This is a genomic window from Nocardia sp. NPDC004568 (assembly GCF_040609955.1).
Taxonomy (GTDB): Bacteria; Actinomycetota; Actinomycetes; order Mycobacteriales; family Mycobacteriaceae; genus Nocardia.
Genome location: NZ_JBEXLL010000004.1, coordinates 1 through 111991, shown reverse-complemented (window position 1 = coordinate 111991; position 111991 = coordinate 1). Strand labels below are relative to the sequence as shown.

At 68.9% G+C, this 111991-nt stretch carries 112 protein-coding genes and 3 pseudogenes (1 of these 115 cut by a window edge); 62 read left to right on the top strand and 53 right to left on the bottom strand.

What is annotated here, in order from left to right:
• Window positions 1-10, top strand: the 3' portion of a protein-coding gene (locus tag ABZV91_RS03505; protein WP_355234763.1) for an MbtH family protein. Its footprint begins 221 nt before the window's first position; the window shows 10 of its 231 coding nt (coding positions 222-231); the start codon falls outside the window, past its left edge; it ends in the stop codon at window positions 8-10.
• 209 nt (window positions 11-219) lie between these two features.
• Here the strand turns inward: ABZV91_RS03505 and ABZV91_RS03500 are convergent, their stop codons facing one another.
• Both ABZV91_RS03500 and ABZV91_RS03495 read right to left on the bottom strand, forming a co-directional pair.
• Window positions 220-1383 carry a lipase family protein gene (locus tag ABZV91_RS03500; protein ID WP_355234921.1) on the bottom strand — a complete coding sequence of 388 codons (1164 nt, stop codon included), beginning with the start codon at window positions 1381-1383 and terminating at the stop codon, window positions 220-222.
• 218 nt (window positions 1384-1601) lie between these two features.
• Window positions 1602-4874 (bottom strand): arabinosyltransferase domain-containing protein, encoded by a 3273-nt coding sequence (locus tag ABZV91_RS03495; protein ID WP_355234760.1) that lies wholly within the window; start codon window positions 4872-4874, stop codon window positions 1602-1604.
• A gap of 222 nt (window positions 4875-5096) precedes the next feature.
• Here ABZV91_RS03495 and ABZV91_RS03490 point away from each other — a divergent pair, with 222 nt between their 5' ends.
• Window positions 5097-5747 (top strand): class I SAM-dependent methyltransferase, encoded by a 651-nt coding sequence (locus ABZV91_RS03490; protein ID WP_355234757.1) that lies wholly within the window; start codon window positions 5097-5099, stop codon window positions 5745-5747.
• 25 nt (window positions 5748-5772) lie between these two features.
• Here ABZV91_RS03490 and helR read toward each other — a convergent pair whose 3' ends face one another.
• Window positions 5773-7977 (bottom strand): RNA polymerase recycling motor ATPase HelR, encoded by a 2205-nt coding sequence (helR, locus tag ABZV91_RS03485; protein ID WP_355234754.1) that lies wholly within the window; start codon window positions 7975-7977, stop codon window positions 5773-5775.
• A 412-nt stretch (window positions 7978-8389) separates the two neighbouring features.
• Window positions 8390-9226, bottom strand: coding sequence for a helix-turn-helix transcriptional regulator (locus ABZV91_RS03480; RefSeq protein ID WP_355234751.1), 837 nt, complete (start codon window positions 9224-9226; stop codon window positions 8390-8392).
• A gap of 101 nt (window positions 9227-9327) precedes the next feature.
• Between ABZV91_RS03480 and ABZV91_RS03475 the strand changes: the two genes are divergently transcribed.
• Window positions 9328-9876, top strand: a complete 549-nt coding sequence (locus ABZV91_RS03475) for a YceI family protein (protein ID WP_355234748.1) — start codon at window positions 9328-9330, stop codon at window positions 9874-9876.
• A 159-nt stretch (window positions 9877-10035) separates the two neighbouring features.
• Window positions 10036-10815, top strand: a complete 780-nt coding sequence (locus tag ABZV91_RS03470) for an alpha/beta fold hydrolase (RefSeq protein WP_355234745.1) — start codon at window positions 10036-10038, stop codon at window positions 10813-10815.
• 9 nt (window positions 10816-10824) lie between these two features.
• On the opposite strand, the gene ABZV91_RS03465 is transcribed toward ABZV91_RS03470, so the two are convergent.
• Together ABZV91_RS03465 and ABZV91_RS03460 are read right to left on the bottom strand one after the other, a co-directional pair.
• A complete protein-coding gene (locus ABZV91_RS03465; RefSeq protein ID WP_355234742.1) occupies window positions 10825-11427 on the bottom strand; it encodes a chloramphenicol phosphotransferase in 603 nt (200 codons plus the stop codon).
• 75 nt (window positions 11428-11502) lie between these two features.
• Window positions 11503-12255 (bottom strand): SDR family NAD(P)-dependent oxidoreductase, encoded by a 753-nt coding sequence (locus ABZV91_RS03460; protein ID WP_355234739.1) that lies wholly within the window; start codon window positions 12253-12255, stop codon window positions 11503-11505.
• A 64-nt stretch (window positions 12256-12319) separates the two neighbouring features.
• Here ABZV91_RS03460 and ABZV91_RS03455 point away from each other — a divergent pair, with 64 nt between their 5' ends.
• On the top strand, window positions 12320-12832 hold the full coding sequence (locus ABZV91_RS03455) for a MarR family transcriptional regulator (protein ID WP_355234736.1): 513 nt from the start codon (window positions 12320-12322) through the stop codon (window positions 12830-12832).
• Here the strand turns inward: ABZV91_RS03455 and ABZV91_RS03450 are convergent.
• Window positions 12778-13104, bottom strand: a complete 327-nt coding sequence (locus tag ABZV91_RS03450) for a nuclear transport factor 2 family protein (RefSeq protein ID WP_355234733.1) — start codon at window positions 13102-13104, stop codon at window positions 12778-12780. The two genes, ABZV91_RS03455 and ABZV91_RS03450, sit on opposite strands and share 55 nt — an antisense overlap.
• A gap of 165 nt (window positions 13105-13269) precedes the next feature.
• On the opposite strand from ABZV91_RS03450, the gene ilvD reads away from it, so the two are divergent.
• Together ilvD and ABZV91_RS03440 are read left to right on the top strand one after the other, a co-directional pair.
• Window positions 13270-14949, top strand: coding sequence for a dihydroxy-acid dehydratase (ilvD, locus tag ABZV91_RS03445; protein WP_355234919.1), 1680 nt, complete (start codon window positions 13270-13272; stop codon window positions 14947-14949).
• Between the two features lie 60 nt (window positions 14950-15009).
• Window positions 15010-16278 carry a cytochrome P450 gene (locus tag ABZV91_RS03440; protein WP_355234730.1) on the top strand — a complete coding sequence of 423 codons (1269 nt, stop codon included), beginning with the start codon at window positions 15010-15012 and terminating at the stop codon, window positions 16276-16278.
• A gap of 45 nt (window positions 16279-16323) precedes the next feature.
• Here the strand turns inward: ABZV91_RS03440 and ABZV91_RS03435 are convergent, their stop codons facing one another.
• Window positions 16324-17406: an acyl-CoA desaturase gene (locus ABZV91_RS03435; RefSeq protein ID WP_355234727.1), complete on the bottom strand. Its 1083-nt coding sequence runs from the start codon at window positions 17404-17406 to the stop codon at window positions 16324-16326.
• Window positions 17407-17711: 305 nt separating this feature from the next.
• On the opposite strand from ABZV91_RS03435, the gene ABZV91_RS03430 reads away from it, so the two are divergent.
• Both ABZV91_RS03430 and ABZV91_RS03425 read left to right on the top strand, forming a co-directional pair.
• Window positions 17712-18020 (top strand): hypothetical protein, encoded by a 309-nt coding sequence (locus tag ABZV91_RS03430; RefSeq protein WP_355234724.1) that lies wholly within the window; start codon window positions 17712-17714, stop codon window positions 18018-18020.
• Between the two features lie 79 nt (window positions 18021-18099).
• Window positions 18100-18981, top strand: a complete 882-nt coding sequence (locus tag ABZV91_RS03425; RefSeq protein ID WP_355234721.1) for an LLM class flavin-dependent oxidoreductase — start codon at window positions 18100-18102, stop codon at window positions 18979-18981.
• Window positions 18982-18989: 8 nt separating this feature from the next.
• Here the strand turns inward: ABZV91_RS03425 and ABZV91_RS03420 are convergent, their stop codons facing one another.
• Window positions 18990-19340, bottom strand: coding sequence for a cupin domain-containing protein (locus tag ABZV91_RS03420; protein ID WP_355234916.1), 351 nt, complete (start codon window positions 19338-19340; stop codon window positions 18990-18992).
• Window positions 19341-19410: 70 nt separating this feature from the next.
• Between ABZV91_RS03420 and ABZV91_RS03415 the strand changes: the two genes are divergently transcribed.
• Both ABZV91_RS03415 and ABZV91_RS03410 read left to right on the top strand, forming a co-directional pair.
• Window positions 19411-20385, top strand: coding sequence for a helix-turn-helix domain-containing protein (locus ABZV91_RS03415; RefSeq protein WP_355234718.1), 975 nt, complete (start codon window positions 19411-19413; stop codon window positions 20383-20385).
• Between the two features lie 186 nt (window positions 20386-20571).
• On the top strand, window positions 20572-21492 hold the full coding sequence (locus ABZV91_RS03410) for a DUF5995 family protein (protein ID WP_355234715.1): 921 nt from the start codon (window positions 20572-20574) through the stop codon (window positions 21490-21492).
• A gap of 63 nt (window positions 21493-21555) precedes the next feature.
• Here ABZV91_RS03410 and ABZV91_RS03405 read toward each other — a convergent pair whose 3' ends face one another.
• The 5 genes from ABZV91_RS03405 to ABZV91_RS03385 form a co-directional block, all read right to left on the bottom strand.
• Window positions 21556-22047, bottom strand: a complete 492-nt coding sequence (locus tag ABZV91_RS03405; protein ID WP_355234712.1) for a carbonic anhydrase — start codon at window positions 22045-22047, stop codon at window positions 21556-21558.
• A 333-nt stretch (window positions 22048-22380) separates the two neighbouring features.
• Window positions 22381-22848, bottom strand: a complete 468-nt coding sequence (locus ABZV91_RS03400; RefSeq protein WP_355234709.1) for a deazaflavin-dependent nitroreductase — start codon at window positions 22846-22848, stop codon at window positions 22381-22383.
• Window positions 22845-23453, bottom strand: coding sequence for a PadR family transcriptional regulator (locus ABZV91_RS03395; RefSeq protein WP_355234706.1), 609 nt, complete (start codon window positions 23451-23453; stop codon window positions 22845-22847). The genes ABZV91_RS03400 and ABZV91_RS03395 overlap by 4 nt, the downstream gene beginning before the upstream one ends.
• 173 nt (window positions 23454-23626) lie before the next feature.
• Window positions 23627-23758, bottom strand: coding sequence for a hypothetical protein (locus tag ABZV91_RS03390; protein WP_355234703.1), 132 nt, complete (start codon window positions 23756-23758; stop codon window positions 23627-23629).
• A gap of 125 nt (window positions 23759-23883) precedes the next feature.
• The gene (locus ABZV91_RS03385; protein WP_355234700.1) at window positions 23884-25443 is read right to left on the bottom strand and encodes an MFS transporter; all 1560 of its coding nucleotides are present in this window, start codon (window positions 25441-25443) and stop codon (window positions 23884-23886) included.
• On the opposite strand from ABZV91_RS03385, the pseudogene ABZV91_RS03380 reads away from it, so the two are divergent.
• Both ABZV91_RS03380 and ABZV91_RS03375 read left to right on the top strand, forming a co-directional pair.
• Window positions 25394-25687 (top strand): annotated as a pseudogene (locus tag ABZV91_RS03380) (hypothetical protein); the annotation flags it as partial. The gene ABZV91_RS03385 and the pseudogene ABZV91_RS03380 sit on opposite strands and share 50 nt — an antisense overlap.
• A gap of 386 nt (window positions 25688-26073) precedes the next feature.
• A pseudogene (locus ABZV91_RS03375) lies at window positions 26074-26463 on the top strand (AsnC family transcriptional regulator); the annotation flags it as partial.
• Between the two features lie 191 nt (window positions 26464-26654).
• Here ABZV91_RS03375 and ABZV91_RS03370 read toward each other — a convergent pair.
• Window positions 26655-27539 (bottom strand): LLM class flavin-dependent oxidoreductase, encoded by an 885-nt coding sequence (locus ABZV91_RS03370; protein ID WP_355234697.1) that lies wholly within the window; start codon window positions 27537-27539, stop codon window positions 26655-26657.
• Window positions 27540-27895: 356 nt separating this feature from the next.
• Here ABZV91_RS03370 and ABZV91_RS03365 point away from each other — a divergent pair, with 356 nt between their 5' ends.
• The 3 genes from ABZV91_RS03365 to ABZV91_RS03355 are packed head-to-tail and all read left to right on the top strand — an operon-like array spanning window position 27896 to window position 31196.
• Entirely contained in the window at window positions 27896-29119 is a 1224-nt protein-coding gene (locus ABZV91_RS03365; protein WP_355234914.1) for a fused response regulator/phosphatase, read from the top strand.
• Window positions 29116-30756, top strand: coding sequence for a CHASE3 domain-containing protein (locus ABZV91_RS03360; RefSeq protein ID WP_355234694.1), 1641 nt, complete (start codon window positions 29116-29118; stop codon window positions 30754-30756). The genes ABZV91_RS03365 and ABZV91_RS03360 overlap by 4 nt, the downstream gene beginning before the upstream one ends.
• Complete coding sequence (locus tag ABZV91_RS03355) at window positions 30753-31196, top strand: response regulator (RefSeq protein WP_062996897.1); 444 nt, start codon at window positions 30753-30755, stop codon at window positions 31194-31196. The genes ABZV91_RS03360 and ABZV91_RS03355 overlap by 4 nt, the downstream gene beginning before the upstream one ends.
• 21 nt (window positions 31197-31217) lie before the next feature.
• On the opposite strand, the gene ABZV91_RS03350 is transcribed toward ABZV91_RS03355, so the two are convergent.
• On the bottom strand, window positions 31218-31586 hold the full coding sequence (locus tag ABZV91_RS03350; RefSeq protein WP_355234691.1) for an STAS domain-containing protein: 369 nt from the start codon (window positions 31584-31586) through the stop codon (window positions 31218-31220).
• 386 nt (window positions 31587-31972) lie between these two features.
• On the opposite strand from ABZV91_RS03350, the gene ABZV91_RS03345 reads away from it, so the two are divergent.
• Window positions 31973-32392 (top strand): ATP-binding protein, encoded by a 420-nt coding sequence (locus ABZV91_RS03345; protein WP_355234688.1) that lies wholly within the window; start codon window positions 31973-31975, stop codon window positions 32390-32392.
• A gap of 30 nt (window positions 32393-32422) precedes the next feature.
• On the opposite strand, the pseudogene ABZV91_RS03340 reads toward ABZV91_RS03345, so the two are convergent.
• A pseudogene (locus ABZV91_RS03340) lies at window positions 32423-33272 on the bottom strand (class I SAM-dependent methyltransferase).
• A 162-nt stretch (window positions 33273-33434) separates the two neighbouring features.
• Between ABZV91_RS03340 and ABZV91_RS03335 the strand changes: the two are divergent.
• Complete coding sequence (locus tag ABZV91_RS03335) at window positions 33435-33962, top strand: phosphotransferase (protein WP_355234685.1); 528 nt, start codon at window positions 33435-33437, stop codon at window positions 33960-33962.
• Window positions 33963-33995: 33 nt separating this feature from the next.
• Here ABZV91_RS03335 and ABZV91_RS03330 read toward each other — a convergent pair whose 3' ends face one another.
• The 3 genes from ABZV91_RS03330 to ABZV91_RS03320 are packed head-to-tail and all read right to left on the bottom strand — an operon-like array spanning window position 33996 to window position 36528.
• Entirely contained in the window at window positions 33996-34658 is a 663-nt protein-coding gene (locus ABZV91_RS03330; RefSeq protein WP_355234682.1) for a methionine ABC transporter permease, read from the bottom strand.
• 11 nt (window positions 34659-34669) lie between these two features.
• A complete protein-coding gene (locus tag ABZV91_RS03325; RefSeq protein ID WP_355234679.1) occupies window positions 34670-35695 on the bottom strand; it encodes a methionine ABC transporter ATP-binding protein in 1026 nt (341 codons plus the stop codon).
• Window positions 35692-36528 (bottom strand): MetQ/NlpA family ABC transporter substrate-binding protein, encoded by an 837-nt coding sequence (locus ABZV91_RS03320; RefSeq protein WP_355234676.1) that lies wholly within the window; start codon window positions 36526-36528, stop codon window positions 35692-35694. The genes ABZV91_RS03325 and ABZV91_RS03320 overlap by 4 nt, the downstream gene beginning before the upstream one ends.
• On the opposite strand from ABZV91_RS03320, the gene ABZV91_RS03315 reads away from it, so the two are divergent.
• A complete protein-coding gene (locus ABZV91_RS03315; protein WP_355234673.1) occupies window positions 36449-37075 on the top strand; it encodes a MetQ/NlpA family ABC transporter substrate-binding protein in 627 nt (208 codons plus the stop codon). The two genes, ABZV91_RS03320 and ABZV91_RS03315, sit on opposite strands and share 80 nt — an antisense overlap.
• A 78-nt stretch (window positions 37076-37153) precedes the next feature.
• Here the strand turns inward: ABZV91_RS03315 and ABZV91_RS03310 are convergent, their stop codons facing one another.
• Window positions 37154-37738 (bottom strand): hypothetical protein, encoded by a 585-nt coding sequence (locus tag ABZV91_RS03310; RefSeq protein ID WP_355234670.1) that lies wholly within the window; start codon window positions 37736-37738, stop codon window positions 37154-37156.
• Between the two features lie 26 nt (window positions 37739-37764).
• Here ABZV91_RS03310 and ABZV91_RS03305 point away from each other — a divergent pair, with 26 nt between their 5' ends.
• A complete protein-coding gene (locus tag ABZV91_RS03305; protein WP_355234667.1) occupies window positions 37765-38175 on the top strand; it encodes a TetR-like C-terminal domain-containing protein in 411 nt (136 codons plus the stop codon).
• Window positions 38176-38246: 71 nt separating this feature from the next.
• On the opposite strand, the gene ABZV91_RS03300 is transcribed toward ABZV91_RS03305, so the two are convergent.
• Window positions 38247-39020, bottom strand: coding sequence for an SDR family oxidoreductase (locus tag ABZV91_RS03300; RefSeq protein ID WP_355234664.1), 774 nt, complete (start codon window positions 39018-39020; stop codon window positions 38247-38249).
• Window positions 39021-39556: 536 nt separating this feature from the next.
• On the opposite strand from ABZV91_RS03300, the gene ABZV91_RS03295 reads away from it, so the two are divergent.
• Window positions 39557-40057, top strand: coding sequence for an SRPBCC family protein (locus ABZV91_RS03295; RefSeq protein WP_355234911.1), 501 nt, complete (start codon window positions 39557-39559; stop codon window positions 40055-40057).
• 48 nt (window positions 40058-40105) lie between these two features.
• Here ABZV91_RS03295 and ABZV91_RS03290 read toward each other — a convergent pair whose 3' ends face one another.
• Window positions 40106-40498, bottom strand: coding sequence for a hypothetical protein (locus tag ABZV91_RS03290; protein WP_355234661.1), 393 nt, complete (start codon window positions 40496-40498; stop codon window positions 40106-40108).
• 169 nt (window positions 40499-40667) lie between these two features.
• Between ABZV91_RS03290 and ABZV91_RS03285 the strand changes: the two genes are divergently transcribed.
• Entirely contained in the window at window positions 40668-41090 is a 423-nt protein-coding gene (locus tag ABZV91_RS03285) for an organic hydroperoxide resistance protein (RefSeq protein WP_355234658.1), read from the top strand.
• Between the two features lie 18 nt (window positions 41091-41108).
• On the opposite strand, the gene ABZV91_RS03280 is transcribed toward ABZV91_RS03285, so the two are convergent.
• A complete protein-coding gene (locus ABZV91_RS03280; protein ID WP_355234654.1) occupies window positions 41109-42089 on the bottom strand; it encodes a hypothetical protein in 981 nt (326 codons plus the stop codon).
• A 73-nt stretch (window positions 42090-42162) separates the two neighbouring features.
• Entirely contained in the window at window positions 42163-42387 is a 225-nt protein-coding gene (locus ABZV91_RS03275) for a hypothetical protein (protein WP_355234651.1), read from the bottom strand.
• Window positions 42388-42584: 197 nt separating this feature from the next.
• On the opposite strand from ABZV91_RS03275, the gene ABZV91_RS03270 reads away from it, so the two are divergent.
• Window positions 42585-43778, top strand: coding sequence for a hypothetical protein (locus ABZV91_RS03270; RefSeq protein WP_355234648.1), 1194 nt, complete (start codon window positions 42585-42587; stop codon window positions 43776-43778).
• A gap of 46 nt (window positions 43779-43824) precedes the next feature.
• Here ABZV91_RS03270 and ABZV91_RS03265 read toward each other — a convergent pair whose 3' ends face one another.
• From ABZV91_RS03265 to ABZV91_RS03255, 3 genes are all read right to left on the bottom strand, one after another.
• Window positions 43825-45399, bottom strand: coding sequence for a DHA2 family efflux MFS transporter permease subunit (locus tag ABZV91_RS03265; protein WP_355234645.1), 1575 nt, complete (start codon window positions 45397-45399; stop codon window positions 43825-43827).
• On the bottom strand, window positions 45396-45878 hold the full coding sequence (locus ABZV91_RS03260; protein WP_355234642.1) for a MarR family winged helix-turn-helix transcriptional regulator: 483 nt from the start codon (window positions 45876-45878) through the stop codon (window positions 45396-45398). The genes ABZV91_RS03265 and ABZV91_RS03260 overlap by 4 nt, the downstream gene beginning before the upstream one ends.
• A gap of 129 nt (window positions 45879-46007) precedes the next feature.
• The gene (locus ABZV91_RS03255) at window positions 46008-46895 is read right to left on the bottom strand and encodes an alpha/beta fold hydrolase (RefSeq protein WP_355234639.1); all 888 of its coding nucleotides are present in this window, start codon (window positions 46893-46895) and stop codon (window positions 46008-46010) included.
• Window positions 46896-47161: 266 nt separating this feature from the next.
• Here ABZV91_RS03255 and ABZV91_RS03250 point away from each other — a divergent pair, with 266 nt between their 5' ends.
• Entirely contained in the window at window positions 47162-47488 is a 327-nt protein-coding gene (locus tag ABZV91_RS03250; protein ID WP_355234636.1) for an Lsr2 family protein, read from the top strand.
• 3 nt (window positions 47489-47491) lie between these two features.
• On the opposite strand, the gene ABZV91_RS03245 is transcribed toward ABZV91_RS03250, so the two are convergent.
• From ABZV91_RS03245 to ABZV91_RS03235, 3 genes are all read right to left on the bottom strand, one after another.
• A complete protein-coding gene (locus ABZV91_RS03245; RefSeq protein WP_355234633.1) occupies window positions 47492-48370 on the bottom strand; it encodes an SAM-dependent methyltransferase in 879 nt (292 codons plus the stop codon).
• A gap of 292 nt (window positions 48371-48662) precedes the next feature.
• On the bottom strand, window positions 48663-49502 hold the full coding sequence (locus ABZV91_RS03240) for an SAM-dependent methyltransferase (protein ID WP_355234630.1): 840 nt from the start codon (window positions 49500-49502) through the stop codon (window positions 48663-48665).
• 111 nt (window positions 49503-49613) lie between these two features.
• Window positions 49614-50069: a hypothetical protein gene (locus tag ABZV91_RS03235; RefSeq protein ID WP_355234627.1), complete on the bottom strand. Its 456-nt coding sequence runs from the start codon at window positions 50067-50069 to the stop codon at window positions 49614-49616.
• Between the two features lie 405 nt (window positions 50070-50474).
• On the opposite strand from ABZV91_RS03235, the gene ABZV91_RS03230 reads away from it, so the two are divergent.
• From ABZV91_RS03230 to ABZV91_RS03215, 4 genes are all read left to right on the top strand, one after another.
• Window positions 50475-50603, top strand: coding sequence for a hypothetical protein (locus ABZV91_RS03230; RefSeq protein ID WP_281218515.1), 129 nt, complete (start codon window positions 50475-50477; stop codon window positions 50601-50603).
• Window positions 50604-50824: 221 nt separating this feature from the next.
• Window positions 50825-51718 carry a helix-turn-helix transcriptional regulator gene (locus ABZV91_RS03225; RefSeq protein ID WP_355234624.1) on the top strand — a complete coding sequence of 298 codons (894 nt, stop codon included), beginning with the start codon at window positions 50825-50827 and terminating at the stop codon, window positions 51716-51718.
• A 241-nt stretch (window positions 51719-51959) separates the two neighbouring features.
• A complete protein-coding gene (locus ABZV91_RS03220) occupies window positions 51960-53318 on the top strand; it encodes a M20/M25/M40 family metallo-hydrolase (RefSeq protein WP_355234621.1) in 1359 nt (452 codons plus the stop codon).
• A 21-nt stretch (window positions 53319-53339) separates the two neighbouring features.
• Window positions 53340-53867 (top strand): YbhB/YbcL family Raf kinase inhibitor-like protein, encoded by a 528-nt coding sequence (locus ABZV91_RS03215; protein ID WP_355234618.1) that lies wholly within the window; start codon window positions 53340-53342, stop codon window positions 53865-53867.
• A gap of 50 nt (window positions 53868-53917) precedes the next feature.
• Here the strand turns inward: ABZV91_RS03215 and ABZV91_RS03210 are convergent, their stop codons facing one another.
• Window positions 53918-55750 carry a long-chain fatty acid--CoA ligase gene (locus tag ABZV91_RS03210; protein ID WP_355234615.1) on the bottom strand — a complete coding sequence of 611 codons (1833 nt, stop codon included), beginning with the start codon at window positions 55748-55750 and terminating at the stop codon, window positions 53918-53920.
• 240 nt (window positions 55751-55990) lie between these two features.
• Window positions 55991-57490 (bottom strand): carbohydrate kinase family protein, encoded by a 1500-nt coding sequence (locus tag ABZV91_RS03205; RefSeq protein WP_355234612.1) that lies wholly within the window; start codon window positions 57488-57490, stop codon window positions 55991-55993.
• A 367-nt stretch (window positions 57491-57857) separates the two neighbouring features.
• Here ABZV91_RS03205 and ABZV91_RS03200 point away from each other — a divergent pair, with 367 nt between their 5' ends.
• Complete coding sequence (locus tag ABZV91_RS03200) at window positions 57858-58238, top strand: hypothetical protein (protein WP_355234609.1); 381 nt, start codon at window positions 57858-57860, stop codon at window positions 58236-58238.
• Window positions 58239-58251: 13 nt separating this feature from the next.
• On the opposite strand, the gene ABZV91_RS03195 is transcribed toward ABZV91_RS03200, so the two are convergent.
• The 3 genes from ABZV91_RS03195 to ABZV91_RS03185 are packed head-to-tail and all read right to left on the bottom strand — an operon-like array spanning window position 58252 to window position 60667.
• A complete protein-coding gene (locus ABZV91_RS03195; RefSeq protein ID WP_355234606.1) occupies window positions 58252-59337 on the bottom strand; it encodes a quinone-dependent dihydroorotate dehydrogenase in 1086 nt (361 codons plus the stop codon).
• Window positions 59334-59600: a DUF5703 family protein gene (locus ABZV91_RS03190; RefSeq protein ID WP_030520000.1), complete on the bottom strand. Its 267-nt coding sequence runs from the start codon at window positions 59598-59600 to the stop codon at window positions 59334-59336. The genes ABZV91_RS03195 and ABZV91_RS03190 overlap by 4 nt, the downstream gene beginning before the upstream one ends.
• Window positions 59600-60667 (bottom strand): hypothetical protein, encoded by a 1068-nt coding sequence (locus ABZV91_RS03185; RefSeq protein ID WP_355234602.1) that lies wholly within the window; start codon window positions 60665-60667, stop codon window positions 59600-59602. Before ABZV91_RS03185 ends, ABZV91_RS03190 begins: the two co-directional genes overlap by 1 nt.
• 126 nt (window positions 60668-60793) lie before the next feature.
• On the opposite strand from ABZV91_RS03185, the gene ABZV91_RS03180 reads away from it, so the two are divergent.
• From ABZV91_RS03180 to ABZV91_RS03170, 3 genes are all read left to right on the top strand, one after another.
• Complete coding sequence (locus ABZV91_RS03180; RefSeq protein ID WP_063127126.1) at window positions 60794-61144, top strand: hypothetical protein; 351 nt, start codon at window positions 60794-60796, stop codon at window positions 61142-61144.
• Window positions 61145-61215: 71 nt separating this feature from the next.
• On the top strand, window positions 61216-61725 hold the full coding sequence (locus ABZV91_RS03175; RefSeq protein ID WP_355234598.1) for a hypothetical protein: 510 nt from the start codon (window positions 61216-61218) through the stop codon (window positions 61723-61725).
• Between the two features lie 17 nt (window positions 61726-61742).
• Entirely contained in the window at window positions 61743-63863 is a 2121-nt protein-coding gene (locus ABZV91_RS03170) for an MMPL family transporter (protein WP_355234595.1), read from the top strand.
• A gap of 3 nt (window positions 63864-63866) precedes the next feature.
• Here the strand turns inward: ABZV91_RS03170 and ABZV91_RS03165 are convergent, their stop codons facing one another.
• The 4 genes from ABZV91_RS03165 to ABZV91_RS03150 form a co-directional block, all read right to left on the bottom strand.
• Window positions 63867-64748 carry a heme ABC transporter ATP-binding protein gene (locus tag ABZV91_RS03165; protein ID WP_355234592.1) on the bottom strand — a complete coding sequence of 294 codons (882 nt, stop codon included), beginning with the start codon at window positions 64746-64748 and terminating at the stop codon, window positions 63867-63869.
• Window positions 64745-65827 (bottom strand): iron ABC transporter permease, encoded by a 1083-nt coding sequence (locus ABZV91_RS03160; RefSeq protein ID WP_355234589.1) that lies wholly within the window; start codon window positions 65825-65827, stop codon window positions 64745-64747. Before ABZV91_RS03160 ends, ABZV91_RS03165 begins: the two co-directional genes overlap by 4 nt.
• A gap of 70 nt (window positions 65828-65897) precedes the next feature.
• The gene (locus ABZV91_RS03155) at window positions 65898-66935 is read right to left on the bottom strand and encodes an ABC transporter substrate-binding protein (RefSeq protein WP_355234586.1); all 1038 of its coding nucleotides are present in this window, start codon (window positions 66933-66935) and stop codon (window positions 65898-65900) included.
• Between the two features lie 50 nt (window positions 66936-66985).
• The gene (locus tag ABZV91_RS03150) at window positions 66986-67960 is read right to left on the bottom strand and encodes an aldo/keto reductase (RefSeq protein ID WP_355234583.1); all 975 of its coding nucleotides are present in this window, start codon (window positions 67958-67960) and stop codon (window positions 66986-66988) included.
• 253 nt (window positions 67961-68213) lie between these two features.
• On the opposite strand from ABZV91_RS03150, the gene ABZV91_RS03145 reads away from it, so the two are divergent.
• The 6 genes from ABZV91_RS03145 (at window position 68214) to ABZV91_RS03120 (ending at window position 73699) form a co-directional block, all read left to right on the top strand.
• Window positions 68214-69227 carry an undecaprenyl-diphosphate phosphatase gene (locus ABZV91_RS03145; RefSeq protein WP_355234580.1) on the top strand — a complete coding sequence of 338 codons (1014 nt, stop codon included), beginning with the start codon at window positions 68214-68216 and terminating at the stop codon, window positions 69225-69227.
• Window positions 69228-69363: 136 nt separating this feature from the next.
• Window positions 69364-70065 (top strand): histidine phosphatase family protein, encoded by a 702-nt coding sequence (locus ABZV91_RS03140; RefSeq protein WP_355234577.1) that lies wholly within the window; start codon window positions 69364-69366, stop codon window positions 70063-70065.
• A gap of 123 nt (window positions 70066-70188) precedes the next feature.
• Window positions 70189-70773, top strand: a complete 585-nt coding sequence (locus ABZV91_RS03135; protein ID WP_030519989.1) for a DUF3090 domain-containing protein — start codon at window positions 70189-70191, stop codon at window positions 70771-70773.
• The gene (locus ABZV91_RS03130) at window positions 70770-71576 is read left to right on the top strand and encodes an SCO1664 family protein (RefSeq protein ID WP_355234574.1); all 807 of its coding nucleotides are present in this window, start codon (window positions 70770-70772) and stop codon (window positions 71574-71576) included. The genes ABZV91_RS03135 and ABZV91_RS03130 overlap by 4 nt, the downstream gene beginning before the upstream one ends.
• A 152-nt stretch (window positions 71577-71728) precedes the next feature.
• Window positions 71729-72970 (top strand): cysteine--1-D-myo-inosityl 2-amino-2-deoxy-alpha-D-glucopyranoside ligase, encoded by a 1242-nt coding sequence (gene mshC / locus ABZV91_RS03125; RefSeq protein ID WP_355234571.1) that lies wholly within the window; start codon window positions 71729-71731, stop codon window positions 72968-72970.
• A 165-nt stretch (window positions 72971-73135) separates the two neighbouring features.
• Window positions 73136-73699, top strand: coding sequence for a TetR/AcrR family transcriptional regulator (locus ABZV91_RS03120; RefSeq protein WP_355234568.1), 564 nt, complete (start codon window positions 73136-73138; stop codon window positions 73697-73699).
• Window positions 73700-73723: 24 nt separating this feature from the next.
• On the opposite strand, the gene ABZV91_RS03115 is transcribed toward ABZV91_RS03120, so the two are convergent.
• Complete coding sequence (locus tag ABZV91_RS03115) at window positions 73724-74302, bottom strand: helix-turn-helix domain-containing protein (protein ID WP_355234565.1); 579 nt, start codon at window positions 74300-74302, stop codon at window positions 73724-73726.
• 184 nt (window positions 74303-74486) lie between these two features.
• On the opposite strand from ABZV91_RS03115, the gene ABZV91_RS03110 reads away from it, so the two are divergent.
• Window positions 74487-75152, top strand: coding sequence for a class I SAM-dependent methyltransferase (locus ABZV91_RS03110; RefSeq protein WP_355234562.1), 666 nt, complete (start codon window positions 74487-74489; stop codon window positions 75150-75152).
• Between the two features lie 13 nt (window positions 75153-75165).
• On the opposite strand, the gene ABZV91_RS03105 is transcribed toward ABZV91_RS03110, so the two are convergent.
• Together ABZV91_RS03105 and ABZV91_RS03100 are read right to left on the bottom strand one after the other, a co-directional pair.
• A complete protein-coding gene (locus tag ABZV91_RS03105; protein WP_355234559.1) occupies window positions 75166-75801 on the bottom strand; it encodes a response regulator transcription factor in 636 nt (211 codons plus the stop codon).
• On the bottom strand, window positions 75798-77003 hold the full coding sequence (locus ABZV91_RS03100; RefSeq protein ID WP_355234556.1) for a sensor histidine kinase: 1206 nt from the start codon (window positions 77001-77003) through the stop codon (window positions 75798-75800). The genes ABZV91_RS03105 and ABZV91_RS03100 overlap by 4 nt, the downstream gene beginning before the upstream one ends.
• A 144-nt stretch (window positions 77004-77147) precedes the next feature.
• Here ABZV91_RS03100 and ABZV91_RS03095 point away from each other — a divergent pair, with 144 nt between their 5' ends.
• Together ABZV91_RS03095 and ABZV91_RS03090 are read left to right on the top strand one after the other, a co-directional pair.
• On the top strand, window positions 77148-78254 hold the full coding sequence (locus tag ABZV91_RS03095; RefSeq protein ID WP_355234553.1) for an ABC transporter permease: 1107 nt from the start codon (window positions 77148-77150) through the stop codon (window positions 78252-78254).
• A complete protein-coding gene (locus ABZV91_RS03090; RefSeq protein ID WP_355234550.1) occupies window positions 78251-78937 on the top strand; it encodes an ABC transporter ATP-binding protein in 687 nt (228 codons plus the stop codon). The genes ABZV91_RS03095 and ABZV91_RS03090 overlap by 4 nt, the downstream gene beginning before the upstream one ends.
• A 66-nt stretch (window positions 78938-79003) precedes the next feature.
• Here ABZV91_RS03090 and ABZV91_RS03085 read toward each other — a convergent pair whose 3' ends face one another.
• From ABZV91_RS03085 to ABZV91_RS03070, 4 genes are all read right to left on the bottom strand, one after another.
• Entirely contained in the window at window positions 79004-80605 is a 1602-nt protein-coding gene (locus tag ABZV91_RS03085; protein ID WP_355234547.1) for an acyl-CoA synthetase, read from the bottom strand.
• A gap of 41 nt (window positions 80606-80646) precedes the next feature.
• Entirely contained in the window at window positions 80647-81897 is a 1251-nt protein-coding gene (locus ABZV91_RS03080) for a hypothetical protein (protein WP_355234544.1), read from the bottom strand.
• Between the two features lie 5 nt (window positions 81898-81902).
• A complete protein-coding gene (locus tag ABZV91_RS03075; protein WP_355234541.1) occupies window positions 81903-82454 on the bottom strand; it encodes a nuclear transport factor 2 family protein in 552 nt (183 codons plus the stop codon).
• Window positions 82455-82602: 148 nt separating this feature from the next.
• On the bottom strand, window positions 82603-82803 hold the full coding sequence (locus ABZV91_RS03070; protein ID WP_030519976.1) for a ferredoxin: 201 nt from the start codon (window positions 82801-82803) through the stop codon (window positions 82603-82605).
• A 377-nt stretch (window positions 82804-83180) separates the two neighbouring features.
• Here ABZV91_RS03070 and ABZV91_RS03065 point away from each other — a divergent pair, with 377 nt between their 5' ends.
• The 8 genes from ABZV91_RS03065 (at window position 83181) to ABZV91_RS03030 (ending at window position 90128) form a co-directional block, all read left to right on the top strand.
• Complete coding sequence (locus ABZV91_RS03065) at window positions 83181-83582, top strand: carboxymuconolactone decarboxylase family protein (RefSeq protein ID WP_355234537.1); 402 nt, start codon at window positions 83181-83183, stop codon at window positions 83580-83582.
• Between the two features lie 70 nt (window positions 83583-83652).
• Window positions 83653-84528, top strand: coding sequence for an LLM class F420-dependent oxidoreductase (locus tag ABZV91_RS03060; RefSeq protein WP_355234534.1), 876 nt, complete (start codon window positions 83653-83655; stop codon window positions 84526-84528).
• A complete protein-coding gene (locus tag ABZV91_RS03055; RefSeq protein ID WP_355234532.1) occupies window positions 84528-85790 on the top strand; it encodes a glycosyltransferase family 4 protein in 1263 nt (420 codons plus the stop codon). The genes ABZV91_RS03060 and ABZV91_RS03055 overlap by 1 nt, the downstream gene beginning before the upstream one ends.
• Window positions 85784-86515, top strand: a complete 732-nt coding sequence (locus tag ABZV91_RS03050; protein ID WP_355234529.1) for a class I SAM-dependent methyltransferase — start codon at window positions 85784-85786, stop codon at window positions 86513-86515. The genes ABZV91_RS03055 and ABZV91_RS03050 overlap by 7 nt, the downstream gene beginning before the upstream one ends.
• Window positions 86502-87563 (top strand): prenyltransferase, encoded by a 1062-nt coding sequence (locus ABZV91_RS03045; protein WP_355234526.1) that lies wholly within the window; start codon window positions 86502-86504, stop codon window positions 87561-87563. Before ABZV91_RS03050 ends, ABZV91_RS03045 begins: the two co-directional genes overlap by 14 nt.
• A 127-nt stretch (window positions 87564-87690) precedes the next feature.
• Entirely contained in the window at window positions 87691-87993 is a 303-nt protein-coding gene (locus tag ABZV91_RS03040; protein ID WP_355234523.1) for a WXG100 family type VII secretion target, read from the top strand.
• Window positions 87994-89262, top strand: coding sequence for a polymorphic toxin type 34 domain-containing protein (locus tag ABZV91_RS03035; protein WP_355234520.1), 1269 nt, complete (start codon window positions 87994-87996; stop codon window positions 89260-89262).
• A 35-nt stretch (window positions 89263-89297) separates the two neighbouring features.
• A complete protein-coding gene (locus ABZV91_RS03030; RefSeq protein ID WP_355234517.1) occupies window positions 89298-90128 on the top strand; it encodes a HEAT repeat domain-containing protein in 831 nt (276 codons plus the stop codon).
• 114 nt (window positions 90129-90242) lie between these two features.
• Here ABZV91_RS03030 and ABZV91_RS03025 read toward each other — a convergent pair whose 3' ends face one another.
• Entirely contained in the window at window positions 90243-91109 is an 867-nt protein-coding gene (locus tag ABZV91_RS03025) for an LLM class F420-dependent oxidoreductase (RefSeq protein WP_355234514.1), read from the bottom strand.
• A 363-nt stretch (window positions 91110-91472) separates the two neighbouring features.
• Between ABZV91_RS03025 and ABZV91_RS03020 the strand changes: the two genes are divergently transcribed.
• Entirely contained in the window at window positions 91473-92573 is a 1101-nt protein-coding gene (locus ABZV91_RS03020; RefSeq protein WP_355234511.1) for a hypothetical protein, read from the top strand.
• 480 nt (window positions 92574-93053) lie between these two features.
• On the opposite strand, the gene ABZV91_RS03015 is transcribed toward ABZV91_RS03020, so the two are convergent.
• A complete protein-coding gene (locus tag ABZV91_RS03015) occupies window positions 93054-94409 on the bottom strand; it encodes a cytochrome P450 (protein ID WP_355234508.1) in 1356 nt (451 codons plus the stop codon).
• A 190-nt stretch (window positions 94410-94599) separates the two neighbouring features.
• On the opposite strand from ABZV91_RS03015, the gene ABZV91_RS03010 reads away from it, so the two are divergent.
• The 11 genes from ABZV91_RS03010 (at window position 94600) to ABZV91_RS02960 (ending at window position 105981) form a co-directional block, all read left to right on the top strand.
• The gene (locus ABZV91_RS03010) at window positions 94600-95496 is read left to right on the top strand and encodes an SDR family oxidoreductase (RefSeq protein ID WP_355234505.1); all 897 of its coding nucleotides are present in this window, start codon (window positions 94600-94602) and stop codon (window positions 95494-95496) included.
• A complete protein-coding gene (locus ABZV91_RS03005) occupies window positions 95493-96578 on the top strand; it encodes a TIGR03857 family LLM class F420-dependent oxidoreductase (RefSeq protein WP_355234502.1) in 1086 nt (361 codons plus the stop codon). Before ABZV91_RS03010 ends, ABZV91_RS03005 begins: the two co-directional genes overlap by 4 nt.
• Window positions 96575-97618, top strand: coding sequence for a phosphotransferase (locus ABZV91_RS03000; RefSeq protein WP_355234499.1), 1044 nt, complete (start codon window positions 96575-96577; stop codon window positions 97616-97618). The genes ABZV91_RS03005 and ABZV91_RS03000 overlap by 4 nt, the downstream gene beginning before the upstream one ends.
• Window positions 97619-98125: 507 nt before the next feature.
• A complete protein-coding gene (locus ABZV91_RS02995; protein ID WP_355234496.1) occupies window positions 98126-99301 on the top strand; it encodes an LLM class flavin-dependent oxidoreductase in 1176 nt (391 codons plus the stop codon).
• Window positions 99298-99750 carry a MarR family transcriptional regulator gene (locus ABZV91_RS02990; protein WP_355234493.1) on the top strand — a complete coding sequence of 151 codons (453 nt, stop codon included), beginning with the start codon at window positions 99298-99300 and terminating at the stop codon, window positions 99748-99750. The genes ABZV91_RS02995 and ABZV91_RS02990 overlap by 4 nt, the downstream gene beginning before the upstream one ends.
• Complete coding sequence (locus ABZV91_RS02985) at window positions 99747-100451, top strand: CE1759 family FMN reductase (RefSeq protein ID WP_355234490.1); 705 nt, start codon at window positions 99747-99749, stop codon at window positions 100449-100451. Before ABZV91_RS02990 ends, ABZV91_RS02985 begins: the two co-directional genes overlap by 4 nt.
• 102 nt (window positions 100452-100553) lie before the next feature.
• On the top strand, window positions 100554-101276 hold the full coding sequence (locus ABZV91_RS02980; protein ID WP_355234487.1) for a trimeric intracellular cation channel family protein: 723 nt from the start codon (window positions 100554-100556) through the stop codon (window positions 101274-101276).
• A 30-nt stretch (window positions 101277-101306) separates the two neighbouring features.
• The gene (locus ABZV91_RS02975) at window positions 101307-102617 is read left to right on the top strand and encodes an amidohydrolase (protein ID WP_355234484.1); all 1311 of its coding nucleotides are present in this window, start codon (window positions 101307-101309) and stop codon (window positions 102615-102617) included.
• Entirely contained in the window at window positions 102614-103063 is a 450-nt protein-coding gene (locus ABZV91_RS02970; protein WP_355234481.1) for a helix-turn-helix transcriptional regulator, read from the top strand. The genes ABZV91_RS02975 and ABZV91_RS02970 overlap by 4 nt, the downstream gene beginning before the upstream one ends.
• Window positions 103064-103068: 5 nt before the next feature.
• Entirely contained in the window at window positions 103069-103479 is a 411-nt protein-coding gene (locus ABZV91_RS02965; RefSeq protein WP_355234478.1) for a VOC family protein, read from the top strand.
• Between the two features lie 111 nt (window positions 103480-103590).
• On the top strand, window positions 103591-105981 hold the full coding sequence (locus tag ABZV91_RS02960) for an excinuclease ABC subunit UvrA (protein ID WP_355234475.1): 2391 nt from the start codon (window positions 103591-103593) through the stop codon (window positions 105979-105981).
• Between the two features lie 9 nt (window positions 105982-105990).
• Here ABZV91_RS02960 and ABZV91_RS02955 read toward each other — a convergent pair whose 3' ends face one another.
• The 4 genes from ABZV91_RS02955 to ABZV91_RS02940 all read right to left on the bottom strand — a co-directional run bounded on the left by ABZV91_RS02955 (window position 105991) and on the right by ABZV91_RS02940 (window position 109945).
• Entirely contained in the window at window positions 105991-107589 is a 1599-nt protein-coding gene (locus ABZV91_RS02955; RefSeq protein ID WP_355234472.1) for a serine hydrolase, read from the bottom strand.
• A gap of 523 nt (window positions 107590-108112) precedes the next feature.
• Window positions 108113-108574: a VOC family protein gene (locus ABZV91_RS02950; RefSeq protein WP_355234470.1), complete on the bottom strand. Its 462-nt coding sequence runs from the start codon at window positions 108572-108574 to the stop codon at window positions 108113-108115.
• A complete protein-coding gene (locus tag ABZV91_RS02945) occupies window positions 108571-109089 on the bottom strand; it encodes a DinB family protein (protein WP_355234908.1) in 519 nt (172 codons plus the stop codon). Before ABZV91_RS02945 ends, ABZV91_RS02950 begins: the two co-directional genes overlap by 4 nt.
• 499 nt (window positions 109090-109588) lie before the next feature.
• On the bottom strand, window positions 109589-109945 hold the full coding sequence (locus ABZV91_RS02940; RefSeq protein WP_355234467.1) for a hypothetical protein: 357 nt from the start codon (window positions 109943-109945) through the stop codon (window positions 109589-109591).
• 809 nt (window positions 109946-110754) lie between these two features.
• Here ABZV91_RS02940 and ABZV91_RS02935 point away from each other — a divergent pair.
• Window positions 110755-111933 carry a cytochrome P450 gene (locus ABZV91_RS02935; RefSeq protein WP_355234464.1) on the top strand — a complete coding sequence of 393 codons (1179 nt, stop codon included), beginning with the start codon at window positions 110755-110757 and terminating at the stop codon, window positions 111931-111933.
• Window positions 111934-111991: the final 58 nt, after the last annotated feature.

The following is a 111991-nucleotide window of genomic DNA, read 5'->3' as shown; positions in this document are numbered from 1 at the left end:
CGCCCGCTGACGTATCCGGCGCGGCCGCTCGGGTACCGGACGCTGTTCCCGCCGGACCTACTCGTGTCCGAAGGGGTGGCGGCCTTCGCCCGCGCCCTCGCCCGGGTGCTGGTCGGCACGGATGCGGTTTCCGGTCGAGTCCGGGATCGGACCGCCCGGAAACCGCACCCGAGGGGCACCGTCGCCTGCCGGCCTACCGGGCCGCGGCGGAGCCGCAGCTCAGCAGTTCGACGGCGCCGGGTCGCCGCGGAAACGGCCCTCGAGCCATGTCAACACGGCGGGCACGCCGAGGACCGCCGCGGACAGATGTTCCGGCGAGACGGTGAGTTCGGCCTGTAGTGGTACACCGGCCGCGCAGTATCGCTTGTTCGTGCGGACGATGGAATCCACCGGAATCAGTGGATCGCTGGCCGAATGCCATTCGAAAACAGGTATATCGGGGACACCGTCGAACAATTCGAGGCTGTTCTCCTCGAGCACCCCGCGCGCGTCCGGACTGTCCGCCAACGACATACTGCTGGCGAATTCGGCCACACTGCGGCCGGCCCCGGTGGCCAGTATCTCGTTGACGCATCCGTTCGCGAGCGTGTTACGGGTCAGCAGCCCTCGTGAGTTCATCGATTCGCTGATCGGGAAACGGTCCGGATATTCGCGTTCGAGGCCGATCCCGGCCGCCATCACGAGGCCGAAAGCCGGATGCGGGCCGGTGTTCACGGCCTCGATCATCCGCACCAGATTCATCGGTACACCCCCGATCGCCGCCCCCGCGATATCCAGTTCGGGCGCATAGTCCGGGGCGAGCGCGGCCGCCCAGGCGGTGGCCATACCGCCGCCGGAGTAACCGGCCATGGCCACGCGGCTGTCACGCAGGCCCAGGCCGGCCGCGCGTACCGCGCGGATACCGTCCAAGGTGATCTGGCCGCCCAGCCGGGCCGCACCGTAGGCGGACGTCGGACCGAGATGGTCGGGCAGCGTCACGCTCCAGCCGCGGACCAGCACCGCGTTCAACGCCGCGGCCTCGCGGACCTGCAAGGTGGGGTCGGAAGTGTAGAGCACCCGGGAGACCGCGCAGCGGGTGCCGAGCCCGTTGATGATGTGCTGATACGACAGCAGCGGTCCGCCGGGAGCGCGCCCCTGCGGGGTCAGCACGGTGGTGGTCGCCGCGATCGGCCGGCCGTTCGAATCGGCCGAACGGAATTTCACCAGGGTCACCGTGGTCCCGGGGAATATGGACAGCGGCGGCATCGCCCGGGTTTCCAGCACCTCCCCGGGCGGTTTTCCGGAAATATCGGGCGGCGCGGCATAAAACGGATCGGGATCGGGTAAGGGATAGATGGGCACGGCCGCCGCCGGGCTCGTGCCGATCACGGTAACCACGGCCATACCGCCGAGGAGTACGGCGCCGAGGGCGCGCACCAATAGATTTCGATCGGATCTCGGAATCTGCACGCGACAAGTATCACGATTTTTCACGCGAAATCGTGAACTTGCGCATTCCAGTCCTGTTGTGTCGCGTCTTCTTCCGGGGCACCTCGGTCGTTCGTCGCCCGGATCGGGTGCCGCCGCGGCGGGGCCGGGCCCGCGCGCGGGCCCGGCCCCGGTCACCAGGCGACGTTGATCGGGCCGGGACTCCACAGCCCGGAATGTGTTTCCCGAGTGACGCGCGGCGCGGCCGGACCGGCCGAGGCGTCCACGGGTGTCAGCCGCTGCAACTGCCCCCAGTCGTGATTCCAGTCGTCCTTCAGATAGGTGGCCAGGGTCTGTGATTGCAGTATTTGGCGAGTCCAACCCAGCGGCCCGCCGCCGTCGTGGCGTTGCCAGAGGTTGGTGGTGTTCGCGGCGGGACGGTCGGGCAGGATGCGCCAGCCGGGAGCCTGGGCGATACCGTCCTTGTGGTCGAACGGGCGCTGGCACGGGAATTGCAGGCCGACCGCCCAGTCGAGCAGGACCGGCTGCTCGGAGCCGATCAGCTCGTCGAGCGTGCGTGTCTGCGGAATCCGCGGCGGGGTCAATGCGATCCACTGCTCGGGATCGAGGGTTTTGTCCTTCGCGACGATGCGGACCAGATCGGCTCGGTCCGGGATCTCGTCCAATGGCACGCGCAGATTGCGCCACGACGGCGTCGGGCCGATATCGATGGGGATCACCTGCCCGAGCGAACGGGCCCCGGACTCCGGATCCGCGACGCCGTACTCGACATCGACGGGCTGGCCCGGCAGTACATCGCCGTCCTGGGTGATTGCCCGGAACCGGCCCGCCGCGGTGATGGCCATGATCCCGGTGCGGTCGGCCGGATCCGGCAGCCGATACCAGCCGGTGGTCAGTTCTGCCGATTCCTGCTGACCGGCGGTACCGAGTACGGGGGTGGTGGTCGACAAGCCGAACGGCAGCGGCGCACCGCCGGTCTGGGTGACCGAAGTACCGTCGGAGGTATCGCTCAGGGCATCGGCGAGGCTGTTGTCGTCCGCGGGCTGATCGTCGTCGGAGGTGACATCGGCGACCCCGCCGGGGACGAAGCCGTCGGCGCCGGCCGCGAAGGTGGCGGCGGCGTCCCCGCTCAGTGGCGGCAGCATCGAGGCGTTCGGGTCGGATTCGACCAGCACGTCGTCGGCCAGTCCACACGGCTGCCCCAGCACCGCATCGACATTCGAGCGCGCCAGGGAGAACGCCGGATACTGGGTGGCCGCCGCCGTGGCGAACGAACCCACCTGGAAGAGGACGATCACGGCGGCCGCGACGGTCAGCGGCGGAATCTTCGCCAGCCGCCAGGCCCGCGGTGAAACCCGGTGCGGGATACCGGGTTCCGGTGCCCGCAGATGCCACCATCCGGCGAGTGCCAGGCACGCCACGGCGACGGTCAGGCATATCTCGCTCAGCCCGACACCGCCGATCGCCGGAGCCGTATCCCACCACGGGATACCGTGGCCGGACGCGTAGAACCACTTGTTGACGCCGGTGAAGATCTGCGCCAGCGCGATCGCCACGATGGCGGCGAACAGCGCGCGGTACCGCGGTGCCCGCATCACCTTCGGGCCCACCGCCACCGCAGTGACCACGGCGACAGCGCCGGCCAGGCCGGCGAAGACACCGTTGTGGTGAGTGAATTTCGTGGGGACGGTCGCCATCAGCAGCATCGCCCCGAAGGTGATGCCGAGCAGGCGTTTCGCCGGCCCCGACGTGACGGACGGGATACGCCCGCCCTTGCGCAGCAGGACGAAGGCACACACCAGCAGCCCGAGCCACATCGCGACGACACCGAAACGGCGTCCGATCGAGCCGTCGGCGGTGGCGGTGAACAGCCGCTGATAGGCCTGGTAGTCGTCGAACCAGGGCACCGAGGGGCCGACCGCGTTGTGCACCCGGGTCATCTCGAACATCGCCGACAGTGGTTGGACCCCGAAGGCGAACACCAGCACCAGGGTTCCGGCCGCGGCCAGCGGGGCCAGCAGTGCGCTGTAGGCGAAAACGCGGGCGGGCCAATGGCGCTCGGAACCCCGGCACGCGGTCTCCGCCGACAGCGCGCGGGCCCGCCGGATACCGAACCGCACCACCGAGCGGGCGCCGGCCGCCAGCGGGGCGAAACAGATCACCCCGGAGGGCGCCGCGGTGAGACTGAACGCCGCGATCATGATCGCGATCGCATACGGGAACAGGCGTCTGCTCGCGATGGCGTGTTCGACGGAGACCCAGGTGAGCAGGACGGCGACAGCGATCACCGGTTCCGGTCGCAGCCCGTTGTTGTAGGGCAGCCAGATGGCCAGGAACCCCAGGGCACCGGTGCCGACCACAATGCGGTCGCGGCGCAGCCCGGCGCCCAGCCGTGGGATCACCTCACGGCTCAGGGTGAGCCACGCGAGGACACCGGCCAGCAGAGTGGGCAGACGCACCCACGGACTGGCGACGCTGATCTCGGTCATCTGCGCGATCACGTCGTAGGGCGGCGTGCCGACCGGATTCTCCGGCACCCCGAAGAACCGGAAGTAGTTGGCCATATAGCCCGAGACCAGCGAGGTGCGGGCCATTCCGAACTGGTAGCCGTCGTCGGAGGTGGTGGAACCGATGAAATGCCACAGCACCAAGGTGGCGAGGACACCCGCGTCGATCCCGGTGAAGGTGCGCCAGCGTCGCGGTACCCGACACCGTAACCGGCGCCCGTCGGACCGGTCGAGCCGCAGCAGTGCCGCCAGCGCGACGGCCGTGAGTATCACCGCCAGCACCGTCGCGGCGCGTTTGGCGAGGGTCGGGGTGACCGAGAATCGGCTGTCGACCTCCACGTCGACACTGGCACCGGCCGCACTCGTCAGATCGCTGAACACCCCCACCACCTGGGGCCGGAAGTCCCCGGCCAGAAAGAGCGGTTCGGTGTCGGTACCGGTCAGTTCGGCCGTGGTCGCGGCACTGTCGGAACGCACTGTCAGCGTGGCCTCGTGGAGTCGATCGAGCGGCACGCTGAACATCGACTGACTGCGCAGTACCACCTCGAGGCGGGCCGGCCTGCCGTCCTGCGCGGGCTGTACCCGGGCGACGAAGCCGTATTTGTCGAGGTCGGGCGCACTCGCGGGCATGGTCGCCGCGACCAGCCCGCCGGTATCGGCCAGCTGGTCCAGTGCCGCGCCGGGGACGGTCACATCGAAGGTGAGCGGTGCGTAGGACACCAGAGGGGCGGTGATACTGCGGGTCGAATCCTGCTGTGGCCAGCTGAGAGTCGTCGTGTCCACCTCGACCGGAAGCAGCGGCACCGAGAGCGCGAGCACCGTCGCGAACAGCCCGGCGACCAGGGCGATCCACTTCGCCCGTCTGCCGCGTGCCGGCCCTGATGGTGGTGGTTGCTCGCCCGTGGGCGCCTCGTCCGCCCGCACCATGGTGTCCGTCACGGGGCGCGATCGTATCGTGACGCATTCGTAACCGGAGGAATCGGGCGTGGGATTCTCAGCCCGCGCTCAGGCGCGCGAATCCCGCCGGCCGTGTGAACAGCGAGGACGTCGTCCGTGTGTCAGGGACCGGGACGCGGGGCACACCGGGCGGCGCATCCGGGTGGTGGTCGGTTCGGCCCGCGGGCTTCGGCGGCGGGGTGGCTCGGGCGGCAGAATGCGGTGATGCTGTTGTCTGGACTCGACCGGTTCAACCGGCGTCATCCGTGGAGTCACAACGACCATTACGGCCGCTGGGTCGCCGCCCGAGTGGTCGCGTCGGGAGCCCGTGACGTCCTGGATATCGGCTGCGGGACCGGTAATCTCGCCGCCCTGCTGCGCGATCGCGGCCTGACGGTCACCGCGCTCGAATCCGACGCCGCGACCGCCGGGATCGCGGCGCGCCGGTTCGCCGGCGACCCGGCGGTGCGGGTGATCCAGGCCGGTTTCGCCGACCGGGCGCCGAGTCGACGCTGGGACGCGGTCACTCTGGTCGCGGTGCTGCACCACCTTCCGCTGGTCTCGACTCTGCGGGATGTGCGGGACTGTCTCGCCCCGGGCGGGCGGTTGGTGGTCGTCGGTTGTTTCCGTGCGGCGGGTTTCGTCGACGCGGTGGCCGCGCTGCCCGCCCTGGTGGCCAATCCCGTGCTGGGGCTGATCCGGCACCCCGCTCCGGCCGATACGCCGCCTGCGCATATGTCGGCGCCGGTGGCCGATCCGCGGGAGACGCTGGCCGAGATCCGTGCCGCGGTCGCCGCCGAACTACCCGGTGCGCGGATCAGGCGCCGGCTGTTCTGGCGATACACCCTGGTCTACGACGCCCCCGCGGGCGAATGAGCGGTGCGGCCGCGTATTCGGGCGGTCACCGCCCGGCCGCCGGGGCCCCGGCCGGGACCGGCGTCCCCGCGTCGGTGAGTCCCTGCAGCGCCGACGGCAGCGGCTGCCGGTGCAGGACGCCGAGCCGCTGGGTGGCCCGGGTGAGGGCCACATACAGTTCGGCCGCGCCCCGCGGTCCGTCGGCGAGGATCCGTTCCGGCTCCACGACCAGCACGGCGTCGAACTCGAGACCCTTCGTCTCCGACGCGGCGACCGTACCCGGCACATCCGGTGGGCCGATCACGACGCTGGTGCCCTCGCGGTCCGCTTCCGCGGCGACGAACTCGGCCACGGCGGCCGGTAGCCCGGCCTCGGTCACCTGCCGGGCCCACGGCCGGACACCGCAGGCGCGCACCGACTCCGGTGGTTCGATCCCGGGCGCGAACTCGGCCAGTACCGCGGCGGCGACGCTCATGATCTCCGCGGGGGTGCGGTAGTTCACCGTGAGCGACCGGTACACCCACCGGCCCGGTACGTACGGCCGCAGTACCGAATCCCAGGACCGGGCACCCGCCGCCGACCGGCGTTGCGCGAGATCGCCGACGATCGTGAAGGACCGGCCCGGGCAGCGCCGCATCAGCACCCGCCAGTCCATTTCGGACAGTTCTTGGGCCTCGTCGACCACCACGTGCCGGTAGGTCCAGTTCCGGTCGGCGGTAGCGCGTTCGACCAGTTCGCGGGTATCGCGTTCGAGAAACCGATCCGCCAGATCCTCCGCGTAGAGCAGATCCTGCGCGAACAGGTGATCCTCGTCGTCCATCATGTCCGTGCGGTCGATCATGATGTCCAGCACGCCCGCGGCGTACTCCGCCTCGGCCCGGCGCTCCTGCTCGGCGGCTCGCGCGTCCGGCTCGCTCCCACCCAGCAGGTCGGCCAGTTCGTCCAGCAGCGGCACGTCCGAGACGGTCCAGGCCGCGCCCGCGGCGCGGAACAGGGCCGGGTCGGCTCCTGCCGCGCGCAGCCGCTCGGGGGAGGAGTACAGCGACGACAGCAGGTCTTGCGGAGTCAGGACCGGCCACAACAGATCGAGAGCCGCGGTGAAGGCCGGGTTGTCCGCGAGTTCGGCGATCAGATCCGTGCGCAGATCCTCCCAGGCCTCCTTGTCGGCGCGCGTCAGCCACCCCCGGCCGATCCGGCCGATCGCCCGCTCGGTGAGCACGTAGGTGACGATCTCGCGGAACACCGCCCGGGCCTCGTTGTGTGGCAGTTCGCTCGCTCGCGCCTCCTCCCGGGCCCATTCGGCGGTGCCGGAATCGATGCGCACCGTCACATCCGCCAGTTCGATCGGCAGCGGTTGTTCCGGTAGCTGCTGCCGGTCCGCGATCGCCGCGGCCAGCACCTCCAGGATCCGCAGCGAGCCCTTGATCCGCGCCACCTCCGGCGCGTCCTCGGCCCTCACCCGCAGGCCGGGTACCAGATCACCGGTGGTCGTGAAGACCACATCGGATTCGCCGAGCGAGGGCAGCACCCGGCCGATGTGGTTCAGGAAGGCCGGGTTGGGCCCGACCACAAGTACTCCGTGGCGCGCTATCCGTTCTCGCTGCGTGTACAGGAGATACGCGACCCGGTGCAACGCGACCACGGTTTTCCCGGTACCCGGGCCGCCCTCGATCACCAGGACGCCGGGGTGGTCCAACCGGATGATCTCATCCTGTTCGGCCTGGATCGTGGCGACGATATCGCGCATCCCCTCCCCCCGCGGCGCGGCGACCGCCGCCAGCAGCGCGGCGTCACCGCGGTCGCCGTCCTCGGGACGTCCCAGCACCTCGTCGGTGAATTCGACCAGCCGCCGCCCGCGGGAGTGGAACTGGCGGCGCCGCCGCATGTTCTCCGGGCTGGCCGCGGTCGCGACATAGAACGGGCGCGCGGCCGGCGCCCGCCAATCCAGCAACACCGGCTCGTACTCGTTCGTTTCGTCGTACAGGCCGATCCGGCCGATATAGGAGACCTCGCCCGCCACCGAATCCAACCGGCCGAAACACAGTGTGTTGTCGGCCACGTCCAGTCGCTTCACCTCTCGGGCCAGCGCCCGGGCCTCGGCATCACGGTCCAGCAGTGTCGTACCGGTCCCGCGCAGCGCCGCGTGGTACCGCCCCTTCGCCCGGGTCCGCTCGGCATCGAGCCGCGCGTAGAGCCCGTCCACATAGGTCCGTTCGGATTGCAGCTCGTCTGCGTACCCCTGCTCCGCCATCTGCCCTCACTTCATTCGACGATCGCTGCTTTTCGCGGCGGCCGGGGCCCGTCCCGGCTACCGACCGGACGATTCTGCGGCATCACCCGGGCCTTGCCGCAAGGCCCGGGGTGCGCTATAGGTTGATGGTGGAAGGGACGGGAATGGTCTCTTCGGTTGGCCGCGCTACCTGTGCCGCGATTCCGATGAGCCCGTACCCCGAAATCGATCCCCGGGTTCCTTCGCCCCGACAGCCACGGTCTACCGGTGCCTCCGCGGTGCCGGTGACAACAGTGGTCTCCACCGCGCCACCTGGACCGCGGCCCGCCCGGCGCATTCCGAACCTGCCCCAGCGGCGGGCGCGCGGTCGCATCCTCGGCACGGCGCGCCGGTGGCCGCCACGGGTGCGGCCCGGATGCGCCCGCCCCGCGAACTACTGCCCGGCAGCTCGCGGTGGGACCAGGCGCAGTGTCTGACCGGCGGCGGGCGCGCGGGCGACCAGCCAGACCACCACGCTCTGCTCCTGACCGCTCTCCAGCGTCTCGAACGGGACGTCGACCGCACCCAGGTGCGGGTGGTCGAACCGCAGGGTCGGCGTCATCGGACGGCCCGGGCCCTGCGGCCGCCAGCGCGCCGCGAACTCGGGAATCCTGTGCAGGGCATCGATGGTTTCCCGCAGACCGGCGTCACCGGGCCAGCGCAGACTCGCGCGGCGCAGGGTCTCGGCGAAGGTATCGGCGGCCTCGGCCCAGTTGCGCAGAGTTTTCCGTGCCATCGGATGCCCGTAGACGTACCGGGCGAGATTCACCGCGTCCCGGTCGTCCAGCAGACCCAGCGGTGTGACGAAATCCTCCCAGGCCGCATTCCAGCTCAACACGTTCAGGCGCCTGCCCAGGACGAACGCCGCGGTGGGCGCCAAGGCGCGCAACACCGCCTCGATCGTCTCGGGAACCTGGTCCTGCTCGTCGGTGGGCTCCGGGCACCGCGATTCGTTGCCGCTGGTCAACGCGAGCCAGCCGAAGGTGCTGCGCTCTCGCTCGTCGAGCAGCAGAGCGGTGGCCAGCGCTTCCACGACCGCGATGGAGGGATTGGTATCCCGGCCCTGTTCGAGCCGGGCCAGATAGTCGGCGCTGACGCCCGCACGGACGGCCACCTCCTCGCGCCGCAGCCCCGGAGTGCGGCGGCGGCCGCCCGCGGGCAGTCCGAAATCGCTGGGTCGCAGTTCGGCGCGGCGTCTGACCAGGAACTCCGCGAATGCGCTTCGGGTCATAGGACCATCGTGCCCCGTTCCGGCCCGCGCAGCCGCGCCTTGTCAGGTCCAGGATAACGGGGGTCTGGTAACCGGACCCGGGTCCGGCGATGGTCGATGGTATGACCACACCACCGGAAACCACCAGTACCACCACGCTGCGTCCAGGGGCCTGGGCGCTCGACACCGCGCACTCCTCGATCGCCTTCACCGTGCGGCATCTCGGCATCGCCAAGGTGCGCGGGGGCTTCACCCGCTTCGAGACGGAGTTCGTCGTGGACGAGTCCGGCGCCGCGACTCTCGGCGCGACGGTTCACCTCGACTCCTTCGATACCGGCAACCCCGACCGGGACGCCCATGTGCTCACCGCCGATTTCCTCGATGTCGCCCACCGCCCCACCCTGACCTTCCGGGCCGTCGAACCGGTTCTCATCGCCGAATCGTTCGCCGTCGCGGGTGAGGCCACGCTGGGTGGGGTCACCCGGCCGGTCACGCTGGACGTGGAATGGGGTGGCGTCGGCGATTTCGGTCCCAACGGTGAACGGCACGCGGGGTTCTCCGCGACCGGCACCATCAAACGCACGGAGTTCGGTGTCGGTGGACCGTTGCCCGGGATGCTGAGCGACGCGGTCAAGATCGAGCTGGAGATCCAGCTCATCGAGCCGGAGTAGGTCCGCCCGCCGCGGTGCCGCCGCGCCGGGGCGGCGAGCGTCCGGCACGCCGCGACTCCCGCGCGGTGTCCCGGTGCCCCCCTTTCCCTTCGCTGTGGGACGCTCGACACGGACCGGTTCTGATGATGTCCGCGGGCATCCGTGGCGAGCGGGAGGGTGATGTCGATACCGAGCGGTGGCGAGCAGGAGCGCTGGCTACGTGAACTGCAAGCGGGCCACGCCGGGCAGCCGGCGTTGGTCTGCTTCCCGCCCGGCGGCGGTTCGGCCACGAGCTACCGGGGCCTCGCGGCGAGTATCGGGGCGGGGCCGGCGGTCTACGCGGTGCAGTATCCGGGGCGCCAGAACCGGATCGCCGAGGAGTTCGTCACCTCGATCACCGCCCTCGCCGACCATATCGCCGCAGCCACCGAAGCTCGAATTCCCGGGAGCCCGGTGCTCTTCGGGCACAGCATGGGCGCCACGGTCGCGTTCGAAACGGCCCGGCGGCTCGAGGCCCGCGGGCGGACCGTCGCGGCGCTGTTCGTCTCCGGCCGCCCGGACCCCACGTTCGCCGACCGGGGCACCCTGCACCGCGGGACCGACGCCGACCTGATCGATGAGCTCGAGCGGCTCGCCAACGATCCGGCCACCGTCACGATCCTGCGCGACGAGCCCGCGCTCGCCGAGATGGTCCTGCCCGCGGTGCGCAACGACTACCGGGCGGTCGAAACGTACCGATACCAGGAGGGCGAGCGGTTGCGCTGCGATATCGTCGCGCTGCTCGGGCGCTCGGATCCCACCACGACCTCGGAGCAGCTGGCGCGGTGGCGCGATCATACGCGCGGCGACTTCGCCGTCCGACTGTTCCCGGGCGGCCATTTCTATCTCGACGAACACGAGCGGCAGATCGCGGATCTCATCGCCCCGGTTCTTGCTTCCGGCGGTTCTCCGAGGACCTGAGGTCCGGGATCACCCGAGTACGCGCCGCTCCCGGCGCAGCATGGCGCGGGCCAGTTCAGCCGGGGTTCCCGTGGTGGTGTCCACCACCGTGTCGTAGGGGTGACCATGCTCGTGGACCGAGGTCAGATGGCCCCGTGCCAGCCCGACCGGGTGGCCGCGAGCCAGCTCGCGCCGGTCGGCGACAGCCGGTGGACAGGTGACGCCGACCAGCTGGACTTCGAGACCGGACAGGGCGTCCAGCCACATCGGTAACAGGTCCGGGGTCAACAACATCTCGTCGACGACGAGATGATCCCCGCCGTGTGCGAAGGCGGCGGCCGCGATACACGCCGAGCGCAACATCCGCCGCCCCACGGGGCCGTAGCGGATGACCACCGACGGCCGGCCGTCCGGGTCCCGGCCCGTGCGGTCGTACCAGAAGCCGTCACGGCTCCGGGGGCCGTCCCGTCCTCCACCCCAGTTCGGAGGGACCAACCCGAACAGCGTGTCGATTCCCCAATAGACGAACGGGATATCGCTCTCGTCCTGGATGGCCCGGGCCAGCGTCGTCTTACCGGAGCTCGAGGTGCCGTTGAGGAAGACGACCCGGCAGGGGAAGTCGGCATTGCGCATCCGGCCACGATAATCGTGGCTTCCCGGACAGTACGGGGAAAGTCACGACGGGCCCGTGATGTCACCGGGCCGAGGTCACATGCCCCGCGCGAACCGGGCGCTGCGCCCCGTCAGCGAACGCTCCGGGGACGCGATGTCGACGAGGGCGGCGATCCGGCCGAGGAGCGGTCCGACGTGCCGCGGCCGGTCGGTCAGGGTGCGGCAGACGATCTGCGCGCCCTGCTCCGGCGTCAGCGCCGCGGTATCGCGGTACCGGGCATTGGGCGCGATCATCGGGGTGCGCACCAACGGCATGTACACCGAGCTGAAATGGACGTCGTCGGGCAGGGTTTCGGCGTGCAGACCGGCGGCGAGCGAATCCAGCGCCGCTTTCGACGCGACATAGGCGCTGTAGCCCGGACCGCCGAAGAGATTCGCCACCGACAGGATGTTGACGATATGTCCCGCCTGCCGTTCGCGCATACCCGGTAGTACCGCGAGCATCAGCCGCAGGGCCGCGAAATAGTTCAGCCGCATGGTGCGCTCGAAATCGTGGAAGCGTTCATAGGATTCGTCGAGCCGCCGCCGGATGGACCGGCCCGCATTGTTGATCAGGATGTCCACGCCCCCGTACTCGGCCAGCACCGCGGCGACCGCGGTGTCCAGCGCGGCGAAATCGTTCAAGTCGCAGGGGTGGACGGTGGCCGTTCCGCCCTCGGCGCGGATCTCCGCGGCCACCTGTTCGAGTTCTGTGGCCCGTCGCGCGACGAGGGCGACCCGGGCGCCCGCCGCGCCGAGCCGGACGGCCGTGGCCCGGCCGATACCCGAGGACGCGCCCGTGATCAGCACGGTCCGCCCGCCCGCGACGGCGGGCAGGGTGGGCCGCCGGCGCAGGCGGGGCAGGCCGACGTGGGTGTCCAGGCCGGCCCTGCACCTGCTCGCCCGGCGCCTGCGGTCGATCGCGTTCGTCGCGACGGGAAATACCGGCCGTCGCCGGATACCACCGAGCGAATACGCCGTCCTCGAGGACGTCGCGCTGCACCCCGGCTCGTCGATTCGCGATATCACCGAGCGGACGGCCATCACCCAGAGCCTGGTATCACGGATCGTCGCCCGGTTCCGTGAGCAACAGCTGCTGACGACGGCGCCGGATCCCGACGACGGCCGGCATGTGCTGGTCACCGTCGAACCGGGGGTGACCGAGGACGTCTTCCGGGCCCGGGGTCGCGCGCCGATCGATCACGCGCTCGGCAGCGAACTGCCCCACCTGTCGCCGGACCGGCGCCGCCGACTGATCGAGCTGCTCGACGAGCTGGCGAATCTGATCGACGTGCCCGGGCCGACCGCGGACCCCGGCGCGATGAGGACAGGTCAGGCGCGGGGGATCCGGAAGGACACGATCTTGCCGTCCACGACGATCACATAGGCCTCCGACTCACCGTTGAAGACACGGCTGCGCCAGTCGAAGCGCAGATGCGTCGTGTTCTGCTCCGTGGCCGCCGCGACCACGGTCATCCGGGCGCCGGCGCCGATGGCATCCGACTCCGCCCAGCCGCGGACGCCGTCGGACCCGCGCAGGACGCGGCCCCAGTCGTCGACCGGACCGTCGTCGGTGAAGGCCTCCACGAAGGCGTCCGTATCACTGTCGTCGATCGCGGCGACCACCCGCACCACCGGTTCCGTTATCTGCACACCCATCCACCAGCTCTTTTCGCCGTGCGGTTCCGGCGTCATCATCGTGGGCCCGTGCCTCGGCGGCCGGCCGCCACGGCGCCCGCACGGCGAAGACGGGCGTGGCCCGGTGATGTTCCGAGGCCGTAGGAGGATGATGGCCCCGTGGCTTCCGAACCGAATGCTCCCGATATGAAACCGCGCAGTCGCGATGTGACCGACGGACTGGAGAAGACCGCGGCCCGCGGCATGCTGCGTGCGGTCGGTATGGGCGACGACGACTGGGGTAAGGCCCAGATCGGCGTGGCCTCCTCGTGGAACGAGATCACGCCGTGCAATCTGTCGCTCGACCGGCTCGCCGGCGGATGCAAGGACGGCGTGTTCGCCGCCGGTGGTTTCCCGATGCAATTCGGCACCATCTCCGTCTCCGACGGTATCTCGATGGGCCACGAGGGAATGCACTTCTCCCTGGTCTCGCGTGAGGTGATCGCGGACAGCGTGGAAACCGTGATGCAGGCCGAACGGCTGGACGGGTCGGTGCTGCTCGCCGGCTGCGACAAATCGCTGCCCGGCATGCTCATGGCCGCGGCCCGGCTGAACCTGGCGAGCGTGTTCCTCTACGCCGGATCCATCCTGCCCGGTATCGCGAAACTGTCCGACGGCAGCGAACGGGAGGTGACCATCATCGACGCCTTCGAGGCGGTGGGCGCCTGTTCGCGCGGCCTCATGAGCCGTGCCGACGTGGACGCGATCGAGCGGGCCATCTGCCCCGGTGAGGGCGCCTGCGGCGGGATGTACACCGCGAACACCATGGCGAGCGCGGCCGAAGCGCTGGGGATGTCGCTGCCCGGCAGCGCGGCGCCGCCGGCCACCGATCGCCGGCGCGACGGCTATGCCCGGCGCAGTGGGCAGGCCGTGGTCGAACTGATCCGGCGCGGGATCACCACCGCCGATATCCTGACGCAGGAGGCGTTCGAGAACGCCATCGCGGTGGTCATGGCCTTCGGCGGATCCACCAATGCCGTACTCCATCTGCTGGCGATCGCGCACGAGGCCGGGGTGGCGCTGAGCCTCGACGATTTCGCCCGGGTCGGGCGGCGCGTTCCGCATCTGGCCGATGTGAAACCGTTCGGCCGGCACGTGATGACCGATATCGACCGGGTGGGCGGTGTGCCGGTGCTGATGAAGGCGCTCCTGGATGCCGGGCTCCTGCACGGCGACTGTCTCACCGTCACCGGCCGGACGGTCGCCGAGAACCTGGCCGATATCGCGCCGCCCGATCCGGACGGCAAAGTGTTGCGCGCGCTGTCGGCGCCCATTCATCCGACCGGCGGTATCACGATTCTGCGCGGTTCGCTCGCGCCCGGCGGCGCCGTGGTCAAATCGGCCGGGTTCGAATCCGATGTATTCGAGGGCACCGCGCGGGTTTTCGACCGGGAACGGGCCGCGATGGACGCCCTGGAGGACGGGACCATCTCGGCCGGTGATGTGGTGGTCATCCGCTACGAGGGCCCCAAGGGGGGTCCGGGAATGCGGGAGATGCTGGCCATCACGGCGGCGATCAAGGGCGCCGGCCTCGGCAAGGATGTCCTGCTGCTGACCGACGGTCGGTTCTCCGGCGGTACCACCGGTCTGTGTGTCGGCCATGTGGCCCCGGAGGCTGTCGACGGTGGCCCGATCGCGTTCGTCCGGGACGGCGACCGTATCCGGCTCGATGTCGGCGCGGGGACCTTGGACCTGCTCGTGGATCCGGCGACTCTCACCGGCCGCGGTGAGGGCTGGGCGCCGCTGCCGCCCCGCTACACCCGCGGGGTGCTCGCCAAGTACGCGCGCCTGGTGGGTTCGGCCTCGAACGGTGCCGTATGCGATTGAGCCCCCGGCAGATTCGGTCGGCACCGCGATGTGGTCGACGCGACCGGGAGTAGGCTCGTCGTGGACGCTCCGAGACACCACGAACCGGGGGTGACCATGACGGCGAAGAGCGCGAACACAGTGGGCGGACTGATGTCCGCGCTCACCACCCCGGCCGGACAGGACGACCCCTATCCGCTGTACCGGGAACTGCGTGAACTCGGTCCCGCCGCATACGCTCCGGACGGCACACTCGTGGTCAGCGGCTACCGGCTCGCCACCACTCTGGTGCGCGACCATCGGCTGGTGAAGCGTCCGGAACAAGGGCTCGCCGCGGCCGGATTCGCCGACTGGCGCGCCCACCCGGGCCTGCGCCTCATGTTCACCAGCATGCTGGTGCGCAACCCACCCGATCACACCCGGCTGCGCCGGCTGGTCTCCGGCGCCTTCACCGCGCGGCGGGTGGCGGGGCTGCGCCGGGCGATCGCCCGCACCGTCGACCGGCTGCTCGGCGATCTGGCCGGCTCGGATCCGGTCGATTTCGTCGACGCCTTCGCATTCCCGTTGCCGGTCACCGTGATCGGCGAACTGCTCGGAGTGCCCGAAGCCGATCGGCTCCGGTTCCAGCCGCTGGTACGGGACTGGGCGGGGGTGCTCGACCTCCTGGACGGTCCCGGCGTCGCGAAAGCCGACGACGCGGCCACCGAGATCAGCGACTATCTGCGCGATCTGGCCGCGCGGCGGCGCCGGGAACCGCGCGACGACCTGCTGTCGGCCCTCGTCGCCCCGGCCGCCGACGGCGCCCGCCTGGACGACGACGAACTGATCACCATGGCGGCCCTGCTGTTCGCCGCGGGCTTCGAGACCACCACCGGGTTGCTCGCCAACGGTCTGGTCGCGCTGCTCGCGCACCCGGACCAGGCGGCGTTGCTGCGGGAGAATCCCGAGCTGGCCGGTACGGCGACGGAGGAGTTGCTGCGGTACGACTCACCGGTGCAGCTACTCACCTCCCGCACCGCACCGGAGGACCTGCACGTCGGTGATGTGACGCTGCCCGCCGGGCAGCGCGTTGTCCTGCTGCTGGGCGCGGCCAATCGGGATCCCGAGGTGTTCGCCGAACCGGACGCACTGCTCCTGGACCGGGCGGGCGAACCGTCGCTGTCGTTCGGCGGCGGCGTGCACTACTGTCTGGGCGCGCCGCTGGCCAGGCTGGAAGCCCAGCTCGCCTTTCCCGCGCTCCTGCGCGCCTATCCGGGGCTGACGCAGGCGGGACCGGCGGTGGCGCGGAAGGGCCTGGCATTGCACGGCCTGACCGCCTTGCCTGTCAGCGCCGGACCACGTTCCCGCTGACGACCGCTTCGCGCCGCAAACAGCCGCTCGTGCGGGTGTCGCCGACTATCCGGACCGCTCGGGGCCGGCGGCCCGGCCGACGGTGTGCAGATGCCCCAGGGCGCGGGCATAGGAATCGAACAGGCCGGTCTCACAGTAGGGCACGCCGATGTCCGCGCAGTATTTCGCGACGATCGGCTGGGCCCGCCGCAGGTTGGGCCGGGGCATGGAGGGGAAGAGATGGTGTTCGATCTGGTAGTTGAGGCCGCCGAAGGCGGTATCGATCACGACTCCGCCGCGCACGTTACGGGAGGTGAGAACCTGGCGGCGCAGGTAGTCCGTCGTATCGCCGGCCGGGAGCACCGCCATACCCTTGTGGTTGGGTGCGAACGTGGTGCCCATGTAGAGCCCGAACAGGCCCTGCTGTACGGCGATGAAGCCGAGTGCGTGCAGGGGCGGCAGCACGAGGAAGACGACGCCGAGGTAGCCCACGGCGTGCGCGGCCAGCAGCGCGGCCTCGACACCGCGTCGGGGGATATCGCGCCGCACGATCGCCCGGATGCTCGAGAAGTGCAGGCTGAGACCTTCCAGGAGCAGCATCGGGAAGAAGAGCCAGCCCTGGTAGCGGAAGATGACCCGGCGCAGGCCGCGCCCGGCGCGCGCCCGGACACTCGAATGCGCCAGCACGCCCATGATGTCGGGATCGGCGTCCTCGGTATTGGGATGCGCGTGGTGCCGGTTGTGGTTGCTCGTCCACCAGCCGATGCTCACGCCGATGGCGAGGTTGCCGAAGAGTGCGCCCAGCAGGTAGTCCGCCCGCCGGCTGCCGGCGATCTGCCGGTGCCCCGCATCGTGGCCGAGGAAGGCGAACTGCGCGAAGAGCGCGGCCAGGAAGGCGGCCGTGGCCAGCTGCCACCAGGAGTCGCCGATCAGGACGAACGCGGTCCATCCGGCGGCCAGGGCGAGCACGGCGGCCCCGCCCTTCCAGAGGTAGTACCGGGGACGCCGGTCCAGCAGGCCCGCGTCGCGCACCTGCCGCAGCAGCACCGCGTAATCGCTGTGGCGCGCGGCCCGGGGCGACGCCTCGGAAGGCGCGGAGACCTCGGTCCGGTCGACAGGAACAACATGTGTGGCGGCGTTTGCCGTCATTTCCTCACCGATCTGTGCACGGGTGTCGCTTCACCGGTCGACGGACCGGCATCCCGCGCGCCCGCCGTCCTTGCCGACTTTCGCGTTCACCCTACCCGCGTCCCGGGCGGCCGGCTGCCCGCCCGGCGTAATCGGCCGGCCGGGCGCGCGGCCGGGAGGCGGCCGGCCGCCGCGGGACGGTCCCGCGGCGGGTGCGGGCCGGAGGGTCGGGATCCGCCTCGGGCGACCCCGCCTTCGGAGATGTTCACCGAGAGCTGTTGCGGGGTAGCCTCTTCTGAGGTGGATCGACCACCCGGGGAGGTACCGTGCTGTTCCTATCGGCTGCTTCGGCTGTTCTCGTCGGCCTCGTCCTGACCGACCTGTTCGGGTTCGGGGTGGGTGGCTGGCTCTTGGCGCTCGGCGTGGCGCTGGCCGTCGCGGCCGCGGTGCGCAGGTTCCGGCAGGACCGTGCTCCGCTGCGCGCCTCCCGCCGGCGCGGTGCGACCGGTGCCGCCGGGGCGGGCGGGTGGTACATCGGCAGCGGGGGCGGCAGTGGCGACAGCGATGGGGGCGGTGGCTGCGGCGGCGGTGGCTGCGGTGGTGGTGGCGGTGGCTGCGGCGGGGGCGGCGGCTGACCGGTGCCGACTTCGAGACCGAGCCGAAAAACTAGAACCTGTTCTTGCTAAGCGGCCTCGGTTGGCCGATGCTGGGGCGATGGATATCGGGATCGCACTACCCACCATGTGCCGCGGGTACGACCGGGCGGCCACCGTCGATTGGTGCCGGCTGGCCGAGCAGGGCCCCGTCGCGAGTATCTCGTGCGGCGAGCGGGTGAACTTCCACAATCAGGAGATGTGGACGACCCTGGCCGCGGCCGCCGCGGTCACCGAACGGGTTCGGATCTTCGCGAACCTGTCGGTGCTCCCGGCCCATCCGGTGGCGCTGGTCGCCAAACAGGCCGCGACGATCGATGTGCTGTCCGCGGGACGTTTCGCCCTCGGCGTGGGTGTCGGGGGTCGCGGCGACGACTACCGCAGTCTCGGTTCGGGCTTCGAGCGCCGCCACGATCGGCTGGACCGCGCGGTGGCGGAGTTGCGGGAGCTGTGGGCCGGGGAACCGGGGGTCGCCGGAGGCGAGCCGGTCGGGCCGCCGTGTGTGCAGCCCGGTGGCCCGCCCGTGCTCGCCGGCGCCCTGGGCCCGAAATCGCTGGCGCGCGCGGCCCGCTGGGCCGACGGAGTCGTGGCGTTCAGCGTCGGCGGGGTACCCGCGGAGATCCGATGGTCCGCCGACGCCGCGCGCCGGGCCTGGGCCGAGGCGGGCCGGGACGCGCCACGCCTGGTGAGCGGATGCTTCTACGCGCTCGGCGTCGCCGAGCCCGAAGACGTGCTCCGGAATTTCACCGCGGAGTATCTGGGCTTCCTGGGGGGCGCAGCGGCCGCCGGAGCCGCTTCCTCGATGAAGACCTACGACGCCGCGGCACTGCACCGCACGCTCGACGCCGCCGAAGAAGCCGGGCTGGACGAGTTCATCCTGGTCCCGAGCGCGGTCCCGCTCACCGTCCTGGAGGAGACGCTGGAATTGATCGGGTCCCGCTGACGCGGGGATCAGCCCTCGGGGTAGAAGACGAACAGCACACAACCTGTGACGGTCTGCGGTATGTGCCAGGAACCGGCCGGCGCGTGGATGAACGACCCGGCCGGATAGTCGCGGACCCCGTCGTTGAAGGTGCCGGACACCACGAACACTTCTTCCGGACCGGGCCGGTGCACATCGACGCCCTCCCACCGGCTACCCGGTGCCATCTCCAGGACATGTGCCGAAGCACCGTCCCGGCCGGACCACAGCGAGCGCAGGCGGATACCGGGAAAAAGCTCCCGGACAGGGGCATCGGCCGAGTTCGACCAGGTGTAACCGGCCATGGTCGGGCCGTATTCGGAATGCGGGGTGACGGTCATACGGCCAGCATGCTGCGCTGCCGGGGAGGCCACCAGTGTCAGGAAAGTCATTCTCGGGTACTTTCCTGACATGACCGATCAGTGGCCCGGCCCGTCCGGCCGGCATCGGGTCGCTGCCCTGGTGACGCCGCCGCAGGCCCCGTTCGAACTCGGCTGCGTGGCGGAAGTCTTCGGTACGCCGCGCGAGGGGCTCGCCGCCCGCTACGACTTCCTGGTCTGTACCGAGCATCCGGGCGAGGTCGCGACCACCGCCGGGTACACGATGCGGGTCTCGGCGGGCCTCGAGGTCCTGGAGAGCGCGGAGACGATCGTGGTCCCCGGCTGGTTGCCGTTCACCGCGGAGATATCACCCGCGCTGCTGGGAGCATTGCGCGCGGCCGCCGGTCGGGGAGCCCGCCTGGTCTCCATCTGCACGGGCGCGTTCGCGCTGGCGCAGACCGGCCTGCTCGACGGACGCACCGCCACGACGCACTGGGCGCGCACCGACGAACTACGGGCCCGATTTCCCCGGGTGCGGGTGGAACCCGGTGTGCTGTACGTGGATCACGGTGACATCGCCACCAGCGCGGGGGCGGGCGCCGGTATCGATCTGTGTCTGCATCTGGTGCGCACCGATCACGGCGCCTCCTACGCGTCCGAACTCGCCCGGCACATGGTCATGCCACCGCACCGGGAGGGCGGACAGGCCCAGTTCGTACCGGCCCCGGTCACCGCGCACGCCACCGGTGAGTCCGTCGCCGCTCTGCTGCACTGGAGCATCGCCCATCTCGATCGGTCCATCACACTGTCCGATCTGGCCGGCCGGGCCGGAGTCTCGCCCCGCACCCTGGCCCGCCGATTCGAGGAACAACTCGGCACCAGCCCGGGGCGCTGGCTGCTGACCCAGCGAGTCACCGCGGCGCGCCGGCTGCTCGAGGAGACCGATCTGCCCGTAGAGGCGATCGCCGCGCGGGTCGGGCTCACCTCGGCCACCAATCTGCGGCGCCGATTCCATACTCTGCTCGGCACCACGCCCGCCGCCTACCGGCGCGCTTTCCGCGGCTGACACGCGCCGGCGTACGCCGACCGGCCGCTCCCACGGGCGGGAAAGCGGCCCGGCCCCGTTGCTGGGCTACGCTCGCGAGCGCGCGCCCGGCAGGGGCGGCTCACACGAAACACCGCTGTTCCGGCTTCACCGAGTAGCCGGGTTCCACGGATCGGTCGTCCGCCGCCGAGTGAAAGCGAAACAGGTATGTCCAGCCAGCGTCCGGTGCGTTCGAGACGCCTCGTCCTCGTCTTCGCGACGGCGTTCCTGCTCGAGGTGGCCGCACTGGCCGGCGGAGGGCGCGCCACGGCCTCCGAGCTGGATACCGCGTGCGGCACAGCGCTGTCGGCCGCGGAACTCACCGAGATCGTCGAACTGTCCGATACATCGACGGATTACGACGAGAGCTCTGGTTCGTCGCTGGACCGGCTGGAACGGGCGGTCGAACGGCATCGGCGGATCACCGAGATCCTGGTGGTGCACCGGGATCGGCGGGGACTGCTGGCCCTGGGACTCGACGCGGTCGAACAGGCCGCCGTGATGCCGCTGCAACGCGATCCGGCCGCGTTCGACGACCCGGAGTGGGCGCATCGCATCAGCCTCGATCTGCTACTGCGGTTCCTGCGCAATGTGCACGCGGAGTTCACCGGCGCGCCCGCCGAGCCCCAGTGGAACCACTATTTCCGGCTCGCCCATCGCTGCGAGTTGTCGCCGGCCCGGGTCGCGATGGCGGGCTACAACGCCCACCTCAGCGTCGATCTGTCCAATGCCGTCGCCGCCACCGGCGCCACTCCCGCCCACGCGCCCGACCACTTCCGGATCGTCGACGCGATCGCGAGTCACGGGTCGCTCATCGTCGATCTCACCCGAGAGATCTACGGCGGCGATCTCGGCCCCCTGTGGCGGTTCTACTTCCTGGGGGAGGGGCTCGATGCCGTACTGGGCGCGGGCGTGGCCAGCGGACCGCTCTTGCGGCTGGCCGATCTGGGCGCCAATGTGGTGATCTTCGGCAATGGTCTGGCGCTGCAGGATCCGGCGGCCGCACCCGCGGCACGCGCGGAGATGGATGTGCTGTGGCGCAGCGCCGACGCCGCGTTCGAGGTGCTCGCCGCGCACGGCGCCTTGTGAACCTCCGTGCCGCGCCCACCATGTGGTGCGCGCGGCACGGAACGCGGCCGGGAGCGAGACCGGTCAGGCGCCGACTTCGCCGAGCCGTCCGGTGGCGACATCGAAGACGAAACCGCGCAGCGACGAGGTCTTGGTGATGAACGGGCTGGTTTCGATTCGCCGGAGCGACTGCCGCACATCCTCGTCCAGATCGGAGAAGGCCTCGGCCGACCAGGTGGGTTTGATACCCGTCTCGTCCTGGATGCCGCGCTTGAAATCGTCATCGGTGAAGGTGAGCATTCCGCAATCGGTGTGGTGGATCAGGATGATCTCGGTGGTGCCCAGCAGCCGCTGGCTGATCGCCAGGGAGCGGATCTCGTCATCGGTCACGACGCCGCCCGCATTGCGGATGACATGCGCTTCGCCCTCCTGGAGACCGAGGATTCGGTAGACGTCGAGGCGGGCGTCCATGCAGGCGACCACCGCGACGTGTTTGCTGGGCGGCAGCGGGAGCGGACCGCTGAACTGTGCGGCGTAGCGTGCGTTGTTGGCCAGGTAGTCATCGGTCACTGTCATGGGTTACCGACCTCCGTTCGTCGACGTCTCGATATGCGAATGTCCGCATTCACATTCCCAAGTTGCCGTTCGCGATCACGACCGATAGAACCGGGCAGAGTCCAACCCTGGCGTGTCGTGAACTGTCCGCGTCGCGCCGAGTGCGGTGAGCTCCACGGTACGTGGCCGCCGGTGCCCGGCCCGGTCACCGCGCCGCGTGCCCGCTGGGACGGGTGCGCGGTGAACGGCGTCGCGGATCGGTATGCCGGGCGGCTGCGCGGCGCCACGCCCGACGTCGTGGTACGGCGCCCGGAATCGGACCCGTTGCTCGTGTACGGTTTCGCTGCGAGCGGGTCAGTGGTGTTCCGTGGACCCACCGCCGCTCATCGGTTCGACCCGGAAGACCGGGCAGCGCGGTGCCGCGGCGGCGAAAGCGTCGGGGTCGGCGGATTCGACGGCGCCGGCGGCGATCATGAAACGCACCCCGTGCGGAACCTCGCGCGGGAAAGCGCGCAGGACGGGCTCGCGCTCGACCACCGGCAGTTCCGCCAGCGAGACCCGCTGTTCGCGCCGTCCCTCCGCCAGCACGCCCCAGCCCGCGGCGCGTGCGTTGCGCACCCAGTCGGCGGTGTCGAACCCACCCACCACATACGTCACCCCGTCGACCGTCAGCGGCGAGACCGGAGTGGTGCGTAGTGTCCCGGTTCGTCGGCCGGGCACCGAGAGGATGCGCATGGTGCCCACCGCCAGACCCAGGCGTTGGAAGGCCACGACCACACGATTGAGGGGTTTCAGGCGTCGGCGCAGGCGATCGTTGTTCACAGTTTCTCCTTGTCGTCGTCGCGGCCGGGTCCGCCGTCCGGCCACGGCATACCGCGGTCGATCTCGATCGCGGTGCGCTCCAGCCAATCGATTTCGGCGGCGCGCAGATGGGCGAGGTAATCGGATTCCAGCAGTACCGCGCGGGGGAGGTCCGCGGACTCTTCCCGGCGCCGGGCGGCGGCGGTCGTCTGCTCGCGCAGTCGTGCGGCCCGGCGGCGCAGGAGCTGCGCCGCGACCGGCGGCGCGAGTGCGGGGAGATGCGCCAGCGCGGCGACGAACCGTGGGTATTCGTTCACCGGCTCGGCGAGGAACCGCTCCAGCAGTGTGTCGAGCAGATCGTGGCCGGATTCGGTGATCCGGTAGACGGTGCGTTCCGGCCGGGCTCCGGCGCGCGCGGTACCGGTACGGCACACCAGTCCGGCCTTCTCGAGGCGGCCGATCGCATCGTAGAGGGATCCCCCGCGCAGCTTCACCACCTCGGCCACCCGCCTTTCTCCGAGGGTGGTCTTCATGTCGTAGGGATGCCGGGGCTGTTCGGCGAGCAGGGTGAGTACCGCCAGCGTCAGCGGTGTTTCGACGGCACGGAGTTCCCGGGTCACTGTCATCTTCCGATCGAGTTCGATTAGTCGAGTTCGACTATAACGACAGTACGTGTCACCGCCGTGGCAAGCAAGTCAGGTAGTTCAGGAAGTGCACGCCTCGGTGCCGGGCATCGCCGTGTCGGCGGCCGCTCGAAGTCGATTCTTCCTGGTGCTGCGCCCTTCCGAGGGCGCGGGCGCTACTCGCCCGCGCGGCGGCGTTCGCCCTCGGTCTTGCGCAGGAAATCTTCGACGACGGAGGGGATCTCGGCGTGGCCGGTCTCGATGCCGAACGGTTCCTCCATCCGCAGGAACCGGGAAACACTGGACATCGGCATCACCAGGGTGATCGGCGTCCAGTCACCGGGCTCGTGCCCGGTCAGGGCGCGGCTGACGATTTCCCGCGGCTCCGCGAGAAGGGCGGGAGCCTCGCGACCCTCGCCCTCCGCGTGCCCGATCAGCCGACGGGTGCGGCGACGCTGTCGCTGGGAGTGCTGCCGGTGGTGCCCGAATGGGTAGGGAGGAAATCCCGGCCCCGGATGAGCAGGACCGCACAGACCGCACCGAGTACCGCGACCGCGCCGCTCACCACGAACAGAGTGTCGAGTGCCTCGGCGAATGCCGCGTGGATCGCCCGCCCGGCCGCCGCGCGATCCGCGCCGGGCAGCGACAGCAGTGCGGCCTGTGCCCGGCCGTCGTGGACCGCGTCGGCCAATTGCCCGGCGCGGTCGGCGAAGCCGGGCCGATCGGCGAGATGGCCGGCGAGGCCGTTCCGCAGGCGGGCGGTGAACAGGCTGCCGTAGACCGCGATTCCCACCGCGATCCCGACCTGACGGCAGGTGTTGTTGAAGCCGGAGGCCATACCGGAGTGCTGGACGGGCACCACGCCCACGGCCGTGGAGGCCAGCGGCGGGTTGACCAGGCCGCTCCCGATACCGCACAGGATCAGTCCGGGGATCAGCCGTGTCCACGCCGAGTCGGCGTCCAGGCCACCCATCGCCATCAGTCCGACGCCGACCAGCAGCAGTCCGGGGCCGATCAGCCCACGCACCGGCACCCGTCCCGACAGACGGCCGGAGACAGTGGCCACGACCATGGTGAACCCCGACACCAGCAGCAACCGCACGCCGGTTTCCAGAGCCGAGAACCCCTGGTCCTCCTGGAGATACAGGACCAGGTAGAGCAACATGGCGAACAACGACCCGTTCATGGTGAAGGCGGCGATCGATCCGCCGAGGAACGTCGGCGTGCGGAGCAGCGAGAGATCGAACATCGGCTCCGCCGTTCGTTTCTCGATCAGGACGAAGGCGATCGCCAGCACCGCTGCCAGTCCGAGCGAACCCAGTACCACCGGGTCGCCCCAGCGGCGTTCCCCAGCCGTGATGACCCCGTAGACCAGTGCCAGCAGGCCGCAGGTGAAGGTGACCAGGCCCGCCCGATCGAGCCGGCGGGCATGCGGGGCCCGGGACTCGTCCACCCGGTACCGGGTGGCCAGCAGGGCGAGCAGTCCGATGGGCAGGTTGACCAGGAAGATTCCGCGCCAGCCGATCGAGGTGGCGATCAGTCCGCCGAGGATCGGGCCGAGCGCGGTGGACACACCGGTGATGGCGCCCCATGCGCCGAATGCCGTCCCCCGGTCCCGCCCGTGGTACGTGGCGGCCAGCAGCGCAAGCGAGGTGGCGAACAGCATGGCACCACCTACACCCTGTAGCGCGCGGGAGACGATCAGCATCAGCGGGCCGGTGGCGAGTCCGCACAGCAGCGAGCCGGCGGTGAACACCACCAGTCCGGCGCCGAAGACGCGTCGGCGCCCGAAGCGGTCGGCGAGCGAACCCGAGGTGAGCAGGAGTGCGGCCAGCGCCAGGGCGTACGCGTCGGTGACCCACTGCAGGTCCGAGAAGCTCGCCGAGAGCGATTGCTGGATATCGGGGAGCGCGACGACCACGATCGTGACGTCGAGCAGCAACATGAACGTGGCCGCGCAGACGACGACCAGCGTCCACCATTTTCTGTTCACGGGAACTCCGGGCCTTTCTATCCGATGTCGCGGGCCACCCTCCCGGTCGCGCCGCATCGTCTTCGAAGTGTGCGACCGGACTTGCGACGAAGTCTCCCGCGGAGCGCCCGTATGTAGAATTCCGCCGGTGTCGCAGAGTCCAGTGGGGAAATCCGCTGTCATGGACCGGCTGGACGAGCAGATCGCTCGATCCGTGCAGTTGTCACCCCGTCTCCCGTTCCGGGCGATGGCCGAGGTCCTGGGGGTGGCCGAACAGACCGTGGCGCGCCGGTATCGCCGGTTGCGGCGGGAAGGGCTGATCCGGGTCACGCTCAGCCTCGATCCGCGAGCGCTCGGGGTCACCGTGTGGTCGATCCGGGTCCGCTGCCGCCCCGAGCACGCCGACGCGCTCGCCGAAGTGCTGGCGCGCCGTGACGATGTGTCCTGGGTGTCCATCCATTCCGGCGGCTGGGAGATCGACTTCAACCTGCGTGCGGTGCGTGAAGCCGATACCGAGGATCTGCTGACCCGGATGCTGCCGAAGGTGGCACCGGTCTCGAGTGTGGCGCCGTACGCGATCCTGCACACATTCGTCGGCGGCGCGTCCACCGACTGGCAGGGCTGGCGGGACGCGCTGACCCGCGAGCAGGGGTGGACGCCCTACGCGCCCACGCCGGCGATTCCGTCGTCGCGGGTGGCGAGACGGCGGCGCTCAGGCCCGCGGACCGGCCGTTGCTCGAGGCCCTGTCCCGGGACGGCCGTACGTCGTACGCGACACTGGCCCGCGCCACGGGCAGTACCGCGGGCCGGGTCACCCGGCGGGTCGAGGCCCTGGTGCGCTCGGGGCTCGCCTACTTCGACGTCGATATCGCACCGGCGGCCACCGGGCACTACCACTGGACCACGCTGTGGATGACCGTCGAGCCCCGGTACCTGCAGGAAGTGGGTCATATCCTGGCCGGGCATCCGGATGTACCGTTCGCCGCCGCGGTCACCGGCCCGGCCAATCTCACGGCCAACCTCACGACAGTGAGTCTGGACGCGGTGTACCGGTTCGTCACCACCACGCTGGCGCAGGCGCCCGGTATCACCGGATACGAACTCGTGCCGCTCACCCGCCGTACCAAGTACGCGGGGGCGCAGATCGTCGGCGACCGGCTGGCGCCCCCTCCGCCACCACACGGCGCCGCCGATGACGGCGGGGCCACGCCCGGTGGGCGGACCGCACGAGATCAGCGCGCTGCGGCCGGCGCCCCGAGCCGGGCGCTGCCGAGCGCGTCGGTGAGAAGAGGGATCTGCGCCGGATCGCCCGAACAGGGGAGCAGGATCAGATCGTCGGCGCCGGCCTCGGCGATCCGGTCCACTTCGTCGCACAGATGCGCCACCTCGGTGAGCAGGTCGGGTCGCACCTGCTCGAACATCTCCGGGCCGTAATAGTTCCGCGCGTAGGACTCCGCCGCGGCGGAGGCGTCCGCTCCGAGGTGGAAATAGCGGACGACCAGCACCCGGGGCCGGCCGGGCCGCGCGAGCCGTGCCCACTCGGTGCCGACGATATCGAGACCGGTCCGCAGCAGATCGACACTGAACGCCGGGGCGACCCAGCCGTCGGCGAGTGTGGCGGCGCGCACGATCCCGGCGGGCACCATCCCGGCGAGCAGGACCTGGGGGCGGCCCGGCGCCAGCGCCGGAACCGGCCCGGCCGCGCCGGCGAGTTCGCCCCGCCAAGCACGGCGCATCTGTGCCAGCGCGCTTTCGAACCGGACGCCCCGGGTCGTCATGGCCATCTCGCTGACCGCGTAGTCGTCCGGCCACGCGCCCATCCCCAGGCCCGCGGTGAACCGGCCGCCGCCGAGCCGATCGAGGGAAGCGATCTGCCCGGCCACCACGAACGGGTTACCGCGGTAGCCGATGTTCAGTACGGTGCTCACCAGCTCGGCGGTGGTGGTGTGCGCGGCGGCGACCGCCAGTGTCACCAGGGGGTCGAGGCTGTCGTAAACGAGCCGATCGGTGGCTCCGAGTGTGGCGAACCCCGCGCGTTCACCTTCCGCGGCCCAGGCCCCGATCGCTTCCGGGGTCGCTCCGGGTACCGCTGAGGGCAGGCCGATTCCGATACGCACCGTTGTCTCCTCCGAAGATCCACACGCTCGTAAAAACCCGTCTTGCAAGCGATCTCGGGCCGCACCGGGTGGCCCACGCTAGCACGCGGCCGGGCCGGCGTCCGGACTGTGAAACCGGGCGGACCGGACCTGTCCGGGTCTGAAGGTGCCGGTCGCGCGAGACTGCCCGGTCAGGGCGCCGGACACCGCCCGTTCACCGGGGTGGACAGCCATCCGTTACGATCATCAATGCCTCTCGGTCCAGCAACCGGCCGCTGAGTCTGCGGGCGTGCGCTGTGTCGCCGTCGTTTCCTGTGTGATCGGAGGCTGGGTGTCGATGCCTGCTGGCGAATTCGGCGGTGACCTTGCGCGGTGAGATTGCCCGGGCGGATCTCGGTCCGGCCGACGATGCGGGCTGGTTCGAGCGCGAACCCTTCGTGCTGTTGGTGGAGGACGATCCCGGGGACGCGCTGCTGGTCGAGGAACTGGTAGCCGACGCCGAACGCGGGATGCGCCTGGTATGGGTGCGCACCCTGGCCGAGGCGGCGGCGCGGCTCAGTGTCGAGGTACCCGACTGCGTCCTGCTCGACCTGCGGCTGCCCGACGCCCAGGGACTCGAAGCGGTGGCCCGGATCCGCGCGCACAACGACCGTGTCGCTGTGGTGGTGATGACCGGGCTCGACGAGGAGAGCACCGGGCTGGCGGCCCTCGCCTCCGGTGCGCAGGACTACCTGGTCAAGGGCCGGGTCGAGCCGGAACTGTTCGCTCGCGCGGTCCGCTATGCCATCCAGCGTAAACAGGCCGAACGCACCAGCGCGGCCCTGCAGGCCAGCCAGATGCGGGCCCAGGAGAACGCGCGCCTCGAACGGGGCCTGCTGCCGACGCCGCTGCTGCGTGCCGACCGGGCGGTGGACGTGGTGGCGCGGTATCGGCCGGGCCGGGCCCATTCGTTGCTCGGCGGCGATTTCTACGATGTCGTCCAGGACCCCGGCGGCATCGTGCACGTCATCATCGGCGACGTCTCCGGACACGGGCCCGACGCCGCCGCGACCGGTGTGGCGCTGCGCCTGGCGTGGCGCACCCTGGTCCTGTCTGGCGTGACCGGTTCCCGGCAATTACGGTTGCTGGAACAGGTACTGCTGGCCGAGCGGACCGACCGTCAGACCTTCGCCACCGCGACCAGCCTGATGCTCGACCCATCCACCCGTCGGGTCCTGGTGCGGCGTGCCGGGCATCCGGGCATGCTGCATCACAGCGACGAGGGATTGTGCTGGCTCGAGGTGCCCGGTGGCGCGGCGCTCGGCTTCATGCCCGGCCGGGCCGAATGGCCGGCCACGGAGATCGAGTTGGCCGCGGGAGCCGGTCTCATGCTCTTCACCGACGGATTGTTCGAGGGCCGGGTGGGACGTGCCGGTGACCGGCTCGGGGAAACCGGCCTGTTGGAGGTCGCCCGGACGGTCCGCCTGGGCCGTCCCGAGGCGTTCGTCGACGAGCTGATCGCGCGGGTGGAGGAACTGGCGGGGGCGGCGGGCGGCCTCGACGACGATCTGGCCATCATCCATGTGTGCTGGAACGACGAGCGGAAGGAGCAGATCCGGTGACGAACGCCGACTCCCGGGTGGTGGGCCGGCTGACCGCACAGGCATGGTTTCAACTGGTTCTCGCGTTGATGATCCTGGTGGTGCTGATCGGTGCGGTGGCGGGCGCCCAGGTGATCTCCAATACGAACAAGGTCACCGACCGGCTGGCGCGGCAGACACTGCCCGCCTCCGCCGAGGCGTATCGGCTGCAGAGTGCGCTGATCAACCAGGAAACCGGTCTGCGCGGGTATGCGATCGCCGCCGATCCCCAATTCCTCGAGCCCTATACCGAGGGTTCGCGGGAGCAGGACCGCGCTGCGGCGCGGCTGCGGGAACTGCTGGCCGACCGGCCCGAACTGCTCGGTGATCTCGACGTGATCGAACGCGGCGCGCAGCAGTGGCGCACCGAGTACGCCGGTCCGCTCGCGGCCACGGCGTCGCCCGAGCAGGCCCGGGCGCTGGCCGCGACGACCGCGGTACGCGCCAAGGGCGTCTTCGATCGGTTGCGTACGGCGTTCACGGTGCAGAACGACGGGCTGGCCGCCGCGGTCGCCGCGGACAATTGGGCGCTGGAGCACGCGCGCACCGTTCGCGATGTGGTGCTGACCGGTATGGTGGTCGTCTTCCTGCTCACCGGAATCGTGCTGACCGTGCTGTTGCGCAGACTGGTGGTGCGCCCGCTCGCCGGACTCGCCGAGGCATCACTGCGGGTGGCCGACGGCGAGTTCGACCATCACATCGACAGTCGCGGCCCGGCCGATATCGTCCAGGTCGCCGCCGCCGTGGAGGATATGCGCACCCGGATCGTGGCCGAACTGGGTTCCACACGGTCCCAGAGCACCCTGCTGCGGCAGCAGAAGGCGGAGCTGGATCTGCAGGCCGACGAACTGCGCCGGTCCAACGCCGAACTCGAGCAGTTCGCCTATGTCGCCTCGCACGATCTGCAGGAGCCGCTACGCAAGGTCGCCTCGTTCTGTCAGCTGCTGGAGAAACGCTACGGCTCCCAGCTCGACGAGCGCGGAAAGCAGTACATCGACTTCGCCGTCGACGGCGCCAAACGGATGCAGGTGCTCATCAACGATCTGCTCACCTTCTCCCGGGTGGGCCGGGTCAGTGAGGGGGCGCAGCCGGTGCCGCTCGGCGAACCGCTGGACAAAGCGCTCACCAACCTGTCGGGCGCGCTCGAGGAAGCAGGCGGCGTGGTCGAGCGGCCGGACGAACTCCCCGAGATCATGGGCGAGCCGACCCTGCTGACCATGCTGTGGCAGAATCTCATCAGCAACGCGGTCAAATTCCGGCGGCCCGACCACGCGCCGGTCGTCCGCATCGACACCGGGCCCTACGCGGGCGATCCCGCCCTGCGGCTGTTCTCGGTCACCGACAACGGGATCGGCGTCCCGCCCGAATTCGCGGAGAAGGTCTTCGTCATCTTCCAGCGATTGCATGCCCGCGACGAATACAGCGGCACCGGGATCGGCCTGGCGGTCTGCAAGAAGATCGTCGAATTCCACGGGGGAACCATCTGGCTCGACACCGAGAACGCGGTGGGGACCCGGATCTGCTTCACCCTCCGCATCGTCGAGGCCGAGACCGGCGCCGCGGATCCGGCAGCACCCGCTGCCGCCACGGAACCCGCACCCGAAGGAGAAACCGTATGACCGTACCCGGCCAGCCCATCGATATCCTCCTCGTGGAGGACGATCCGGGCGATGAGTTGATGACCCGGGAAGCCTTCGAGGACAACAAGATCGGGAACACGTTGCACGTGGCTCACGACGGCCAGGAGGCGCTGGATTTCCTGTACCGCGCCGACCCCTATGCCGACGCCCCCCGACCCGATCTCATCCTCCTCGATCTGAATCTGCCGAAATACGACGGTCGCCAGGTGCTGGAGAAGATCAAGGCCGATCCCGACCTGGCGCATATCCCGGTCGTCGTCCTGACCACCTCCGCTGCCGAGGAGGACATCCTGCGCAGCTACAAGCTGCACGCCAACGCCTATGTCACCAAACCGGTCGATCTCGACCAGTTCGTGGCGGCGATCAAACAGATCGACGACTTCTTCGTCCAGGTGGTCCGGCTGCCCCGCGCCCGGTAGCCGCGGGGCGCCGGCCCCGGCTCAGGGGGCCGCGGGATTCGCGCCCGCGGCGAGCGCGTCCGCCAGCGATTCGTGCACCGACAGCAGCTTGTCGAGCCCGGTGAGCTCGACGGGACGGCGGACGGCGTCGGACACCACCACGCGCAACCCGGCCCCCGGCTCGGCGGCCTCGGAGATCACCAGTAGCACGCTCAACCCGGCCGACCCGAGGAAGCCGACCTCGGACATGTCCACGACCAAGGGGTCCCCGCCGCGCTGCGCGTCTTCGAGAGCGGCCTGCAACTGGGGCGCCGAAGCCATATCGACCTCACCCTGCACCGTGACGACCGCGGTCCCGTTCTCGGCCCGCACCGCTACATCGAGCAGGCGGGGCGCGCTGTCGCCGCTCATCGCTGCTCCTCCGGCTCGCAATTCGTCACTTCTCACCTCTGCAGTATCGAGGCCCCGCCGCGCGGAACGCGGCCGGGGCCGGCACAGATCTTCGCAGAGAAATCTACCCGATCGCGAAATCGTAGTCACCGCCGCCGATCGGGCCGCCGGATACGTAATCCACGCCACGTTTGAGCAGGACCAGGGGCGGGCCACCGGGAGTGATCCACGACGCACCCGGCCGCCGGGACGAGGCCGGCGATCATGCCGGGTTCGGCTCGAATGCACCGGGAAAGAATGGGTATGGCTAGCTATGAGCACATGGTCCGACAGGACAGCAAGCCGAACGCCACGGACCCGGTACCGCCTACGCCGTCCGTCCGGCGAGACCTACAGGAGGCGATCAGGTGACGACGACCCGCCCACCCGGGCTGGACAGTCCGCCGACCCGATGGGAGTTGCGGTTTCCGGCGAGAGCCGACCGGCTGGCGGAGGTCAGGCACCGGACACAGCAGTGGCTGGCGCACTGCCCGCTCGGCGAAGACCAGGCCTATGACGTGCTGCTCGCCGTAGGGGAGGCCTGTGCGAACGCGATCGAGCACGGCCACCGTGGCGACGGCGGCACCATCAGCTTGCGCCTCGCGCACGAGGCCGGCGGCCTGCGCATCACGGTGGCCGATCACGGCCGCTGGAAGCGCCCCGACCCCCGCCCCGACCGGGTCCGCGGGCGCGGGATGGCCATCATCCGCGCGCTGGTGCCCGAGGTGGAGGTCATCGTCTCCGCCGGCGGTACGACCGTCGACATGCGGCTCCCGCTGCCCCGGTGAATCCGCCCGATCGGGCCGGGCCCGCCTGCCTCAGTCGAGGCGGTAGAAGCGCCAGAAACCGAACCCCTCGATCGGCAGTACCCGCACCGCGGTGAAGCCCGCGGCGCGCGCGTATTCACGCAGAATCCGCTCTCGCAGGACGGTCCCGGTGCCGGCGCTGGGTGGATTCGACATCCCGTCCGGTAGACAGACGAAGAGGCTGAACCCGTACATGAGCCGCTCGAGTTCGTCGCCGCCGGGCGCGAACTCCGCGGCCACCGCCTCGTCCATCACCACCAGCGGGGCGCCGGGCCGCAGCGCGCGCCGGACGGCCGTCAGCACCTCCACCGGGCGGCCGTCAGCACCTCCACCGGGCGGCCGTCAGCACCTCCACCGGGCGGGGCATATCGTGCACGCATTCGAAGGCGAACGCGATGTCGAAGCCGCTCTCGGGTAGCTGTGCCGCGTCGGCGATCGTCGACCACCCGGCACCGCAGCCGATATCGAGAATGCGGGCGCCGGGTGCCCGCATCAGCGTATCCACGGCGGGCACCGCCGCCAGCGCCTCGGCGAGGCGATGCTCGTACCAGGGCCGGTTACCGTCGGCCTGGGCCTCGCGCGCGTCGTCGCCGAGTGCGTCCCAGCTCACTCCGCCGCCGGTGCGGTAGGCGTAGTGGACCACCAGCAGTCCGGTCACCGCCTGCTGTTCCAGCCATTCCCGCGCGTAACGGGGGTGGGTGGCGGTGCGCGCGGCCAGTTGCCCGGCCGTCGCCGGTCCCTCGTCCGCCGGACTGCGGTACCAGCCGAGCCGGTCGCCGACGAATATCGAAAGCAGGTCGACGGTGCCGAGTACAGCATGGAGCACCCGGTCGGCCACCGCCGCGGCAGCGTCCTCGTCCATACGGCTACTATCCTCTGCCGGCTCGGGGCGGGGGCGGGAACCGCGCGCCCCGGCTCCCCGCGTGTTCGCGCCGGTTCGCAGCGGGCCGTCCCGGCGTCCACCACGCCGGCCGAGGAGGTGGACGGGCAGGGGCCCTCCGCCGCGCTCTGCGATCATGGCTCCATGGCGAGCGCTGTCTATCTGATCACCGGTATCCAGGCCGCGGGGAAGTCCACGGTCGCCCAGGCACTCGCCGAACGGCTGCCGCGGTCGGCGCACGTCCACGGCGGCGCGTTCCGCCGGTTCGTGGTCAACGGCCGGGCGGAGATGACGGCCGATCCCACCTCGGACGCGCTGGACCAGTTGCGGTTACGTCATCGCTTGGCGGCGGCCGCCGCCGACGGGTACGCCCGCGCCGGGTTCACCGCGATCCTGCAGGACGTGGTGCTCGGTGAATTCCTGCCGTGGACGATCGAACAGATCCGGACCGATCCGCTCCGTGTCGTCGTCCTGGCGCCGCGTCCCGAGGCGGTGGCCGCGCGGGAAGCCGGCCGGGACAAGAACGCCTACGGGGCGTTCACCGTCTCCGCGCTCGACGCCGTGCTGCGCGACACGACACCGCGGGTGGGGACGTGGCTGGATACCTCGGATCTCACCGTCGACGAGACCGTGGACGCGATCCTGGCCGGCGCGCGACCGGTCCGGCGCTGAGCGACCGCTTCGCGCTCCGGTTCCGCCCGGCGGTCAGCGGCGCAGCACCTTGCGGGCGGTCCAGTTGCCGAGGAACTGGATGCCCTGCACTCCCGCGATGATGAGCAGCGTCGCCACCAGGGTGACCTCCCAGTCGAACCGCTGGTACCCGTACACCAGGGCGAAATCGCCGAGTCCGCCACCACCGACGGTGCCGGCCATGGCGGACATGTCCACAATGGCGATGACGACGAAGGTGTAGCCGAGGATCAGCGGGCCCAGGGCTTCGGGAATCAGCAGGGTCAGGATGATCCGTAGCGGCCCCGCGCCCATCGCCCGGGCCGCCTCGATCACCCCGGGATCCACGGTGACCAGGTTCTGTTCGACGATGCGGGCGATCCCGAAGGAGGCGGCCACGATCATCACGAAGGCCGCCGCATCGGTGCCGATGGTGGTACCCACGACCTCGAGAGTGAGGGGGCCCAATGCGGCCAGCAGGATGATGAAAGGAATCGGCCGCACGATATTGACCAGCACATTGAGCACCCAGTTGATCGGGCTGTTGGACAGCAGCCCGCCCTTGCGGGTGGTGTAGAGCGCGGTGCCCAGGAAGAGCCCGATGACGCCGCCCACCACGAAGGTGAGCAGGACGAGATAGATGGTGGTGCCGACAGCCTCGGTGAGGATCGGCCGGAGTTTGTCCCAATCGGCGTCCATATCGATCCTCGCTACCGCTGGTCGAGTCGGGCGATCACCTTGTCGACGGCATCGTCCGGCCCGTCGAGTGCGAGGGTGATACTGCCGAAGGTTTTGTCCTGGAGTGTGCTCACGCCGCCGTACACCACCTCGAAGCCCACGCCGGACTGCACGGCCGTGGTGAGTGCGGGCCCGATCCCGCGTGCGTCGTCGATATCGACAGTGACCAGGCGGCCCTGGTGCAGTTGGCCGAGGCGGCGCAGTTCGTCGGGGGCGGGGCGGTTGTGCAGCACCGTGTCGACGAAGGAGCGGGTGGGTGCCGATTGCGGGGCGGCGAATACGTCGAAGGTGTCGGCCAGTTCCACGATCCGGCCCTCGGCCAGCACCGCGACCCGATCGGCGACCGCGCGGATGACATCCATCTCGTGCGTGATCACCACGATGGTCACCCCGAGCTCGGTGTTTATCTTGCGCAGCAGGCGCAGCACCTCACCGGTGGTTTCCGGGTCCAGCGCCGAGGTGGCCTCGTCCGCCAGCAGCAGCGACGGCGAGGTGGCCAGCGCGCGAGCGATGCCCACGCGCTGCTTCTGCCCGCCGGAGAGCTGGTCGGGGTAACTCCTGGCTTTGTCGGACAGTCCGACGAAGTCGAGCAGTTCGGCCAGGCGCGCTTTGCGTTTCGCGCGCGGCCAGCCCGCGACCTTCAGCGGGTATTCGATGTTCCCGGCCGCGGTCCGGGAGCGAAAGAGATTGAACTGCTGGAAAACCATGCCGATATCGCGGCGGATCTGCCGCACCCGTGCCTCCGGCACCCCGGTGATCGGGGTGCCGGAGATCTCGATCGTGCCGCCGGTGGGTTTCTCCAGGGCGTTGATGAGCCGCACGAGGGTGCTCTTACCGGCCCCGGAGTAGCCGATCACCCCGAAGATCTCGCCCTTCTCGATCCGCAGATCGATATCGGACAGCGCTGTATCCGCGCGCTTCCCGGTGCCGAAAACCTTGGTCACGGATCGGAATTCGACCGCCGGTACCGTCGGCTCCGGACCGGTCGCCTCGCTCACTTGCCGTCGCGGATCGTCTGCTGGACCCGCTGCAGGATGGGCTCGAGCTCGGTCCCGCCGCGCCGGACCTCCACCGAGGTGCCCTTGGACGATTCGGCCAGCGCCTGCTGCACGTCGGGATCGTGCCAGATCTCGACGAGCCGCTGGTAGGTCGGATCCGCTTTGTCCTCCGCACGGGTGACGAAGGTGTTGATGTACGGTTCGGCGCCCGGGCTGGAGGGATCGTCCTTGAACAGGGCCGAGAGTGGATCGACACCGGCCCGCTCCAGGTAGGTGTTGTTGATGACGGAGCCGTCCACCGAGGCCAGCGACAGCGCGGTCTGCGCCGCGTCGACGGGGGTCACCTTCACCTTGGACGCGCCCCGGTCGATATCGGCGGGGGAGGGGGCCAGGGTGTCCGAGGACAGTTTCACCAGGCCCGCGGCCTCCAGGACGAACAGGGCGCGCGCCTGGTTGGAGGGGTCGTTGGGGATGGCGATCTCGCCGCCGGCGGGGATATCGGCGACCGACTCGTGCTTCTTCGAGTACAGCCCCAGCGGGACGATCTGGGTGGCGCCGATCGGCGTCAGGTCCGCGTTGTTGGCGACATTGTATTCACCGAGGAATTGCAGGTGCTGGAAGAGATTGACATCGATCTGCCCCTGCGTGAGGGCGATATTGGGCTGTGAGTAGTCGGAGTAGTTCGTGATCTGCAGGGTGATGCCCGCGTCCTGGGCCTTCTGCTCGAATACGTCCCACGCCTGATCGCTCTCGGTGGTGCCGATCCGTACCACGTCCGAGTCGGCGTCACTGCCGCCGCAGCCGGTGAGGGCGAGTGCCGCGGCGACGGCCAACGCCGGTATCGCCAATACCCGTGGTAATTTCAACGCCTGCTCCCGAATACTCGTGGCCGTGTGGACTCGACCATCCAAGCGATGGGTACACGGGCCCGGCAACGGTTGGGATTGGGCTGAACGAAATCCTGGCCGGAGCGGTAGGGACCGCCTAGTTTGCGCACGATGCGAGGTCTGCGTCGTTTCGCCGTTGTCCCGGTCTTGCTCGCGCTGGCCGCGCTCCTGCCCGCCTGTGGTGCGGACCGCCTTCGTCGACGATACGTTCGCCTCGCCGGCCGGGCTCACCGCCGACGACGTCCTCTACACCGACGATCCGCGGCGTCCGGAGCTGACCCAGTACATCAATGTCTTCGCCGCCCGCGCCGAGGACAAGGACGATCCGACTCTGCTGGCGCTGGCCGAGCTATACCACGATCCCGCCGTCGAGGCTGCCATCCGGGCCGAATCCGGCTACGACGGCATCTTCGAGAACAATGATCCGGCCGAACTACGGGCTACGCTCGCCGAACTGGAGGCCACGTTCCGGGGCCGCTCCGGACCGCCGTGAGTGCGCCCGGCGGAGCGAGTCCGCCCCGTCAGTTCACCGGTGTGCGCACGCCGGTGATCATCTCGCGCAGTGCCGCGTCTATCGGCGCCGGTTCGAGCCCGAAGGCATGGGCGGCGGCGGTGGATCGAGCACGAACGGTTCGCGGAGTTGGTACTGGACCTCGAGCATCTCCCGCGCCGCGGGTTCGACCAGGCCCGCGAGCCGGAGCACGACACCTGGCATGACGCGTACCCGCGCCCGCGGCGCCGCGGCCAGCTCCGCCGCGCGCTCGGCCAGTGCCCGGACCGACAGCGGGGGCGCAGTCGGCACATGCCACGGCCGGCCCCAGGCCTTCTCCTCGGCGGCGACGGCGATCAGGAGTTTCGCGACATCCGATACCTGGGTCCAGCTGTGCGGGGCATCCAGATCGGCCGGTATCCACGCGGTGCGGCCGGCGATCACCTTCGGCAGCACCATGACGCTGAACGGTGAGGTCGTGCCGGCGCCGAGGTAATCGGAGCCGCGCACCTCGGCGGTGCGGATCCGGCCGGCCTCGTGGGCCGCGAGCGCGGCGGTCCACAGCTCGGCCCGCACCCGGCCCTTGATCGAAAGGGGCCGCAGCGGAAGTTGCTCGGTCATCGGGCCGTCGACGCGGCCGTAACCGTAGAGGTTTCCGGTGCTCACCGCGTGGTGCGCCGCGTGAGCGCTGGATGCGGATCTGCCGGGCGGTGCGGGAATGGGCGCTCGCTCATCCGGCCGAATTCGGGTTGCTGTACGGGAATCCGGTGCCCGGCTACGCGGCCCCGCAGGAGACGGTGGAACCCGCCGCGCGCGTGGTGTTGCTCCTGGTCGATACCGTCATCGACGGATCCGAGCACCTCGAGCCCATCACGGAGCCGGTTCCCGCCGCGGTTCGCGGCGACCTGCGGCGCCTGATCGATCAGCATTCGCGAGAGCTACCGGAGGAACGGCTGATTCGGGTACTCGCCGGATGGACCCAGCTGTTAGGACTGATCGGATTCGAGATCTTCGGCCGCCTGGACGCTGTGATCGAGGACCGTGCGGCATATTTCGATCATCAGATGGCGGCAATGGCCGACCTGGCGGGCCTACCTCGCTGACCGCTGGCCCGTACGGTCAGCGCACCTGCGCCGGAGCCCGGCCCGCCGACCGGCTTTCCGTCCCTGTGTCGTCAGAGCCAGTGGCGCTCGCCGACCGCCGCCGCTTCCGCGCCGCCATCGGCGAAGATGACCTGCCCGGTGACGAAACGATTGTCCGGCCCGGCCAGCCAGCAGAGAAGTTCGGCGATCCACTCGGGCCGCCCGGGGAAGCCGCCGAACGGTTGTGGGGAGGCCGCCTCGACCGTCCTGCGCACCTCGTCGTCGCCGAGAATCCACGCCACCGCGGGAGTGTCGACCACGCCGGGCGCCACGGCATTGAGCGCGATGCCGGCACCCGCCCATTCGACGCTCGGTGCCGCCCGGCGCACCCATCGATTCAACGCGCGCTTGGCGATACCGTAACCGCCGACCGTTCCACCGGCGTCCGGGTCGGCCTCGAGGTAGGCCACCGCGGCCGCTTCGTCGCCGTCGAGGCAGGCGGTCACGATGCGCTCGTCCGCCGGTGCCGGCGACGAGGTCGACGATACGGCCACGGCACGCGGCGCGGGGCTGCGGGCCAGCAGCGGCCGCAACCCCTCGAGCGTGGCCACCGCCCCGAAGTAATTCGTCTCGAGCAGGCCGGTCCGACCACCTCCGGCTACCGCCGGCACCGCGTCTATCACTCCGTATTCGGCGACCTGCTCGATCAGTGCGCGCCGCCCGGCGGGTACGGACAGGTCGGCCCGGATCTCGGCGTCGTCGATATCGCAACCGAGTACCACCGCACCGCGTTCCCGTAGCAGTGCTGCGGTCGCCGCGCCGATCCCGGAAGCCGAGCCGGTCACGACACAGGTTCGGCCGGCCACCGTCGAACAGGAGGACATCGCACCCTCGTATCTCTGTGCCCCGGGCCGCCATGACCGGGATCTCGGGGCACCCGTACGCCCGTATCGCCATGCCACGCCGGATCGGCGGTCATCAGGGTACCGCCCGGGACCGGCCCGAGCAGCCCTGCGGAACCGGGGGTGGCGCCGTAGAGCGCCACACACGGGTGTGCAGGTGCCGGGCGAACAGAGCCGTGAGTATCGCGATGGTCTGCGCCTTCATCGCGGCGGCCGCCACTCCCTGGGCGATGCGACCAGCTCGTTCGCGCTGCCCGCCGCGCCGCACCACACCGACGCGCGGTGAACGCCACGACCGCGGCCAGGAATATCGGGCGGTGTCCGGTCCGCGCGCCTGCGCCGCCGCCCGCCGGCTCCGAGTGCTATGGACAGATGACTGGACAGGTGTAACCATCGGTGTGCAGCCGGAGCGTTGCGGCTGCACCGACCGACGAGAGGACCCTGCGCATGAACGACCGGAAACAGGTGGGCGGATACGGCGGTGGCCGGCGATGAGCACCCTGCATCCGTGTGAGCGCGTCGGTCTCGAGTTCATCGACAACGCTCCGGTGCGCTGCAGCAACAGCGTGGACCTCGCGATCACGCCGGCCCAGTTGTTCGAGGTGCTGGCCGACGCCGAATCCTGGCCGCACTGGGCGAGTGTGATCACCAAGGTCACCTGGACCACTCCCGAACCGCGCGGGGTGGGCACCACCCGGGTGGTCGATATGCGCGGCGGAATCGTCGGCGACGAAGAATTCCTGGCCTGGGAGCCGAACACCCGGATGGCCTTCCGTTTCAACAGCAGCTCCACCGGTGCGCTGGCGGCTTTCGCCGAGGATTACCGCATTGTGGAAACCCCCGAAGGTTGCCGGCTCACCTGGACACTGGCCCAGCGACTGGCCGGTCCCGCCCGGTTCACCGCATTCCTCGCCACCCCGCTGATGAATCTGGCGTTCCGGCGCTTCCTGGCGAACCTCCGTCGCTACACGGATCGACGCTTCGCGACCACGGCTTCGTGAGCGGGCGGGCCGCGGGCACCGCTGTCCCGTGCCCGCGGCCCTGCCCGCTCAGCCCATCAGCAGGGAGCCCGCCAGCCAGGCGGCGAGAACCAGGATCAGGCCGAGCAGCGCACCGGGATACAGCGCCCGCCCGCTGCGCGCGGCATTGACGGTGGTGGCGGCGCCGACCAGGAAGCCGAAGCAGCCGCCGAGGACGATGATCCAGTTGCCCGCGCTCGGATCGGCGCTGCAATCCGCGCGTCCTTCACACACCCCGGTGGCGAGCAGGAACCAGGGGGAGATCGCCACCGAGACGATCGCCAGCGCCGCAAGCAGGAACCACAGCAGCGCGGTGATCACCAGATCGGGTTCCCGGGGCGCCGGAATGGGCGCGCCCCGGCCGTAGACGTCGTCCGGGATGGGGGAGACCGGGTAATGGGTGGAGGTCTGGTCAGGGAACATATGCCTCGCGATCGCTCGAGCCGAGTGGGGGCCGCCGGATGATACTCAGAACTTTCCCCTGTGCCGCAACTGATCCGGCACCGCGCGCGACACTACACTGCGCACAGTCCCGTGGCATTCGCTGCGGCGGTATCGATAACCATGCGTGATACGAGCAGAGGAGACGGCGATGCGTGTGCTGTACACGGCCGAGGCGCTGGCGACCGGGGACGGCCGCAACGGTCATACCCGGACCACCGACGGCCGCATCGACCTGGAGCTGGCGGTACCGAAGGAGATGGGTGGCAGCGGCGGCGGAGCCAACCCGGAACAGCTCTTCGCCGCCGGTTACGCGGCCTGCTTCCATTCCGCGTTGCGCCTGGTGGGTTCCCAGGCCAAGGCGAATGTGAACGATTCGGCGGTGGGCGCCAAGGTCGGTATCGGGAGCACCGACGGTGGCGGATTCGGGCTGACGGTGGTCCTCGAGGTCAGTCTTCCCCATCTGCCCGAGGACGAAGCGCGGGCACTGGCCGACAAAGCGCACCAGGTGTGCCCGTACAGCAATGCCACCCGCGGCAATATCGATGTCGAGGTGCGGGTCGCGCAGGACTGATCGGCTCCCGGGCCCGCGTCAATTCTTCGCGGGTCCAGGAGCGGCGGCACTCGGGTCCGGACCGCTGTCCGCGATCGGTGCGGGGCTCGATGGCGGAGCGGTCGCGGCGGGGGCGGATTCCGCCGGCGGAGCGGGCCGGGCGCCCTCCGCGGCGGGCTCCGCGGTGTAGTTCGACGCGGTCTCCCGGGATACGGTGACCCGCCAGGGCATCCGGGTCCCGGTGGCGGTACGCGGCATGGTCGCCACCGCGATCACCGCCGAACCCACCGCGATGATCACCGCCGCGATGGCGGCGGTGGTGATCGTACCGCTGGCGACGTATTCCACCTCGTTGAGGCCGGCGACCGGTTTCGATCCGTCGTTGACGGCCCAGTTGATCCACGAACCCACCTGACCGCCGAGATCCCAGCGGCGGATCGTCATGTTCTTGAGCTGTTTCTGCCGTGCGGTCAGATACAGCATGTTCGCGATCACCAGCAGCGCGGTGATCACCGCGCCACCGGTGGCGATCCGTGCGAAACGTTCGGAGTTGGTGGCGATGTGGATAGCGATCGCGGCGATGGTCAGTGCGATCATGCTGCTCGAGGCCACCGCCCACGAACCGGTGAGATCCGCGGCGGGTGGTGTGCCCTGCGCGGACCAGACCGTGAGATATCGGGTGGTCGAGTCGACCTGGCCGAAGGGGGTCGCCGCGGCCATACCGTCGGGCCCGTGCGCGACCATCCAGTGCTTGAACATGAGGATGAAGACGATGACACCGCCCAGTGCGGTGATCACATATCCCCATTTGCCGCTCATCGCCGGCGCTGTGCGAATGTCCTCGGCGTGTTCGGCCACCCGCCGCAATCCGGCCCGGGCGAGGGTCCGGCGCCGCTCCCAGGTTTCCGATCGGGAGCCGGCGGATACGGACGGGTCCGGCTGCGGTGTCGCGGTGCGAACCGTGCTCGACGAGGCGTCGCCGTCACCTCCGCTCGCTCCCCACGGGCTCGGTTTGACCATCAGCCCAGTCTAATTCTGCGCCCACCACTGGGAACACGCCGTGAGATCAGTGGTGGACCGGCACGACTCGTGGTCAGGCGGCGTCGGGCTGCCGGCCGTTGGCCACCAGATCCACCACGACATCGCGGACCACGGTCTGGATCAGCTGTGCGTTCTCGTGGAGCGCGTCGGGCAGCGGTCCGGCGTCGGCTGCCGTGGTTGCGGTGATCTCGACGAGATCATTGACGAGATGACACAGCGCGATCAGGCGTCGCACCATGTCCCGCCGCTCGGCCGGCGGTAGTACATCGGGGTTCACGTCCCTGTCATCGTCGGTGGTCGCGGAGTTGTTTCGTGACGGGCCGCACCCGTCGCCGGCAACCGCGGTACAGCGAAACCCATACGGCCCCAGGGGCGCGGTCGGTGCTGCGGCGCTCGCACGGCCTCGCGTCCGGTCGCCGGGGGATCGACTACGGTGAGGCCCGATCGAATCGGACCACAGCCGGGAGAACGAAGGTGACGATGCGCCGGGCGCTGCTGTCGATGGTCGGTGTGCTGTGCCTGCTCGCGGCCGCGTGCGGCGTGGACGACGACGCGGACGCTCCCGAACGCGGCAGCATCGTCTCGGTGGCGCCGGTCTTCGAGATGACCGGTGCGCAGACCGGCGACTATCTCGCGGAATGGCAATACCCGGTGCCCCGGGCGAACGGTGTCCGCGCCCACCGGGTCGTGTACGAAACCGTCGCGACCGACGGGACGCCCACCACTGCCAGCGGCCTGGTGGTGGTCCCGGATACCGACGTGCGGCGAGTGCGCTTGGTCTCCTACGCGCACGGGACCACGGTGCGCCGCGACGAGTCCCCCTCGGCGGACGGCGAGACCGAACGTGCCCGCACCGTTCAGTTCGCCGCCGCCGGGTACGCCGCTGTCGCCCCGGACTATCTGGGCCTCGGGGAAGGCCCGGGTTTCCATCCCTACGCCCATGCCCCCAGCGAAGCCTCCGCCTCGGTGGATCTGCTCCGCGCGGCCCGCGCGCTGCTCGTCGAACAGGGCCGGGATCTGGATCCGAACGTTCTGGTGGTCGGGTTCTCCCAGGGCGCCCAGGCCGCCCTGGCACTCGGCCGGGAGCTGAACAGCGGGGACGTAGCGGGGTTCGCCCCGGCCGCGGTCGCCGCGGTGAGCGGCGCCTATGCCGTCCAGGAGGTACAGGCCCCCGCCGCGCTGGACGGCCGGGTGGAGGGGCGGCGAGCGGTGCTCTACCTGGGCTATTGGATCACCGCGATGAACCGGGTCTACCACCTCTACGACGATCCGGCCGAGGCGTTCCAGCAGCCCTACGCGCAGCGGATCGACGGACTCTTCGACGGGCATCACGATCTGCTGGCCGTGTCCTCGGGGCTACCGGACACCCCGCAGAAGTTGCTGACCCCGCGATTCCTGGAACTGGCACATCACCCCACCGGCGCCGCCCTGCGGGCCATGGAAGACAGCGATACCGTCTGCGACTGGACCGCGGCGGGGCCGGTGCGACTGTTCGCCGCCGCCGGAGATCGCAGTGTCCCGTTCGAGAATTCGTTGCGCTGTACGAAAGCCGAGTTGGGTGCTACCGCCGAATTGATCGACCTCGGCGATATCGACCACGGTGCCACCGTCCGGGCGGCGCTGCCGCGGATTCTCGACTGGTTCCGGGAAACGCAACCGCCCGCCTGAACCGGGGCGGTTCAGGCGGGCGGTGCGGGTCCGGTGTGCCGGGAGATCAGTGCATGAGCACCGGGGCCGGCGTATCGGAATCGGACTTCGCCACCGCGCTCGCCTTACGCGGAAGCAGCACGGAGAAGCCCAGGGTGACCAGGCACAGCACGAACGCCACCCAGAAGCTGCCGGCGTAGGCGTCCGACATCTCCCCGAGCATGACCGACTCGAACTTGTCGCCGAGGCTCGCCACGTACTGCAACACCGACGGATCGGGCTGTTCGCCGGTCCGCTGGGCCTCCATCATCGCCTGCCCGGCCGAGACGGCCTCGGAGTTCTGCATCCGGTTGGTCAGCACCACCGAGATCACCGCGACACCCACCGAGCTGGCGATCTGCTGAATGATGTTCAGCAGGGTCGAGCCCCGCGCGACCTGTGCCTCGTTCAAGGTGCGCAGCGCGGCCGTCATCAGCGGCATCATGGTCAGACCCATCCCGAGACCCATGACGAACAGCACGCCGAGCACATAGAAGTAGGAACTGTCGGCCTCGATCTGGGTCAGCCCGAACATGGTCGCGGTGAGAATCGCCAGGCCCACCGGGACGACCCGGCCGACGGGCATCTTGTCCACCAGCATGCCGGCAATCGGCATGGTGAGCAGCGATCCGATGCCCTGCGGTGCCACCAGCAACCCGGCCAGCAGCGCGCTCTCGCCCCGCACCTGCTGGAAGTAGGTGGGAATCAACAGGAGCCCGCCGAAGAACGACGCCGCGAACAGGAACATCGTCACGGTGGCGATAGTCAGGTCGCGGTTCTGGAACAGCCGCAGATCCAGCAGCGGATTCTTGGGCTTGAACGAATAGAACACGAACGCGATCACCAGCGCCCCGCCGACCAGCATGGTCGCCCAGACCTTCGGTGTGGCGACGGTGCCTTCTTCCGGGATGGAGGAGATGCCGTACAGGAACAGCGCGAGACCCGGCGACAGCATCAGCATGCCCACGAAATCGAAGGCTTCACCGGCACGCGGCTCGTCCTTGGGCAGGATGAACCAGGCGTAGACCAGGGCGATCACACCGAGCGGCAGGTTGATCAGGAAGATCCAGTGCCAGGACGCGTCCTCGATGAGCCAGCCACCCAGGATCGGGCCGAGGATCGGACCGAGCAGCATGGGGACACCCAGGATGGCCATCAACCGGCCCATCCGCTCCGGTCCCGCGGCCTTGGTCATGATGGTCATACCGAGCGGCATGAGCATGCCGCCGCCCAGGCCCTGGATCACCCGGAACCCGATGAGCACGCCGATGTTCCAGGACAGCGCGCACAGCACCGAACCGACGGTGAACAGCACCAGGGCGGTCATGTAGAGCCGCTTGGTGCCGAAACGGTCGGCGGCCCAGCCGGTGAGCGGGATGACGGTGGCGAGCGCGAGCGTGTAGGCGGTGACCGTCCAGGCCACCGTGGAGTAGTTGGCGACGTCGAATTCGGTTTGGAACGTCGGCATGGCGACGTTCACCACCGTGATGTCCAGGATGGACATGATGGCGCCGAGAACCACGACACCGGCCAGTTTCAGGACCGATGCGTCGATTCTGTCCGGAGCCCCCGCGTCGGTCGCGGGGGCTGGGCTTGCGTTCACGAATTGTCTCCTGACGATGCGGGGGGGCACGCCACGACGTTGTGTATGGCCCCGGACTCGAGCACGGCGGTGAGGACCCGTTCGAGGTCCTCCCGTAAAGCCTCGGGCAAGCGGTGGACGACCGTATCGATCGTCGCGCGGTGGACGGCGATCTGATCCCAGGCGAGCCGTTGCCCGTGTTCGGTGGGACCGACGAGTTTGACCCGGCGGTCGGTGGGGCTCTCCTGCCTGGTGAGCAGGTCGAGGCGGACCAGCCGGTCGACATTGCGGCCGGCCGCGGTCATCGACAGGCCGAGTTCGCCCGCGATGGTGTGGATGGGCTGTGGCTCGTGGCGTCGGACGACAGTGAACAGCACTCGGGCCTGGGAGAGGGTCAGGTCCAGTTCGGCGAGCCGGTCGACGCCCTGCCACCGTCCCGGGTCGCAGACGGCGAGCAGGAAGTGCTCGATGAGAGTGCTCGTCTCCGACTCGTTTGCCACCGCGCGATCATATGGGTGTCCGTAATAGTTGCGGAAGCGGGAATATCTCGTATGTGACCGGAAACATAGCGGTGCGGGTAGTCGCATCGCGCCGGAACGGGGCGCAGTGCCCGGCCCGGGGCGAAAAAATCACGTCCCGAGCCGGGGCCCCGGTCGGTCTCCGTGCGGCGCGTCGCCCGCGAAGAAGCCGAGCAGCAACTCGGCCACTCCGGCGGGCTGTTCCAGATGCAGGAAATGTCCGGCTCCGGGCAGGGTCCGGACACTGCCGCCCGCCGGTGCCACGACCTCGGCGACCCCGGCGGTGAACGCCGGGTGCAGGGTCGTGTCGGCGCTGCCGTGCAGATACAGCATGGGCACGTGCGGCGCCCCGTCCCAATGCCGGTGGAGATCGATGTAGCGAGCGGACGGCTTCCTCGCGACCCGGACGAACGCGCGGTAATAGGACAGCGCCGCGGTCCGGTGCGCGGCGGTGGGCAGCGCGGCCAGCGTCAGGGCGATATCCGCCTCGGCGTCGTACCGCGGCGACCAGTCGTGCCACAGCCGGGGGATCAGCCGCCCCAGCGAGCGTTCGGAAATCCCCGGTAGCTGGTTGAACAGGATGTACCAGCTGTACCGGAGTTGCCGCAGATACGCGCCCACTCCGGCGTCCCGGCGCGGGCGCATGGCGGGGACCGGCGGGACCGCCAGCGACGCGACCCGGGGGAACGGGCAATCAGGCTGTGCCGCGACAGTATTCGTCGTGAGGGCGCCCCAGTCGTGTCCGATGAGCACCGCATCCGCCGGGGCACCGAGTTCGCGATACAACGCGAGCGCGTCGTAGGCGAGCGCTCCCAGGTGATAGTCGCCGTCGTCCGGGACCGCGGTCGGCGCGTAACCGCGGGTGAACGGCGCCACCACCCGGAATCCGCGGTCGGCGAGCGCCGGGCCGAGATGGCGCCAGGTCCAGGCACTGTCGGGAAAGCCGTGCAGGCACAGGGCGAGCCGGCCTCCGGCGTCGCCCCAGGTGAGCGCCGTCATCGACAGGTGCGGTAGCCGGTACTCCACGGTCTCGGGCCGATCGGCCTCGTGCGCGCCTATGATTTCGTCCTCTCGTCCGATTCCGTCACCGTAGTCCGGGTGCCGATCGTGCCCCGGCTATTTCGATCACAACCGGAGCGGTATGCTCACATCCCCCGGACGAGGTCGCTGTGCCGGCGCTGCGGGCAGGCCCGGTCATTCGCACAGCCGCGGGGGCAGCTGATGTCATATCTGGCAAGGTAATCGGTGATCGGAGGAGCAAGCCCATGGCGCGTAAGGTCGTCATCAGTTTGATCGATGACCTCGACGGCGAATCACCCGCGGCCGAGACTGTGGTGTTCGTGTTCGAGGGCGTGACGTACGAGATCGACCTGACCGAAGCCAACGCGAGGGAATTGCGCGCGGTCTTCGGTAAGTGGACCCCGTTCGCCCGCAAGGCCGGTCGGGCCGCGCGAACGAAACGAGAGCGACCGGTGCGGTCGGCCTCGGCGAAGGTGATCCGGGAATGGGCAGTGCGCAACGGCCATGAGGTGTCGGCACGCGGCCGGATACCGTCCGGAATCCTGGCCGCGTTCCGTCGCGTGAACGGGTAGCGGTTACCCGCGAGAATTCCCACGATCGGTGCTGTCGCCGGCCGGCTTGTAGGCGACACCACCGACCATGACCTGCTCTTCGGGATACCGGGGCCGCAGCGATGGCCCGGCGGGCCACCAGTCGTCCAATTGGACGAGGCCCGGTTCGATGAGTTCGAGACCGCAGAAGTATTCGAGGATCTGCTCGGTGGTGCGATACCAGCCCGAACCCAGACCCTTCTCGGTGAAACGGCGTTCGAGCTCTCTGGCGAGCGCGTGCTGCGGTGGGTCGGCCGGGCCGGGATCGTGGAAATGACTGATCGCGAGATAGGACCCGGGCGGCAGCAGATCCACATATCTGCGCATGATCCCCACGGGGTCGAGTTCGTCGTCGACATGATGGAGCAGCCCGCACAGGATGAGTCCGATCGGCCGCTCCATATCCAGGTAGCGCGTCACATCGGCGTTGCGCAGCAGGGTTTTTTCCTCGAGGAGATCGGCGGGGACGAAATGGGTGTTCTCGTTCTGTTCCAGCAGCACCCGCCCGTGTGCGTTGCAGACCGGGTCGTTGTCGACGTAGACGACGGTGGCCTCGGGGTTCTGTTGCTGGGCGATCTCGTGCGTATTGGCGACAGTGGGTAGTCCCGCGCCGATATCGAGGAACTGGTCGATGCCCGCGCTGCCCGCCAGATGCCGGGTGACCCGGTGCAACCAGCGCCGGTTCATGATCGATACATCGCCCTGCCGGGGCGCGACCTCGAGGATCGCGGCGTAGGCGGCGCGGTCGACGTCGTAGTTGTCCTTGCCGCCGAGGCTGTAGTCGTAGACGCGGGCGATGCTGGCCCGGGTGGTGTCCACGCCGACCGGTTTGCGAACGCCGGTCCGGTGCGCCGGTTCGGCCATCTCGACCTTCTCTCTGAGCGAAAGAAATACTGTGTGGAAATACGAGTCGGGTCACCAAAGCGTAGAACGCGGTGCCGCAGCGAGCAATCGGCGCCGAACGAACTGCGCGAGAATATGGTTCGCTTCGTCGGAGTGCGCCGAGCTTAACCCGGATACGCGCGCTCGGCACGGTATCGGGCCGAGCTGTCGCGTTTGTGAAAAATATTGCGCCATAGATGTGTTCGATGATGTCCGATCGCGGCGGCAGCCGGGGAACCCGGTGCCGCGCACCACCGGACGAGTCGGCGATCGGTCAGCCGTTTCCGTTCACGCTGTGCAAGTGGGTCCTTTCCGGAGGGCGTTTGTAGCCGACGCCGCCGATGATCACCTTTTCCTCCGGAAGCCGGGGCCTGGTCGCCGGTCCGGCCGGCCACCAGTCCTCGAGTTCCACCAGGCCCGGCGCGATGATCTCCAGGCCGTCGAAGTACTCGAGCTGCTGGGCGCGAGTGCGGTACCACCCCGAACCCAATCCCATCTCCGTGAATGCCTGCTCCAGGCGCTTGGCCAGATCGTGCAGTTCCGGGTTCTCGTCGGCGGGATCCCAGAAATTCGTGATCGCCACATACGAGCCGGCCGGCAGCCGGGAAATGTATTCGCGCATGACCCGCGGTGGATCGAGTTCGTCGTCGAGATGATGGAGTAGCCCGCACAGGATCACCGCGACCGGCCGGTCCATATCCAGGTACTGCAGCACGTGCTTGTTCTCCAGCAGCGTGTCCTCCTCGAGGAGATCGCCGGAGACGAAATGGGTGTTCTCGTTCTGTTCCAGCAGCACCCGCCCGTGTGCGTTGCAGACCGGGTCGTTGTCGACGTAGACGACGGTGGCCTCGGGGTTCTCCTGCTGCGCGATCTGATGGGTGTTGCCCACCGTCGGCAGACCGGCGCCGATATCGAGGAATTGCTCGATGGCGGCCGGCCCGGCCAGATAGCGCACCACGCGGTGGAGCCAGCGCCGGTTCATCCGGGAGACATCGCCCTGCCGCGGCGCGATCCGCTGGATCTGCTCGAAGGCGGCGCGGTCGACGTCGTAGTTGTCCTTGCCGCCGAGGCTGTAGTCGTAGACGCGGGCGATGCTGGGCCGTGTGGTGTCCACCCCGACGGGGACACGAACCCCTGTCCGAGGAGCCGGTTCGGCCATGAATACCTCTCTCTACGTTGTGAATCGAACAGGGCGATGTTAAGCCGTCCGCCCGGCGGCGTTTCCTCAGGAGTCCGTATTGCGGTCCAGGACTTTGCCCGGCAACCAGCCGCCGCCCAGATGGGTCACCCGCCACCAGTCGATATCGATCACCAACGCGGTGACCGGCGTGGCGAAGAACGGTTCGATCTGCGGTTCTTTACGCAGCAGCGCCTGGAAGGTCTCGTCCTGGTCGGCCTGCGCGCGCAGGGTGACCGTGCCCAGGCCCTGGGCGAAGGGATCCGCGATCCCGCCCGGCACCACCTTCACGCCCACATTGGGGTTGGCCTTGAGCTGATCCAGGGTCCGGCCGCTGTTCTCCAGGATGAGGGTGAGGCGGAAGAGATCGTCGTCGAGGTTGGCGAAGAAGGCGCTGGTCGCCCAGTTGACGCCGTCTTTGGAGGTGGCCAGGTCGATACTGGAGTGACCGAGGACCTCGGTGAGTTTCGTGCGGATCTCGGTGGTGCTGACTGTGTCGGACATACGGAGCCTCCAACTGTTACGGCTGCCGTTCTCGGGCACGCCGGCTGGTGCGGTGAATGGGAAAGGGGCCGGACGCCCGGCCACGGAGACGGAGCCGAGGACGACCCGTGGTGCGGCGGTGCGTGCGGCAGTCGGTGGAAGAAACTCGCGGCCGGGTCCTGTTCGTCGGAACGTACGGTGGAAGCGGGCTGCCTCGGCGGGAACGGCCGGTTCCGGTTGACTGCGGACCACCCTATCGGGCGGCGCCCGATCCGTCCGGATGAGCACCACCACCGGTGAACAGGTGAAGCATTGGCGGCCAACGGCTTACGCGCGTTTCCGGTTCGATCGCGCCGATTCGCGCGGGGGTTGCCGCCGCCGGGCGGTCCGTCCGGTTCGACGCCGCGGGCCGGCCGGATACGCGCTATGCTGGAAACAACTCCAGTGGTACTCGCTCCTGCTGCCGATGCCCTCATCGGTGTCGTCTCCCAGGTCTTCGCGGTACAGGTGAAGCCGGACGTCGTGTCGTGGGGGAGTTTACGCAAGGAAACCTGATACCGCGTGCAAACAGGAAGATGGTACGGGTATGCGGCACTGTAGGATTCGATTCGCACGTTCGTGGCCGCCGATAGCCGCGCAGGTGCCGGTCCCGCCAGGAGCGGGCGCGTTACCGGAATATGCGCTTACCGGATAGTAGGATTGCCTGCCGACCGGTGCGGTTCGGCGGTGGCGGGCGCCGTACGACGCAGCACAGCACCAACTGGCCAGAGGCGACCATGACACACGAGCGAGACGATTCCGATATCCCGGATACGGCGGAAGCCGATCGCGGGCCGACCGTGTTGCGGATCTCGCTCGGTAGCAGATTGCGCCGTTTGCGGGAGGCATGCGGGATCAGCCGTGAGGACGCCGGTGATCACATCCGTGGTTCCCATGCCAAGATCAGCCGGCTCGAGCTGGGCCGGACCCGGTTCCGGGAGCGTGACCTGCTCGACCTGCTGAAGCTCTACGGGGTCGACGATCCGGAGAAGCTGGCCGTCTATGTGGATCTGATGAAGAAGGCGAACGATCCGGGGTGGTGGCAGCCGTTCAACGATGTGCTGCCGAACTGGTTCGAGAACTATATCGGCCTGGAGCAGGCCGCGACGACGATCCGCACCTACGAGGCCCAGTTCGTGCCGGGTCTGCTACAGACGGAGTCCTACGCCCGGTCGGTGATCACGCTCGGTAACGACGACGAGACCGAACGCCGGGTCGGTATGCGGATGCGCCGTCAGGACATCTTGAGCCGCGCCGCGGCGCCGACACTGTGGGCGGTCGTGGACGAGAACGCGCTGCGCCGCCCGATCGACGGCTATCCCGAATTGCGGGATCAGATCCAGCATCTGATCGCCGCCTCCGACCGGCCCAATGTCAAGATCCAGGTGCTGCCCTATTCGGTGGGCGGTCATCCGGCGGCCGGTGGTTCGTTCAGTATTCTCCGGTTCCCGGAGCCCGAGCTGCCGGACATGGTCTATATGGAGCAGCTCACCACCTCGCACTATCTGGAGAAGAAGCAGGACGTCGAGGTGTACATGACGGTGATGAACAAATTGAGCGTTATCGCGCTCACCCCGGGGGAGAGCCGGGATTATCTGCGTAAAGTCCTCTCCGAACTGCCCACCGAGTAGATCCCGGCGGCGGGGGAGGGTCATCCGCTCCGGTACGCGGGCCGCCCGGGGGGAGCGGCGAATCGACCGGTTTTTTCGCGCCACCCGACTTCTGAATCGGGCGCCTTGTGTTGCACCACCCAAGTAACCAGAAACAGCTGCTTGCAATCATGATACGTAGATATGCGCATCTTACTATGCGTTCCGGACGACCCCTCGAACCGAAAGAAAACCCGGACGCTCAGGATGGTAGGAAGGGGGCGTGGCCGCTACAGGTGAAAACTCGGGTTCTGCTCGTTCTCGTGCCGTGGCAGAGGTGGTGGAGCTGGTCAGTACGCTGATCCGGTTCGACACCTCCAACACCGGCGATCTCGCGACCACCAAGGGCGAACGAGAGTGTGCCGAATGGGTGGCGCGGCAACTGGAAGACGCCGGATACACCACCGAATACGTGGAATCGGGCGCGCCGGGCCGCGGCAATGTCTTCGCCCGGCTGCCCGGCGCCGACCCGAGCCGTGGTGCGCTACTGATGCACGGGCATCTCGATGTGGTGCCGGCGCAGGCGGCGGACTGGAGTGTGCACCCGTTCTCGGGCGCCGTGCAGGACGGTTACGTCTGGGGTCGCGGCGCCGTCGACATGAAGGACATGGTGGGGATGATGCTGGCGGTGGCCCGCCAGTTCAAGATCGAGGGGACGGTACCACCCCGGGATCTGGTCTTCGCCTTCCTCGCCGACGAGGAGAACGGGGGCAAATGGGGTTCGCATTGGCTGGTGGAGCACCGACCGGACCTCTTCGACGGTGTCACCGAGGCAGTGGGCGAGGTCGGTGGGTTCTCCCTGACCGTCCCGCGCCCGGACGGCGGTGAGCGGCGCCTCTATCTGGTGGAGACCGCGGAGAAAGGGCTCGGCTGGATGCGGTTGCGCGCGAAGGCGCGCGCGGGCCACGGCTCGTTCCTGCACGAGGACAATGCCGTCACCATTCTGGCGGCCGCGGTGGCACGTCTGGGCACCCATACGTTCCCGCTGGTCCTCTCCGATTCGGTGGCCGAGTTCCTGGCGGCCGTATCAGAGGAGTCCGGGCTGGAGTTCGATCCGGGTAGCCCCGATATCGAGGGCACGCTGGCCAAACTGGGGTCCATCTCCCGGATCATCGGCGCGACGCTGCGCGATACCGCCAACCCGACCATGTTGAACGCCGGGTACAAGGCGAATGTCATTCCGCAGACCGCGGAGGCGGTGGTGGACTGCCGGGTCGTCCCGGGCCGGCAGGCCGCGTTCGAACGCGAGGTCGACGAACTCATCGGTCCGGATGTCGAGCGGGAGTGGATCACCAAACTCGACTCCTACGAGACGACCTTCGACGGCCACCTGGTGGACGCGATGAACGACGCGATCCTGGCCCACGATCCGCAGGGACGGACCGTCCCCTACATGCTCTCCGGGGGCACGGACGCGAAAGCATTCGCGCATCTCGGTATCCGGTGTTTCGGGTTCGCGCCGCTGCGGTTGCCGCCGGAGCTGGATTTCGCGGCCCTGTTCCACGGTGTCGACGAGCGGGTTCCGGTGGAAGCGCTCGAATTCGGCACCGATGTGCTGGAACACTTCCTGTTGCACAGCTGAATCGATCCGAAAGAGGAGAAAATGGCCGACAACCCCTACGACGCCCTGCCTTCGGTCCCGTCGTTCACCCTGACCTCCGCCGACGTGTCCGACGGCGCGACCTTGGGAAACGCTCAGGTCAGCGGTGTCTTCGGCGCGGGCGGTGCGGATGTGTCGCCGCAGCTGAGCTGGTCGGGATTCCCGGCGGAGACCAAGAGTTTCGCGGTCACGGTATACGACCCCGACGCGCCGACCGCCTCCGGTTTCTGGCATTGGGCGGTGGCGGATATTCCGGCGTCGGTGACGGAGCTGGCGGCCGGCGCCGGGAGCGAGGGCGGCACCCTGCCGTCCGGCGCGGTGACTCTCCGTAACGACGGCGGGTTCGCGGGCTATGTCGGGGCGGCCCCGCCGGCCGGACACGGCCCGCACCGCTACTTCATCGTGGTGCACGCGGTGGATGTGGAGTCGCTGGGCGTGCCGCCGGAGGCTTCCCCGGCGTACCTCGGTTTCAATCTCTTCTCGCACACCCTGGCCCGGGCGATCCTGGTCGGAATTTACGAGCAGAAGTAGTACCGCGCCCGCATCGATGGCCCCGGCGTGTCCGCCGGGGCCATCGGCGTTCAGCGGGCTCGTACCTCGATGACGGTGCCGGGTGGCGAATCGGCGCAGAGTGCTTCGATCTGCGTCGCGTACTTCGCGGCGATCGGGGCGCGTTTGAGCGACATCTTCGGGGTGAGTTCGTCACCGCCGGGTTCCCAGACCGTATCGACGATGGTGAATCGTTTGATCTGTTCCACCCGCGACAGTTTCGTGTTCCCCGCTGCGACCGCCGCACGCACGTCCTCGATGATCTCGGGGCGTCGCGCCAGCTGCGCGATATCGGCTGCCGCGGCGTCGATCTCCTTGGCGCGCACCGCGGCCATATCCGCGTCGAGCACGATGAGCGCGGTGATGAACGGCTGCGCTTCGCCGAGCGCGACGACCTGGCCCACCAGTGAGGACGCTGCTTTGACGGCGTTCTCGATATTGCTCGGAGCGATGTTCTTGCCGCTCGCGTTGATGATCATCTCCTTCTTACGGTCGATGATCCGGAGGTAGCCGTCGGAGTCGAGGGCACCGATATCGCCGGTGTGCAGCCACCCCTGCGCGTCCAGTGCCTCCGCGGTTTTCTCGGGCATGCCCCGATAGCCGTGTGTGACGATCTCGCCGCGCACGAGGACTTCACCGTCGTCGGCGAGACGGAGTTCGACGCCGTCGACCGGCCGGCCCACCGAGCCGGGCCGGGGTCTGTCCAGTTCGGTGTAGGTGGCGACACCGCTGGTCTCCGACATACCCCAGACCTCGGAGACGCAGAATCCGAGGCCCAGGAAGAATTCGAGGGTTTCCGGTGGAATGGGTGCGGCCCCGGAGGACGCGACGCGCAACTCCGCGAGGCCGAGGGCCGCACGCACTTTGCCGAGGAGCAGCTTCTCGGCGACGCGGTGCCGGAGGCCGAGCAGCGGGCCGCGGCCGGTCCCGGCGAGATCGGCTCGGGCGGCGGCGATCCCGGTGGCCACGGCCCATTTCGCGATGGCTTTGCGGGCGCCGGTTTCGGCGGCCAGTTCGGCTTCGACGCCGCCTTTGATCTTCTGCCAGACCCGGGGCACCCCGAAGAACACCGTGGGACGGGCGTCCGGTAGCGCGGCGGCGATCTCCCGGGGGTCGGCGACGGTGGTGATCTGGATGCCGGTGACGAGGTTGATGGCGTGCCCGGAGATCCGGTCGGCGACATGTGCGGCGGGCAGGTAGGAGAGGGCACGGTCGTCGAGTCCGACGTCCATGGGGCCGCTGTTCAGCGCGATGATCTGAGCCAGCACATTGCGGTGGGTGAGTTCGACCCCCTTGGACGGGCCGGTGGTGCCGGAGGTGTAGATGACGGTGACCAGGTCGCCGGGTTCGACGGCCCGCCACGCGGCCTCGAAGTCGAAGTCGGGGTCGGGTGCGGCTTCCAGGTCAGCCAGCGCGGTGGTGCCGTCCGCGGGCCCGTCGACGAGGACGATGTGATCCAGCGGCACCCCCGCGTCGCGCACGGTGTCGAGGAACTGCTGTTCGGTGACGACGATCTTGTTCCGGGCGTTGGTGAAGGCATGCGCCACCTGCTCCGGGGAGCAGGTGTTGTAGACGGAGAACGGGGTGGCGCCGACGTGCAGGGCTGCCGTGTCGACGAGGTTGAATTCCGGCCGGTTCGTGAGCATCACGCCGAGGGTGTCGCCGCGGCCGAGGCCGAGTGCGGACAGCCCGGCGGCGATCACCCGGACCCGGTCGCCGTATTCGCGCCAGGTGATCTGCTGAGTGCCGCCGACGGTGCGCAGCGCGACCGAGTCGGGGCGCAGGGTGATGGTCTGTTGGAAGGCCGCAGGCACGGTGTCGACGAGGGCGCCCGTGCGGTGCCGGTAGACGATATCTGTGGTCATGTCCGATCCCGGTGCTGGGTGCCGCGGACCGGGTACCACCGGTTCCGCCGAGACGGTCACCGCGGCAGTGATGTGAATCACTATGTTACCGAGCGTTCGGCGTCCGGGGTGGGGATTGGCCTGCGTACGCGGCTTTCGCCGTCTCCGCGGGGTGCCGCCGCCGGATCGGCCGGTGGTGTTCAGACCGGGGAAGTGCTCAGCGGACCTCGTGGCTCGCGCGCTCGTTGGCACACGTAGGTATCAGTGACTCTCGGCAGTCAGTCGAATGATCCGATCCACCTCTTCGACGGTCGGCATCGTGCCGGGTATGTCCCCGGCAAAGGCTTGTGTCGCCACCATGGCGGCGGTTGCCCACGCGAAGTCGTGCTCGTCTGCGAAACGACGTTGTGTATTCGACCTTTGATGGTGGCCGCCCACTGACAGCAAACGATAGATGAGGGCGCCGACGAAGGCTGACCGTGAGCCGGGGATGTCTGTGAGTGCAGCAGCTTGCATGCGGGGGATGTCGAGTGTGAGCTGGTCGGAACGTACGGTGCATCCGAAGTCTTCGACAACGCATACGGCCCGGGCACCGAGCATTCGCAGCTGCTCGGCTATATGGGGACCGGAGCGAGCAGGCACCTCCGGAACGAGATAATCGAGCTCCCGGAGCGAGCCGACCAGATAGTCCACATAGGGCAGATAGCGGTAGAGGACCTGTGGAGAGTCCACCTTTGCAGACGTGACGAGTACCGGCGGACGGTCGGTCAGTGCTTGGACAGTGGCCAATGCCTGCTCGATTACCGGAAGCGGAGGCTCGAGAGTGATGAGAACGGCGTCGGAATCCATGATGGCCGACCGAACGAGTGGGGCGGTGAGCTCGGTGTCCGTCAACCGGATCCGATCATCGGTGCACGCAATTGTGCCGGTGATGCCGGTGCGACTCACGATCAACGCGGTGATCGGTGTGGCAGCCTTCGGAACGACCTTCACCAACGATGTGTCGATATTTTCGGACCGCAGGTAGTCGAGGATGCGTCGACCGCCCTCGTCATCTCCTACAGACGCAATGAATCTGACATCGATACCCAAGCGTGCCGCCGCAACGACACAATTGAGCCCCTTACCGCCCGGGTTCGCCGTGAAGCGCCCACGGGCGAAACCCCGGGCGTCGGGGATGGTCTCTACCTGGTAGACGTGGTCGATCACAGCATCGCCGATGACCGTAAGGGTCCCGGTGCCCGCTCGCGTGGGTATACGGCTGTATGGGTCGTCGATGTGAACTGCGCCGGTGACCAACAGCGCCGCCAGTGCTGTGAAAGCACGGCGTTCGGGAGCCGCGCGGAGTGAGCGCACCGTAGGAGCCGGTGGTATGGGGTCGGCGGCTGCCAGTTCGTGTAGCCGACGCCAGTGTGTAGAGAGGTATTCGCGGCGTGCGCCGAGATCCTGGGAGTAGAGCGCTGCGCGGTCGAGATCGGGCTCGTCTGTTCCTTCCAGTAGCCCGAGGGACAATTCGGCATCCGTGATCACACGGTGAGTGGGGGGCAATCGCCGCGCATGTTCGCGTACGACCGGCAGGACGGCCTGGAGCCGGGTTGTGCCGTGGTCTTCCGCGTATCGCCGGACGACGGGGAGATCGAGTAAGGGGTTGATGTCGATCTCGGTGGTCCGCAGTCTCTCCAGGCTGAGGCCCGAGCGCTTGCAGAGCCTGGTCAGGATATTGCGGATCGCGACGATTGCCGTGTCGTCGTGAGGAACCATATGGCTCGCCTTTCACCTGTCCGTTGCCGCTCAGGGGTTTCAGCACCGTCACTGATGGCAATAACCATAGTGCAAGGGGCGTTTGACATTCACATTGACCAGTGAGACGTCAAATGACAGACTTGAAAGAGAGTTTTCCCTCGATCCAGAGGACGGGAGGGCCTGGTGATCGCAGTGAGGAAATCCCGGGTCGGAGCACTTCGTCACGAGTCGCGACGAGGCGTGGGCCGTCTGAACACGGACCCCGAGCCTTCCTCTGCGCAGAAGCGCTGAGCATCCCCGTGACCCGATATTTCCGACGGCAGCGATGCCGTGCCGGCCGATTTTCCGGCCCGGTCTCGGTGCCGAGCCCCCTGAGGAGGCAGCTGTGACCATCCATATCACCGACTGGCTGATGACCAGCGGTATCTCCCCCGAATTCGCCGAACGCGTGCAGACCCGGCACGGTTCGTGGTGGCGGCTGAGCTGGCTGCCCGACCGTGACCTGTCGTTCGAGCAGGCCTATGCCGGGATGGCCGTGGACGAGGCCCTGTCCGATCCCGCGCTGGTGTACGACGAGACGGCGCTGGCCCGGGCCGCCGAGTCGGTGGATGTGCTGGGACTGGTGTGGGAACAGGTGGTCGTGCTACTGGCCACCCGGGTGGAGGCCCGGGCGCTGGAATCGCAGTACCTGCACGATCGGCTGCCGCCGGGGGCCGTCCCTCGCCGGGACGGTCCCGGTGCGCTCCGCAGCGGTTCCGCGGCGTGAGCGCTCGGCCCCGTCAGCGGTGTGCGGCGTGGCCGGCGCCCACGGCGTCGGCCAGACTGCGATAGCCGCCGGCCCGCAGCCGTGCCGCGATACCGCGGTGGATGCTCCGGGTCCACAACGGACCACCGTAGATGAAGCCGGTGTACCCCTGGAGCAGGGAAGCCCCGGCGAGAATTCGTTCCCACGCCTGTTCCGGGGTTTCGATCCCCCCGACGGAGACCAGCACCAGCCGGTCGCCGACCCGGGCGTAGAGCCGGCGCAGCACTTCCAGCGAGCGGTCGGCGACGGGGGGACCGGACAGCCCACCGGCCCCGATCGCGGCGACCGTGTCGGGGTCGCTGGCGAGCCCGGCCCGGCCGATGGTGGTATTGGTGGCGACGATACCGGCCACGCCGAGTTCCACCGCCAGGTCGGCGGCCGCGTCGATATCCTCGTCGGACAGGTCGGGGGCGATCTTCACCAGGACCGGGACGCGCACACTGTCGAGCACGGCGGTGAGGACGGGGCGCAGTGATTCCACGGCCTGCAGGTCCCGCAGTCCGGGGGTATTGGGCGAACTGACGTTGACGACCACGAAATCGGCGAGGGGGCCCAGCAGTCGCGCGCTGGTGGCGTAGTCCTCGGCGGCGTGGGCGGCGTCGACCACCTTCGTCTTGCCGATGTTCGCACCGGTCGGCACGGTCGTGTTCCGCCCGTGCAACCTGGCGGCCGCGGCTGCGGCGCCGTGGTTGTTGAAACCCATCCGGTTGATCAGTGCCCGATCCTCGGGCAGCCGGAACAGGCGCGGTTGCGGGTTGCCGGGCTGGGCGGCGGCGGTGACGGTACCGATCTCGGCGAATCCGAAGCCGAGCGCGCCCCAGGCGTCGACGCCGGTCGCGTCCTTGTCGAATCCGGCGGCCAGGCCCAGCGGGGCGGCGAACTCGACCCCGAACGCGGTGGTCCGCAGAATGGGATCGTTCACGCCGAACAGCCGGTGCAGCAGCGCTCTGGTGGGAGCGAACGCGGTAGCGGCGCGGATCACCCCGAACACGAGGTGGTGGATGCGTTCCGGCGGAACCAGGAACATGATCCGAAGCAGTAATCGATATAGCACGCTCATAGCTCCACGGAGTGCCCCGCGGGGCTGGTGAGGGCGGTTTTGCGGCGGCGCAGCAGGACGCGTCTGCTGCCGTCGGTGTAGGCGCGGACGCGCGAGAGTTCCCAGCCGCCGTATTCGGCCTGGATCGCCAACCGCATCGAGGCGGTGACCCGGGTGACGTCGGGCGGCAGGCGCAGCGGTATGTACTCGTAGTCGTCGCCGCTGGTTTCCCAGGTGGCCGGGAGCGTGGTGCGCGAGGTCGCTGCACGTCGAGTGGATGCCATCACTGCCCTCTCTTGCGCTGGTCCGCGGGGATGCGCTGCAGACCCGGTTCGGTCGCGGAGCCGATGTAGAGATCGCCGGTGGTGTCGTCGGCGGTCACCGCGTTCGGCTGCCGGATCGTCGGATACCGGCCCACCTCGCGCGGTGTTCCCGTCGACAGGTCGTAGCCGACGATCTCGTTGCTCTGCGTGCACGTCACCCATACGGTGTCAGAACGCCGGTCGTAGGCGAGTGCGTAAGGCGACGATCCTACCGGGTAGCGCTGACGCAGCACGAGTGGATCGGTGGTGAACACCAGGAGCTGGCCGCTGTCGGGATCGGTGACCACGACTCGGTTGTAGGAGGCTTCGACGAGGTTCACGGCCCCGGTGCCGGCCCGGAGCGCGAGGCCGAGCCGCTCGCCACCGGCGGCGATCTCGGTGAGCAGGGCCTGGCGGCGGTCCAGTACGGCGAGGGTGTCGCCGGTGAGGGCGATCGCGTCGGCGGACACCAGCCCGGACACGGTCTGCTGGACGCGGCCGTCGCGGTCGAGCAGGAGTACCCGGCCGTCGGCGGTACCGGCGATCAGGGTGCCGTCCGGGCGGGAGCGCACACTGTGCAGTGCGCCGTCGACGGGGATCCGGGTGACAGCGCGGGTCGCGGCGTCGATGCGCAGGATCGCGCCGTCGGCGGCCGCGAGGATCTCCCCGGCGGTGCCGGCGGCGATCGTGGTGGCCGGCTCCGGTAGCCGCACCTGATGGGTGGTGGGCGGCTCGGTGGCGGGGGTGAACACGGTGAGTGTGGTTCCGGCGGGGTCGAGGCCGGCGAGGTTTCCGCTGCCCGGGTCGCCGACCAGCGCGGTGAGGGGAGTCGGGGCCGGATCGACCCGGCCGGCGGGAGCGGTGGTGGCCGGCGGCGAGACCGCCGGTGTCGCCGGTTCGCGGGTGGGTACGTCGCCGGGGCCGGGCTCGCCGTCGCCCGAACAGCCGCTCAGTGCGACAGCGGCGGTGAGCAGTAACGCGGCGACGGTACCGCGTGGTCTCCGGCGCCGGACCCGGTGCTCTGTGTCCGGAATCGACCGATGCTGCATTCGATTATCTGATCACGACGGGGTTGGCGGCGGTGGCAGCGGGGTATGTGGGGTGTCGGCAGTCCGGCTCCGGTACGGGCCGGGTTAACGTACGGATCAGAGGGTGCGGAGGTCAGGAGTTTGACGATGCACGAGGTGCCGGGTTTTTCCGCCGACGAGGTGACCACGGGCCCGTTCGCGCACGGATTCGGTCGGACCGGGGACGGACGATCGTTCGCTTTCCGCACGGTGCGGGCGACGCTGCGCCTGGAGGTCTATCGGCCCGACCTCCATCCGGACGAGGTGCCCGGCCCCGAGGATGTGGTGGCGGTCGCGGAAACCCATGTGACGGATACCGATCTCGACGACACCCGCAGTGTCGTGGCCCTGGTGCGCGATCTGCTCCCTGCCGCCGAGCCGCCGCCGCGAGGCCGTAATGTTCCGACGGTGCGGGCGCTGCTGGCCCGGATCGGGTCGGTGATCGAAGGTATGCAGTGAATGATGGTATTCATGTCGTGATGCGGTACACATCTGTTTTCCGGCTGGTGCTCGGCGCGCGCACTGAATTTATGTCACTCGTCATTCTCCTCGCGGCGGCGGTTTCGGTGACCGCCTGTGGATCCGGGGTCGACGAAGAGGCGGTGGCGGCGGCGCGATCCTCGGCGAAGGCCGCGTTGTCCTCGTCCGCGTCGGCGACCTCGCGGGAACTCGCCTCTCGTGCGCTCCCGACGGCCGCCGAGCTGGACGGGCAGATCAAACGGGCATTGGATCCGGCGTTGCCGGATTCGGAGCGGACCGCGCTGATCGAGGACGGGGAGGCGTTCTCCCAGGCGATCCCCGATATGTACAAGGCGCTGCAGGACAATCCCCGGGCGGTGTACGGGGTCACCGACCCGGTGTTCGACAACCACGACGGTACGGTGACCGCGACCTTGCGACTGGACAAGGACGGCTCCGGGACCGCTGTGCGGACCACCGTGGTGCATTTCATCTATCTCGACGGCGCCTGGAAGCTCTCGCGGACCGATCTGTGCGGGATCCTGCGTTCGGCCGATTATCGAACCCCGGCGTGCGGTTAGGCGGCGGGCGCCCGGGGATGCGCACGGCGGAAACCCACCGGTGGGGTCGTTTCGTGTACCGGCACCGGGTCGCGGTGCTCGTACTCTTTCTGGCCCTGGTGGCGGTCTCGGGCCTGTACGGCCGGGATCTCCCGGACCGGCTGACCCAGGAGGGGTGGTTCGACGAGTCGAGCGAATCGGTGGCGGCCTCGAAACTGGCCGACGCGACCTTCGGCCGGGACACCGACAGTGATGTGGTCGCCCTCTACACCGCGCCACCGGGACGCACGGTGGACGATCCGCAGGTCCGGGCGGCGGTGACCACGCAGCTGGCCGGTCTGCTGCGCGACCATCCCGATCGCGTGCTGCGGATCGACAGCTACTGGGACAGCGCGCTGTCGGGGCAGTTCGCCGACGATTCCCGTACCCACGCCTTCGCCAGTATCGGGCTGCGCGGCGAGGGGTCGGCGACCGTCGACAACTATCAGGCGATCGTCGGCGACCTGGTGGCCGGCGGTTCCGGTACCGGGCCCGCCGGTACGACAGTGCAGTTGGCCGGCTTGCAGCCGGTCGTGGAGGGCATCAACACGGGGATGCAGGACGATATCCAGCGGGCCGAGATGATCGCGCTGCCGCTGGTGGCGATCCTGCTGTATTTCGTGTTCGGTGGCGTGGTGGCCGCTGTGCTGCCGGTGTTGATCGGCGGTATGACGATCCTGGGCACCCAGGGCATCATGCGGCTGCTCACCGGCTATATCGAGGTGAACGTTTTCGCCAGTGCCGTGGTGACGCTGGTGAGTCTGGGTCTGGCCATCGACTACGGCCTGTTCACGGTGACCCGGTTCCGGGAGGAGCTGGCCGCGGGCCGCGGCGTGGAGGAGGCGGTGGCGCGGACGGTCGCCACGGCGGGCCGCACGGTGCTGTTCTCGGCCGCGATCATCGCGGTCAGCCTGGGTGCGCTGTTGATCTTCCCGAACGGGGTGCTGCGGTCGGTGCCCTACGGCGGGATCAGTTCGGTGCTGCTGGCGGCGGTGTTGTCGGTGACCGCGTTACCGGCGATGCTGGCGATCGCGGGCCGCCGAATCGATCTGTGGCAGTGGCGGCGGTTCGCCCGGGCCAGTACCGAGGCCGAGATCGATCGCGGGCTCTTCTCCCGGCTGGCCGAGCGGTCGATGGCGCGGCCGTGGGCGGTGATCGTGCCGGTGGTACTGGGCCTGCTGCTGCTCATGGTGCCGTTCCGGCATATCGAGTTCGGGGGTCTGAGCGAGAAGTACCTGGCGGGGGACAATCCGGCACGGATGGCGCAGGAGAAGTTCGACACGCTGTTCCCCGGGTTCCGGACCGAACCGCTGCGCCTGGTCGTGACCGGCGCCGATGCCTCGCAGCTGAGCGATATCCGTCTGCAGGCCAATGCCACCCCCGGGCTCACGGGTCCGTTCGAGCCCGCCGCACCCACTCGCGACGGGATCAATGTGCTGGAGGCGGGCCTGGTCGACGATCGAGCCGCCGATACCGCGATCGCGGTGTTACGCGGTATCGAGGAACCCGACGGTGTGCGGGTGATGGTCGCGGGGGTGCCGGCGTTGGAACGCGACAGTATCCACGGCCTGCTCGACGGGCTGCCGTTGCTGGCTGCCGTGCTGGTGGCGGCGGCGCTGGCATTGATGTACGCGGCGTTCCGGTCGCTGATCCTGGCGGTGAAGGCGGTGGCGATGTCGGCACTGAGCCTGGGGGCCACGCTCGGCATCCTGACCTGGATGTTCGTGGAGGGGCACGGGGCGCGGTTGTTCGATTTCACGCCCGGTCCGCTGATGTTCGCGGTGCTGGTGCTGATCGTGACCGTGGTGTTCGGGCTCTCCACCGACTACGAGGTGTTCCTGCTGTCGCGGGTGGTGGAGGCACGTGCCGCGGGAGCGGACGCACCGGAGGCCATCCGCTACGGGATCGCGCACACCGGCGGGGTGATCACCTCGGCGGCGGCGATCCTCATCGTGGTGACCGGCGCGTTCGGTTTCTCGGAGCTGGTGATGATGAAGTACATCGCCTACGGCATGATCGCGGCCCTGGTGCTGGACGCGACGGTCATCCGGATGTTGCTGACCCCGGCTGTGCTGAAACTCGTCTGGCGACCCGGGCCGCGTGCCGCCCGGCCGGGCTGAGGCTCAGCCGCGTGCCGGACGGGCGGGCAGGACCAGTTGCGCGCCGGTGCCCGGATGGTCGAGCACTTCGACCGGGTACCGGTAGACGCGAGTGAGCAACTCACCGGTGAGAACCTCACGCGGCGGCCCGGCGGCCGCGACGCGTCCGTCGTCCAGGACGGCGACGCGGTCGGCGTAGGCGGCAGCGGAGGCCAGGTCGTGCAGGACCACCACCACCGCGGCACCGGCCGCGGCGCGATCCGCGGCGAGTGCGAGTACGGCTTCCTGATGCCCCAGGTCCAGCGCGGCGGTCGGTTCGTCCAGCAGCAGGGTCGCGGTGTCCTGGGCCAGCACCCGGGCCAGCGCGACCCGGGCCCGTTCCCCGCCGGACAGGCTCGGGAAGGACCGGCCGGCGAGGTGGGTGCTGTCGGTGGCGGCCATGGCGGCCGCGACGATCGCATCGTCGCGGTCGGCGTGTGGGGTGCGCTGCCAGGGTGCGCGACCCATGGCGACCACCTCCGCGGCGCTGAAGGGGAATCCGACCGTATGCGACTGGGGCAGTACCGCGCGGCGGCGGGCCATATCGACGGGTGTCCACCGGTCCAGCGGGTGGCCGTCGAGTTCGACGCTGCCCCGACCGGGGTCCAGTTCTCCCGCGAGTACCGCGAGCAGGGTCGATTTCCCGGCGCCGTTGGGCCCGACCAGGGCGACGACCTCCCCGGCGGCGACCTCGAAGTCGACGCCGTCGAGCACGCGCCGCGTCCCGCCGCCGCCCCCGTGCCGGTCCAGGGTGATGTCCCGGGCGCGTAGCGTGACGCTGCCGGGTTCCGGGGCGCCGGGCAGGTCGTGCCCGCGCCGTAGCAATGCGGTGAACCCGTCTCGCAGGGCGGTTGTCTGCGCGGTCATGCCCAGCCTCCCGCCCGGGCCCGGGTCCGGCGCAGCAGCCAGAAGAAGAACGGGGCGCCGATGAGCGAGGTGAGCATCCCCAGCGGCAGGTCGGCGTTGTCGACCAGGGAGCGGGCGGCGACATCGGCGCCGAGCAGCACAACGGCTCCGGTGACCGCGCTGACCGGCACCAGTGCCCGATGCCCGGGCCCGACGATCATTCGCACCACATGCGGGACGATCAGACCCACGAACAGGATGATGCCGGTGAAGGCGACGCCCGCGGTGGTCAGCACGGCGACGATCACGATCACCGTGCGCCGCAGCCGTTCCACGTCGACGCCGAGATGGCGGGCCGCGGATTCGCCGAGCGCGAGCAGGTCCAGCCGGGGCGCGACGAGGACCGCGGCGGCGATCCCCGCGACGGTCAGGACCGCGACGACCGTGACGGCGTCCCAGGTGGCGCCGTTGAGGCTGCCGAGTTGCCAGAACACGATCTGGTCGCGCGCCGCGGGCGAGGCGACGAACAACAGGAACGCGATGAGCCCGCCGGCGAACGCGTTGATCGCGACACCGGTGAGTACCAGGGTCACCACTTCGGTACGGCCGCCGGCCCGCGACAGCACGTAGACCAGCGCGGTGGTGAACAGTCCGGCGGCGAACGCGGCCGCCGCGACCGACCAGGCGGCCACGAAGGCCCCGCCGAACACGATCACCGTCCCGGCCCCCACCGCGGCGCCCGAGGACACCCCGATGACGCCGGGCTCGGCGAGCGGATTGGCGAAGACACCCTGGAGCAGCGCACCGGCGGTGGCCAGGGCGGCGCCCACCAGGATCGCCAGGACCACGCGCGGGAACCGGACCTCCCACAGCGTGACCTCCCCGGCCGGGTGCGCCGGCAGCGGACCCCAGTCCAGCCCGACCCGGTGCGCGACACTGCCGGCGACCTCGGCGGGCGTGGTGGGGACCTGCCCGATGGCGGCGGAAGCCAGGGCCAGGACCACCAGCGCCCCGGCGGCGACGGTGAAGGCGAGGACCGCGCGGCGACGTGGGTGGCCGGTGGCCGGGGGCGCGGGTGGCTTCTCCAGCGCGACGGTCATGGAGCGGCCCACGGCATGATCGAGGGCCCTCTGCGGTGGTGCCGCGTCGCCGCCTGCGGTCCCGACCGGCTCATGCGCCGGTCCGGCCGTACACGGCGTCGGACAGCGCGGAGATGACCCGGCCGGTATTGGGCCCGAACGACAGCAGCACCGCGTCGGACATGTCGACGATCCGTTTGTTGCGGCCCGCCGGTGTCTGCGCGATCCCGGGGATCCGGACGATTCCGTCGACACCGCCGATCGATTCCATCCCGTCGGTCATGACCAGGAGGACATCCGGGGCGGCGGCGATCATGGCTTCGCTGGTGATGGCGGTGAACGGTTCGGTCAGCCCGGCCTGCTGCCCGGCGTCCTCGGCGCCGAGCGCGGCGATGAGCGCGTCGGCGCCGGAACCCGGCCCGGCCAGCATGGTGATCGCGCTGGAGCGCAGGTACAGGAACGCGATCCGCAACCGTGGATCCGGGACGGGTACCGCGGCGGAGGCGGCCGCGATCTCGTCGCTGGTCCGGCGGCCGAGTTCCTGACCGCGCTGCGGCACGCCGAGGGCAGCGGCGACCGCCTCGATCTGCGGGACGACCCCCTCCATGGTGCGTTCCGGATCGAAGTAGACGACGGCGATCCCGGTGGCGCGCAACTGTTCCCGGACCGCCGGGGACGCGCTGGTGGTGTCGGTGAGGAACACACTGGGCCGCAACGCCAGAATCGATTCCACGTTCAGCGCGCCGTTGCCGCCCGTGACGTTCGGCAGGTGCGCGACGGCCGGGAACGCCGCCGCGGTGCTGCGACCGACCAGGTTCTCGCCCAGCCCCAGCGCCCAGACGATCTGGGCGAGGGTGCCGTACCGATCGGCGGCGACGATCCGGCTCGCGTCGGTGACCGTCACATCGGTGCCGTCGAAGGAGCGGACGGTCGCCGGCAGGACCGGGGTGGGCGGGGGAGTGATCGGTACCGGGTCCAGGTCGTCGAGGACCGCGGTGGCCGGGCCCTGCTGGGTGGTGGCGCCGGCGGGTTCGGGGCTGTCGCAGGCGGCGGTGAGTACGAGCAGGCCCGCCGCGAGTCCTGCCAGCAGTGCGCGCGCCCGTCCGGAGCGGACCCGGTGATACCTCATGAAGGCAAGGCTAATCCGTGCGGGTGGGTCCGGTGCTCGCCCGCCCCGCACTACGGGGTGGAGCTCACATCGTCGAGGGCGGCGGCGATCGCTCGCGGCAGTTCCAGTGTTTCGGCGGCCAGTACTCCGGTGAGCTGACCCATATCGCGGGCGCCGACGAGCATGCTCGCGACCCCGGGCCGGTCCCGCACCCACGCCAGCGCGACCGCGAGCGGGGAGGTGGCCAGCCCGTCGGCGGCGGTGACCAGCGCGTCCACCACGGCGGTGGCCCGGTCGTCGTCGAGGCGGCCGCGGATCTCGGCGGCGGTGGCCTCGTCGGCGGCGCGGGAGTCGGCCGGGACGCCGTCGCGGTACTTCCCGGTGAGGATCCCGCCCGCCAGCGCGGCGGTGGCCACCAGGCCCGCGCCGTGGTGCGCGGCGGCCGGGACCGTATCGTCCTCCGCGCCTCGGGTGAGCAGCGAATACGGGGTCTGTACGGCGGTGATCGGGCTGACCGCGGCCAGGCTGGCCAGCTGCCAGGCGGTGAAGCCGCGGACCCCGGCGTAGCGGGTGCGCCCGGAACTGATCGCGTATTCCAGGGTGGCGGCGATCTCGCCGAGCGGGGTACTCGGGTCCCAGGCGGTGATCTGCCACAGATCCAGATGGTCGGTGCCCAGTTCGAGCAGGGTACGGTCCAGCTGCCGCAGCAGGCTGCGGCGTGAGCAGTCGACCGTGATCCGCGCCTGCCCGGGCGGTGGCGGTTCGCTGCCCGGGGGCACCGCCGGCAGCTGCGGTACCAGACCCGCGCCGGCGCACAGGACGAGCTCGTCGCGGGAGACCAGATCGCCGAGAAGGTCGGCGAGGATCCGTTGCGCGGCCCCGCCGGCATAGGCGGGGGAGGTGTCGACGAGGGTGCCGCCGGATTCGGCGAACGCGATCAGTTGCGCGGCGGCGGTATCGGGGTCGGTGTGGCTGCCCCAGGTATGGGTGGCCAGCCCGATCCGGGAAACCCGCAGCCCGCTGCGGCCGACGGTGCGCTGTTCCATCACCGGGTCTCCGCGTCCGGCATGAGCGGGCCGGGACCGGAGGCGGTAGCGAAGCGTGACCACGGAGGGCCCTCGCTCATGCCCGGAAGACACTGCACGGTTCGACAAATCCTCACGGCGCCCAGCCTAGAGCGTGTTCGCGCGGAGGCGGTCCGGGACGAACGGTCCGCTCGGCGTGTCCGCCGCACAGCGGCCGCCGCGCGGGGCCCTGGGCGGGCACTGTAGGGTCGCTGCCGGTCGTCGCCGTGCCCGGATGCGGCCGGGGTGCCGTAAGACCGAAGGCGGAGCGGGTTTTCGGCGTTGTACAGGAGGATGTGTGGTTGGCGAGTCGATGACCTGGGTGCAGGCGTTGGTGCTCGGGTTGGTGCAGGGTCTGACGGAGTTCCTGCCGGTGTCGTCGTCGGGTCATCTGCGGATCGTGTCCTCGTTGTTCTTCGGCGACGACGCGGGCGCGTCGTTCACCGCGGTGACCCAGCTCGGTACCGAGGCCGCGGTGCTGTTGTTCTTCGCCAAGGACATCTGGCGCATCGTGCGGGTCTGGTGCACCACGGTGTTCGAGAAGCTCACCGCGCGATCCCGGGAGAACGTGCCGGTCAGCGAGATGGTGACCACGAAACTTCCGGTGGTCACCGGAAGCGGTCCGGCCGGGTACGACCCGGGCGCCGAGGCGCAGCGCGAACTCGATTACCGGATGGGGTGGTATGTGATCATCGCCACCATCCCGATCGGCGTGCTGGGGCTGGTGTTCAAGGATCAGATCCGCACCGGCGCACGGAACCTGTGGCTGGTGGCCATCATGCTGATCGTCTTCGCGCTGGTGATCGCGGCGGCCGAACACTTCGGCCCGAAACAGCGTCCACTCGAACAGCTCACCACCCGCGACGGGTTGGTGATGGGCTTCGCGCAATGCCTGGCGTTGATCCCCGGGGTGTCCCGGTCGGGCGCGACCTCCAGCGCGGGCCTGTTCCTGGGGCTGAAACGGGAGGCGGCGGTACGGTTCTCGTTCCTGCTGGCGATCCCGGCGGTCACCGCGTCCGGACTGTTCAGTCTTCCCGACGCTTTCGAGCCCGCGGGGGAGGGGCTCAACGCCTCGGGTGCCCAGTTGCTGGTGGCGACCCTGGTGTCGTTCGTGGTGGGTTACGCGTCGGTGGCCTGGCTGCTGCGGTTCGTGGCGAAGCATTCGTTCTACTGGTTCGTCGGCTACCGGATCGTGCTCGGTGTCGTGCTCATCGGTCTGCTCGCGGGCGGGGTCGTTTCGGCCACATGACCGGCACAGACGACGCTGCCACACCGGTCGGTTCCGGGTTCGCCGCAGGTGCGGCCGGGCGGAGCACCGGAAGTGTCCCGGCCGGGTGCGGACTTGCGGGTGAGCTCCCCCCGACCGCGCCCATTAGGCTGGCCGCATGACGGTGATCCTGCTGCGACACGGTGTGTCGACCTCCAATACCGGCGGCACGCTCGCCGGCCGCAGTCCCGGTGTGGAACTCACCGACCGCGGTGGCGAACAGGCCCGGACCGTCGCAGACCGGCTCGCGGGCCTGCCGATTTCGCGGATCGTGACCTCACCGCTGCTGCGCTGCCAGCGCACCGTGTCGCCGCTGGCCGCCGAACTCGGCCTGGAACCGGTGGTCGACGACCGCCTCGCCGAGGTCGACTACGGCGAATGGACCGGGCGCCGGATCCAGGACCTGCTGCAGGAGCCGCTGTGGCAGGTGGTGCAGCGGCATGCCTCGGCGGCGGTGTTCCCCGGCGGCGAGGGGCTGGCCCAGGTGCAGGCGCGGGCGGTGTCGGCCATCCGCGAACACGATCGCGCCCTGGCCGAACTGCACGACGGGGACCGGTTGTGGGTGGCGTGCACCCATGGTGATGTGATCAAGGCGGTGCTCGCGGACGCGCTCGGCATCCATCTCGACGGATTCCAGCGGATCATGGTCGAGCCCGCCTCGCTCAGCGTTGTCCGCTACACCCGCACCGCGCCGTTCGTCACGCGGATGAACGACACCGGTGCGGACCTCTCCGGTCTGGCTCCCACGCCGAAGGCCGAGTCCGGTACATCCGGACCCGTGCCCGGCGGGGAGATCGGGGCGGGAAGGAAAGACGGATAATGGGTATGCCCGATACCGGCGAACGCGCCACCTCTCGGCGGCATCGGGCGAATCGGCGTCCGCGCCGGGATACGGCGCAGCGGGGTACCGCAGCCGAACAGGGTCACGTATCAGGAGGTGCATGTGTCACGCGCAATCCATGTTTTCCGCACCCCCGAACGTTTCGTCGCCGGAACTGTCGGTGAGCCGGGCGATCGCGCGTTCTACCTGCAGGCGGTGGAGGAACCCCGGGTGGTGAGTGTGCTGCTGGAGAAGCAGCAGGTGAAGGTTCTCGCCGACCGGATGGGTCTGCTGCTCGACGAGGTGGCACGGCGATTCGGTGCCGAGGTGCCGCCGCAGGCCGATCAGGTCAACGACAACGCGCCGCTGGTCACGCCCATCGATGCGGAGTTCCGGGTGGGCACCATGGGGCTCGGCTGGGATGCCGACGCGGGTGCGGTGGTCGTCGAATTGCTGGCGATCACCGAGACCGAGGTGGACGAATCGGTGGTCCTCGACGACACCGACGAGGGCCCGGACGCGGTCCGGGTGTTCCTCACTCCCGATCAGGCGCGGGAATTCGCGCTGCGGTCCACCCGGGTGATCGCGGCCGGGCGGCCGCCGTGCCCCCTGTGCGGGGAACCGCTGTCCGCGCGTGGGCACATGTGTGTGCGTACCAACGGGTACAAGCGCGGTGAACTGTTCGGCGCGAACGATCTGGAGGAATGACCGTGCCCGGCACCGTGGACGCGCTGCGCGCAGGTGAACTGACGGTGCTGGGCCGGGTGGGGGTCGCCAGCAATGTGACCCTGGTCTGTGATCTCGCCACCGGTGACGGCGATCTGCGGGTGGTCTACAAGCCGGTCCGCGGTGAGCAGCCGCTGTGGGATTTCCCGGACGGGACCCTGGCCGGGCGTGAGGTGGCGTCGTATCTGATCTCCGAGGCGCTGGGCTGGACGGTGATCCCGGAAACGGTGTTACGGGACGGACCCTACGGTCCGGGGATGGTGCAGCGTTGGATCACCACCCGGGAGCCGCGCGAACCGGCCGGCACCCGGCTGGATCTGATCGATCTGTGCCCGCCCGAGCGGGTGCCGGACGGTTTCCGGGAGGTGCTGCGCGCCTACGACGGAGCCGGGGACGAGGTCTCGCTGGTGCACGCCGACGATCCGAGGTTGCAGCGGATGGCGGTGCTGGATGTGCTGCTGAACAATGCCGACCGCAAAGGCGGGCACGCCCTGGAATCGGCGGACGGCGAGGTGTACGGCGTGGACCACGGGATCTGCCTGCACCAGGAGAACAAACTGCGCACCGTGCTGTGGGGGTGGGCCGGGGAGCCGATACCGGCGGATCTGCTCGCCGATATCGCCGCGTTCGCCGAAACCCTGCCCGGCGAACTCGCCGACCGGCTGGCCGACCATCTCACCGACGCCGAGATCGATGCCCTGCTGCGCCGGGCCAAGCGCCTGCTCGACGAGCCGGTGCTGCCCTTCCCGGAGACGTCGCGCCCCATTCCGTGGCCCGCCTTCTGACGCGGCGCCGGATTCGCTCTCTCTGAAGGCAACGGTTGTCTTCTCGCCGCGGCCACGTCCGCGCAGGTCAACGGACCGCGAGCGAGCACGGTCGCGGCACGCGCGGCGGGGTGGTCGGGGCGCGGCGTGTCGCGACCTCTACTCTCGAAGGTATGCAGTCCTGGTCCGACACCCCGATCCCCGCGGTCCCCGGAACAGGGCCACCGTTGCGGTTGCACGACACCGCCGACTCCTGTATCCGCCCGGTGACCCCGGGCAATACAGCCACCATGTACGTCTGCGGGATCACCCCGTACGACGCCACCCATCTCGGCCATGCCGCCACCTATCTGACCTTCGACCTGGTGAACCGGGTGCTGCGCGACGCCGGTCACGAGGTGCACTACGTACAGAACGTCACCGATGTCGACGATCCGCTGTTCGAGCGGGCGGACCGGGACGGCGTGGACTGGCGGGACCTGGGCACCGGCGAGATCGAACTGTTCCGCGAGGACATGGCGGCGCTGCGGGTGCTGCCGCCGCGGGAGTACGTGGGCGCGATCGAATCGGTGGAGGAGGTCGTCGAGCTGGTCGGCAAGCTGCTGGCCTCCGGCGCCGCCTACACGGTCGAGGACACGCAGTACCCCGATATCTATTTCCGTACCGACGCCACCGAGCAGTTCGGGTACGAATCGGGCTATGACCGCGCCACCATGGAACGCCTGTTCGCCGAACGCGGCGGCGATCCGGATCGGCCGGGCAAGCGTGATCCGCTGGACGCCCTGCTGTGGCGGGCCGAACGCCCGGGGGAACCGTCGTGGCCCTCGCCGTTCGGGCCGGGCCGGCCCGGCTGGCATATCGAATGCGCGGCGATCGCGGTGAACCGGCTGGGTACCGAGTTCGATATCCAGGGCGGCGGCAGCGATCTGATCTACCCCCATCACGAGTACTCCGCCGCCCACGGTGAGGCATTGGCCGCGGGCCGGCGCTTCGCCCGCCATTACGTGCATACCGGCATGATCGGGCTGGACGGGGAGAAGATGTCCAAGTCCAAGGGCAATCTGGTCCTGGTGTCGAAACTACGCGCCCGGGGCGTGGACCCGTCGCTGATCCGGCTGGGCCTGTTCGCCGGCCACTACCGCGCGGACCGGATGTGGACCGACAGCGTGCTCACCGAGGCCGAAGCGCGGCTGCGGCACTGGCGGCAGGCCGCCGCGGTGGCCGCCGCGCCGCCGGCCGCCGAGACCATCGCCCGGCTGCGCACCCATCTCGCCGACGATCTCGACACTCCGTCGGCGCTCGCGGCGCTCGACGCCTGGGCGCACGCCGCCCTGGAATACGGTGGCGCCGACCCGGCCGCGGGCGCGGATATCACCGCGGCGGTCGACGCGCTGCTCGGCGTACGGCTGCGCTGACCGGGGCGCGGCGAGTGTTCGACCGCGGGCACACGAGCTTTCGGATTACGGTGGTCCGGCCGCGCGGGTGGTGACCTTTCGCCACTCTCGGCCGGACCGGGCCGCTCATGGGGTACTGTTCGATCCTCGAAATCCCCACCCGTTCACCGAAGAGATCGGCGCCGCATGTCTCGTATCGTCAGTAAGGACAACTACTTCGACACCGGCCTGGAAGTTCTGTCCGAGCTCGGTTTCCGGCACCTCAACATCGGCGTGCTGTGCCGGCGGCTCGGGGTGACCAGCGGATCGTTCTATCACCATTTCGGGAGCTGGCAGTCGTATGTGGATGCGCTGCTGGACCATTGGGAGAACCGGCAGGTGTTGATCCTGCGCACCCTGAACTTCGATCCGTCCACACCCGACGAGGCCATCCGCGCCCTGTCGGATCTGACGCTGGGCCTGCATCATCGGGCGGAGGCGGCGATCCGGGCGTGGGCGGCGAACGACGAAGCGGTGGGGGTGGCGCTCAAACGGGTCGACGAGTCCCGGCGCCGCACCGTCCGCAAGACGATCACGAGTGTGGTGGGCGACGAGCGGATCGCCGCTGTGGACACCGAACTCGGGATGGCCCTGCTGATCGGATATCAGCAGATGGTGGCGGCCGGTCAGCAGGTGTGCCTGGAAGAGCTCCTCGGCGAGTACGCGCGGCTGGTCTATTCCCATGTCCGCCGCCCGGCCGTGAACGGCTAGCGATACCGGTTCCCGCCCGCGCGGCTATTTCAAGACGAGTAGCGCCGCCCGTTCGAGCCGGTCGGCGATATCGGCGTACGACTCGTAGCCCATACCCGCGCGTACCAGAGCGCCCGCATAGAGCAATTCCAGCGATTCCACGGTTTCGGGGTCGGCTTCGGGCGCCAGGGCCCGGGTGATGCGCTCCCGGATCTCCATACCGATGCGGGTCCGCAGATGCTGGACATCGGGATCCCGGCCCAGCAGTGCGCTCGTCACCGCCCCGGACAGCTCCTGCTCGTCGGCCACCAGCAGGGCGATACCGCGCAGTTCGGCCAGGACCCGCACGGTAGGGTCGGCGTCGTGGCTGACCGGGCTCTGCGAGGACCGGATCCGGCGCCAGAAGATCTCCGCGACCAGATGCTCCTTGGAGGAGAAGTACGTGTAGGCGGTCGCGGTGCCCACGCCTGCGGCGGTGGCGACCATCCGGATGGTCAGTCCGGCGAAACCTTCCCGGGCCAGCACTTCCATCGCGGCTCTGGTGAGTTTGTCCACGGTGTCCGCCTGCTTGCCGCTCAAGCGCCGCCGAGTGGCCTCGAGAATTCTGGAATCGCCTTCGGACATGTGTCTAGATAGTAGTGTCGGTCGGGTGCCGGATCAACCGACGCCCAGTCCACGGGCGGTGAAGTAATGTCGGTCACCACCGCGACCCGCTATCCGGAAGAGAGCCCTCACCTCAGATGACGCGATACCTCCGCCTTCGCTGCGGCCGCCGCGGACCGCATGTACCTGCTTCGAAGGAGGCGCGATGACCCTGCCGGCCACCGACCAGCAGCTGACCGACGAGCAACTGTTCGACCATGCCCGCCGGGCCACCGGATTCATGCCGGAGGAGGAGGGACGCGCGCTGCACGCCGCGGCGGTGCGGTACTGCCGCGGCGGGGTGATCACCGAGATCGGTACCTACTGCGGGAAGTCGGCGATCCTGCTCGGTGCCGCGGCGCGCGCGCAGGGCGGGGTCGTCTTCACCGTGGACCACCATCACGGCTCCGAGGAACACCAGCCCGGCTGGGAATACCACGACACCTCCCTGGTCGACCCGGTCACCGGCCTGTTCGACACCCTGCCCCGGTTCCGGCACACCATCGACTCCGCGGGCCTGTCCGACACCGTCATCGCGATCGTCGGCACCTCCGCGCGGGTAGCCGCCACCTGGCGCACCCCGATCGAGTTCCTGTTCATCGACGGCGGCCACACCGAAGAAGCCGCCGACCGTGACTACCGCGGCTGGACCAGATGGGTGGTCCCCGGCGGCGGACTGGCCATCCACGATGTTTTCCCCGATCCGGCCGACGGTGGCCAGGCCCCCTACGGCATCTACCGGCGGGCGATCGACAGCGGCGAATTCCGTGAGGTCTCGGTCACCGATTCGCTTCGGATACTGGAGCGGGTCCGGCCGGGCGCACCCTCCTGACGCCCGTGGCCCCTCATCGGCGGATCAGGCCCGCGTCGGTGGCCGCCGCGACGGCGGCCGTGCGGGACTCGACACCGAGCTTGGTGTAGATCCGGGCCAGATGGGATTTGACGGTCCCCTCGGTGAGGCGGAGGTCCGCGCCGATCGCTCGATTGGACAGGCCCGCGGCGACCAGGGTGAGGACCTCGGTTTCGCGACGGGTCAGGGCGACCCCCGGCGTGCGTAACCGGTTCAGCAGCCGGTCGGCGACGGCGGGGGCCAATGCGGTGCGTCCGGCGGCGGCGGTCCGTACGGCGGCCACCAGATCTTCGGGCCGGGCGTCCTTGAGGACGTACCCGGTGGCTCCCGCTTCGATCGCCGGCAGGATATCGGCTTCGGAATCGTAGGTTGTCACGACGAGCACCCGCGGACTTCCGGGCCGTGCGGTGATCCGGGCGGTGGCCTCGGTGCCGTTCATGCCCGCACCGAACTGGAGATCCATCAGCACGACATCGATATCGCCGGCGCCCGCGCGGCCGACCGCCTCCTCTGCGGTGGCGGCCTCGGCCACCACCGCCACGCCGGGCTCGGTCTCGAGCACGGCGCGCAGCCCCGCCCGGACAACCGGGTGATCATCGGCGAGCAACAGCCGGATCCCGGTCCCCGTCACGCGAACTCCCCGACCCCGGCGCACGGAGGACCGAGGGGTAGCCGGGCAGTCAGTGTGGTGCCTTCGCCCGGCGTCGATTCGACGGTCAGCTCCCCGCCGAGCGCGCGGACGCGATCACCCATCGACGCGAGCCCGAAGCCGCCGTCGGCTCCGGCCGCGGTCGAGCCGGCGGGGTCGAATCCGCACCCGTCGTCGGCGATGGAGAGGACGACCCGGTCCCCGAGGTATCGCAGGGTGATATCGGCGCTCGCCGCGGCCGCGTGGCGGACCGTGTTCGCCAGCGCGGACTGGGCGATTCGCAGCAAGGCCACCTCGTAGGAGGTCGGCATCGGGACCGGGTCGCCGCCGCGGTGGAAGCGCGCGGTGATCCCGTGGCGGGCGTCGGTGGCGGTGCAGAGACGTTCGAGTGCGTCGGCCAAGGTGGCTCCCTCCAGCGCGGGTGGGGTGAGGGCGGCGACGAACCGGCGTGCTTCGGCGAGGTCGTCGACCGCGGTCTGGCGCGCTTGGCCGACATAGCGCAGCGCGCTGTCCGGCGCCCCGGGCAGTACCCGTTCGGCGGCGCCCAGGAGCAGCTGGATACTGGTCAGGCCCTGGGCCAGGGTGTCGTGGATCTCGCGGGCCAGCCGCTCCCGCTCGGCCAGCACCCCGGCGGCGTGTTCCGCGGCCGCCAGCTCGGCGCGGGTGGCGGTGAGTTCCTCGATCAGCCGCCGGCGTTGTTCGCTTTCGCGATAGAGCGCCTGATACCCACGGACCACTGCGACGGCCACCGCCGCGCCGAGTGCCGGGCCGATGGCCATCGGCGCGCCGAATGTGCTCTGGTGGGCGGCGAAGCCGATTACGGCGACCACCGCGGTGACCGCGACAGCGGCGATTCCGGCGCGTCGTGGCAGCAGATGCAGTTGGAGGAAGTACAGCGGGAAGGCCACCCAGACCCCGTCGGCGGATATCACGAGCAGGGCGAGCCAGGCGCAGACGAGGACGGCCAGCCAGACCGCCGCGGCCCGCCCGGAACCGCGCACAGCGGGCAGCACCGATCCGCTCGCGTACACCAGCCCGCAGACCGTGGCCGCCGCCGCGACCGCACCGGCGTGCGGGTGGTGGCCGGCGACTGCCCGCCCCACCGCGAGTACGAGCAGTGCCAGGACCAGCAGGTGCAGGGACCAGGCCAGGGCTCTGGGGGTGAAAGTGTGGGTGGTGTTCACGGTCCCCCCAGCCTAAGCAGCAGTGTGCGGGGCTGCCTCTGTCGAAAGTAGGAACCGTCGCTGTGCCTTCGGGCCGGTCGTTCTCCGTCCCGGGGCAGATGTGCGCGCGGTGCCGGGCGGCGAGGGTGGAGATACCACCCCCTCATGAAAGGGCTGCCGCCCGTGTTCGTCGCCTGGAGAGACCTGAAATTCGCCCGCGGGAGATTCGCGCTCATGGGCGTCGTCATCGTGCTGATCAGCCTGTTGATCGGCGTGCTGTCCGGCCTGACCGCGGGCCTGGCGCAGCAAAATATTTCCGCGATCACCGATCTGCCCGTGAGCAAGATCGTATTCGGCGCGGACGGCACCGGCGCCGAGCTGTCGTACACCGAATCCGTCATCACCGAGGACCAGTGGCGCAGATGGGCGGAAACTTCCGGCGTCGACACCGCCGAACCACTGGGAATCAGCACTGTCACCGCGAAAGCGGGAAGCAGGACCGCAGGGGTCAGCGTCTTCGGGGTGAGGCCCGGTTCGGCCCTGGCCCCCGCCGGAGACCTGATCGGTGCGGGGACCGCGGTACTGTCCGGCGCCGCGGCCGACGACCTCGGCGTCGAGCCCGGCGAAACCCTCACCTTCGCCGGCCGGACGCTGACGGTCGCGGCGGTGCGCGGTGACGCCTCGTTCGCGCACACTCCCGTGGTCTGGACCGGGCTGGACGCCTGGCGACCTACGGTGCCTTCGGCCGAGGGATACGGTGAACCGATCGCGACCGTCCTCGCGCTGAACACGGACGCGGGAGTGGACGTGCGGGCCGTCGACGAGGCGGCCGGGACGACGACGGTCTCGACGCGCGATTCGCTGGCCGCAATCGGGTCCTACACCTCCGAGAACAGTTCACTACAGCTGATGCGCGGGCTCCTGTTCGTCATTTCCGCGCTGGTCGTCGGCGCGTTCTTCACCGTGTGGACCATTCAGCGCAGCCGTGATGTCGCCGTCCTGAAAGCGCTCGGCGCGTCCACCGCACGGCTGCTCGCGGATGCTCTGGGCCAGGCGGTCGTCCTGCTGGCCGGCGGCACGCTGCTCGGCACCGGACTGGCGATCGGGCTGGGTGCCGCCGTCCGCGGCGCGTCCGTGCCGTTCCTGCTGACGCCCGCCGACGCCGCGGTATCGGCCGCCTCACTGATCGTGCTGGGCCTGCTCGGCTCTGCCCTGTCCATTCGCCACATCACCTCTGTCGACCCGTTGACCGCTCTGGAGTCCGTGCGATGACCCTGAATCTGACCGCCGTCACCCTGTCCTATCCCGATGGACCGGCGCGCACGACCGCCTTGGACGACGTGGACCTGGATGTCCCCGCCGGCACGCTCATCGCCGTGGTGGGGCCCTCCGGTTCCGGCAAATCCAGCCTCCTGGCCGTGGCGGCCACTCTCATCACTCCGGATTCGGGGACGGTGACCGTGGACGGTATCGAGACCACCGGTATGTCGCGGCGAGCGCTGGCCGCCCTCCGTCGGCAGAAGATCGGGATCGTCTTCCAGCAACCCAATCTGCTGCCCGCGCTCACCGCCGCCGAACAGTTGACGGTCGCGGCGCGCGTCACCGGCGGCAGCACCCGGGGCGTGCACGACCGGGCCCTGCGGACACTCGAATCGGTCGGTCTGGCCGAGGTGGCCGGATGGCGTCCGCACCAGCTCTCCGGGGGGCAGCGTCAGCGGGTGAATATCGCCCGAGCGCTGATGAACGACCCCGCCGTGCTCCTGGTCGACGAACCCACCAGTGCCCTGGACCGCGAGCGCGGCGCGGCCGTCGTCGATCTGATCGCCGGCTCGACCCACCGTCGCGGGATCGCCACCGTCATGGTCACGCACGACCCGACCCACCTCGCGGCGGCCGATCGGGTCGTGGAGGTACGCGACGGCCGACTGCACGCTCCGGCGGCCGTCGGGCGCTGACCGCGTCCCGGGAGTGCCCGCCGGGGGGCGCCCGGACCTCCCGGCCTGCGCCCGTACCGGCGGGTGTCAGTCCGCCCGATGATCGGGCTCGCGCTCCGCCGCGTACTTCCTGGCCCAGGTGTAGTCCGGTTTACCGCTGGGGGACCGCACGATCGTGTCCGTGATCCATACCGCCCGGGGCACCTTGTACCCGGCGAGGTGGCCGCGGACATGGGCGCGCAGCCCGGCGGCGTCCAGCGCGCCTCCGGTGAGGCTGACGACCACCGCGACCTGCTGGCCCCAGCGTTCGTGCGGCACCCCGATCACGGTGGCGTCGTAGATGTCGGGGTGCGCTTTCACCACGCCCTCGACCTCTTCGGCGAACACCTTCTCGCCGCCGGTGTTGATCACCATATTGCCGCGGCCGATGAGGCTGATGGTGCCGTCGTCCTCCAGCCGCGCCCGGTCGTCGGTGACCACGATCCGCTGCCCGTCCACGACCTTGAACAGCTTCTCGGTGCGTTCCGGGTCCTTGTAGTAGCCGATCGGGACCGCGCCGGTCTTCGCCAGCCAGCCTTCTTCGCCCGGTTCCACCGGACGCCCGTCGTCGTCGACGACCACCGCGCCCCGCCCGATCGACACCCGGGGTTTGCGCGCCGGGTCCTCGTCGCGTTGCGCGAATCCGATACCGCCGAAACCGGTTTCGGAGGAGCCGATGGAATCGGAGACGAACAGGTTCGGGATCAGGTCCAGCAGTGCGTTCTTGGTCGGCTGGGTGAGCAGCGCGGCGCCCGAGGCGATCATGAACAGTCCGGTGGTGTCGACGGGGTCGGCGCGGTAGGAGTCGATGAGCGGGCGGGCCATCGCGTCTCCGGTGACGACCATGACGCCGGGACGTTCGGCGGCCACCGTGCGCCAGACATGGGCGGGATCGAACCGGGGTACGAAGATCACGCAGTTACCGGACCACAGCGCGATGAAGGTCGGCATCATGGCCGCCAGATGCATGAGCGGCGGCAGGATCAGCCAGGTGGAGGGTTCGCCCGCGGCGCCGGTGCGGGACTGCTGGTATTCGTCGGTGACGGGTTCGTTGCTGTAGAAGTCGATCCCACCGCCGAGCACCCGCCACATGTCCTCCTGCCGCCACAGCACGCCCTTGGGCATACCGGTGGTGCCGCCGGTGTACATGACGAACAGATCGTCGGCGGTGCGCGGGACCTCCGGCCGGGCGGTGGGTGCGGCCGCGGTGACCTCGGCCAGGCAGTCGACACCGGCGTCGGCCGGAGTGCGGTCGTCGGCCGCGCACAGCAGGTACTTCAGCCGCGGCGACCGCTGCGCCGCGGCGCGTACCGCCTCCCCGTAACAGGCGTGGTACACCAGATATTCGAGGTCGGCGTTGTCGTAGAGGTAGGCGAGTTCCTCGGGGCCGTACCGGAAATTGATGTTCACCGGTACGGCGGCCAGTTTGAAGCAGGCGATCAGCGTCTGCATCGTATCGATGCTGTTGTGCATCTGGAATCCCACATGCGTGCCGCGGGTGACCCCCTGGGCCGCGAGGTGGTGGGCGAGCCGGTTGGCGCGTTCGTCCAGTTCGCGGTAGGTGACGCGCCGACCCTCCTCGATCAGCGCGATCCGGTCGGGCACGGCGTCGACCGAGTGTTCGAACAGGTCGGCGAAATTATTGGCCATATCAGTCCTGCGGTGGGCCGGGCACGGGGTGCCGGGTGGGGTCAGACAACGGTGAGGGGCAGCGGGATACCGCGGTCGGTGAACCGGAAGTCGACGCCCGTGCTGAAGCGGGTGATAGCCACCTCCGGTGCTTCGGCGAACGGTTCGTCGGCGCGCGAGATCTCGGCGGTCCAGCCGTCGGGTCCCTCGTCGAGGACCCGGCTCCGCAGATGCGGATCGACTCCGCGGACCAGGGAGTCCAGCGGGCCGAGGTGGCCGGGTTCGATCATCGACAGCCAGCCGCGGTCGGTGAGCGCGCCGCTGGCACCGGGGAACCGGATCCGCAGGACACCGACGCCGGGCTCGACTTCGACATCGGTGTAGTGCCGCGGATTCAGCGCCGGGTGTACGCGCAGCACCTGGGCCAGCGCGTCCAGGTCGGTGCCCAGGCCGAGGGCGGCGCGGATCCGTTCCGAGGCCACCCCGGCGATCCCGGTGAACTGTTTGCGCCCGATCTCTAGTGCGGCGTCGTCATGGGTGCGTTCGTGCACCGCGATCATGAAGCCGAGCACCAGCAGATGCTGCTGCAGGCACACCTCCTCGGCGATCCGGACCAGGGCCGAATGCGAGAAGTCGGCGAACCGCAGATCGCTGAGCAGTGGCCCGCGGTAGTCGGCGCGGCCCTCGTCGTCCGGGTCGATATCGGCCAGCGGTAACCGCGCGGCCACCGACTCCGCCACCAGCGGCGCGTTGCGCGGGACCTCCGGCGGGGTGTGCGATTCGTCGATGACCACCGTCCACGCGCACATGGGGTGCCGGTCGGCGGGAACCCGGGGTGGGCGGTGGATGGGCCGTACCTGGGCATACTTGTTCGTGGCCAGTGCCGTGGCGTCGAAGGTGGGGTCCTCGATGTCGTGGCACATGGCCGTCACATAGTCGGGACCCATCGGCTCGACGTCGACCAGGGCGCCGCAGTGGTCGAGCCAGAACTCGCCGTGGCGGGCGTCGTCGACGCGGAACCGGAAGTCCATGAACTGCGGTGGCGCGCCGATATCGAGCTGGAGTCCCTTGAAGATGGTGACCACGTCGTCGCCGGTGTAGCCGAGCGCCCGCTGCATCCGCCGGGTATAGATCGGGCTGGACAGCTGCCATTCCTCGATCGCGACCTCGGCCATCCCCTCCCGGCCGAACGCGGAGATACAGTGCGCCATCCCGGACCGATCGATCAGCTGCCCGCACAGCAGCAGTTCGGGCACCAGGACGGCCAGCTGCTCCCGGGTCAGCTGGTGGAACCTGCTGGTGGGTACCGACATCGGGGTCACCAGAGGGAGGCCGGCGCGGTGCCGATCGGGTACCAGCCCGGCAGCCGGCCGGAGGTGGCCTTGGCGATCCGGGCGTTCATCCCGTCCGACATCGCCTTATCGGTCATCATCTCCAGGAACAGCGCCGAGACATTGCCGTAGTCGAAGAAGTCGCGCTGCCACGACCACTGGTAGTCGCCGCCGTAGCGGAACCAGCTGCCGCCGATACCGTTCACCGTGTACTTGCTGCCGTCGGCGCGAGGCGTGGTGTCGTACACCTGCTTCCAGAAGCCGATGACGTCGCCGCTGCGTTCGTCGATGACGAACTGCTGGTAGGGGTACTGCCAGCCCTCGAGGCCCTCCATCTCCTGGCCGAGCGCGAGTTCGCGGATCTCGTCACGGCCGACGGCCATGAATTCTTCCTTGGGGCCGTAGTTCCAGCCGTAGGTGGCGTCAGGGGTGTACATATCGGCGAGCGGCTTCCAGTCGCCGAGCTTCTCGCACCGTTCGTTCTCCGCCACCCAGCGGCGCACCATCTCGTCGAGTTCGGCGCGGTCGAAACCTGTCATGGATATGTCCCTTTCGAAAAGGATCTGGCTGGATCGGTCGGTAGCTGTGTTCGTCGAGCGCAGGCGAGACGGGCGATCGGTCGACAGGCCGGCGCGGGAGCCGGTGCGCGGGCGGCGGTGTCGCACCGGCGCCCGCGGCCCGATTCGCTCAGTCGGTGTCGGCGACGAGCAGCAGGGCCTGGGTGGGGCAGTAGCGGACGGCGTTGTCGACATCGGCTTTCAGTTCCGGGCCCGGGTTCGGGTCGAGGATCTCCACCTGGCCGCGTTTGGGTACGGAGAAGACGTCCGGCGCTTCGGCGGCACAGACGGCGTGTCCTTGGCACAGGTCGAGATCGGCCACGATTTTCATGATGTGTGCTCCCTCGGCGTGGAGTGTGCGGGGCGGTTTCCGGGGACGGCGGGGCGTGGCGCTCCCGGGTCGGAACCTGCCCGGTCCGAGAACGAGTTCCTCCCGGATGGCGGGCGGTCGGCCCGTCGGGAAGACACATAGCTGGACATGTGTCTGGACGCTACCATCGACAGGTGTGCCCGACAACGATTCAGCGATTTTCCCAGAATCGGCGCCGAGGCCGTGGTGATTCACGAAGGTCGCGGGACATGCTTTCCTGACGGTTTCCCGCAGCATGAACGAGAACATGTTCTTGCGTGTCGGCGAGCGTCCGAATTATATTCCGTACACCTGTCCAGACACTTCCGGCGGAGCGATCCGGCGGCGAAGGAGCAGCCATGAGCGACCCGACCCCCGAGCCCACCGTGCGTGAACGCGGGCTGGCCAAGATGGCGGAGGTCTACGGATGGGAGTTCAAGGACGGCCCCGGCGACCATTTCGCCGTCACCGCCGACCACCTGTTCGCCGAGATCTGGTCGCGTCCCGGCCTCACTCTGCGCGACCGCAGGCTGCTGCTGCTCGGGGCGCTCACCGCCCAGGGCCTGTTCGATGTCGCCGGTATCCAGATCGGCGCCGCCCTGCACAACGAGGAACTCGACGAAACCCAGCTGCGCGAGATCGCGCTGTTCCTCTGCCACTACGTGGGCTGGCCGGCCGGCACCTCACTGGACCACGTGATCGGCGCCCAGCTCGACCAGCACGCCAAGAAGGCGAAGAAAGCCGCCGAGACCGGGCGCTGACGACCACGACCTTCCACCCGCCGGGACGCGCCACGGCCCGCCGGCCCCACCACAGACAAGGCACACGAGTATGCGTTTCGGCATCGTTCTGTTCACCAGTGACCGCGGGATCGCCCCCGCCGCCGCGGCCCGGGCCGCCGAGGACCACGGATTCTCCTCGTTCTACGTCCCCGAACACACCCATATCCCGGTGAAGCGCGAAGCCGCCCACCCCCAGACCGGCGACGCGTCGCTGCCCGACGACCGCTATATGCGCACCCTCGACCCGTGGGTCGCGCTCGCCACCGCCGCCGCGGTCACCGAACGGATCGAACTGGCCACCGCGGTCGCCTTGCCGGTCGAACACGATCCCATCACCCTCGCCAAGACCATCGCCTCGCTCGACCACCTCTCCGGCGGCCGGGTCACGTTGGGCGCCGGCTTCGGCTGGAACACCGATGAGCTGGCCGATCACGGCATACCCGGCAACAAACGGCGCACCGCGCTGCGGGAATACCTGGAGGCCATGCGGGCGCTGTGGCGTGAGGACGAGGCCGCCTACGACGGCGACTTCGTGAAGTTCGGGCCCAGCTGGGCCTGGCCCAAGCCGGTCGACCGTACCGTTCCCGTCCTGATCGGCGCGGCGGGTACCGAACGGACCTGCGCCTGGATCGCGAAACACGCCGACGGCTGGATCACCACCCCGGGGGAGAACGATATTTCCGGCAGTCTGGCGACGCTGAAGAAGGCATGGGCCGACGCCGGCCGCGAGGGTGCGCCGCGGGTGGTTGCCCTGGATTTCAAGCCCGATCCCGAACGCCTGGCGTCCTGGGCCGCCGACGGTGTCACCGATGTGCTGTACGGCTTGCCGGACAAGGGCGAACCGGAGGTGCGTGCCTATCTCGAACGGCTGGCTGGCAAACTGCGGAGCATGAATTCGATCACCGAGACGGGCGAGGACAGCTAGTGCGGATAGCCCTGTTGTCCTACCGCAGCAAGCCTCATTGCGGTGGGCAGGGGGTCTACGTGCGCCGCCTCAGCGCCGGACTGGCCGAACTCGGCCACGACGTGGAGGTCTTCTCCGGTCAGCCCTATCCCGCCGACCTGGATCCGCGCGTAACCCTGACCGAGGTGCCCAGCCTGGACCTCTATCGCGACGAGGACCCCTTCCGCACGCCGCACCCCCGCGAGATCCGGGACCGGATCGATCTGCTCGAACTGGCCACCATGTGGACCGCCGGCTTCCCGGAACCGCGCACCTTCAGCCTGCGCGCGGCCCGGCTGCTGCGGACGCGGGTCCACGATTTCGACGTCGTGCACGACAACCAATGTCTCGGCAGTGGGCTGCTCGATATCGCGAAACGGCTGCCCCTGGTCGCCACCGTGCACCATCCCATCACCAAGGACCGCGAGGTGGACCTGGCGGCGGCCGTCTGGCGGCGCAAACCCCTCGTGCGCCGCTGGTACGGCTTCCTGGGTATGCAGCAGCGCATCGCCCGGCGGATCCCCGATCTGCTCACCGTCTCCTCGTCGTCGGCCACCGATATCACCGACGATTTCGGTGTCGATCCCGGACAGATCGATGTCGTGCCGCTGGGTGTGGACACCGAACTGTTCGCGCCGCGTGGCCCGCGGGTGCCGGGCCGGATCGTCGCCGTCGCCAGCGCCGACAAACCCCTCAAGGGCATCACCCATCTGCTGCAGGCGCTGACCCGGCTGCGGATCACCCACCGGGTGGAATTACAGCTGGTGGCGAAACTGGAGCCCAACGGGCCCACCGAGAAGCAGATCGCCGAACTCGGCCTCTCCGATATCGTCACGGTCCGCGCCGGGCTCACCGATACCGAACTCGCCGAGGTGCTGGCGTCGGCGGAGATCGCCTGCATCCCGTCCCTCTACGAGGGGTTCTCGCTGCCCGCGGTGGAGGCCATGGCGTCGGGGACCCCGCTGGTGGTCAGCCGCACCGGTGCGCTCCCGGAGGTCGTCGGCGAGCCGGGCGTCTGCGCCGAACTCACCGAACCCGGCGATTCCGCCGAACTGGCCCGGGTGATCGGGCAGCTGCTGGATTCCCCGCAGACCCGGCAGCGGATGCAGACCGCCGCCCGGGACCGCGCCGTCTCGGTGTTCAGCTGGGAGTCGGTGGCCGCACAGACCGTGCAGGTGTACGAGCGGGCCATCGCCCGGCACACCGGATCGGCAGAATTCATCTCAGGAGGCGCCTCGTGCTGACCGTCGACTTCGACCGCGCCGGAATCGGTCCGGGCACCCGGGTCATCGATGTGGGGTGCGGAGCCGGCCGGCACTCGTTCGAGGCCTACCGCCGCGGCGCCGACGTGGTCGCCTTCGACCAGGACGCCCCCGAACTCGCCGGGGTCGCCACCATGTTCGAGGCCATGGCGCAGGCCGGGGAGGCGCCCGCCGGGGCGAAAGCCGAAGCCGTCCAGGGTGACGCGCTCGACCTGCCCTACGGCGCAGGGGAATTCGACGTCGTCATCGCCTCGGAGATCCTGGAACATGTGCCCGCCGACGACGCCGCCATCGCCGAACTGGTGCGGGTGCTGCGCCCGGGCGGGCAGCTGGTGGTGACCGTGCCGCGATGGCTGCCCGAGCGGGTGTGCTGGGCGCTGTCGGACGAGTACCACGCGAACGAGGGCGGGCATATCCGCATCTACAAGGCGGACGAACTGCGGGACAAGATCACCGCGCGCGGCCTGCGGCACACCCACCGCACCCATGTGCACGCCCTGCACTCACCGTACTGGTGGATCAAATGCGCGGTGGGCGTACACAAGACCGAGCATCCGCTGGTCCGTGCCTACCATCGGATGCTGGTGTGGGACATGATGAAACAGCCGGCGCTGACCCGGACGGCGGAGCGCCTGCTCGACCCGCTGGTCGGCAAGAGCGTGGCGTTGTACTTCAGCAAGCCGGCGGTGACCCGTGCCGGCGGGTGAACTCCCCTCGGTCCCTTCGGTTCTCACCCGCCGCCAGATCCTGCAGACCGCGCAGTCCATCGCCGCCGCGCAGGAACCCGACGGTGCGATCCCGTGGTTTCCCGGCGGACACACCGACCCCTGGGATCACATCGAATCGGCGATGGCGCTCACCGTCGCGGGGCTGCGCGACGAAGCAGTCGCCGCCTACACCTGGTCGGCGCGCACCCAGCGCCCCGACGGGTCGTGGCCCCGGCAGTTCCGCGCCGGCGAGATCGAGGACCCGGCCACCGATGTGAACTTCTGCGCCTATCTCGCCACCGGTGTCTGGCACTATCTCGCGGTCACCGGCGATACCGCGTTCGCGGCCGATCTGTGGCCGGTGGTGGCCGCCGCGATCGACCTGGTCGTCGCGAGCCAGGGTGAGCACGGTGAGATCTATTGGCTGCGTGACGGCGACAAGGTCCTGCCCGAGGCGCTGGTGACCGGTTCGGCCAGTATGTACCACAGCATCGGCGCCGCCCTGGCGCTCGCGCGCCGGCTCGGCGATCCCCGCCCGGAGTGGGCGACCGCGCGCGACCGGCTCGGCACCGCACTGCGCGACCATCCGCAGGTGTTCACCCCCAAGGACCGCTATTCCATGGACTGGTACTACCCGGTCCTGGGCGGGGCGCTGCGCGGTCGGGCGGGGCACGACCGTATCGCCGAACGCTGGGACACCTTCGTGGTCGGCAATATCGGTATCCGCTGTGTCAGCGACCGGCCCTGGGTCACCGGCGCCGAAACCTGTGAACTCGTCCTGTCCCTCGACGCCCTGGGCGACCGCGACCGCGCTCTGAGCCTGCTGGCGAGCATTCAGCATCTCCGGGAGACCGACGGCTCCTACTGGACCGGGCTGGTGTACGCGGACGGGAAACGCTGGCCGGTGGAACGCACCACCTGGACCGGCGCCGCGGTGATCCTGGCCGCGGACGCCCTGTCCCGGACCACGGGCGGCAACGGAATCTTCCGTGATCTCGCCGCAGACGCCGTCCCGGGGCACTCGATCGCGGTGCGGGTCAGCGGGTAATAGACGAGCTTTTGTCCGCGCTGATATGCTCACGCCCCGTGAGTGGCGGGGGGTTCGACATTTTCGGTAGCCGGACGCGGGACAGTGATAACTCGTCGTCTCCGGGCGATTCGAGCCCGAGGCGCTGATGGCGACAGAGTTCTCGGTCGATCTGGACCATCTCGATCAGGTTGTTGCTCGATTATCCGGGTTGGCAGGTTATCTCACCGATCAACTCGACCAGATCGACGATCGGGTGGCGACGCTGCGCGGCACCGGATGGGAAAGCGTAGCGGCGCGGGCATATTCGGACGCGCATCGAGTGTGGGCGGATGGCGCGCGAGAGTTCGTCGAAGGCGTACAAGGTATGCGTGATGCCCTGAAGGCAGCGCACGAGGCCTATACCGAGGCGGCGGATGTGAACTCGCGGATGATGCGTGGTGACTCCTGAATGGGCATCACGGTCGATCCGCAGACCTACTACAACGCGGCGACGAAGTGCGCAAAAGTAAACAGTGAACTTCTCACCGCGTTCTCGGAGCTGTGGCAGGACCTGAACGGTTCCGGCCAGATGGCCGGCAGTTACGACAAAGTACAGGCCTGGGCGGCGGCCTACGACGAGAACGCGATGGATCTGCTGAGCACCTGCGCCTCGCTGTCCAATGCCCTCGCCAATTTCTCCAACGTACTGAACACCGCGGGTAACAATTGGATGCAGGCGAATTGGAACGCCAATCCGAATTCCGCGAAAGGGCCCGCGCCCACACCGCCCTTTCATGTTCCGCAGGGGTTGGTTTTCCGGAACGGCGTGGAACCGCCGCCCTCGTGCTTCGGTGGCTCGGCGAAGGGTTTGGACACCAGTGTTCCGGGACTGGTGGACCAGGTCCGGTACGCGGTGCCCAACGGCGACCGTGATCGTCTGCAATCCGCCCAGGACTCTTGGAAGAAGTTCGCGGAGGCCGCGGCTGTCAAGAACGCGGCCGACGAGATCAAGAAGATCATCGGGACGTTCCACGAGGCGAACACAGCAGCACCGGACCTTGCGGATATCGAGAATCATCTCACGACATTGTCGAGTGGTGCGGCAGCCGTGGCATCGGTTTCCCTGTCGTTGTCCGGTGCGGTCGGTGAGCACCGGACCGAATTGGTGGCCTTCCGCGCGGATCTGGACCATCAGGTCAACGACCTGATGAAGGACCTGTTCTGGATTGCGGTGGGAACGGTCGCGGTGGTCGCGCTGACCGAGATCTTGACCGTGGGTGTGGCGACTCTCGGCCCGGCCGAAGCCGAAGCGGCCGCCGGGACGGCTGCCGGCGCGGCGGCGGTGACGCGGGCCGCCGGGGGGATCCGCGACCTCTGGAACATCTGCCGCTTGTTCCAGGTGCTGGAGATCGGCGTAGGAGTTGCGGCACTCGTGGCCGTGGCTCAGCCGCTCGAAATTCAGAGTAAGTTGAACGAGATCGCGGCCCTGGTGGCTGCCGGAGTTGCCGGTGCCTTCGTGGCGGAGATGGCGAAGGGCGGCAAGCAGCGAGTCGCGGATACGGGAATCGAAAACGAAATGCGTGACCTGATGGGACGGGAACAGCTGAGTGAATGCGGGGCGTTGGCGAGGTTGTTCGACGAGGCGAAGTCGTCGAGTGATCGCAAGCGATTGCAGCGGATCAAGGCTACGCAGAAGTATTACGACTGTCGTCATTCCAGCGGGGGCGGGGGCCGCTAGTGCCGTTGCCGGATTCCGGTTCCGAGGAGGTAAGAGTGCACGGAGCAGGTGCGGAGGACCAGTCGCAGAAAGCGGCATTACGGTCGACTGATCCACGGCGGCAATTCGACGCGCTGATCGCGCTGACCAAAGCCGGTGGAACCGGAGCGGTTCCGGATATCCTGCCGGTGTTCGGGGCGCGTGACGACGAGGTGCGGGCCGCGGCGGTCCGAGCGGTCGGATACCTGGGCGGCGACCGGCCCGCCGCAGTCGGGCCGTCCCTTGTGGCGATGCTTGCCGATGCCGACGAAGTCGTCCGCGCCGAAGCTGTAGAAGCTTTCGGCACTGTGCACTACGAACCCGCGGTCGACGAGTTGATCAGGATGTTGCGGGAAGACGACGCGTGGCTGGTGCGGGCGTCGGCAGCGGAAACGCTGGGGCACTACCCGGGGCGGGCGGGACGCGAACTGCTCGCCTGTATACGGGACGACGACGAGGAGATACCGGTCTGCCGTTATGCGCTCGAATCGCTGCTGCAATCCGACGAATCGTTGATGCGGTCCGAGATCTCCGCGCTGGTCGAGGAGTACGGGGATGATCCCGAGTTCGGGGCGGACGTCCGGATGGTCGCGTATCGCCTCGGTGACCGCGCGCAACTCGGGATCGTGGCGGAGCGTGTCGCCAGCATGGACGAGCACGCAGGCAGCTTGCTGCTGAACATGCTGGGCCGGCTCGCCGCGCATCCGGTTCCGCCGGCACTGGTCGACGATATGCCGGTCATCGACGGAATTTTGTCGGTAATCGCGCTTCGGTGGCCCTTGCAGCGACCCCATGTCGGATCGGTTCGTGACAGCTTGCCGTCGGCGCCGCCGGAATCCGGTGAGTGACCCCGCGGAAAGCGGGGCCGTGTTCCCTACGCCGTCCCGGTGGTTCGATACGGTGCCGAGCCGCCGGTAGGGCCGCTCGGCGCGGATATCACCGCCGGGACGGTGCAGGGGGCGTCAGAGTTCGGCGAGCTTGGGCACCACCGGGGCGAGTGTGTCCACCCACCCGGCGGGGGAGCCGCCGGGCGGCATGACGATGGCGGTGTGCACGCCGAGTTCGGCGTACCCCGCCATCTGGCGGACGAAATGGTCGTGGGCGGTGGGGTCCGGGCTGCCCGCCAGCACGGTTTTGCGGATCCGGTCGTAATCGGTGCCCAGATCGTCGCAGTGGCGGCGCAGCACATCGAGTTTGTGCGCGACTTCCTCGGTGCTCGAGGCGAACAGATTGCAGGCGTCGCCGTAGCGGGCCACCAGCCGCAGTGTGCGTTTCTCCCCGCCGCCGCCGATCAGCACGGTGGGCCGGTGCAGCGGTTGCGGCGAACACAGGGTTTCCGCCAGCTGATAGTGCTTGCCCTCGAACGGCCCGTTGTTCTGCGGATCCCACATCTGCGCGCAGATCCGCAGCGTCTCCTCCAGCCGGTCGAACCGTTCCCCGACCGGTGGATACGGCACCCCCAACCCGTGGTGTTCGCGTTCGAACCAGGCGGCCCCGATCCCGAGCGCGGCGCGGCCGCCGGAGAGCACATCGAGGGTGGTGACGATCTTGGCGAGCAGACCGGGATGCCGATAGGTCACGCCGGTGACCAGCAGGCCGAGTTCGAGTGTGGTGGTGTGGGCGGCCATGTACCCGAGGCTGGTGTAGCCCTCCAGCATGTTCGCCTCGGCGGGCAGCCCGGTCGGTTCGATCTGGAAGAAGTGGTCCATGAACGACAGCCAGGTCGCCCCGGCCGCCTCCGCTGCCGCGCCGACGAGTGCCAGTTCGCCGGCGATGGCGCCGGTACCGCCGTCGATCTCGAAGATCGGAATGTGCAACCCGAGTTCCATCGGATTCGTCTCCCCTTGCCGTGGTGGATTATCCGTCGCACACACGCTACGACCTGGAGAGCACTCCAGGTCAAGCCGTGGCGGGCGGGTCGTGAGGATGTGTCCGGCCCGATACCACGGTGTTCCGGTACGGGTTCGGTCGCGTCCCCCGGGCGCCCTGCCGGGTGCGGTTCCCAGGCACGGTCGATCATTTGAACCGGTCCGGTCCCAACCGAGGCGTAACCGCTGCTCGATAGTGTCGGTGCCCGCTGCGGACACCGAGACGGCGGGCTGCTGCGATCGATTTCAGCACCGAATGTCCGTTACTGTGCGCGCCAAGCACAACCTGAATGGTTACGAATGTTTACGACCCGCGAGGTACTCTTGCAGATTGCTGAAGCCCTGAAAACAGACCTCCGGAGGGTGGTCGCGATCCTGGAGGCCGACTATAGGGGTGGGATCGTTCGCCCCGCCGAGGTGATGGTCAACCGAGTGGTCGATCTAGATCACCGCAACGCCGGGTCACTGAATCGCACAGACATACCAGCAGATCAGAGGCTCCGGTCCAACGGCGTCAAAGAGTCGGATTTCCCGTTGCCGGCTCGTGTACTCCGCTTTGCCGTGCCTTTCACCAAGCAGGCCGCAGCGGAAGTGGCCGAACTGCGAACGTTCGCCAGGTGGCAGGCCGCCGCCGCAAACGCCATGATCGCCCGCCTGCGTGCATTGGGCAGGGAGCCGACACCGGAGGACTGGCTGGCGGAGTACCGGCGCCTGATGGATGAGCGGGACACGAAGAAACGCCTGGACCCCGACAGTCTGTTCGATACCCCGATCACCGACGACTATCCGAATATAGACCAATTCGGACCCGTCGTAGCCGGCGAGGGGAGCGTGTGGGACTTCGAAAAACGGCAGTATGTCGGAGGCTACCCGACACCGGCGAGTGAAAATTACAGGGAGATCGGTGAGCTGGCTGTGGCACGATTTCGTATCGCGGGTATCCCCGGGGACGAACTGCAAAACAGGGTACGCTTGTCAGGCGAAACGGAGGTCAACGGGAATCGAATTCTACGGGGGGAGAGCGCTGAACAGGCCATCCGTGACCACATAGAACGGGGCGCCGCACGCGGCTTCGATGTCAGTAACTGGAGATGGTCAGCGGTGACACCTGAGACCCCTGTCACGTTCACGGCAACCGAGGCCGACCGACGACTCATACTTCAGGATGCTGTCGACCAACTTGCCCGCCCTGGTGCGTTCACGACCGAGGAGTGGGCGGACGCCGCCTACAAACTCTTTCAGTCGCCGGAACGGAAGAACGGATCCGATGGGGTGATCAGAACCTATCTCGCCGCTGCCGCCGCATATCGTATGGGTCGGGTGCCGGTCTTTCCGCACGATATCGACCTGCGCGCGATGACAATGGAACAACGAGACTTTGTCAAGTATGTCGTGGATCACGATGCTTCGGCAGCCGGAGCGTGATCGCCGCCAACTGTCCGACGAGCAGTTGAAGATCGCCATGTTCTCCACGCGGTTGTCGCGCCACTATCTCACCGACCGCAGGCAGATGCGATCCGAGCGGTCGAGGTCGGTCTTGTGCCCGATTCCCGGAAGTCTCGCCGGGGCGCGGCCTCGTCTCCATCCGGATCTTCGAAGATGGGGAACCACCTGCATCACTGGACTGACAATGCCGTCGGAGCGCAGCGGGACCAGATCGACACGGTGAGTCAGATTCCGGATCTGGTCGTCGACGGCTCCGCCGCCGCTGCGCACGATCTCTCATACATGAAACCGCGGAATGAAGCGTTCAGGTGACTGGCTGCCTACGCGCGCGAGACGCCGATTTCCGATCGCATCCGACGAAGGTGTCTGGCTGGGTCGAGAAGGTTTTCACGCCGCGGAAAGGCGACTTGGCCTATTCGGTTCTCTTCCTTCGTTGCCGCAGCGTTGGGTGATCGCCACTCACGCCTTCGGCCGGCGGCGGTACCGCACCCGGCACGGCTGCTGCAGCTGTACGACCATCTTCGAGTGATCGTTGCGGTAGGTCTCCGACGGTTGCGCCATCTCGAATTCCCAATCCCGCAGCAGGACCGAGAAGATCGCCTTGAGCTGCATCAGCGCGAACGCGGCGCCGACGCAGCGGTGGCGTCCGGCCCCGAACGGGATCCAGGTCCAGCGGTTGACCAGGTCTTCCTGGTTGGGGTCGATATAGCGGCCGGGATCGAAACTGTCCGGGTTCGGGAAATCCTCGGGCAGCCGGTTGGAGATGGCCGGCGTCGCGGCCACGTGATCGCCGGGTTCGATCCGGTTCCCGCACACCTCGAATTCGCCCTGGGCGACCCGCATCAGGATGATCAGCGGGGGATGTAGCCGCAGCGTCTCCTTGAGCACCGCCTCCAGCTGCGGGATCTGGCGCAGGGCGTGAAAACTCACTTCCTGGCCGTCGGCATAGAGCTCGTCGAGTTCCTTCACGACGCCGGACAGCACTTCCGGATGCCGCAGCAGCTCGATCACCGACCAGGCGGCGGTCCCGGAGGTGGTGTGGTGGCCGGCGAACATCATCGAGATGAAGATGCCGGTGACCTCGCTGGCGCTGAAATGCGGGGTGCCGTCCTCTTTCTTCACCGAGACCAGCACATCGAGCAGGTCGCGGTCCTCCTTGTCGGCGGGCGGGTTCGCGATCCGCCCGTTCATGATCTCCTGGACGAGTTCGACCAGCGCGGCCCGGGATTCGTCGCGGATGCGGAAGCTCTCGATCGGCATGTACGGGTCCACATACGCCAGCGCGTCGGTGCCGCGTTCCAGGTTGTGGTAGAGGTGCGCGAACCGGCTGTCGAGTTCCTCGCGGAACTTGGTCCCGATCAGGCAGGCCGAGGAGGTGTAGATGGTGAGTTCGGCGAAGAAGTCGAGGAGATCGATTTCGCCCTCGTCGCCCCAGCCCGCCAGCATCCGGTCGACCTCTTTTTCGATGGTCGCCGCATGTCCGCGCATCTGGTCGCCGCGCAACGCGGAGTTGTGCAGCATCTCCTTGCGCCGTTCGGGGCTGGCGTCGAAGACCACGCCCTCGCCGAAGATCGGTTTCATGAAGGGGTAGGCGGCGGCCTGGTCGAGGTCCTCGTCGGCGGCGCGGAAGAAGAATTCGTTCGCTTCGGCGCCGGTGAGCAGGACGACGTGGCGTCCGGCGAGCTCGAACTGGCCGACGTCACCGCATTCCTCCCGGACCCGGCGCATGAGCGCGATCGGGTCGGTACGGAATTCGTCCAGGTGGCCGTGTTCGTGTTCGCCTCCGGACACCCGCGGTGGTTTCACCGAAGTCATGTGGAAATCCTTCCCCAGATTGCTGTCCAGGATCTATGGTAGACACCTGTCTGGACAGTACTACGGGGTATTGCGCGCAAGCAAGGCGTGGCACCTCTCTCCGCCCTCGGCGCGCTGTCGGGATGCCATACTGTCCGGACAGCTGTACGGAATAGTGTTCGGCCGAGAAGAGGCGAGCGAGAACAGGTCCATGAGCGGAAACCAGACCCTGTGGGGACGCGGCGCCGTGATCGTCGGCGCCACCAGCGGTATCGGCTACGCCGTCGCGCACGCCCTGGCCGGACACGGCGCCGGCGTAGTGGTCAACGGACGCAACGCCCCCGCGGTCGAACGCACCGTCAACTCCCTGACCCTCGCCGGTCACCGCGCGCTCGGCGTCGCCGGCAGCGCCGCCGACGAATCCACCGCCACCGAACTCGTCGACACCTGCGTACGCACCTTCGGCGCCGTCGACGTACTCGTCAACTGCGCCGGAATCGCCGAACCCGCCGGCTCCTCCATCCTCGACGTCAGCACCCGCGACTGGCGTGCCCTGCTCGACTCCCACCTCACCACCACGTTCAACACCTGCCGTGCCGCCGCCCCGAAAATGGTCGCCCAGGGCCGCGGCAGCATCATCAACACCAGTTCCTTCGCCTACCTCGGCGACTACGGCGGCACCGGGTACGCCGCCGGGAAGGGCGCGGTCAACTCCCTCACCCTCGCCATCGCCGCCGAACTGGCCGAACACAAGGTCCGCGCCAATGTCGTCTGCCCCGGCGCCAAAACCCGGCTTTCCAGCGGGTTCGCCTACGAAGCCAAGATCATGGAACTCTACCGCCGCGGCATGCTCGACGAGATCAGCAAGAACGCCGCCCTCGACGCCCCACCCACCGACTACGTCGCCCAGCTGTACCTGTACCTCGCCGGGACGGCCGCCGAACGGGTCACCGGGCAGATCTTCGTCGCCGCAGGGGGATTCGTCGGCCGCTACGACCGCCCGACCCCCAGCATCCTCGGCTTCCGCGACCACAACGACACCCCGCCCTGGACCCAGGACGAACTGCACCGCATGATCGGCGGCCCCGACGCCGAGGCCGGGCAGTGACCGAATTCCCCGAACTCGGCTGCTACGGTCTCGCCGGTCACGCCACCGATCCGCATCTCCTGCTCGACGAAGCCCGCGCCGCCGAACGCCTCGGCCTCGGCGCCATGTTCCTGTCCGAACGGTTCAACACCAAAGAAGCCTTCGCTCTCGCCGCCGCCGCGGGCGCGGTCACCGCCGACCTCGGTCTCTGCACCGCCGCCACCAACCACAACACCCGCCACCCCCTGATCACCGCCGCCGGCGCGGTCACCCTGCACCGGCTCACCCGCGGCCGCTACAGCCTCGGCCTCGGTCGCGGATTCGGCGCCCTCTTCGACGCGATCGGCCTACCCCGGATCACCTCCGCCCAACTCCGCGACGCCACCGAGATCTACCGCCGCCTGTGGCGCGGCGACACCGTCGTCGGACACGACGGACCCGCCGGGAAATACCCGATCCTGCACCTCGACCCCACCTACGACGAAGCCATCCCGGTCACCCTCACCGCGATCGGCACCAACACCCTGCGCCTGGCCGGGCAGATCGCCGACGCCGTCGTGCTGCACACCTTCTTCACCGACGACACCACCGCTCGCGCCGTGCGGACCGTCCGTGCCGCCGCCGCGGACGCCGGCCGGGACCCGGCGTCCATCCGCATCTGGTCGGTGCTGGCCGTGGTCGACGACACCCAGGGCGAATCGGCCCGGCTGCGCAAACTCGTCGGCCGCCTCGGCACCTACCTGCAGGGTTACGGCGACATCCTGGTCCAGGTCAACGACTGGGACCCGCAGATCCTCGCCGACTTCCGGGCGCATCCCCTGGTCACCGGCGCCGGAGGCGCCCTCGATGCCGTAGCCGACGACACCACCCTCGCGGCAGTGGAAGAACTGCTCCCCGCGGAATGGACGGCCGCCTCCGCCACCGGCACCCCCGAACAGTGCGCGACCCGGATCGCCGACCAGTTCGCCGCCGGCGCCGACGGCGTGATCCTGCACGGCAACACCCCCACCGAACTCGCACCGGTTCTCGACGCGTGGCGGCGCCACCGCGACCCCGGCCGGTTCGCCCACCTGCCGGCCAATCCGGGCAGGAGCCACCGATGACCGCCCCCACCGATATCGCCGACCTCACCCCCGAATGGCTCACCGCCGCCCTCGGCCGTCCCGTCACCGCCGTGTCCGCCGAAGCCGTCGGCACCGGACAGATCGGCACCGTGCACCGGCTGTGGCTCACCGGCGACCGTGTCCCGCCGCGGCTCCTGGCCAAACTCCCCGCCGCCGACCCCGGCGTGCGTGCCATGCTGGCCGGCGCCTACCGCCAGGAAGTCCGCTTCTACACCGAGATCGCCGCCACGGTCGCGGTCCGCACCCCGCGCTGCCACCACGCCGAGATACACGGCGACGGCGCCGAATTCGTACTGCTGCTGGAAGACCTGGCCCCCGCACACCAGGGCGACCAGATCGGCGGCTGCCCAGTAGCCAACGCCCACCCCGCCGTCGCCAACCTGGCGGGACTGCACGCCCCCCGCTGGTGTGACGACTCTTTGCTCGATATCGAGGGCTTCAGCCGCAACGGCCCGGAAGAAGCCGACACGCTGCGCGAACTCTACGGGCCCACCACCGACATCTTCCTCGACCGCCTCGGGGACCGCCTTCCCGCCGCCGACCACGAGACCGTACGCGCCTGCGGTGAGGTCATCGCCGACTGGCTGGTCGCCCGCCCCGAACGCTTCGGGCTGGTGCACGGCGACTACCGGCTGGACAACCTGCTGTTCGACGCCGCCGACCCACCCCGGGTGACCGCCGTCGACTGGCAGACCGTCAACCTCGGCCTACCTGCCCGCGATCTCGCCTATTTCATCACCACCGGCCTGGACCCGGAACCCCGGCGGGCCGCCGAACAGGATCTGGTCGCCACCTACCACCGGCGGCTCACCGACCTCGGCGTCACCGGCTACACCGTCGAGGACTGCTGGCAGGACTACCGCTTCGCCGCCCTGCAGGGCCCGCTGGTCGCGGTGTTCGGCGCCGTCTACGGCACCCCCTCCGAGCGCGGCGACGCCATGTTCGCCGCCATGATCCGCCGCAGCTGCGCCGCCATCCGAGACCTGGACTCGCTCACCCAGCAACCGGCACCGCTGTAGTCACCCCCGCCCGGTAGCCACCACCGCGTAACCGCGCGGTGGTTCCGCTATCGCGAGCAGGGGAGGTGCGGGCCGCGGACGCCGACCCCGGAGGCCCCCCACACACGCCGTCCGCACGGGATTCCGGCGTGCACGTCGACACCGCCCTGCGGCAGGTCCGTGAACGCTTCGACAGCGAAAAGATCACTACGCTCGGCCCCGGCCGCAGAGCAGGATGCGCGAACAGGGACTGCGGGGCCACGGCAGCGCACTCGCCAGGCGAACCGGTACGCCCGCGCCGAGGTTCACCGGCGTTCGCGCACAGCACGTCGGCGCGGCCCGGCCGCCCGTATCAGGATCCGGTACGTCTCGTCGGCGGGCGCGGAGCCGGGCAGGGGAGTAGCGCGCCGTGATCCGCTGCCCGGTTCCCCGCACTCCGCAGCCTGCCCGAGCATGAGGAATAACCCGGCGTCCCCCTCGGTTCAGGTAGATGCAAACGCATAGAACCTACGGTGGGAGTGACACACGATGCAGTTCGGAATCTTCTCGGTCAGCGATATCACCCGCGACCCGGTGACCGGCGTGACGCCCAGCGAGGCCGAACGGATCGACGCGATCGTGCAGATCGCGCGCAAAACCGAAGAGGTCGGCCTCGACGTCTTCGCCATCGGCGAGCACCACAACCCGCCGTTCTTCTCGTCCTCACCCACCACCCTGCTCGGCCATATCGCCGCCACCACCGAGCGACTGATCCTCACCACGGCGACCACCCTGATCACCACCAACGACCCGGTGAAGATCGCCGAGGACTACGCCATGCTGCAGCACCTGTCCAAGGGACGCATGGACCTCATGCTCGGGCGCGGCAACACCGGCCCCGTCTACCCCTGGTTCGGTAAGGACATCCGCGCGGGCCTGCCGCTGGCTCTGGAGAACTACAACCTCCTGCACCGGCTGTGGCGCGAGGACGTCGTCGACTGGGAAGGCAGCTACCGCACCCCGCTGCAGGGCTTCACCGCCACCCCGCGGCCGCTCGACGGTGTGCCGCCCTTCGTCTGGCACGGCTCCATCCGCACCCCGGAAATCGCCGAACAGGCCGCCTACTACGGCAACGGTTTCTTCGCCAACCACATCTTCTGGCCCACCGCCCACTCGCTGCAGCTCATCGAGTTCTACCGGCAGCGTTTCGAACACTACGGGCACGGCACCAAGAAGCAGGCCATCGTCGGACTCGGTGGACAGGCCTATATCGCCAAGAAATCCCAGGACGCCTGGAACGAATTCCGCCCCTACTTCAACGAAGCCCCCGTCTACGGTCACGGCCCCTCCCTGGAGGACTTCGCCGAAATGACCCCGCTGTCGGTCGGCAGCCCGCAGGAGATCATCGACAAAACCCTCACCTTCCACGACACCTTCGGTGACTACCAGCGTCAGCTGTGGCTGATGGACCACGCCGGACTGCCACTGAAAACCGTACTCAACCAGCTCGACCTGCTCGGCGAGGAAGTCGTGCCGGTCCTGCGCAAGGAACTGGAAGCCCGCCGCGACCCGGAATCGGCCCCCGCCCCCACCCACCGGGCCCGCGTCGCCGCCGAATACGGCGACGGGCCCGCCCGGCAGGCCCGCCCCCACGCCAACCAGGGCGACAACCTGGCCGGCGCCAGCCCCTACCAGGACACCGCGAAAACCCTGGCCGACAAGTGACCAGAACCAGCGGTCGGCTCGCCAACGACGCCTGGGAAGCCGTACTCACCGCGCACGCGGTACTGATGAAACAGTTCGCAGCCCAGGACGTGTGGCACGGACTCACCATGCGCGAATACGACGTCCTCTACACGCTGTCCAAATGCCCCGAACCCATCCGTCCCGCCGAACTCAACCGGCACGTCCTGCTCACCCAGCCCGCGCTGTCGCGGATGGTGGACCGGCTCGTCGACCGCGGCCTCGTGCAACGCACCCCCGACCCGCACGACGGCCGCGGGGTCCGGCTCTCGCTCACCGACGAGGGCCGGACCCGGCAGCGCCGCGTCGGCGGCCGCCACGCCGTCGGCGTCGCCCGCGCCCTCACCAGCGCCCTCACCGACGACGAACTACGCACCCTCGAACAGCTCTGCGGCAAACTCGCCGACACCACGCAAAGGAACGAGATATGAACACCACCAACGGCCAGGGCACGACCCCCTACCGGCTGGTCGTGGTCAGCGGCGGCACCAGCAACCCGTCCTCGACCCGCATGCTCGCCGACCGGGTCGCTGCCCGCGTCGGTACCCTCGCCCGCCACCGCGGCGCCACCGCCACCGTGCAGGTCATCGATCTGCGCGAACTCGCCACCGAGATCACCACCGCGCTCGTCTCCCAGCTCATGGGACCCAAGATGACCGCCGCCGTCGAAACACTCGCCGCCGCCGACGGCCTGATCGTCGCCGCCCCCGTCTACAAAGCCGCACCCAGCGGCCTGCTCACCTCCTTCTTCCACGTCCTCGACAACGACCTGCTCATCGCCAAACCGGTCGTCCTCGCCGCCACCGCCGGCACCTCCCGCCACGCCCTGGTCGTCGACGAACAGATGCGCGCCCTGTTCGCGTTCCTGCGCACCATGACCGTGCCCACCTCCCTGTTCGCCGCCGCCGAGGACTGGAGCGACCCCGGCCTCGACAAACGCATCGACCGCGCCGCCCTCGAACTGGTGCTGCTCATGGAGAGCGGATTCGCGCACAAGGTCAAAGACGAATCGTGGACCAGTTACCAGCACAGCTTCGGCAGCGCCGGCGGCAGCGAAACCACCGTCGACCTCGACACCGACCTCATGAGACTGGCCGCCGGCGGGGGAGCCCCGGTGACACCGCGGGCCTGACCCCGGCCCCGGGCGCCGCGCAGTCCGCGGCGCCGGGAGCGGCCGCCCCATCGGCACACGTCACCGCCGAGAACCCACCGGCGCGCGTGTTAGTTTGCTGCGGTGGCCGCACCCGCCGAAACCATCGACCAGGTCACGCGCTATCTCGACCTCGCCGGCGTCTTCGCCTGCGCGATGCTCGGCGGCGCCGTATCCCGCACCGAGAAACTCGACCTGTTCGGGTTCCTGGTGGTCGGTATCGTCTCCGGCCTCGGCGGCGGCATCATCCGCGACACCCTCCTCCAGCAAGGTCCCCCGGTAGCCCTCACCGACTACGCCTACCTGCCCACCGCCGTAGCCGGCACTCTCATCTCGTTCCTCATCCATCTCAGTGAACACGCCTGGGATCGCCTCTTCACCGCCCTCGACGCCGCCGTCATCGGATTCTGGGCAGTCACCGGCGCACAGAAAACCCTCGCCGCCGGCCTCGGCTGGCTCCCCGCCGTACTGCTCGGCATCACCACCGCCGTCGGCGGCGGCGCCACCCGCGACGTCCTCCTGCGCCGGGTCCCGGCCGTCTTCGGCGGCAATGGTCTCTACGCCACCGTCGCCGCCGTGGTCGCCGGCACCATGGTCGTCTGTACCTACCTCGGCGCACCGGCGATCGGCATCGTCGCCGGCATCGTATTCTCCCTGGCTCTCCGTCTCGCCGCCGTCCGCTACGGCTGGGGCCTGCCCAACGGCCTGGACTGGCAACCGCACACCCGCCTGGCCGCCGCCGTCCGCGGCGTCCGCACCACCCGCCGTGGCCGAACCCGCGACACCGGCGCCGAGGACAGCAGCTGACACCCGACCCCGAGCAGAGAGGCACTACCGATGAATCGTGACGCCGCCACTGTTCTGACCGGCCTGGACGCCGCCCGCGACGAGATCGAGCACCACTACCGCGACCTGCACGCCCACCCCGAACTCGGCATGAGCGAACACCGCACCGCCACCCTCGCCGCCACCGCGCTACGCGAATACGGCTACGACGTCACCACCGGCATCGCCGGCACCGGAGTCACCGGCGTCCTGCGCAACGGCCCCGGCCCCACCGTGCTGTTGCGCGCCGATATGGACGCCCTCCCGGTGCGGGAAGCCACCGGCCTGCCCTACGCCTCCACCGCCACCGTCGACCGTGACGGCGTCGCGCAACCGGTCATGCACGCGTGCGGACACGACGTCCACGTCGCCTGCCTCCTCGGATCCGCCCGCCTGATGGCCGCGGCCCGGCACGCCTGGCACGGCACGCTCATCGCGCTGTTCCAGCCCTCGGAAGAGAACGGCGACGGCGCCCGCGCCATGGTCGCCGACGGACTCACCGGCACGATCCCCGCCCCCGACGTCGTCCTCGGCCAGCACGTCCTGCCCTATCCCGCGGGCTCCGTCGGCACCTGCCCCGGACCGTTCCTGTCCGCCGCCGACAGCCTCCGCGTCACCCTGCACGGCCGCGGTGCCCACGGCTCCCAACCCCAGGCCTCCGTCGACCCGGTCGTCATGGCGGCCATGTGCGTGCTGCGCCTGCAGACGGTGGTTTCCCGGGAGATCGCGCCCACCACCCCCGCGGTCGTCACCGTCGGCAGTATCCACGCCGGTACCGGACCCAACCTCATCCCCGACGACGCCGTCCTGGAAATCAATGTCCGGACCTACGAGCCGGAAGTCCGCGAGCACGTCCTCAACGCCATCGAACGGATCGTGCGTGCCGAGGCCGCCGGTGCCGGTGCTCCCCGGGAACCCGAATTCGAGCGGATCACGACCTTCCCGCCGACCGTCAACGACCCCGGAACCACCCGCCGGGTCGCCGCGGCCTTCGCCACCGCCTTCGGCGCCGCCGCCCACACCATCGAGCCCCAGACCGCCAGCGAGGACATCAGCGAAATACCCGCCGCCTTCGGCGTCCCGTTCACCTACTGGGGCCTCGGCGGCACCGATCCGGCCGCCTTCGCCGAAGCCGCCGAAAAAGGCACCCTCTTCCAGGACATACCGGTCAATCACAGCTCCCGCTTCGCGCCCGTCCTGCAACCCACCCTCGACACCGGAGTCACCGCCCTCGTCGTCGCCGCACTCGCCTGGCTCGGCGTCGGCACCCCACCCCCGGGAACTGGGCAACCCGGGCACGATATGGGACGATCGGCCACGTGACCAGCAGACCCACCGCGGAGCAACACCTCCGCGACCTCGCGCTGTTACGCCGCGTCCGCGATCGGATGGACCGTGAATACGCGCAACCACTCGACGTCGAAGCGCTCGCCCGCGGGGTCAACATGTCCGCCGGACACCTCAGCCGCCAGTTCCGGCTCGCCTACGGCGAATCCCCCTACGGCTACCTCATGACCCGCCGCATCGAGCGCGCGATGGCCCTGCTGCGCCGCGGCGACCTCACCGTCACCGAAGTCTGCTTCGCCGTCGGCTGCTCCTCACTGGGCACCTTCAGCACCCGCTTCACCGAACTCGTCGGTATGCCGCCCAGCGCTTACCGGCGGCAACACGCCGACGCCACCGCCGGCATCCCGTCCTGCACCGCCAAACAGGTGACCAGACCGATCAGGAATCGAGAAGCCCCGGTAACCAGCCCGCAGTTAGCGTGATCGGCATGGACATCACCATTCACGCCAGCTACCTGCCCCAGGACGATCCCGAAGCCGCCATCGGGTTCTACCGCGACACCCTCGGCTTCGAGATCCGCAACGACGTCGGCTACAACGGCCTGCGCTGGATCACCGTCGGCCCCGTCGGCCAACCCGGAACCTCCATCGTCCTGCACCCGCCGGCCGCCGACCCCGGCATCACCGACGAGGAACGCAAAACCATCGCCGAAATGATGGCCAAGGGCACCTACGCCGGTATCAACCTCGCCACCGAAGACCTCGACGGCACCTTCGAACGCCTCCAGGCCGGTGACGTCGAAGTGGTCCAAGAGCCGACCGAACAGCCCTACGGCATCCGCGACTGTGCCGTCCGCGATCCCGCGGGCAATATGATCCGCATCCAGCAACTGCGCTGACGGGCGACCCGAGCACACCGGCCGGCCCGCCCGTCGAACGGGCCGGCCGGTAACACTCGACCGCCGGGAACCGAACAGGCCGATGTCGACGACCGCACCAGAGGGAGACAGATGAGCACCGCCACGAAGACCGGTACGCGGACGTCCGCGCCACACGCCGCCGACAGCCACGACCTCATCCGGGTACAGGGCGCGCGCGTGAACAACCTCAAAGACGTCAGCGTGGAGATCCCGAAGCGCCGACTCACCGTCTTCACCGGCGTCTCCGGTTCCGGTAAGAGCTCCCTGGTCTTCGCCACCATCGCCGCCGAATCCCAGCGGATGATCAACGAAACCTACAGTGCCTTCGTCCAAGGTTTCATGCCCACCCTGTCGCGGCCCGACGTCGACCTGCTCGAAGGCCTCACCACCGCCATCATCGTCGACCAGGAACGCATGGGCTCCAACCCCCGCTCCACCGTCGGCACCGCCACCGACGCCAACGCCATGCTGCGCATCCTGTTCAGCCGCCTCGGCGACCCCCATATCGGTTCACCCAACGCCTACTCCTTCAATATGCCGTCGGTGACCGCCAGCGGCGCCATCACCGTCCAGCGCGGTGCCAAAACGGTCGCCGAGAAAGCCACCTTCAGCCGCCTCGGCGGCATGTGCCCCCGCTGCGAAGGCATGGGCTCGGTCACCGACTTCGACCTCACCGCCCTCTACGACGACAGCCTCTCCCTCAACGAGGGCGCCCTCACCATCCCCGGCTACAGCATGGACGGCTGGTACGGCCGCATCTTCCGCGGCTGCGGCTACTTCGACCCCGACAAGCCGATCAAGAAGTTCACCAAGAAACAACTGCACGACCTGCTCTACAAAGAGCCCACCAGGATCAAGGTCGAAGGCATCAACGTGACCTACGAAGGCCTCATCCCGCGCATCCAGAAGTCCTTCCTGTCCAAAGACGTCGACGCCATGCAACCCCACATCCGGGCCTTCGTCGAACGCGCCGTCACCTTCACCACCTGCCCCGAATGCGGCGGCACCCGGCTCACCAAGGAAGCCCTCGCCTCCAAGATCAACGGCAAGAACATCGCCGACCTGTGCGCCATGCAGATCAGCGATCTCGCCGACTGGGTCCGCGCACTCGACGAACCGTCGGTCGCCCCACTCCTCAAAGGTCTGCAGCATCTGCTCGACTCGTTCACCGATATCGGGCTCGGCTACCTCTCCCTGGAACGCCCCTCCGGCACCCTGTCCGGGGGAGAGGCCCAACGCACCAAGATGATCCGCCACCTCGGCTCCTCGCTCACCGACGTCACCTACGTCTTCGACGAACCCACCATCGGCCTGCACCCGCACGATATCCAGCGCATGAACGACCTGCTGCGCCAACTCCGCGACAAAGGCAACACCGTCCTCGTCGTCGAACACAAACCCGAAGCCATCGAAATCGCCGACCACATCGTCGATATCGGCCCCCGCGCCGGCAGCGACGGCGGCGAAATCGTCTTCGAAGGCACCGTCGATGGCCTCCGCGCCAGCGGCACCCTCACCGGACGCCACCTCGACGACCGTGCCGCCCTCAAGAAATCCGTGCGCACCCCGTCGGGCGCCCTCGAAATCCGCGGCGCCGACTCCCACAACCTGCGCCACGTCGACGTCGACATCCCGCTCGGCGCCCTCGTCGTCGTCACCGGCGTCGCCGGCTCCGGCAAGAGCTCCCTCATCACCGGCTCGGTCTCCGGACGCGACGGCGTCGTCACCATCGACCAGGGCGCCATCCGCGGCTCCCGCCGCAGCAACCCCGCCACCTACACTGGCCTCCTCGACCCCATCCGCAAAGCCTTCGCCAAAGCCAACGGCGTCAAACCCGCCCTCTTCAGCTCCAACTCCGAAGGCGCCTGCCCCACCTGCAACGGCGCCGGCGTCATCTACACCGACCTCGGCGTCATGGCCACCGTCGAATCCACCTGCGAGGAATGCGAAGGCAAACGCTTCCAGGCCGCGGTACTCGAATACACCCTCGGCGGCCGCAATATCGCCGAAGTCCTCGACATGTCGGTCGCCGAAGCCGAACAGTTCTTCGGCTCCGGCGACGCCCGCATCCCCGCCGCCCACAAAATCCTCGACCGGCTCGCCGACGTCGGCCTCGGTTACCTGCGCCTCGGCCAGCAACTCACCACCCTCTCCGGCGGTGAACGGCAGCGCATCAAACTCGCCACCCAGATGGCCGAGAAAGGCGGAATCTACATCCTCGACGAACCCACCACCGGCCTGCACCTCGCCGATGTCGAACAACTGCTCGGACTCCTCGACCGGCTCGTCGACTCCGGTAAATCGGTTATCGTCATCGAACACCACCAGGCCGTGATGGCCCACGCCGACTGGATCATCGACCTCGGCCCCGGCGCCGGACACGACGGCGGCCGCATCGTCTTCGAAGGCACCCCCGCCGACCTGGTCGCCGCCCGCTCCACCCTCACCGGCGAACACCTCGCCGCCTACGTCGGCGCCTGACACCCGAGGTCAGCGCACGAACGTACCGCACCCCTCGGAGTCGTAGAACTCCAGCCACAACCGGTCCCCGTCGAATCGGGCCTGCGAAATACTGCCCGGATTCGCGCTCTCACCCACCGGGGAGAAGACGAACGTGTCACCGTCGCGATGCCGCAACGGCATCGCGACGTGACGCGGCCCCATCGTCAACAGCAGCCCGTCACCGTCCACCGCCACCGCCGCCGGACCGAAATAGTCGTTGCCGTACTCACCCGCGTAATCCTCCAGCGGCCGCGCCGGTGCCGGATGTGGCGGCGGCGCGACCCCGACCAGCTCACCGACCGGCGCGTTCAACTGCTCGAACGCCTTCGAATACAGCTCCCACCAGTTCTGCCGCACCTCACCGAACTGCACCAGATCGGCGAATTCGGCGTTCAGTGTCTCCGGCACCCCGATCGGCGCGGCATTGGTCAGCGTCACGATGCCCACGTTCGCCGAGGGAATCATCGTCATGGCGGTCGCCGCACCCTGATCGAACGCCCCCGAATGACCGAGCATCACCCGGCCCGCCGCCGAATCACTCACCGTGAACCCGAACCCGTACTGACCCGCCCGCGCGTCCGGCTCGGCGGGCGGCGACGACACCGACTGCGGTGTGAGCGCGGGCAGCAGCGCTTCGGGCGCCACCACCTGCGTATCGCCGTGTTTGCCGTTCGCCAGCACCATCATCATCCACTGCGCCATATCCGTCACCGACGAACTGACGCCTCCGGCGGGGGACTGGGCATCGGGTTGCCGTCCCGGCTGTGCCGGACGGTACACACCGTCCACCAGCACATGCCCGGACGCGCGGTCGCCTGCGGCGACGAAATCGGCGTACCGGGAGCTGGTCGACGACATACCCAGCGGACGATAGATGGTCTGCTCCGACAGCGCCGACCAGCGCTGCTTCGACGCATCGGCGACCGCCATCGCGGCCGCGGTGAGCCCGAAATTCGTATAGGCATAGGAATCGCGGAACGGAGCCAACGGCAGCATCCGCAACCGCTGGAGAATCGTGGTGCGATCGAACCCCAGATCCTCCAGCTTGTCCCCGGCGTGTTCGGGCAGCCCCGACCGATGCGCGTACAGGTCGCCGATGGTCACATGGTCGCTCACATACGGGTCCTGCAATGCGAACCACGGCGCCGGTTCACGTACCGGCGTATCCCATGTCGCCACCCCTTCCTGCACCTGACGCGCGACCACCGTGGCCCCTACGGGTTTGGACAGCGATGCCAGCTGGAATACCGTCTCCGGGTCCACCGGCTGCCGCCCGTCGACATCGCGCACTCCGAACCCCTTCTGGAACACCACCTCGCCGTCGTAGACGACGGCGACCGCCATCCCCGGAATATCGGTGTCGCGTATCAGTTCCTCCGCGCGGTATTCGAGCGTGCTCAGGATATGTTCCACCCGCCCGCGCGGTATATCGACTCCGGCCGCTTGCTCGGGCCCCAGATCCGCCGGCGGGGTCGAGGGCGCGGCCGCTCCCGGCACCGGTGTCGGTTCCCGGTTCCCGCAGCCCGATACCAGTCCCGCGGCGGCCACCACGGAGACACAGAGAACCACCAGCCGACGTCTGCGCATAGCTCGCCTCCGGGAGGTCGTCGCTGACACGAGCCCAGTCCGCCCCGAGCCTAACTCCCACCAAGTGTCCGCACCCGGTACGCGGCAGGCTGTGTTTCCGGCTCCGCCGTGCGGAGAAGGGGGGAGGGGAGCGCCGCCCCCGTGTCCGAGAGCGGGAAGGGAGCGATGTGCGCAGTCACCACCCGCACCATCGAATGTCCTTCACGAATCCACGGACGGGATACATCTGAAACAGATGACCAATGATCTTCATACGGGCATATGCGCATCAGAATATGCGTTGGTCTCCACCATCTACCTCTCCGCGAACGGGAGAAAACAAAGGAAGAGACCATATACACGGGAAGGAAGGACCGCCGGATCAAATGCAGACGAGGGGGAGGCTGCGCCCGCGCGGGATGGTCCGGCTCGTCCCGCACAGGCGCCATCGGCGGCCGAATCGCCCCCGACCTCTGCGAGCCCTGCCCACCGGTTCCTCGCCTCGGCGAACCGGTGGCAGGGGGAGAGGGGGCACCTGAACGGCTCAGTCCAGGCAGAACTCGTTGCCCTCCGGATCGGCCATCACGATGAAACCCGTCTCCATCGGCGGCGCGGGTTCGTGACGGCGGATCCGAACCGCTCCCAACGCCACCAGACGGACACATTCGGCTTCCAACGCCGCCATTCGTTCCGCGCCCTGCAACCCAGGAGCCACCCGCACATCGAGGTGGACTCGGTTCTTCACAACCTTGTCCTCGGGCACCTGCTGGAAAAACACGCGCGGGCCGTGCCCCTCCGGGTCTTCGATCGCCGAGCGCGTGTTGCGCTGATCCTCCGGAACCCCGGTCTCGGCCAGGAAATCGTCCCAGGCGTCCAACGGATCGGCGCCCTCGGGTAGTTCGACCCCGGGCGGACCGGGATGGACGTAGCCGAGGACCGCGCGCCAGAACGACGACAGCGCCCGCGGATCGTGCGCGTCGAAAGTGATCTGGATGCCGCGGCTCATCGATTGGCTCCCTTCGCGGAGAGGTCAGTGTGGAGGTAGACGTCGCGCAGCAGGCAGACCTCGGACAAATGGTGGATCAGCTCACGGTGGATGTGAAGCACCAGCGCGGCCAGCGGCAGGTCGGGATAGGGCTCGGCGTCGCCGATCGGATCCCCGAGTGCGGCCGCGCCGATTCCGCGCAGCCCATCCGACCAGACGCCGAGTTGTGTCTCCAGCTGGTCGAGCGCCTCGGCGGCGTTACCCGCGTACTCCCATGTTTCATAGGAGGCCGGAGGCGCACCGAAATGCGCGGCGTTGCGGGCCGCGAGTACACCGACGATGACGTGTCCGAGCCGCCAGGCGATCGTGGTGAACGGTGCCGGATCCGGTTGAGGGAAGGCGAAGTCGATCGTGAAATCACCCGCACCCGCCTGTATGGGTGCGGTCGAACTGCCACGGGGCCACACACTCCAGGCATCGGGAACCGGCGACCAGAAATACTCGTCGTCGGTGAGCCCGGCGAGCCGAGCCCGCAGTCCTGCTCGGTTACGACTTCGAGGTCCTCGACCCGCCGGAGCTGGCGGAGCGCTGTCATGTGCTCGCAGGCCGGCTGCGGACCGCTGGTGCCACGATCGCACCGATTCCGCCGCGAGATTCATGAGCCGAACAGATAGCCGATGGAGGAGCCCTACCTTCATTTCATCACAGGTGACGAAATGAAGGTAGGGCGGTTGCGCAGCCGGAAACGGTTCCCCGCGTAGCTCTTCGGTGGATATCGGAACGCGGCCGCTCACCGATCCGTTTCGGGTAGCGTTCGTCACCCGCGCGACGGGTGGGTGCACCGACGCCTATTCGTACAATGCCACTCCCACCCGAACACCGATAATCTACATTATGTCAACTAGTAGCCTGCGTATCGCATCGGACGAATCAGGCCTACCTCCCCTGATCACCTCGGCGCCGGCTCTCCCAGGCCGGACGTCGCCAACGATCCGATCTGTATCTACGCCGCCACCGTCAGGAGTTGGTCGGTACTCAGCCTTGGGGCGTCAGCGTGATGGCGCCGATCAGCACCCCACCCAGATACGCCGGGCCCGCGTATCCGCCATGTCCGTCGCTGAGGAGTACGACCCGGTGGCCGGGAAACAGGTCCACGTAACCACCGTCGGGCGTCGAATGAATTGGGTAACGCCCTATCAGGACCAGGTCCCCGCCGTCGACGCGCCCGTCGCGTTGCAGCAGCACGATGCCGGACGACCACGTCGTGGACGTATAGGCGCCGGGTTCGACGTCGGCGAATGCCGGGCCGGCCGTGCCGAAGAGAGTGGCGGCACCCACGGCCACCGCGATCGCAGCTGTCCGGACTATCGCTGGTCTGGCACCTATGGACATCGTCAACTCCTGCCGCATCGAGTGGCCAACTCTACGCCTGCCGACTCTGATCCGGCCGAATATTCACGAATCGAATACGCGGGGTTACCAGTAGCACGCTGCGGCTTGCCTCGACTCCACTCCCCGGGCCACTACGCATGCCTCCGCCCACTCATTTCCTGCGCCTGTTCAGCCCAGCAGTGCGGCACCACGTCCCGGCCTGTCGTCCGCCAGGATGCTGCGCGTCGGTATCAGCTCCGATCTCGGCACGGTGCCAGGTTTCACCGTGTCGACAAGTCTCTGTCCGCTGTCGCAGCGTGATGCGGGATGCCGGCCGCATATCCCACTCGAGCCGGAACCGGTTGCGCTACAAGGGGAATTGAAAATTCGGGTTGCCGAGTGCTCCCGCTGCTGCGGGTGATGACAGTGAGTATGATCAGCCGACGTGGAACCTGATATGTGCGAATGCCTCGGCGTGAGAAGCCGACTGGGCTCGGCGTCGACGCTGATCTCACAGCATGAGAACGCCGGCGTCGTGATGCTCACGGGGTCCGCTCGGTTTCCGTGGTGAACTGCAGCCCTGGCTACGGGTTCAGGAGCGCGCTTCTGCCCGCGCTCCAGGCACGTAGATCTATGGACGTGGTCCATACCGTTCGCCGACGTGTCGCTGTGTGCTCCCGGCCAGCGCAGTGTTCCCCGAAATCTCAGCATGTTCGTATTCCTGTTACTTACTCTGGAGTGACCCATTGACCACGCCGTTCGAATCACCTCACCGGCAACCCCGGCACGCAGCCCCGCAACCGCCGCCATATGACCCGACCCGGGTTCCGATGTGGGAGGAAGGCTTCGCCAACGACCCGCACGAGGCATATCGGGCGATGCGTCGCAAGCACCCTTCCTTGGCGCAGGTGGAAGTGTCGCCGGGGGTCCAGGCCACGCTGGTGATCGGCTACCGTACCGCGGTACACATCGGTAACGATGCTTCTCATTTTCCGGCCGACCCGCGAACATGGGAAAGAGATATCCCGGATTCGTGTCCGGTGAAGTCGATGATGCAGTATCGCCCTAATGCTCTGCGTAGCGCGGGCGTCGAACACCGTCGCTACCGTGAGGCCAGCGTCTACAGCATCGACAGAATCAACCTGTACAACTTGCACGAAGAGATCGAGACCATCGCTCTTTGGGCAGTCAACGATTTCTGTGAGCTCGGATACGCCGACCTGGTCAATCAATACGCTGTTCCGGTCACATTCGCCTATCTCAACCGTATGGTCGGTTGCCCCGCGGACCTGGGTGATCGCGTCAAGCAGGGTATGGCGCTGATGTTCGAGGGCGATCCGAGTGGCAAAGGTAATGCGCTGTTCGTCAACGCACTGTCGGATCTGGTTCTGCTGAAGCAGCAGGAGCCCGGCGACGACGTCACCACCAGCCTGATTCGCCATGAGGCCGACCTGAGCCACGAGGAGCTCGTGCACCAGCTGGTCACTATCTACGGCGCGGGGATCGAACCGTTGGCCAACCTGATCGGCAATACTCTGTTGCTGATAATGAGAGACGACCGGTTCCACGGAGAAAGTGCGCTGACGACGTCTGATGCGCTCAATGAGTTGCTGTTCAAGGACCCGCCGCTGGCGAATTTCCTCATCACCTATCCGCCGCAGCCGATCCTCATCGATGGGGTGTGGTTGCCCGCACATCAGCCGGTTGTGACCAGCCTGTCGGCATGTAACAACGACCCGGAGATCGCGGGTGAGTTCACGGACAATCGTTCGCATCTGGCGTGGGGTACCGGGCCCCACGCCTGCCCAGCTCAGCAGGTCGCATACGCGGTCGCGAAGAACGCGATCGATCAGCTGCTCGACAAGTTGCCGGATATCAGGCTGGCTCGCCCGGCCGCTGAACTGACCTACCGGCCGGGGCCCTTCCATCGCTCCTTGGCCGAGTTGCCCGTCGTGTTCGAACCGTCCCGGCCTTTCGCGCCTGTCCCTGCACCGGCCAGTCGATTCTGAAGTCTGTGTCGGCTTCGGGTTGCGCCCGCGGGGCACCCCCAACCCGCCCCAAAAAAAC

What these genes read in the sequence shown, in the direction of transcription:
- ABZV91_RS03330 (WP_355234682.1), bottom strand. Translation starts at nt 34,658, where the DNA reads ATGGACGCCGATTGGGACAAACTCCGGCCGATCCTCACCGAGGCTGTC.
- ilvD (WP_355234919.1), top strand. Translation starts at nt 13,270, where the DNA reads ATGAAACCGCGCAGTCGCGATGTGACCGACGGACTGGAGAAGACCGCG.
- ABZV91_RS03420 (WP_355234916.1), bottom strand. Translation starts at nt 19,340, where the DNA reads ATGACCGTCACCCCGCATTCCGAATACGGCCCGACCATGGCCGGTTAC.
- ABZV91_RS03255 (WP_355234639.1), bottom strand. Translation starts at nt 46,895, where the DNA reads ATGACGGCGCTCACCTGGGGCGACGCCGGAGGCCGGCTCGCCCTGTGC.
- ABZV91_RS03000 (WP_355234499.1), top strand. Translation starts at nt 96,575, where the DNA reads ATGACCGCCCCCACCGATATCGCCGACCTCACCCCCGAATGGCTCACC.
- ABZV91_RS03110 (WP_355234562.1), top strand. Translation starts at nt 74,487, where the DNA reads ATGACCCTGCCGGCCACCGACCAGCAGCTGACCGACGAGCAACTGTTC.
- ABZV91_RS03490 (WP_355234757.1), top strand. Translation starts at nt 5,097, where the DNA reads ATGCTGTTGTCTGGACTCGACCGGTTCAACCGGCGTCATCCGTGGAGT.
- ABZV91_RS03065 (WP_355234537.1), top strand. Translation starts at nt 83,181, where the DNA reads ATGAGCGACCCGACCCCCGAGCCCACCGTGCGTGAACGCGGGCTGGCC.
- ABZV91_RS03285 (WP_355234658.1), top strand. Translation starts at nt 40,668, where the DNA reads ATGCGTGTGCTGTACACGGCCGAGGCGCTGGCGACCGGGGACGGCCGC.
- ABZV91_RS03015 (WP_355234508.1), bottom strand. Translation starts at nt 94,409, where the DNA reads ATGACTTCGGTGAAACCACCGCGGGTGTCCGGAGGCGAACACGAACAC.
- ABZV91_RS03395 (WP_355234706.1), bottom strand. Translation starts at nt 23,453, where the DNA reads ATGACAGTGACCCGGGAACTCCGTGCCGTCGAAACACCGCTGACGCTG.
- ABZV91_RS03150 (WP_355234583.1), bottom strand. Translation starts at nt 67,960, where the DNA reads ATGGAACAGCGCACCGTCGGCCGCAGCGGGCTGCGGGTTTCCCGGATC.
- ABZV91_RS03090 (WP_355234550.1), top strand. Translation starts at nt 78,251, where the DNA reads ATGACCCTGAATCTGACCGCCGTCACCCTGTCCTATCCCGATGGACCG.
- ABZV91_RS02975 (WP_355234484.1), top strand. Translation starts at nt 101,307, where the DNA reads ATGAATCGTGACGCCGCCACTGTTCTGACCGGCCTGGACGCCGCCCGC.
- ABZV91_RS03465 (WP_355234742.1), bottom strand. Translation starts at nt 11,427, where the DNA reads ATGCGCAATGCCGACTTCCCCTGCCGGGTCGTCTTCCTCAACGGCACC.
- ABZV91_RS03085 (WP_355234547.1), bottom strand. Translation starts at nt 80,605, where the DNA reads ATGGCCAATAATTTCGCCGACCTGTTCGAACACTCGGTCGACGCCGTG.
- ABZV91_RS03115 (WP_355234565.1), bottom strand. Translation starts at nt 74,302, where the DNA reads ATGTCCGAAGGCGATTCCAGAATTCTCGAGGCCACTCGGCGGCGCTTG.
- ABZV91_RS03335 (WP_355234685.1), top strand. Translation starts at nt 33,435, where the DNA reads ATGGCGAGCGCTGTCTATCTGATCACCGGTATCCAGGCCGCGGGGAAG.
- ABZV91_RS03250 (WP_355234636.1), top strand. Translation starts at nt 47,162, where the DNA reads ATGGCGCGTAAGGTCGTCATCAGTTTGATCGATGACCTCGACGGCGAA.
- ABZV91_RS03130 (WP_355234574.1), top strand. Translation starts at nt 70,770, where the DNA reads ATGACCGTGCCCGGCACCGTGGACGCGCTGCGCGCAGGTGAACTGACG.
- ABZV91_RS02965 (WP_355234478.1), top strand. Translation starts at nt 103,069, where the DNA reads ATGGACATCACCATTCACGCCAGCTACCTGCCCCAGGACGATCCCGAA.
- ABZV91_RS03475 (WP_355234748.1), top strand. Translation starts at nt 9,328, where the DNA reads ATGACCACACCACCGGAAACCACCAGTACCACCACGCTGCGTCCAGGG.
- ABZV91_RS03205 (WP_355234612.1), bottom strand. Translation starts at nt 57,490, where the DNA reads ATGGTTCCTCACGACGACACGGCAATCGTCGCGATCCGCAATATCCTG.
- ABZV91_RS02955 (WP_355234472.1), bottom strand. Translation starts at nt 107,589, where the DNA reads ATGCGCAGACGTCGGCTGGTGGTTCTCTGTGTCTCCGTGGTGGCCGCC.
- mshC (WP_355234571.1), top strand. Translation starts at nt 71,729, where the DNA reads ATGCAGTCCTGGTCCGACACCCCGATCCCCGCGGTCCCCGGAACAGGG.
- ABZV91_RS03190 (WP_030520000.1), bottom strand. Translation starts at nt 59,600, where the DNA reads ATGGCATCCACTCGACGTGCAGCGACCTCGCGCACCACGCTCCCGGCC.
- ABZV91_RS02960 (WP_355234475.1), top strand. Translation starts at nt 103,591, where the DNA reads ATGAGCACCGCCACGAAGACCGGTACGCGGACGTCCGCGCCACACGCC.
- ABZV91_RS03405 (WP_355234712.1), bottom strand. Translation starts at nt 22,047, where the DNA reads ATGACAGTGACCGATGACTACCTGGCCAACAACGCACGCTACGCCGCA.
- ABZV91_RS03035 (WP_355234520.1), top strand. Translation starts at nt 87,994, where the DNA reads ATGGGCATCACGGTCGATCCGCAGACCTACTACAACGCGGCGACGAAG.
- ABZV91_RS02935 (WP_355234464.1), top strand. Translation starts at nt 110,755, where the DNA reads ATGTGGGAGGAAGGCTTCGCCAACGACCCGCACGAGGCATATCGGGCG.
- ABZV91_RS03390 (WP_355234703.1), bottom strand. Translation starts at nt 23,758, where the DNA reads ATGTCCAGTGTTTCCCGGTTCCTGCGGATGGAGGAACCGTTCGGCATC.
- ABZV91_RS03060 (WP_355234534.1), top strand. Translation starts at nt 83,653, where the DNA reads ATGCGTTTCGGCATCGTTCTGTTCACCAGTGACCGCGGGATCGCCCCC.
- ABZV91_RS03245 (WP_355234633.1), bottom strand. Translation starts at nt 48,370, where the DNA reads ATGGCCGAACCGGCGCACCGGACCGGCGTTCGCAAACCGGTCGGCGTG.
- ABZV91_RS03410 (WP_355234715.1), top strand. Translation starts at nt 20,572, where the DNA reads ATGTCCAGCCAGCGTCCGGTGCGTTCGAGACGCCTCGTCCTCGTCTTC.
- ABZV91_RS03075 (WP_355234541.1), bottom strand. Translation starts at nt 82,454, where the DNA reads ATGACAGGTTTCGACCGCGCCGAACTCGACGAGATGGTGCGCCGCTGG.
- ABZV91_RS03145 (WP_355234580.1), top strand. Translation starts at nt 68,214, where the DNA reads ATGCGGCCGGGGTGCCGTAAGACCGAAGGCGGAGCGGGTTTTCGGCGT.
- ABZV91_RS03450 (WP_355234733.1), bottom strand. Translation starts at nt 13,104, where the DNA reads ATGGGTGTGCAGATAACGGAACCGGTGGTGCGGGTGGTCGCCGCGATC.
- ABZV91_RS03180 (WP_063127126.1), top strand. Translation starts at nt 60,794, where the DNA reads ATGCACGAGGTGCCGGGTTTTTCCGCCGACGAGGTGACCACGGGCCCG.
- ABZV91_RS03025 (WP_355234514.1), bottom strand. Translation starts at nt 91,109, where the DNA reads ATGGAACTCGGGTTGCACATTCCGATCTTCGAGATCGACGGCGGTACC.
- ABZV91_RS03435 (WP_355234727.1), bottom strand. Translation starts at nt 17,406, where the DNA reads ATGACGGCAAACGCCGCCACACATGTTGTTCCTGTCGACCGGACCGAG.
- ABZV91_RS02995 (WP_355234496.1), top strand. Translation starts at nt 98,126, where the DNA reads ATGCAGTTCGGAATCTTCTCGGTCAGCGATATCACCCGCGACCCGGTG.
- ABZV91_RS03165 (WP_355234592.1), bottom strand. Translation starts at nt 64,748, where the DNA reads ATGACCGCGCAGACAACCGCCCTGCGAGACGGGTTCACCGCATTGCTA.
- ABZV91_RS03415 (WP_355234718.1), top strand. Translation starts at nt 19,411, where the DNA reads ATGACCGATCAGTGGCCCGGCCCGTCCGGCCGGCATCGGGTCGCTGCC.
- ABZV91_RS03175 (WP_355234598.1), top strand. Translation starts at nt 61,216, where the DNA reads ATGTCACTCGTCATTCTCCTCGCGGCGGCGGTTTCGGTGACCGCCTGT.
- ABZV91_RS03080 (WP_355234544.1), bottom strand. Translation starts at nt 81,897, where the DNA reads ATGTCGGTACCCACCAGCAGGTTCCACCAGCTGACCCGGGAGCAGCTG.
- ABZV91_RS03230 (WP_281218515.1), top strand. Translation starts at nt 50,475, where the DNA reads ATGCTGGAAACAACTCCAGTGGTACTCGCTCCTGCTGCCGATGCCCTC.
- ABZV91_RS03480 (WP_355234751.1), bottom strand. Translation starts at nt 9,226, where the DNA reads ATGACCCGAAGCGCATTCGCGGAGTTCCTGGTCAGACGCCGCGCCGAA.
- ABZV91_RS03185 (WP_355234602.1), bottom strand. Translation starts at nt 60,667, where the DNA reads ATGCAGCATCGGTCGATTCCGGACACAGAGCACCGGGTCCGGCGCCGG.
- ABZV91_RS03305 (WP_355234667.1), top strand. Translation starts at nt 37,765, where the DNA reads ATGCGGATCTGCCGGGCGGTGCGGGAATGGGCGCTCGCTCATCCGGCC.
- ABZV91_RS03120 (WP_355234568.1), top strand. Translation starts at nt 73,136, where the DNA reads ATGTCTCGTATCGTCAGTAAGGACAACTACTTCGACACCGGCCTGGAA.
- ABZV91_RS03215 (WP_355234618.1), top strand. Translation starts at nt 53,340, where the DNA reads ATGGCCGACAACCCCTACGACGCCCTGCCTTCGGTCCCGTCGTTCACC.
- ABZV91_RS03355 (WP_062996897.1), top strand. Translation starts at nt 30,753, where the DNA reads ATGACCGTACCCGGCCAGCCCATCGATATCCTCCTCGTGGAGGACGAT.
- ABZV91_RS03140 (WP_355234577.1), top strand. Translation starts at nt 69,364, where the DNA reads ATGACGGTGATCCTGCTGCGACACGGTGTGTCGACCTCCAATACCGGC.
- ABZV91_RS03470 (WP_355234745.1), top strand. Translation starts at nt 10,036, where the DNA reads ATGTCGATACCGAGCGGTGGCGAGCAGGAGCGCTGGCTACGTGAACTG.
- ABZV91_RS03500 (WP_355234921.1), bottom strand. Translation starts at nt 1,383, where the DNA reads ATGGCCGTGGTTACCGTGATCGGCACGAGCCCGGCGGCGGCCGTGCCC.
- ABZV91_RS03095 (WP_355234553.1), top strand. Translation starts at nt 77,148, where the DNA reads ATGAAAGGGCTGCCGCCCGTGTTCGTCGCCTGGAGAGACCTGAAATTC.
- ABZV91_RS03280 (WP_355234654.1), bottom strand. Translation starts at nt 42,089, where the DNA reads ATGGTCAAACCGAGCCCGTGGGGAGCGAGCGGAGGTGACGGCGACGCC.
- ABZV91_RS03425 (WP_355234721.1), top strand. Translation starts at nt 18,100, where the DNA reads ATGGATATCGGGATCGCACTACCCACCATGTGCCGCGGGTACGACCGG.
- ABZV91_RS02950 (WP_355234470.1), bottom strand. Translation starts at nt 108,574, where the DNA reads ATGAGCCGCGGCATCCAGATCACTTTCGACGCGCACGATCCGCGGGCG.
- ABZV91_RS03170 (WP_355234595.1), top strand. Translation starts at nt 61,743, where the DNA reads ATGCGCACGGCGGAAACCCACCGGTGGGGTCGTTTCGTGTACCGGCAC.
- ABZV91_RS03350 (WP_355234691.1), bottom strand. Translation starts at nt 31,586, where the DNA reads ATGAGCGGCGACAGCGCGCCCCGCCTGCTCGATGTAGCGGTGCGGGCC.
- ABZV91_RS02985 (WP_355234490.1), top strand. Translation starts at nt 99,747, where the DNA reads ATGAACACCACCAACGGCCAGGGCACGACCCCCTACCGGCTGGTCGTG.
- ABZV91_RS03195 (WP_355234606.1), bottom strand. Translation starts at nt 59,337, where the DNA reads ATGAGCGTGCTATATCGATTACTGCTTCGGATCATGTTCCTGGTTCCG.
- ABZV91_RS03225 (WP_355234624.1), top strand. Translation starts at nt 50,825, where the DNA reads ATGACACACGAGCGAGACGATTCCGATATCCCGGATACGGCGGAAGCC.
- ABZV91_RS03040 (WP_355234523.1), top strand. Translation starts at nt 87,691, where the DNA reads ATGGCGACAGAGTTCTCGGTCGATCTGGACCATCTCGATCAGGTTGTT.
- helR (WP_355234754.1), bottom strand. Translation starts at nt 7,977, where the DNA reads ATGGCGGAGCAGGGGTACGCAGACGAGCTGCAATCCGAACGGACCTAT.
- ABZV91_RS03155 (WP_355234586.1), bottom strand. Translation starts at nt 66,935, where the DNA reads ATGAGGTATCACCGGGTCCGCTCCGGACGGGCGCGCGCACTGCTGGCA.
- ABZV91_RS03290 (WP_355234661.1), bottom strand. Translation starts at nt 40,498, where the DNA reads ATGTTCCCTGACCAGACCTCCACCCATTACCCGGTCTCCCCCATCCCG.
- ABZV91_RS03070 (WP_030519976.1), bottom strand. Translation starts at nt 82,803, where the DNA reads ATGAAAATCGTGGCCGATCTCGACCTGTGCCAAGGACACGCCGTCTGT.
- ABZV91_RS03235 (WP_355234627.1), bottom strand. Translation starts at nt 50,069, where the DNA reads ATGTCCGACACAGTCAGCACCACCGAGATCCGCACGAAACTCACCGAG.
- ABZV91_RS03210 (WP_355234615.1), bottom strand. Translation starts at nt 55,750, where the DNA reads ATGACCACAGATATCGTCTACCGGCACCGCACGGGCGCCCTCGTCGAC.
- ABZV91_RS03010 (WP_355234505.1), top strand. Translation starts at nt 94,600, where the DNA reads ATGAGCGGAAACCAGACCCTGTGGGGACGCGGCGCCGTGATCGTCGGC.
- ABZV91_RS02940 (WP_355234467.1), bottom strand. Translation starts at nt 109,945, where the DNA reads ATGTCCATAGGTGCCAGACCAGCGATAGTCCGGACAGCTGCGATCGCG.
- ABZV91_RS03160 (WP_355234589.1), bottom strand. Translation starts at nt 65,827, where the DNA reads ATGACCGTCGCGCTGGAGAAGCCACCCGCGCCCCCGGCCACCGGCCAC.